Genomic DNA, 115343 nt, shown 5'->3' on the forward strand with positions numbered 1-115343 from the left:
CAGAGCGCCACACTGCTGATGATCTGAGTACGGTCATCGGGGTCTGTGACGCTGTTAAATCCCAGCGCATGCGTCAGTTCACGCAGTGGCAGGTTAGTCGCCGCATCGACCGTGTACATCCGTTTGAAGCCATTGGCTCGCGCCGCCGTCATCAGGTGCTGCATCAAAATGCGCCCCAGCCCCAGGCGTTGCCATAGTACGTGTTGGTCCCCGATGAGCTGGCCAACCTGTGCCCGATTCCCGACGGCCTGAGCGACGAACAAGTGCTGATGTGCCCGGACATCATGTCCACCGGTTTTTCCGGCGCCGAACGTGGTGCGGTGAATATTGGCGATACGGTGGCGGTATTTGCCCTGGGGCCTATCGGCTTGTGTGCAGTGGTGGGCGCACGGCTCAAGGGCGCGTCGATGATCATTGGCGTCGACGGCGTGACTGAGCGCATGGGCGTGGCCCGACGCCTGGGGGCCACTCATCTCGTCGACTTCAAGAAAGGCGATGTCGTTGAGCAGATCATGGACCTCACGGACAGTCGCGGAGTGGATGTGGCGATCGAAGCCCTGGGCACCCAAGGCACGTTCGAGTCAGCATTGCGGGTGCTGCGCCCGGGCGGGCGTGTGTCCAGCCTGGGGGTGTACTCCAGCGACTTGCGTATTCCCTATGATGCCTTTGGGGCAGGGCTGGGGGATTACAGCATCGTGTCGACCCTGTGCCCTGGCGGCAAGGAACGCATGCGCCGCTTGATGGCCGTGGTGGCCAGCAGCGGGGTGGACCTGTCGCCGCTGGTGACGCACCGTTTCAAACTCGACGACATCGAAGCCGCCTCAGGGGAGGCGTTCAGCCATCCATGAAATTCGCTAACTTCACATTTATTGAGCTGATGAAACGTTTAACCAAGCGATAAACGGCAGACGCAAGCGCTTGCGTAACGAAATGCAACTGGAATAGAGTCGGCAGCGTTCGACTACAAAAATAATAATTCCAGGAGCTCATGCATGAGCCTTGAACCCTTGCTTGAAATGCAGGGCATCAGCAAAACCTTTAATGGTTTGCGGGTGCTCAAGAACGTCGGCCTGAAGGTTTACCCCGGTGAAATCCACGCCTTGATGGGTGAGAACGGCGCCGGCAAATCAACCTTGATGAAAATCCTCTCCGGCGCCTATCAGGCTGACCCCGGCGGCGAAATCCGCATTGACGGCCAGCCCGTCGCCACGTTTGACCCCGCCACCGCCAAAACCCTCGGCATCGCTGTGATCTACCAGGAACTGAGCCTGTGCCCGAACCTGAGCGTGGCCGAGAACATTTACCTGGGCCGTGAACTGCGGCGTGGCTGGACCATCGACCGCAAAGGCATGCAGAACGGCTGCATCAAGGTGCTGCAACGGCTGGGCGCCGAGTTCAAACCCACGACGCCGGTCAGCAGCCTGTCGATTGCCGAGCGCCAGTTGGTGGAAATCGCCCGTGCGCTGCATGCCCACGCCCGGATCCTGGTGATGGACGAACCGACCACGCCGCTGTCATCGCGCGAGACCGATCGGCTGTTCGCGCTGATCAAACAACTGCGTAGCCAGGGCTTGGCGATCATCTATATCAGCCATCGCATGGCCGAGATCTACGAGTTGTCGGACCGGGTCTCGGTGCTGCGCGACGGCCAGTACATTGGCGAACTGACCCGCGACGCGTTGTCGGCCGAAGTACTGGTGAAAATGATGGTCGGCCGCGACCTCTCCGGTTTCTACAAGAAGGAACACGCCGCCTATAACCCCGGCAACGTAGTGATGCGCGTGCGCGACATGGCCGATGGCAAGCGCGTGCGCAATTGCAGCTTCGACCTGCATGCCGGCGAAGTGCTGGGCATCGCCGGGCTGGTCGGGGCAGGGCGCACCGAACTGGCACGGCTGATCTTCGCCGCCGACCCGCGCACCTCCGGCACCCTGGAAGTGGTGGGCAAGACCGTTACCCAACTGCGCAACCCGGCGGACGCAATCCGCGCCGGCGTGGTGTACCTCACCGAAGACCGCAAGGCCCAGGGCCTGTTCCTGGACATGAGCGTCGCCGACAACATCAACGTTTGTGCCTGTGTGCCGGATGCCCACGCGGGTGGTGTGCTGGACCGTGGCCATGCCGCGCAACGCGCGAATGATGCGATCAAGTCGCTGTCGATTCGCGTGGCCTCCGGCAAGGTCAATGTCGGTGCGCTGTCCGGCGGCAATCAGCAGAAGGTACTGCTGGCGCGGCTGCTGGAGGTCAAGCCGCATGTGCTGATCCTCGACGAACCCACGCGGGGCGTCGACATCGGCTCCAAGTCCGAGATCTACCGCATCATCAATCAACTGGCCCTGGCCGGGGTTGGCATCGTGGTGATCTCCAGCGAGCTGCCGGAAATCATCGGCACCTGCGACCGTGTGCTGATCATGCGCGAAGGCCAGTTGGTGGCCGAAGTTGGCGGGGCCTCCGGCCACGTTATTTCCCAGGAACGTATTATTGACCTCGCCACCGGTGGCGATCAGGTGGCTGCCAATGGTTGATTCAAACAACACGATGACAATTGCGGCGGTGGGTAAGGCCGAACGCGTCCGCGAGCTGATGCGCACGGTGGGCATGCTGCCGGTACTGGTGTTGCTGCTGGTGGGCTTTGCCCTGGCCAGCGAGAACTTCCTGACCGTGCAGAACCTGTCGATCATCACCCAGCAGGCTTCGGTCAACGTGGTGCTGGCGGCGGGCATGACCTTTGTGATCCTCACGGCGGGCATCGACCTGTCCGTCGGCGCGATCCTCGCGGCCTCCGCCGTGGTGGCGCTACAGGCGTCGATGTCGCCGCAGTTCGGCATGTTCGGGATCGCCGCCGGGATCGGTTTCGGTTTGTTGCTGGGCCTGGTCAACGGTGGGCTGATTGCATTCATGCGCTTGCCACCGTTCATCGTCACCCTCGGCGCACTGACTGCCATGCGTGGTCTTGCGCGTTTGCTGGCCGATGATAAAACCGTGTTCAACCCCGACCTGCCATTCGCGTTTATCGGCAATGACTCGATCCTCGGCGTGCCGTGGCTGGTGGTCATCGCCGTGGCGGTGGTGCTTTTGTCGTGGTTCATCCTGCGCCGCACCGTGATGGGCGTGCAGATCTACTCGGTGGGCGGCAACCCGGAGGCCGCGCGGCTGTCGGGGATCAAGGTGTGGAAGGTGTTGCTGTTCGTCTACGCCATGTCCGGTGCATTGGCCGGGCTGGGCGCGGTGATGAGCGCCTCGCGCCTGTTTGCCGCCAATGGCCTGCAACTGGGCCAGTCCTATGAGTTGGATGCGATCGCTGCGGTGATTCTCGGCGGCACCAGTTTTACCGGCGGCGTCGGCACCATCGGCGGCACGTTGATCGGCGCGCTGATTATCGCGGTGCTCACCAATGGCCTGGTGCTGTTGGGGGTGTCGGATATCTGGCAGTACATCATCAAGGGCATCGTGATCATTGGCGCGGTGGCGCTGGATCGCTATCGCCAATCCGGCGCACGTACCTGATTTCACTCCCACAACAATCACAAGAGAGACCCGCATGAACCTTAAACGCCTGTTTCCCGTGCTTGCCTTGGCTGCCCTTATGTCCAACGTCGTGGAAGCCCGGGAGCTCAAAGCCCTCGGCATCAGCATGGGCTCGCTCGGTAACCCGTATTTCGTGACCCTGGCCGACGGTGCCACGGCCCGGGCCAAGGAGCTGAACCCCAACGTCAAGGTCACCTCGGTGTCGGCCGACTATGACCTGAGCAAGCAGTTCTCGCAGATCGACAACTTCATTTCGTCCAAGGTCGACCTGATCCTGCTCAACGCCGTCGATCCGTCGGCGATGGCCTCGGCCATCAAGAAAGCCCGTGACGCCGGAATTGTGGTGGTGGCCGTGGATGTAGACGCCAAAGGCGTCAACGCCACCGTGCAAACCGACAACGTCGAAGCCGGCAAGCTGGCCTGCCAGTTCCTGGTGGACAAGCTCGCGGGCAAAGGCAATGTGATCATCCAGAATGGCCCGCAAGTGACCGCCGTGACCGACCGCGTCAAAGGCTGCAAGGCTGCATTGGCTGGCGCACCGGACATCAAGGTGCTCTCCGACGACCAGGACGGCAAAGGCTCGCGCGAAGGTGGCCTGAATGTGATGCAGGGTTACCTCACTCGATTCCCGAAAATCGACGGTCTGTTTGCGATCAACGACCCGCAGGCCATCGGCAGCGACCTGGCGGCCAAGCAGCTTAAACGCAGCGGTATCGTTATCACCTCGGTGGACGGTGCGCCGGACATCGAGAATGCATTGAAGACAGACACCCAGATCCAGGCCTCGGCCAGTCAGGACCCTTGGGCCATGGCCCAGACCGCGGTGAATGTCGGCAATGACCTTCTCAATGACAAGGCCCCGGCCGAAGCGGTGACCCTGCTCACGCCAAAATTGATTACCCGCGACAACATCGGCACCTACAGCGGCTGGTCGAGCAAACATTGATCCACTGAAGGGGAGCGCGTCGTGATCACCATGGATGACGTGGCGAGCAGAGCGGGTGTGTCGACGTCGACGGTGTCGCACGTGTTGAACGGCACCCGCAAGGTCAGCCCGGCCACGGTGCAGGCGGTGCAGCGCGCGATTCAGGAACTGGGTTACATCCCCAATACCCTGGCGCGCTCGCTGGCCCGATCCAGTACCAGCACGATTGGCGTGGCGATCTCGGCGCTGTCCAACCACTACTTCAGCGAGATGGTGCACGCGATTGAAGCCGAGTGCACAAAGCACGGCTTCATGATGCTGTTTGCCGACCCCCATGACGACCCGGAGCAAGAGCTGCGGGTGGTCACGGCGCTGCATCACCGGCGCGTCGACGGCATTCTGTTGGCACCGTCCACCGGGTCAACGGCTCTGGAGTATCTGCAGGCCAATGACATGCCGACGGTGTTGGTGGACCGCATGATGAGCGAGCAGTTTGATCAGATCGGGGTGGAGAATACCCAGTCCACACTGGCGCTGGTGGCCCACCTGATTGACCACGGGCACCGTCGTATCGGCTTTATCGCCGGGCGATCGGGGCTGGGTACCACCGATGAGCGCGTGGCAGGTTACCGCGCTGCCCTGGCGGCGGCGGGCCTGGTATTTGACCCGCAATTGCTGGTCAATGGCGGTTCCAGCAGCGCGCCGGCGCGGGCCGCTACCGCGCAGTTACTGGGCCTGGCCGCGCCACCGACAGCGATCATGGCGGGCAATAACCTGATGACGCTTGGCGCCATGCACGCCTTGCGTGATGCGCACATTGAAGTACCGGGGCAGATGGCCCTGGTGGGGTTTGATGATTTTGACTGGGCGGATTTTTTCGTGCCGCGCCTGACGTTGATTGCTCAACCGGTCAACGAATTGGGGGCTCGCGCCGTACAAATGTTGCTGCAGCGCATGGCGTCGCCGGCTGCGCCTACGCAAAGTGTGCGCCTGGCACCCCGCCTGCAATACCGTAATTCATGTGGCTGTATTTGATTGGAATGATCCCCGTATGAGCAGTCCTGTTTCCCTCGGCATAGACCTCGGCACTTCGGAACTCAAGGCGATCCTGATGGACGCTGACGGCGAGGTGCTGGCCCACACTGGCGTGCGTTTGAGCGTGTCGCGGCGCCAGAGCGGCTGGTCCGAACAAGCGCCACAAGACTGGTGGCAGGCCTGTTTGCAGGCGCTGGAGCAGTTGCGGGGGCATGAGGCGTATGTCCGTGTGGCGTGTATCGGCCTGTCGGGGCAGATGCACGGCGCGGTGTTGCTGGGGGAAGACGATCGGGTGTTGTACCCGGCGATCCTGTGGGACGACTCGCGCGCGATGGCCGAGGCCGAACAACTCGGTGCCGGGTTTGCCGAGGTCACCGGCAGCTTGCCGATGGCCGGGCTCACGGCGCCGAAACTGCTGTGGCTGCAGCGGCATGAACCCGAGGTGTTCAAGGCGATTGATTGCGTGCTGTCCCCCAAGGATTACCTGCGCCTACGCCTGACGGGCGAACGCATCAGCGAGATGTCGGATGCCGCCGGCACGCTGTGGCTGGATGTGGCGCAGCGTGAATGGTTTGCGCCCATGGTGCGCGCCACGGGCCTGACGCCTGCGCAGATGCCCAGGCTGGTGGAGGGCGGCGCGGCAAGTGCGTGTTTGACCGCGAGCGACTTGGGCCTTTCGCCTGAGGTCGTGATTGCCGGCGGTGGCGGCGACAACCCGGTGGCCGCCGTCGGCATCGGCGCGATCAATGCCGGTGATGGCTTCATTACGCTGGGCACCAGCGCGGCGATTGTCGCGATTACCGATCATGCCGCGGGGAATCCGGCCAGCGCCGTGCACAGCTTCTGCCACGCGCTGCCGAACCGCTGGTACACCATGGGCGCGATGCTGGCCGGTGCCAGTTGTTTGCGTTGGGTGACGCGGCTGACCGGTATGCCGGATGAGCAGACGTTGTTGGATCGGGTGCAGGCGCAATTGCCCATCACACAGCCAGTGCCATTGGACACGCCGCTGTTCCTGCCCTACCTGGCCGGTGAGCGCACGCCGCATAACGATCCTTTATTGCGCGGCGGTTTTATGAGCCTGGGCCACGATTGCACGCCGGCCATGCTCGGTTATGCGGTCATGGAAGGCGTGGGTTTTGGTTTGCTGGATGCCCTGCGCGCCGTGCAAGCGGCCGGCGCCAGCGTGGGGGCTTGCGCCCTGGTCGGTGGCGGGGCGCGCAGCGAATACTGGGCGCAGTTGCTGGCCAATATCCTGCAGCGCGAGATAGTGACCTTGCAGGGCAGTGAATTGAGCGCCTGCATTGGCGCCGCGAAACTTGGGTTTCTGGCGATCGGGCAGGGCGCAGCCTTGTTGCAGGCGGGCATGCCGGTCAAGGCGCGGTACTTGCCGGACACCGCGCAACAGCCGAGGCTGGAAGCGCGTTATCGCAAGTTCCAGGGTTTACACGCTGCGGCAAAGGCGCTGCACGACTGATCAACCTCCTGGTGACTTTTGTTGTGGCAAGCCCCAATGCCGTTCAGTTAAGCGCAGATCCCACATTGGATCCTCGCTGCTTTTAGCATTGCGTTTGCTTACCTGAACGGCATTATGGCAAGCCCGCCCGCCACAGCAGCGGGGGCCGCACTGGATCAAGCGGCTTGACTGGCCAGACTGCGCAGCACGCTGTCCAGCGAGGTGGTGCCCTTGAGCACGGGGTCGTGCTCGAAACAGATCCAGCCTTCGTTGAATCCATCGACCATGCGCATGCGCGGCGTTGGGTTTTGTGCGCCTTGGGCGCGAAGCAAGGTTTCCCAGGTCTCGCGTTCGACCACTTCGGCCTTCACGTCACGGCCCAGGAGTTGCCCCAGAGACTGGGCAATGTCGTTCGGGCTCACCCATTGGCCTTCCAACTCGACCACACGGCGGCCGGCCCAGTCTTGCTGCAACAGCTGCGCGGCGAGGGTGCCGATGTCGGCCGTGGCAACCATCGGCACGCGCTTGTCGAGCGGTTGCAGGAAACTATGGATCAGCCCGGTGTCACGCGCGGTAGTGACATCGTACGCCGCGTTCTCCATGAACCAGGCCGGGCGCAGGAAGGTCACGGGGATGTCCAGGGCAATCAGCGCTTGCTCCATCAGCGTGCGCTGAGTCAGCAGGTTGAGCTCTGTGGCTTGGGCGCCGATGGTCGACAGGCACAGCACCTTGTGTGGCGCGGCGGCCTTGAGGGCCTGGCTGACAGCAACGATCACCGCACGTGCTTCAGGAAACCCGGGCTGCGGGTCAAAATCCGACGGCGGCAGAATGAACACGCCCGTGGCACCTTTGAACGCCTCAGTCAGTGCCTGTGCATCTTCCATCCGAGCCAAGGCGATCTCGCAACCCAGGTCGGCCCAATAAGCCGCTTTGCCGGGATCGCGAATCACCGCGCGCACCGGTTGCTGCGCTGCGATGAGCGTACGCGCCAACGCGCCGCCGACCTTGCCTGTAATACCTGTAATGACGTACATGCGCTTTACACCTGTGGGTTCCAATGAGTGGAGCCCAGCATAAAGACCGGCCAGTGATGACAGAATAGCGATTCCGTCACTGCTTTAATGACCCTCAGTCATTAATCGGCCAGCGGCGGCAAACGCCGTTTTACCGGGGTTTTCTTGACGATGGCGGTGTTGGTTTCGGCATAGGCGTTGAGCCGGTCGAGCAGGCTGTCGAGGTGATCCATGGTGCGAACGTGCAGGCGCGCAATAAAGCAGTCATCGCCGGTGACTTTGTCGCACTCGGTGAACTCCGGGATCGCCTGGATCTGGCGCTCCACCTCCTGCAATTTGCCGGGCAACGGACGGATGCGCACGATGGCTTGCAACAAATAGCCGAAGTGTTTGGGGTCGATGTCGACGGTGTAGTGGGTCAGCACGCCGCGCTCTTCGAGGCGGCGCAGGCGTTCGCCAACACTGGGCGATGACAGCCCGGTGATACCCGCCAGTGCCTTGAGGGACAGGCGCGAGTCGTCCATCAAGGCGGCGATCAGTTGCTGGTCGATGGTGTCAATCATGCGGTGTGCCTAATAAGAAAAGGTGATTGCGGCGTTTTGCCTTGTTTAGTCGCTGGAGCGGCTGACACTCAGATTGCCATAATTGAGCCTCACTTGAGGAGCCTCCATCGTGGACACATCTATCCGTCGCGGGTCGTGGGAAATGGTTGCCGCCATGCTGATTTCGGGCACCATCGGCTGGTTTGTGCTGGTGTCGGGCGTATCGGTGATCGAAGTGGTGTTCTGGCGCTGCGTGATAGGCGCGCTGACGCTGTTGCTGGTCTGTGCGTTGCTGGGTTACCTGCGACTGGACCTGCTCACCTGGGCCAAGCTTGGCCTGGCGATGCTCAGCGGCGTGGCCATTGTCGGCAATTGGCTACTGTTGTTCGAATCCTATTCGCGCGCGTCCATCGCCATCAGTACCGCGGTGTATAACGTGCAGCCGTTCATGCTGGTGATGCTGGCGGCGGTATTTCTCGGCGAAAAAATCACCGTGCAGAAACTCGCGTGGTTGAGCGTGGCGTTCCTGGGCATGTTGGCGATTGTCACCGCCCATGGCGAGCAGCAAAGCGGTGGCGGGGATTACCTGGCGGGTATCGCTTTGGCCTTGGGCGCAGCGTTCTTATATGCGATTGCGGCGCTGATCATCAAGCGCTTGAAAGAAGTGCCTGCGCACTTGATGGCGTTGATTCAAGTGATCACTGGCGCATTGCTGTTGGCGCCGTTAGTGCCTTGGAACAGCTTGCCCGCCACCCAAAATGCCTGGGCTGCGCTGGCGACGCTGGGCGTTGTGCACACGGGCCTGATGTATGTGTTGCTGTACGGGGCGATCCAGAAACTGCCGACCGCGATGACCGGCGCGCTGTCGTTTATCTACCCAATTGCGGCGATTGTTGTCGACTGGATTGCCTTTGGGCATCGCCTGGGTTGGCTGCAATGGCTGGGGGTTGTTGCGATTCTGTTAGCGGCAGCAGGGTTGCAGCGGGGCTGGTGGTGGCCCCGCTCCCCAAGGGCTAGTGCGTGCCCTGAAAGATGATATTTTCCGGGTCGAAATGGCCCACGCCGCTGCCCGGCAGCGGTAACCCAAGGATATGCCCCTTGATCTTGCCCACCACGTGCATCTCGCATGGCTTGCAGTCGAACTTCAAGGTCAGCACTTCGTCGCCGTGGATCAACTGCATCGGCGCGACTTTGGTCTTCACGCCCGTCACACCCTTGGCCTGTTTAGGGCACAGGTTGAACGAGAACCGCAGGCAGTGCTTGGTGATCATCACCGGCACTTCGCCGGTTTCTTCGTGGGCTTCGAAGGCCGCATCAATCAGCTTCACGCCGTGACGATGGTAGAAGTCACGGGCTTTCTGGTTGTAGACGTTGGCCAGGAACGACAAATGCGCTTCCGGGTACACCGGCGGCGGCGAGGTCTCGGCTTTGCGCCCACCTCGCGGGTGAGCCGCGACGCGTGCGGCCGTCAGCGCTTCGATCACTTCGCGGCGCAATGCCTTGAGCTGCGAGTTGGGGATGAAGAACGCCTGGGGCGCATCCAGTTCGATGTGCGTGGCGTGGTACTCGGTGGTGCCGAGTTGGCCAAGCAAATCGCGCAGTGTATCCAGCGCCTGCTCCGGCTTGTTGGCCACGCCAAACGGGCCGGGCAGGGTAACGCTGGCGCGGATGCCTTCTTCGCTGGTAGCGGTGACTTCCAGCTGATCTTCACGCAGGCGTGCTACCCACGACAGACCGATACGGCGCTCGGCCGAGGTCTTGAGCAGCGCCTGTTGCCAGTTATGGTCCAGGTTGCGGTTCAGCGGGTGATTCGGGCGCAGTTGATGCAGCCCGGCCGGCATTTCATTCGGCTCGACGCGGTAACGGTAACGCTTCTTGCCGTCTTCCTCGAACTCGCCTTTGGCTTCTGCGATGTTGGCGCGGAAACCCACGACTTCACGTTTAACCAGCACATTGAGGCCGTCGCCGTTGGACAGCGGCTCATGGGTGACCACTTGCAGGTCGCGCTTGCCGGCTTTTTCCACCACACCCACCGGCAGGCCGGTAAAGGTCGGGGTGTCGAAAGCGCCGATGTCGATCTTGCGATCACTGACGAAGTAGTCAGTGCTGCCACGGTGGAAAGTTTTTTCCGGGTCGGGCAGGAAGAAATGCGCAGTACGGCCGCTGGACGCGCGGGCCAGGTCCGGGCGGTCTTCGAGGATTTCGTCGAGACGCTGGCGGTAATAGGCGGTGATGTTCTTCACATAGCCCATGTCCTTGTAGCGACCTTCGATCTTGAACGAACGCACACCGGCTTCGACCAGCGCGCGAATGTTGGCGCTCTGGTTGTTGTCTTTCATCGACAGCAGGTGCTTTTCAAAGGCCACGACGCGGCCCTGGTCATCTTTCAAGGTGTACGGCAGGCGGCAGGCCTGGGAGCAGTCGCCACGGTTGGCACTGCGGCCATTTTGCGCGTGGGAGATATTGCACTGCCCGGAGAACGCCACGCACAAGGCGCCGTGGATAAAGAACTCGATGGCGGCATCGGTTTCATCGGCGATCGCGCGAATTTCTTGCAGGTTCAGCTCACGGGCCAATACCAACTGCGAGAAACCGGCCTGGTCGAGAAACTTGGCGCGGCCCAGGGTGCGGATGTCGGTCTGGGTACTGGCGTGCAGCTCAATCGGCGGAATATCCAGCTCCATCACGCCCAGGTCTTGCACGATCAGCGCATCGACACCGGCGTCGTACAGCTGATGGATCAGCTTGCGCGCAGGTTCCAGCTCGTTGTCATGCAGGATGGTGTTGATGGTGGTGAACACGCGGGCGTGGTAACGGCGGGCGAATTCGACCAGTTGAGCGATATCGCTCACCTCGTTACACGCATTGTGGCGGGCGCCGAAGCTTGGGCCGCCGATGTAGATGGCGTCGGCGCCATGCAAGATAGCCTCGCGCGCGATGGCGACATCGCGGGCAGGGCTGAGCAATTCCAGGTGATGCTTGGGCAAGGACATAGTTTTTTTAGTCAGGCTTGTCACGGTTGAGGCGTGCATTGTAGCCGTGAAATGCCTGACCGGCATCTACCACAGGGCTGTCAGGCCTTGGCGGCCATCGCGGTGACTTCCACACGCATGCCTTCAACGGCCAGGGCCGCTACGCCGACGGCAGCGCGAACAGGCCAGGGCTTGGCAAAAAATCGCTTGTAGACTTCGTTGAATGCAGCCCGATCAGCCATGTCGGTGAGGTAGATGGTCAGGTGCATGACCCGGTCCATGGAACTGCCGGCTTTTTCCAGCGCCACCTTCAACGCTTGCAATGTGCATTCGCTCTGCAGGGTGATATCACCCAGTTCCAGACTACCGTCGGCGTGGGTCGGGATCTGCGTGGAGACCAGAATGCCGTTGAAGCCGATAACGTCGGAGGAAATGGAATCGGCATCCGGATCGGGGGTGTAGGTCAGGTCGTGGTTGGCCATGGTGTTTTCCTGGCAGGCAAAAAAGGGGCGTCAATTTAAACACAGGGTCACCGCGATTCGGCGCAAAACTCACCGGACAATTGACGTCAATTAATAATTATTTTTCGACTATCAAGTCGCGTATTTCCGTGTCGATAGTGCAATGGAGTAACCCAGATTCTGCGCACAAACGAGGGTATGTCATGTTCAATAAAACACTCAAAACAGAACTGACGGCCAGGACGGCCGAAGTCGTCGAGTATAAAGGACTGATTACTGCACTCGAGCGCTCTATGGCGGTGGTCGAATTCGACACAAATGGCAAAGTGCTACGCGCCAACGAAAACTTTATGAACACCCTGGGTTATAGCGCCGATCAATTGGTCGGCAAGGCCCATCGTGATTTCTGTTTACCTGCGCTGACCAGCAGCCCGGCCTATGCGGCGTTATGGAACGACCTCAAGGCGGGGAAGTTCGTATCAGGCACCTTCAAGCGCGTGACCCGTGACGGCCGCGTTGTTTGGCTGGAGGCCAGTTATAACCCGGTGCTGGATGAACGTGGCCAGGTCATAAAAGTGGTCAAGTACGCGCTGGACATTACCCGCAAAGTCGAACAGGAAGCGGCCATCCACAGCAAACTGGTTGCGCTGGACCGGGCGATGGCGGTGATCGAGTTTGACTTGAAAGGGCAAATCCTGGATGCCAATGAAAACTTCCTCAACGTGATGGGGTATTCACTCGCGGAACTCAAAGGCAAACACCACCGCATGTTTTGCGAGCCCGACTTGATCAATAGCCACGAGTACACCGACTTCTGGCGTCGCCTTAATAATGGCGAATTTTTTACCGGGCAATTCAAGCGTGTGGGCAAGCACGGTCGCGCCGTATGGCTGGAAGCCAGTTACAACCCGGTGTATGACGGCGATGGCACCTTGATCAAGATTGTCAAATTTGCCAGCGACATCACCGAGCGCGTGGAAAAGTTCGAGGAAGATTCACGAGGCGCTTCACGGGCTTACCATATTTCATCCGAAACAGAGCGATTCGCCGAACATGGCACACAGGTGATTCAAGAAACCGCCAGTGAAATGCGCCGGATTGCGGACAACATCGGCGTCTCCGCCCGGCTGGTGGGCCAACTGGGCGATCGCTCCGAACAGATTACCGCCATCGTCAATACCATCCGCGGCATCGCTGACCAGACCAATCTGCTGGCGCTCAACGCTGCCATCGAGGCGGCGCGGGCAGGTGATCAGGGCCGTGGCTTTGCGGTGGTGGCCGATGAGGTACGGCAACTGGCAGGGCGGACCAGCGGTTCAACAGCGGAGATTGCCGAGATGATCAGCATGATCTTGTCGGAGACCCGTGATGCCGTTGCCAGTATGAATGCCACTCAGGAAGGCGCGCAGCGTGGTGTAAGCCTGGCTGACCAGGCGGGTTCGGTGATCCTGCAGATTCGCACCAGCACCAGCGATGCCGTACAAGCCGTGAGCATGTTTGCCTCAAAGATGGATGAGTCTGAGGTCATTCCGAAAGCCGCGGTCGGCTGGGTTGGATAATGGCAGTGCGCCGGCCAGCGTAAGAGCCGGTCGGCGTACTGAACGCCTTACAAAAGGGTGAACGGGTAGTCGACGATCACCCGCAGCTCATTCAACTTGCCGTCGCGCTGATCGGCATTCGATGAAACCATGGCGTCACGCACGCGCAGCGACAGGTTTTTCGCCGGGCCGCTCTGGAGTACGTATTTGGCCTCCACATCGGTTTCGTGGTGGTCGCCATCCGCGCCGTAGTCGCCGGCATAGGCGCTGTTGGCGGGGGTGTGGGTGCCATTGATGTCCGAGCCGTTGATGTAGCGGGTCATGAAGCTCAGGCCCGGCACGCCATAACTGGCCATGTTCAGGTCATACCGCACGCCCCAGGATTGTTCCCCCGGGCCGTTGAAGTCGCCCCATTGCACCGAGTTGGCCAACAAGACCGAGTCGCCGCCTTCGCCTGCGCCGTTGTCGCCGGTGCCGATGTAGTCGAACGGCGTGTCGCCATGCACTTTCTGGAACGACAAGGTCAGGGTGTGGGCCGCCAGGAACGAATAGGCCGCCGCCACCGAGTAGGTGGTGTTGTTGATTGCCCCGGCTTTGGCGCTGCCGGTGTCGAGGGTGCGGTACAGGTTGCCGTCCAGTGCCAGCGACTGGTCATGCCCCAATGGCAATACGTAATTGAGGTTGGTGTAGTACTGGCGCCAGATATCTTCCAGCTCGCCGGCATACACGGTCGCGCTCAAGGACGGTGTGAAGGTGTATTTGCCGCCGATGAAACTGGCACTGTTGGCGGCCACGTTGGCATAGGTCGCATAGATATCGTGGTCATGGTTGCTGGTCATGCCGCTGTTGGTGCTGGTGAAGTGCCCGGCTTCCAGGTCCAGGCCGGCGATTTCACTGCTGGTCAGGTCAAAACCGGTGGCCGTCTGCGGCAAAATGCGTGTGCCGCCAGTGGCGAAGACCGGTGCGGTGGGCTGCATATCACCAAATTTCAGCTGGGTCTTGGAGACCTTGATTTTCACCGCTGCGCCCACTGAACCGTAGCCATTTGCAGGGTCGCCATTTCGGTCGGTCGGCAGCTCACCGGTGCCGGCATCTGCGTGGGTAGCGTCGAGCTTCATCGCGCCGTACGCATAGGCATCCACGCCAAACCCAATCGTGCCCTGGGTAAAGCCCGAGGCGTAATTGAGCATCGCGCCCTGGGTCCAGTCGCGGTTGTCGGCCTTGCCGCTTTGGCGATCGCGATCGAAGTAATAGTTACGCAACAGGCCGGTAATGCTGCTGCCCTCGATAAAGCCTTTGGAATCTGCCTGGTCGGTGACAGACTCGGCGAGGGCCATTTGGCTGACACTGGCGCACACCGCCAGCGTTAACAGGCTCCACTGTTTGATCATGTTGTTACTTCCCCGGAATAATTAACGCGTGCACAGAAACACCGCATTTTTTGGACGGAACTTAGGTGTTATGGGCAGATGTTTTCAAGTGAGCGACAGGCTGTTTTTATTGTGCTCGACGTGTTTGTCGAGGCTGATTTTTATCATATTTTTCGCCACCTGCAGCGTTGCCGGCGATTAAACTCGATTAATTAAACTTCACTTCTTTTAATCAGCCGCAGGTGTAGCGTTGATAGGGTCTTAGCCGCTCTGCTTCGACAAAAACCTTTGGTTTGCCGCCGCAGGCTCTGCGGCGGATTTTTTAGACGTGGTTAAATAAACTTAGATAAATATTTATAGTCGGAAGTCTCCATCACTGATGGCGATTTGATTCTGCTTGTCTCAATTATTTGTGTGTAACAAGACTGTTGCACATACCCCCCAATAATCCTCTCTCCCACGCCAGCTCCAGGAGACAGGTCATGCAGGTCAACCCGGTCGACAGCACACCCACAGCGCGCGATAACGGCAATTGGAATAAAGCGGTATCCAGGGCAGTAGGCACCCCACCGAGCGACAACCGCCTCGGCCCCGATACAAAGCGCCCTCAGGGTGACTTTCGCACCGCGCAGCAGATCATCGACGAGAACCCTCTGCTGAAAAACCTCGGCAACCAGAGCGGTGTGAAAGACAAGCTGCGTGAGCGCGTGGGGGATTTCGAGCACGATCCGGACGCCGCCTACCGCGCGAGTCGGGTGCTGGAGCACATTGAGAAACTCGATGAAAACGGCAAACCGACCGTTAAACGCTCAGAGTTCAACGAGGCCGGTAATGGCAAGATCGACGGGTTCACCAAGGGCGGTGATGCCCGTCACGGCACTGAAGCCGGGCGCTTGCAGGACTTCGGCAAGTACGGCTGGGACACCCTCAAGGGCGATCTGCCGGTCACACCACCCAAGACGCCGCCCAAAGGCGATGCTCCGTCCAACCATCTGCCCTTGCCGGGAGAAGGCAGGCCGATGGGCGATACCCGCAGCGCGCAGCAGATCATTGAAGACAACCCCTTGCTGAAAAACCTCGGCAACCAGAGCGGCGTGAAAGACAAGCTGCGCGAGCGTGTCGGCGACTTCGAGCACGACCCGGATGCCGCCTGGCGTGCGGCCCAGGTGCTCAATTACGTCGAGAACTACGACGAAACCGGCAAACACATTGAAGGCGCCAACGTCGGCAATGGCAGCATCGACGGCTTCACCAAAGATGGCGAAGCGCGTCACGGCACGGAAGCAGGGCGCCTGCAGGATTTTGGCAAATACGGCTACGACAACCTCAAGGGCCTGGACGGCAACAGCGCCGACGACCAGATAAAGGACTTGAATGCCAAGGCCACTGAAGAGGCGGTCAAGGCGGCCGGTGGCGACGCCTCCAAGGTCGGCGCCGACTATTTTGTCAGCGGCACCAGCAGCGCCAGCGGTGCCGATAAAACGGCGGCGATCATCCAGTTGTCGACCGGCCTGGCCAACTATAAGGCCGGTGCGGATGCGTTCGCGCACCAGGGGCCGGACGGGGCCAATGAGTGGTCCGGCGACGGCAAATCACCCGGCCAGCAGCGCGAAGATTTTATTCACGATGTGCAAGGCCGCATCGACAAACTCAGCAAAGACCCGGACGTGCAGCAGTTCCTCAACACCCAGGGCACCGAGCAATTGCAGAAAAGGGTCGCTGCCGACCCGGCCTTGAAGGCCGAGATGGAACGCCGCCTGGAAGCGTCATCGAGCACCGACGCGCTGCAAAGCGCGTTTGCCGCCAAGGGCGTCAGCACCTCGGATGCACTGTCGAGCTTTATCAAATACCCGGACTTCTACGCCCAGGCGTTGGGCAAGCAACCGGACTACAAAAAAGCCCTGGAAAACGCCCCGCTAGCCATCAAGGACAAGGTCAAGTCCGAATACGCGGACATCACCTCCGGCAAGCAAATGAACGACCTGATCGCCAGCGGCGTGCCGGCGGACAAAGCGGTGATTCAGTCCGGTGTGAACAAAGCGATCTTCGACGCGGTACTGGATGACAAAACCGTGCAGGCCGGCAGCGCCAGCTTTAACGATGCGGCCGCCAAGATGGGCCGTGAAGACGTGCTCAAAGGCCAGTCCATCGATGATTTCTACCGTGGCCTCGGGGTTACCGGCGCCAATGATCCACGTCTCGAGCAGGTCATCAACGACAACATTGCCGCGTTCACAGCGCCCGGCGAAGCACCGCCCAAGACTGCCGATATCATCAGCGGTATCCGTGCGGTGGAGGACGCCATGCGCGGCGGCGCCAAGTTCGACGACGCCATCAAGAAAGTCCAGAGCACTTGGGGCGGCAAGCTGCCGGCCGGGGTCAGCGCGGCTTACAAGGCCGGGGTCATGCACGGCGTGTCCGGCGTATTGTTGGCCGGCGCCATCGGCACGCGGATCGCCAGTGGCAAGGGCGGCAGCACTGCGCAGACAGTGGGCCAGTCGTTCCAGGCGGCGGGCCTGTTCATGGAAGGCGGCGCCAAATTTGTCCAGGACCAGTTCGACCGCACCCAGCAAGGCACCTACAAGTTTGATGCACCCAAGTTTGTCAAAGATGTAGAGAATATCGGCAAGAGCCTCGGCGGCGTGGCCGGTAACGTGTTGGGTCTGGTCACCGGGGCGCTATCCGCCAAAAACTCGGCCCAGAGTGGCGACAAGGTCGCCGCAGGCTTCCAGGGCACCTTCGCAGGCCTCAACGGTTTGTCCGCCGTCGCCGGTGCGGTGGAAGTCGCCACTTACGTGGTGCCGCGCATTACCACGGTTGCAGCCGGTGTTGCCGAGGCCGCGGGGGCGATTGGCGGGGCTGCAGGTGCGTTGGCGGGTGCCGTGGGCGGCATCGCGGCGGTGGGTGGTTTGATCTACGCGATCATTGCCGACATCAAGGCCGACAATGCGCGTAAGAAACAGCAAGAGGATTGGTACAAAGGGCTCACGGATCAGCTCAATGGTTTCGGCGTCACGCCGCCGCCATTGGACGTCATCATTGCGCCGAAAAATGGCTACATTGACGTGGGGAATCCCAACGCCAATTACTGACTGACGCAGGCCTTTGCAACCAACACCGTCGAAATGGCGGTGTTGTTGTTTTTGCGGCTTGCCGCGAAAAATACATGCCCTATCATGGCGCACGCTCTCCTCTCTACAAGGACCAGAGGCCTCATGAAAAAACCGTCATACATCCTGCTTGCCACAGTTTTATTGGGGCTCAGTGCCTCAACGCTGGCGGCCGAAGGTTTTATTGGCACCGGCATCAACACCGGTAACGGCTATGAGCCGGATGGCCACGGTGGCCTTAGAGGCACCGGGGGGAACCTGGGCGGTGACTATAAGCTGCTTGAAGATGGCTCTCTCATGGGCACCGGCAAAAATAGCGGCAAAGGGTATGTGCCGGCCGATGACGGTGGCCTCAAAGGCATCGGCTACAACAATGGTCGCGGGTTTGCCCCGGATGGCTCGGGCGGCTACAAGGGCACCGGCTATAACTCAGGCGAGGATTACCGGTCTGACGGCAAAGGCTATTTTCGCGGCAACGGCACAGCCTCGGGCGCCAGCTGGCGGTCCGATGGACAAGGCGGCTATGAGGGCACCGGCGAATACCGCAAGCGTGGGTATAAGTCTGATGGCCGTGGCGGCTATATCGGGACGGGCAAAAACGAGGGCCGGGGGCTTGAGTCCGATGGCCGAGGCGGATTTATCGGCACGGGTGACAACGCGGGTGGCGGCTGGGAACCTGATGGTGACGGCGGCTACAAAGGCACCGGCAATAACCGGGGAGAGCGCTGGAAACCTGATTGAGGCCGCGCTCACACGTGAGCCCGGTGCTGATTGTTTCAATCAGCACCGTTGCGCCCCTTACTCCTTAACGTCCATGAACTCTGCAGCCCATGCCACGTAGCTCTCCGGCAACGTGTAGGTATGCGTCAGTTCGGTCGCGCTGAGGTTCGAGGTGCTGCTGGTCATCTTGCGCTGGGCGCGCAGGCTGTCGTAAGTCGCCTTGATCGACGCAAAGTAGGCGCCGTGGCCGGCCACCACAATGCGTACGCCCAGGCTGGCCAGGCGCTCGCTGTCATTGAGCTTCGGATTGCCGTAGGTCACCAGCATCAGTGGCACGGTGAGGTTTTCTGCGATCTGCTCAAGGTGCTCGAAGTCTTTGACGCCAACCATGCAAATGCCGTCCGCACCGGCGTGTTCATAGGCCTTGGTGCGGGCGATGACATCTTCGGTCGGCAACACCCCTGCGTTGGTCCGGGCGATGATCGACAGCTGCGGATCGACACGCGCCTCCAGCGCCGCCTTGACTTTGCCGATGCCTTCCTCGACAGAAATCAGGTCGGTGGATTTACGGCCAAACTGGGCGGGCAACAGCGTGTCTTCAATCGTCAGTGCGGCCACGCCGGCACGCTCAAGCTCCTCGACGGTGCGCATCACGTTCAGGGCATTGCCGTAACCGTGGTCGGCGTCAGCGATGAAAGGCAGTTGGGCGACACGGCCAATCCGGGTGGCCTGCTCGACGAACTCACTCAGCGTGATCAATGCAAAATCCGGTGCGGCCAGTACCTGCAAAGACGCGACTGAGCCACCCAGGATACCGACCTCGAACCCCAGGTCTGCCGCGATACGGGCGGACATGGGGTCGAAAACGGAGGCGGTTTCAACGCACATTTTCTTTGCAAGCAATTCACGGAAGTTGCGGCGCAACGCTGAGTGAGAAATCTTCGGCATGTTCTTTCCTGGCTCTGTCATCGTCGAGTGACGATCAATGTCTATTCATGGTGATGCCAGATTACCATGCACACGAACCGGGGATTATGACGTTTGAGCATGGGGTAGGCGCCCAACACATGGATTGTTGCTTCACGCTTGGGGGCTGGACAAGGCGATAAGGCGCTTTCTGCGCCTCATCACCCATACGCCTGCTGGGCCGTGCCTGCCTCGTGACGATGCGTCGCGCCAATAAACAGGTACATCGCCGGCACCATGAACAACGTCAACAGCGTGCCGATCGACAGCCCGGCGAAGATCACCAGGCCCATATCATGCCGCCCGGCCGCCCCGGCACCGGAGGCCCAAACCAGTGGCACCACGCCCAGCACCATCGCGGCCGTGGTCATCAGGATCGGGCGCAGACGCACCGCGGCCGCTTCTTCAATCGCCTCACGCTTGCTGCGACCTGCGCGCTGCAACTCGTTGGCGAACTGCACGATCAGAATCCCGTGCTTGGTGATCAACCCCAAGAGAGTCACCAGGCCGACCTGGGTGTACACGTTAATAGAGGCGTAGCCCATGGTGATAAACGCCAGCGCGCCAAACAGGGCCGGCGGCACCGAGAACAGAATCACCACCGGGTCACGGAAACTCTCGAACTGGAAGGCCAGGGCCAGGTAGACGATCAGAATCGAGAACAACAGCAGGCCGACGAACCCGCCTGACTCCTGTATGAATTGGCGCGATTCACCCGAGAAGTCGGAGGTGTAACCCGAGGGCGCAACCTGGGTCAGAATCGTGTTTAGCTTGGCCAGCAGCTCGCCCTGGGCCACACCACTGACGCCCGAAAGCGTGGCGGAGTTGAGTTGCTGGAAGTGGTTGATCGATTCCGGCTGCGTCGAGGTCTCGATATGCGCCACCGTACGTGCCTGGATCATGGCGCCTGCGGGTGTGCGAATGTAGTAGTCGAGAATTTGATCGGGGTTGAGGCGATCCACCTGCAACACCTGGGGAATCACCTTGTAAGAGCGCCCGGCGGTGGAGAAGTAGTTCACGTAGTTGCCACCCAGTGCGGCAGACAAGGCGGCACCCACGTCGGCTTGGGTCATGCCCAGCGCGGCAATTTTTTCGCGGTCCACCACCAGCTTGGCTTGCGGCTTGTCCAACTTCAAATCCATGTCGGAAAACCAGAACAGCTGTTGTTTTTGCGCCTCGGCCATGACTGCCTGCGCGACTTCATTGAGGTTTTCCACCGAGTCGGTGGTGGTGATCACAAATTGCACCGGCAGCCCTTGGGCGCCCGGCAGTGACGGCAGCGGAAAGGCCGCGATCGTGGCGCCGGGCACCTGACTCCATTTTTGCTGCAGATCCAGGATCAACTGGGCTTGGGAGCGCGTGCGATCACCCCAGGTCTTGAGCAACACGCCGCCCAGGCCCTGGTTAAGGGCAGGCAGGCCGGTCAGCTGGAACATTTGCGCGTATTCCGGCTCTTTGTTGGCGATCTGGAAAGCCTGGTCGGCGATCCGTTCCATCTGTTGTGGCGAGGCCGTCGGCGGGCCTTTGATCTGCATGAAGACCAGCCCTTGGTCTTCGGTGGGGGACAGCTCGCTTTTGGCGGTCATGCCGCTGGCGGCGACCAGCAGGAACAGCACAAAACCAAACGTCACCAGCACCGGCCAGATGTCCAGGCCGCCTGACAGGACGCGGTGGTAACGCCCGCGTAGCCAGTCAAAGTAGTGGTCGAGCCGGCGTGCGAAACGACCTTCTTCCTGCCCGGTCTTGAACAGCTTGGAGGTCATCATCGGTGAGAGGGTCAACGCGACCACGGCCGACACGGTCACAGCGCCCGCCAAGGAGAAACAGAACTCCTTGAACAGTGCCCCGGTGAGCCCACTGCGCAGCCCGATAGGCACATACGCGGCAATCAACACCACCGTCATCGCGATAATCGGGCCACCCAGTTCCCGCGCCGCCAACAGCGCCGCCTCGAGCACGCCTTTGCCTTCCTCCTTGATATGGCGGTCGACGTTTTCCACCACAATAATCGCGTCGTCGACCACCAGGCCAATCGCCAATACCAACGCGAGCAGGGTCAGCAGGTTGATGGAATACCCCAGCAGGTACATGACAAAGAATGTGCCGACCAGCGACAGCGGTATCGCCACCAGCGGCACAACCACTGCGCGGAACGAGCCGAGGAACAGGTAAATGACCACCGACACAATAATCATGGCCTCAACCAGGGTCTTGACCACCTCGTAAATCGAGGTGTTGATGAACGCGGTGGAGTCATACACGATGTCGCCGCGCACGCCGGTAGGCAGTTGCGACTGCAGTTCGGGGAAGGCCTCGCGCACACTGTCGGCGACGGTCAGGATGTTCGCGGTAGGCGCCACCTTGATCCCGATGAACACTGAACGCTTGCCGGAAAACGCCACGCTGCTGTCATAGCTTTCGGCGCCAAGGGTCACGGTCGCGACATCTTCCAGGTACACCAGCGCGTCGCCTTTCTGCTTGATCACCAGCCGTTTGAACTCATCCACCGTGTGCAAATCCGTCCCGGCCGTGAGGTCCACCGTCACGGTTTGCCCTCGCGTCGATCCGACGGCAGACAGGTAGTTGTTGTTGGCCAGGGCGGTGGCGACGTCCTGCGCGGTCACGTTATGTGCCGCGAGTTTGTCCGGGTCCAGCCAGGCACGCAGGGCAAACTGGCGCCCGCCGAGGATCTCGGCGGTTTGCACGCCCTGGATCGAATCCAGCTTGGGTTTGACCACCCGCACCAGGTAGTCGGTGATGTTATTGGTGGGCAGCGTGTCGCTGTAGAAACCCAGGTACATGGCGTCTGTGGTCTGGCCGACGGCGATCGTGAGCACCGGCTCCTGGGCCTGCGCCGGCAGTTGGTTCTTGACCGAGTTGACCTGGGTATTGATCTCGGTGAGGGCCTTGCTCGCGTCATAGTTCAGCCGCAGCGTGGCGGTGATTGTCGAGACACCGGTGATGCTTGATGAAGACAGGTAGTCAATGCCCTGGGCCTGGGCAATGGCCGACTCCAGCGGCTGGGTAATAAAGCCTGCGACCGTGGACGCGTCCGCACCGTAGTAGGCCGTGGTGATGGTGACCACGGTATTTTCGGTCCGTGGCCATTGGTTCACGGGCAATTCGAAGATCGAGCGCAGCCCCAGGATCAAGATAAACAGCGACACGACCACGGCCCAGACCGGTCGCTGAATAAAGGTATCGGTAAGTTTCATGGGACACCTTTAATGTTCTTGGGGAGTCGGAGCCGGGTCGTTCAGCGGTGCGGTGCTGTTATCGACCTTCACCGCCGAGCCGTTTTTGAGTTTCATCTGGCCACTGGTGATCAACAGATCGCCTTCTTTCACGCCGGACAGGATGGCAACCTGATCACCACGGGTCGGCCCAGTCTTGATGAAGGTTTGTTGCGCGGTGAGCACCTCATCGCCCTTGTCATTCTTGCTCGACGTGGCGATGAACACCGTGGTGCCGTAAGGGTTATAGGTGACCGATGTTTGTGGCACGGTGAGGTAGCGCTGGGTCGTACCCGAGTTGACCACCGCCCGGGCAAACATGCCGGGCACCAGGTTTTGTTTGGGGTTTTCGACGGTGGCTTCGACCGTGACGTTGCGTGTGGTTGAATCGAACTGGGTGTCGATGGTGCTGATCCTGCCCGTGAAGGTCTGTTTGGACAGGCCATCGGCCGTCACCGAAACCGCTTGGCCGATGGCGATAGACTCCAGCTGGGTTTGCGGCACCGAGAAGTCAATGTAGATCGGGTCAAAGGTCTGCAACGTGGCGATTTTGTCGCCGGGGTTGAGGTACTGGCCGGGGTTGACGCTGGTAATCCCGATGCGCCCGGCAAACGGTGCGCGAATGGTTTTTTTCGCCACCAGCGCCCGTTGCTGTTCTGCGGCGGCGAGCTTGGCCTTCAAGTCGGCAGTGTCGGTATCAACCTGGGCCTGGGATACCGCGTTTACCGCCAGTTGCGCCTTGTCACGCTTGAGCACGATCACGGCCAGGTCGGCCGTGGCTTCAAGCGAGTGAAGTTGCGCGATGTCGGCGTCGGCATTCAACTGCACGAGCAGTGCCTGGGCCTCGACGCCTTGCCCGGGTTTGAAGCCGATGGTGCGCACGATGCCGCCGACTTCGGTGGTTACATCCACCCCGCGTACCGCCTTCATCGAGCCCACGGCGGAGACACTCGGTTGCCAATCGCTGAAGGGCACCTGCATGGCCGTTACAACAGCGGCGGGCAAGGGCACTTTTGACTGGGCAATCAGCGCTGAAATCTGCACGAATTTCACCCCGGCAATGATCGCGACTATCACCACGACCACCCCGATCATGATCAGCATCGGCCGCCACAGTCGCCGCTTGCGTGGGCTGCCTGGCGGGGGTGGTGGGGCAGAGGCAGGGTTGACTTCAGCCATGGGGTTTCTCGCTGTTTCAATGATTCAATTCAGTTGAGCCGCGCCGCATCGGCAGGCGCCGCCTTGCTCTTGGCCGGCATGATTTCTTGCCACGACGGCAGGCCGAAGCGATCCGGGCGACCCTTGGTGGCGGGGTCCACATCCGTGCGGTTCCACCAGCCGCCACCCAATGCCTGGAACAGCGCAGTGGTGTCGCTGTACCGGGCGGCCTGCGCCTTGACGCGCGCCAGTGCCGTGTTCTGGTAGGTTTGTTGGGCGGTCAGCAGGTTGATGTAAGCCACCGCCCCGAGGCGGAACTGGGCCTGCACCAAATCCAGGTTGGCCTGTGCGGAATGTTCAGCCGCGACTTGCTGGTTGAGCGCGTCGGCGTCAGCCTCCAGCGCCCGGAGCGCATTGGCCACATCCTGAAACGCCGTAATCACCGTGCCGCGATAGCGCGCCGCCGATTCGTCATAGGCCGCCACAGCGGCACGTTTGCGATGTTCGAGGGCGCCGGCATCAAATATCGGTTGGGTGATCGAGCCGGCAAGGCTCCAGACGCCGGAGCCTGCTGAAAACAGCTTGGTGCCGCTGGTCACCGTAGACCCCAAAGACCCGGTAATGCTGAACTGCGGCAACTGGTTGGCGACGGCCACGCCAATGTTGGCGCTGGCCTGATGCAGTTGAGCTTGTGCAGAACGCACATCCGGCCGCTGGCCGACAATGGCCGAGGGCAAGCTCAGCGGCAGTTCCTGCGGGAGTTGCAGAGACGCGAGGTTGAAGCGCTCGCCTCGATCCTGATTTGGAAATCGGCCCAGGTAAGCCATCAACTGGTTACGCGTTTGCGCCAATTGCTTTTGCAGGGGCGGCAAGGTGGCGCGGGTTTGCGCCAGTGCGGTCTGCTGCGTGAGCACGTCGGCATCACCGATGGCACCGAGTCGGCGCTGCGCTTGCAGCAGGTCCAGTTGGCCGCTCTGGAGTCGGATGATTTCTTCGGTGGCGGCGACTTGATCCCGCACAGACGCCAGGCTGATGGCGGTATTGACCACATTGGAGGTCAACGTGAGGTACGTCGCCTCCAGCTGGAAGCGTTGGTACTCGGCTTGCGCTGTGGTTGATTCAATTTGCCGGCGGGTGCCGCCGAAGACGTCCGGGGCGTAGGAAACGCTCAGCGACGCGGAGCTCACCGTGAGAATCGGCGACTCGGGGAGGCCAGACGTGGCCCCGGAGACTTTCTCACGGGCTTTCTGCACGTTGCCGCTCACCGAGGGAAACAGCGACGCCTGATCGGCGTAGACCAGCTCGTTGGCCTGGCGCAACGCTGCTTGTGCAGCGCTCACATCGGGGTTGGCACGTAAGGCTTCTTCGACCAGGGCGTTCAACGCCGGCGAACGGAACAGCGTCCACCATTGCCCGGGAATATCCATCCCGGCGATCAACCGCTGCGCCGCGCCGCCGACGTCGATGTCGGCCTGGGCGGTGGTGGTGAGTTTTTCCCGCGAGTAATCGGCGTTCGCGGCCACATCGGGCCGTGCGAAATCAGGCCCGACGGTGCAGCCGGCGAGGGCAAGGCACAGCAGGCTCAACGAGGCCAGAACGTGTGAGGGTCGAAAAAGCGCACAGGCTGGCGCCACAGGGTGCGGTCCCGATGCAGGCTGCCGAGGCTGCTCTTTCATATTCACTCTGATTAATCAGTTGGTTAACTGCTTGTTTGTTCAGCAATGAGTGCAGGTGCATCAGGCCGGCCCGCTTGGCGTGACGGGGTTCAAGTCACGCGGGGCGCGTGGGTTGAACGTTAATTCAAGAATGGCGCAACCGCCAATAGATGCAATCTTCAGCGGGGGGTGTTGGGTGAGGGTTGCGCCTATCTTGCCGGTACCGGGTGGCTGCCCCATTGCGCATAACTGCTGTGCGGCGTGAGGGCTTAATCGCCCGGCGCGCGATCACTATAGTGTGTTCACCGTCGCAACGGCCTGCGAGGCGCTGCGCAACCCAGCCGAAGAGTGAGGTGAACATCATGAACAGCGAATTCAAGCCCGACCACAACCACGCGCTGCCGAGCCATCAAGCGGACGCCGAATACTTTGAATACAGCAAAGCGGCCAACCCCATCAGCGCCAATCTGATTACCCGAATTCCGTACCACAACTTTCCGGCATCGCTCTATGACAGCGGCCCCTCGCGGGTGGTAGCGCTCGACCTCAGTGATGCACTGGGCTGCGAAGGCCCGGCCACCGGCCCGGGGCTGTGTGCCAATTTCATTCGTCTGAACGCCGGCGACGCACTGACGCTGCACCCTAACGCGACTTCACAAGTGTTCTACGTGATTGCCGGGGAGGGCCGTGTCGTACAGGGCGAGCACGCTATCGAATGGTCAACCGGCTGTTTTATCGCATTGCCGGGCATGCTGGAAGCCCGCTTCAGCGCATCACAGGATGCGCGACTGTACTACGCGCACGATGAGCCGCTGCTGCGCTACCTGGGGGTGACGCGCAGCACCGACCGTTTCGTGCCAACGCTGTACCCCGCAGCACTGGCCAACCAGAAATTGCGTGAAGCGGCAGATGATCCACATGCCCAGGATCGCAGCCGTATCAGTATTTTGCTGGGTAATCGCAACTTCCCCCAGACCCGGACCGTGACCCATGTGCTCTGGGCAATGTACGGCATTCTGCCGGCGGGCTCGATTCAAAAGCCGCACCGGCACCAGTCGATTGCACTCGACTTCATCATCGACTGCCCCAAGGGGTGCTATTCACTGGTTGGCACTGAGCTGGATGCCGATGGCCAGATCCGCAATCCGGTGCGCGTTGATTGGGCGCCTGGCCTGGCGTTTGTGACGCCACCGGGTTACTGGCACGCCCACTTCAACGAGTCCGACCAGGAAGCCTTCCTGATTCCTATCCAGGACGCCGGGCTGCAAACCTATTTGCGCGCGTTGGATATTCGGTTCAGCTGACAGGCCATAAAGGCGCCGCCCTGGTTTGTTTTCGGGCGGCGTTAGCGTTTCCAGTAAGGTGTATCACCCAACTGCTCGACGATAAAGTCGATAAAACACCTTACCTTGGACGACACGATTCGCTTCGGCGGATAGACAAACCACACGGCATACGCCTGCTCTGCGCCACGGATTTCCCACTGCTCCAGCCAGACCTGCAACTCACCCGCTGCAATACTCTTGGCCACCAGCCAGTCAGGCAGCAACGCATAGCCCAGCCCCTGGCGCGCGGCGATTAACTGAGCGTCCAGATCGTTGATCCGCACACCGTCGTTATGCACCAGTGGTAACAGTTCGTCGGCGCGGGCAAACGCAAAGTGCCCAGCGGCATTCGTACTCACGATGGCAGGCAGGCCCGCGAGGTCTGCGGGCGTTGCCGGAGCCGGGTGTTCCATGCAAAAAGCCGGGCTTGCCACCAGCCAATACTTGCCGTCGCAGATCTTGCGGGCTTTGAGCGTGGAGTCGGGAAGGGCGCCAATGCGTATGGCAAGGTCCACGCCTGAATGGATCAGGTTGACCTGGTCGTCATCCAGTACAAGCTCCAGCTTGATCTGCGGATAGCGGGCCAGAAACAGGTTCAAGACCGGAAGGATATGGTGGCGGGCAAATGCGGGCGGCAAGTTGAGTTTAAGTAACCCTCTGGGTTCCTGGTTCAGTGCCGAGGTTGCCGCTTTGGCTTGTTCAAGTTCATCCAGCACCCTGCGGGCGTGCATCAGAAATGTCTGGCCGCCTTCCGTCAGATGCAGCATGCGCGTGGACCGGTTGAACAAGGCGATGCCCAGGTCCTGCTCAAGATCCTTCACGTAGCGTGAAACCGTTGACGCCTTGATGCCGAGCCGCTCGGCGGCACGGGAGAAGTTATTGCCTTCAGCGGCTTCGACGAAGGCGGTTAGCGCAGTGAAATAGTCCAAGTGCCGCCTCGCTATTGAGGATGGGGAAGAGTCGCTCAGGTTACCGGCTCTTGTCGGGCGCGACCATTCACATCCTGCGTGCGCACCAACGCTTTAATCCCATTCAGCGAGGTACTGCAAAAAAGCGATCTGTAAGCGTTGTTCCCACTGCCATTGGTTGTTCCAAACACTGGTAGACGAAGGCTACAGGGCGATAGGCCCCGGCAGCCTTCGTTGCCGTCTTATACCTTCGGCGCCAACCACGAATCTTCGGCTTCAATACCGTCTGGCTCGTAGGTCCAGGTGATTTTTTCGTAGGTGAACGCCAGGTCTTCCATGTGCCCCATTTGCTTGTTGTTCGGGTCCAGGCAGTTCGGCGTCCATGACTTCATCGACACCAGCACCGCATTTTCAAGCTTCGCGGTGTAGTACTTCTCCTCGGTGCCTTTGGGCGAGATGCGATAGAACTCCAGGGAGACGGTTTTCATTTGCTCGCCGGACGTCAAGGCCTGGTAGAGCTTGGGCGAGGCCTTGTCGATTTCCTTGGTCAGGGTCATTGCGCCATGCACGCGCTTGCCTGTAGGAAGCCCGGTTTGCGGGTTTTTCGGGATTTCGATGGTGTGGTCTACGGCCTGCAGGAGGATCTTTCCTTCGTGGCCCTGGACTTTGGTCGAACCTTCGATTTTGCCTTGGTTCTGGCCTTCCAGCGTGAGATAGCAGGGCATGGGCATAACGAGCACTCCAGTTCATTAAGTAAGGTGAACGTACGCGATGGCCTTCAAGCCGCTTCGCGATGGAGTCAGATTACTGAGGGCCGGCAACCGCGACCCTCCGGTGAAGACCTGAATCATTCTTGAGCGCACACGCCCAGCTTGAACGCCCATTGGGTAAGGTCCGCGGCGTTGTGCGCATCGAGTTTTTTCATCAGGTTCAAGCGGTGGGTTTCGACCGTTTTCAAGCTGATGCATAACAGCTCGGCGACATCGCGGTTACGCGCGCCTTCAGCCACCAGCTTAAGGATCTGGCGCTCGCGATCGGTCAGCGTGATGCCTGGCTGTGCGCTCGCATTTGCCCTCAGCGCTGCGACCTGGTCGGGGTTCAAGTCGGCATCCAGAAACGGCCGGCCCGTGAGCAACGTGGCAATGGCCGCCCTGAGCACCTCACTGGTGCTGCTTTTGAGGACGTAACCATCCGCGCCGGCATCCAGCGCCAAGGCGGCGTTTTGTTCACTAAGACGAGCCGTGAGGGTCAGGACACGGATAGCTGGCCAGCGCTGGCGTATCAACGGCAAGGCAGAAAGGCCATCCATCACCGGCATGTTCAGGTCCAGCAGCAGCAAGTCCGGCTCCAGGGCGCGGCACACGTCCAGCGCCTGGCGCCCATTCTCGGCGTCCCCGACAACCCTGATTCCAGGCGCGTCAAGGAGCAGGGCACGCAAACCCTCACGCATCAGCGGGTGGTCATCTACCAGCACAATCCGATAGTCAGCCATAGGTCATCCTGTATGAGGGGTGTATCAAAAAAGCCGCGCGCACGCGGTCTCAAGACTGCGTAATGCGGCTTCACAGTCAGCGTGTTTTTGTTGTTCTGCACTGTGTTCAAGCTGACGGCCGAGGTGCTCCAGTTCCCGCTCACCGAATTGCCCGCAGGTGCCTATAAGGGTGTGTGCCAGTTGCGCCAACTCCGCGTAATCCGCCACGTCGCACGCCTCGCGCAGCGCACCCAGCAAGCGTTGCGTATCGACCCGAAACAGCTCGCGCAGGCGCGGTTCGGTGAGCGGCGAGACGGCTGGCGGCTCAGTGGCCTGCACCCGTACAGGGCCAATGGCACTGGCGGGCATCGGCGCAGGTTCCATGCCGCGCTTGAGTTGCCAGGCAATGGCGGTTTCCAGTGCCCTGAACAGCTGCCCGGGCAGCACCGGTTTCGCCAGGTAGGCATTGGCACCCTGGCGCAGGAAACCTTCGCGATCACCTTCCATGGCGTTCGCTGTCAGTGCAATGACCCAGATATCTTCATCGAGCACCCCATTCGCCCCCGAGCGCAGCTTGCCGATGGTTTCCAGCCCACCCATCACCGGCATTTGACTGTCCATCAAGACCACGTCGAAGATCACTTTGCTCATCAGTTGCAAGGCTTGTTCCCCATTGCTCGCGCACTGGAAACGATGGCCGAATCGTTCAAGGTACAGGCAGGCGATTTCACGGTTGGTGGCGACATCGTCTACTACCAGAACATTGAGTTGATACGCTTGGCCAAGCAGTGTGTCCATGTCCTCGCGTACCGGCGGTACGATCACTTCACCCGGAGCCAGGGGCGGGAAGGGCAGCACCAGGGTAAACGTCGACCCATTGCCGGGTGTGCTTTTGACTCCGAGCTCGCCGCCCATGAGTTGCGCCAGGCGGTGGCTGATTGAAAGGCCCAACCCGGTACCGCCGTACTCACGGGTGGTGGAGGCATCGGCTTGGCGAAAAGCATCGAAAATCTGTGCCTGTTTGTCCTCGGCAATACCAATGCCGGTGTCTTCGACGCTAAAACCCATGGTGATCCCCGGCCCCTTCCACACCAGTAACCGCACAGAACCACTCGGGGTGAACTTGATGGCATTGCCGAGCAAATTGAGCAATATCTGCCGCAAGCGCAACGGGTCACCCTTGACGCCCACCGGTACGTCGCTGGCCACTTGCACGGTCAGGCGCAGCTGCTTCTCTTGCGCACTCGGCACCAGCACGTTGATCGCCTCGGTAACCAACGCAACCACGTCGAACGCCGTGTGTTCCACGATGAGGTTCCCTGACTCTATTTTGGAAAGGTCAAGAATGTCGTTGATCAACGCCAGCAGCACGTCGCCGTTATCTCGGATAGACCCCACGAAGCGCAGCTGTGGCGTGTCCAATGACGTGTCAGCGAGCAAATGGCTCATGCCGATGATTGCGTTGAGTGGGGTACGGATTTCGTGGCTCATGTTCGCCAGGAACTCGCCCCTGAGCAGGTTGGCCCGGTCGGCGCTCTGCCACGCTTCGCGCAGCTCGCAGGTGCGCGCCTGCACCTGGCTTTCAAGCCCCAGACGCTCGGTGTGAACGGTGTCGAGCAGGTCGTTATAGGCTCGGGCAAAGCGTCCCAGCTCATCGTCGTGTACCACCGGCAGGCGCCGAGTCAGGTCATCGGAGTGTCGGGTTTCTTCGATGGCCTGGGCAAAGCCGGCCAGCGGGCGCGCCAGTTGTTGGCGCAGTACGGTGAGCAGGCCCAGGGTCAGCAGCACCAAACCGATCAACGCAAACGGCGCTTCGTTCATGATCAGTTGCAAGGTGTTGGCCTGCAGGCGCGCTCGCGGGTAAAGCGACACCAGGTACCAGTCCAGCACGTCCAGGCGCGCGACCACCGCGGTGCCATGGTTGAGCTTCAGTAGCTGGGGAAAGGTGCCTTTCATGTCTAGGCCGGGTAACGGCGTCGTCAGGTAACGGTACTCTTTGGGTGCCCCTCCGGGCAGCGTGGCGATGGGCAGCCCGGTGTGGTCGATAATAAAACCGTTGTAGCCGCGCAGTAACTGCGACATGCGCGCAAAACGGTCATTGAGCTGCAGGTCGTAGCCGGTGATGACTTCCACCTTGCCGTGCTTGTCGCGGCCGATGGCGGCCACAGTGATCAGTTGTTGCCCGGTATGGGGGTCATAGACAGGCCCGTCCCAGACAATGTCGGCGTTTGTATCCGGCAGGCGCTTACTCAAGTCCCGCAGATAGTCGGCACGGCTGGCGGTAAACCCCTTGACGGGGTAGGGGCCGGTGGAAAAGGCAGCGCCGATGCCCGGGAAGTAGAAAAACGTATCCACGATCATCGACAGGCCCGCCGCGCCATAGGCTTCGGCCGCCACTGCTGCACGGGGTAACTTGGTCGACGGTGCGGCGCCTGGGTCGGGTAGCCAGCACAGCGTGCTGCGCGGCGTCGGTATATCGATTTCTTCGGTCGCCGGGCTGCGCCACAGTCGCAGTAACCGGCGGGCGCCATCGGCGCTTTCCTGCAAATCATCGTTATCGACGCGCGTGATCAACTCCACGCGTTGGCTGAGCTCCTGCAGCGACTCGCGCTCCAGTTGATGGTAGACGCGCCACGCGCTCAGCCCGGTTGCAACACACCAACTGCCGGCCAGAACCACGACCAGCACGCAGGTAATGCGCAAAGCCAGTGACCGGCGCCATAGTTTTCTCATTCAGGTGGGGCCTTGGTATCCGCTGGCCATACGGGGGACGGGATACCCGACCAGCCATAGGCAATCTGTGCCGGTAGTGCCTGCGCGGCCAAACGCCGTTCGGCAACGCTGCCTTGTGCGGCTTCACCCACTGCGTTAGCGGCGTCCCGGGTATCCATGGCCGTCAGTTGGTCACTGATGGTTTTCAGTTGTTCATTGATCGCCTTGGACTGGCTGTCGGCAGCCTGGGTTTGTTGGTCGGTTTGTAACAACGTATCCGCCCCGGTATATCGATAGGTGAGTGTCAGCTGGGTAATGTTATCGCTGGCCATCAAGTCACGCTGGTCAGGAAAGTCGTCCGGGGTAAGGGTGCGTTGGCCACTGGCAAATGACTGCAGGAAATCGATGAACCCATGCTTGCCAGGCCAGCGTTTAGTCAGCGTGTAGTGTGCAAAACGCACCTGCAGGCTGACATCGCCGCACGCGCCTGGCGTCCAGGTGAAGGATTCGCTGGTGGGGAAATTGAAGTTATCCAGGACGGTTGAATGGCTGCTGCATTGCAACGTCAGTCGGGTTTGTTGCGGTAATTGCCGGGCGCCCAGGTTGATCGACACCGGTGTGGCCTGAATGCCGACCACGGAGGCACTGGTTGGCAGGCTGAGCTGGGGCTGCAACGCTGCCAACTGTGCCTGCAACTCTTTTTCAGCCGTTTGCAGATTTTGCCGTTGCGCCTGGCGCACAGCTTGTTGCGCCCCTGTTTGGCGCTTGGCGGCTGCGAGGTCCGACTGGGCATGTTGCATGCGGCCAATGTAGGCAAGGAAGGCACTGTTCATTGGCACTTTCTGGCCCAATGCAATAACCGGTTTAAACCCCTGCGAATCCTGCTGGATGAAGGTCTTGATTGGCCCATTGAGAAACCGCGGGAGTTGGCCGCGCTCGCCATAGAGCGCGTCATTCAATAACACCGGGTCTTGCACGCCCGCCACGGCGCCCAATACCTGGCTGTTCCATTGCTGCTGCAATTGGCTGGCGGAAATCTGGCCGGCGTAGGCCATCTCGAAATCCAGGCCGCCGGAAGCCAGTTTCCAGACGAGCGATTCGCGCGCGTCACCTTGCGTCAATTGGTTACGCAAAGCGTCGCGCAGGTCTTGAGCTTCCCACAGGGCAGCGGACTTGATTGTCGGGTCGTTGCCAAAGCCCCAATTGTCGAGGGCTACCTGGAACGCCTGTGCATCGCTCTTGCGCAGGTCAGTGGCTACCGCCTGCAATTTTTGATTGAACTGGCTAAGTACCTTTGCCTGCCTCATATCACTGTTCACGGCATCCACGCCCTTGGCGACAGAACCGCTGCTGGCGACATCCTTGATTGCGTTACCGCCCAGTTCATTGGCGATGCGCAGGTGTCCGAGCAGGCTGCTGTTATCCGCTGCGGGGGTTTCTTGCGCCAACTCAAACAGGCGGTTCATGTGCACGCTCAGTTGCGCCCACGGCCTGCGGTTGGCCGCCGGAATCAAGGCGAAACGCTCGGCAGTGCGTTGCAGCAGTTGACGGTAAGGCGCACGTGCCGTGCCGACGGAACTGAGGGCGTCGCGCCATTGTGCTTGGCTGGTCATCCGGGCTTGATCCATCGAAAGGTAACCTTCGATAAAGCGATACCAGGCATCCTGCGTGTCATCCTGGTACTGCACAAGAAAATGCTCACGTTGATTTTTCCATAATGCCTGATTACCCGTCGCGGCGATCAGCTCATCGATGAATCCCAGAATCGCGCTGCGGCCTTCAAAAGTAAATGCACGGGGTAGCGCAGCGTCGGCGTCTTTCGGCACCTGCGAGTATTCAGAATAGCGAAGCGTGGGCAATTGCGGCTGTTGGTCAGCCCAGGCTTCCAACCAGGACAATGACCGATTGGCAAGGCCCAGGCCGTTAAGCTGGCGCAGCGCGTTAGCGCGATCCTCCACCAAGGCTCGCTCGTCGGTTTGCCAGTTCAGGTAAGCCTTGAAGCTGCCACTCAACGATTGCACCAGCGTCGCACTGGGCACCTGATCCGGTAAAAACCGCCGTAGCAGCGGCAGCAGTTCCTCGCCAGGGCCTGGCAAGGCATTCAGGGCGCCACCGGCGAGGCGCGCGTTGATCAAGTTGATGCGCCGAACCAACAGCTCCGTGTAGCTGGCGATCAGGGTGTCGTCGTTGCTGGTCGCAATCGCCTGCAACTGATCAGGCAGCAGCGTCATGAACAAGGGGCGCTGCACGTTTTTATCGAACCCGGCCACGTATCCGGCACGGTCGAACTGAATCACTTGATTGACCCGGTTGTGGAACGGCAGCCAGCGTTTCCAGCTCGGCGTCACATCATGCTCAAGGTTCTCAATGAACTGGTGATACTGGTCAAACGTGTGCAGATCCCGTTCCAACCCCTTATCGAAAGTGCTGGTGGGCGGCCATTTTTGAGCGATCAGGTCCAGTTCGTGACTGACATGATTGCTGGAATACATCAGCAGGACGGCGCAGGCGCCGCATCCGACCAGCCACAGCACGACGGCGGCATGCCCTGTCAAACGGCGCCAGTGCCGCCAACCGTCGATGGCGCGGTACGCGAAGCGTTGCGAAGGCAGTACACGGTCGAACAGTTCATGGCTGAACCAGCCGACCGTGCTGCCATCTTCCTCAACCCCCTCGGCGGTTAAAAACAGACCGGACAACAAGGGCGGGGCGCAGTAAGGGTTGCTGGCGAAGGCGGGCAACAATAGTTGTTCCAATGCCGGGCGCAGCGCGGCGACACGCTCGGGAAAATGCAGTGCCTGGGCGTTGGGCAGCAGCCGTTGCCCAAGGTCGACCCGCAGTTCGAAGAGACGACGGCCGACTTCACCCAGTACCTTGTCCAGGAATGCGCGGGCGTCTGCATCGCCCCCATCGACCAGCAGACCGAGCGCCTGCTGGCGTTGATTCTGAGTGAGGCTGGCGGCCCATTCCGGCATGCCGTCAATGCGCTCAGCGCCGGTAAGAACCAGGTACACCGGCAGGCGTGCCCCGAATACCTTCACCAGATCGTCCAGTTGGCGGCGCAGGTTCTGCCCAAGCGCGGTCAGGTGAGCTTTGTTCTTGTCTTGCAGAGATTCAATCGCAACCTCCAGAATCACGCCGTTCAGCGGTTCGCGCCGCCGTGAACGCAACAGTCGCAACAACAGGCGTTTCCAGGCACTGGCACTGTCGAGCAAGCGGCAGGACGGGTCGAGTACCACGGCATTCTCAAAAAACCACCAGTCAAGTACGTCGCCGGGTGAGGTGCTTGCCTCATGCCGTGCTGAGCGCAATGGCGTATCCAGGCCGCTACGCGCCAACAGTGTGCTTTGGTCGCGTGTGGTATCCCCGAGCAGCATGAACCAGGGCAGGGCATAGAGTGCAGAGCCAAACTGGCCCGACTGGCCCAAACGTGACTGGCGCAGTAAACGCACACCGCTGTTCCAGCTCTGATCGACATCGGGCTCGAGCGGATCGGCGCGCCCAGGCAGGTCGCGCTGCAGGCGCTTGCGCAGCCGCCAACCTTGCCAGTAGCGCACCGTTCGCACCAGCATCCAGGTGCTGAGAATCACCGCGATGAGCATCAGTGGCATGCACCATAAAGGCCAGCCAGACAGCACCGTGACCACCCAGCAAGCACAGCCGAGAACAATCAGCGCGACCATCCAGAACACGGCGACAAGCGCTTTCATCAACATTTCAATGGGCCTCCATCAGCATTGCAGCGGCCGCTGCCAGCGGCCTGTCCAGACCGATGTACAGTGCCGCCAGCCCCAGCAGCGGAATCACGATCAGCAGGGTAAGTACCAGCGCGGGCAATCGCCGGCGCGTGCGGCGGCGCTGCGCCGAGATGCCGAATGACGGCTGGTTGAACAAGGTGCCGGACGTATCCAGCGTGCGCATCTGGCCGTCCCGGGCGATGCGTTGCAGGCATTGCCGACGAAAGTCGTCCAGCTCGCAGGCTGGGCGCGTTGCGTAGTGGCCGGCGAAACCGGCGAGCAACGCCAGGCCAAAGACCTCACGTACGGGACCCGCCTCCTCAGGTAGCGCCTGCCAGCGCTGGAAGAACTCCACCCCAGCCCGAGTGGTAAAAAAGTAGTGACGCTGCAAAGGCGAACGGCGCCAGTCAGCGGCGCCGGGCCACGCGGTGGTCATTGCGGTTTCATCCACCCAGGCCACTACCGCAAACAGCGATTCGCGAACCCATGCCTCGACGTAACCGCGCTCACGGGCGCGACCGGCCGCCACTTCCAGCTGGTTGATAAGGAGTGCTGTGGCGGTGGCGGCCGACGCCGCAGGATCGGCGAACACGGCCCGAGTGCGTTCAAAGATGCCGACCCAGCAGTCGGCCAAGCGACCTTCGTTCATGCGCGTACCACCACCAGCTCGACCAGCATGTCTGCCGGGGCGTTGGGCATAAACAATGCGGCTGCCTGGGTGCTGCAGACTTTTTCCCAGGCTTCGCTCAGTGGCTCCAGGCGGTAATAAAGCGCTCCGGGACGACGGGGCATGCCTTGCGGCGGCACTTGCAGGTAAATCAGCTCGACCCCCGGCAATGCGCGGTTGATCAGGTCCGGCATGTCCTGCGGCGCACCCAACTTGCCATCCAGTTCCAGCTGCTGCGCGAGTCGCGTCGGATCACCATCGCTGCGTACCACCAGGTAATAGCGGTGGCGCGGGCCGAGAAATGCGTCCGGCAAGCTGCTTTGGAATAACCCATCGCTGGGCAGCAACCGCACCAGGAGTTCTGAACCGACGCTGATCTCGTTAAGCAATTGGCCGATCAACCCGGCAGCCAGGGTAATGGCCTGGCCGGAGGTTTCATGCTGATAGGACGTCAGCAGCGATCGACCGTCGCGGGTTTGCCCCAGCATGTCGCAGCGCTCGCTGAACACACTGAGTTCGCCGATCAATTGACGTAGCGTCCCATACACCTGCCACGGCGAAACTTGTGGCGTCTCCAGCAAGTGAGTCAGCAATGGGCCATAACGGTTGAGGATCACCAATGCCAGCAAATTGTGCGTGTGTGCGGCATCGAAGTCGCCGTAACGCGCGTCGCCGGATTGCTTGAACACCTCCAGCTGGCGGGCTCGGCCGACCAATTCGTCACGGGTGTCTCGCAACGTTTGCATCAACGCCGGCGAGGCACCGATCATGACGCAAGGTGCGATGTAACGTTCGGCCAAATGAATGCGGTCACCGTCGTGCTCCAACCGCGCGATAGGCAGCAAGTCATAGGCGCCGAGGTTGTCCAGTTCATCTTCCCAGAACAAGCGCAAAACGTAGGACATTTGCCGCACCAGCGCTTCGGGGGCGTCGCCGTGTCGATCATTCAGTGTGTGCGGGTCGGCCCTTACGGCAAAACGCACGTTGGCTTTTTCGGCGTCTTGCAGGTCTTCGAACACCTGGGCATCCGGCTCGCCCGGCTGGCTGCGCTTGAGGCCGACATACAGCGTGCGGCTGTCGCTGACAAAGTCTGCAAGCGCCAGCGGGCGGCTTTCCAGTGAGGCGTTGCCGGGGTATTCGACCAGGCTGCCGTCGGTAAACCGCACCGACAGTTGTTCAATCCGACATTGACGCGACGCCAGTGCAGCATCATTCAAACACATCGATATCAGCCCCCAGGCATGGGGTTGTTGGCAGGCGAGGGTCCTCGTCACGAGGCTTTCCAGGCGAGCGTCATTCTGCTGAAAGTGCTGCGGCTGCAGGAACAGGCCTTGATGCCAGTAGAGCGGTTTGTCGATGTTCATAGGGCACCTCGACAGAGAGGGGAAACACACGGAACACCGATCATTGGCCGGCGCCAGTCAGGCTGACTTCGCCTTCGACGGGTTGCTCGGTCACCGGTTTTTCCAGCTGGCTTTGCTGGCTGCGCAACAGTGCGTCAGGCCCCAGCAACAGGTTGATGGCCAGCGTTTTCGGGCGGGCGGTCCAGGTTTTACTGAAAAAGCCTGTGGAGGCCACGTCCACGCCAATCCGGTAGAGCTTGACGCTGCGCTGCGGGTCCAAGTGGGCATAGCCGGCGCTGATGCCGACCATTTTTGCCCCCTCCAGGCGTGGCAAACGCACGGTGCGGGTCTGTCCCGGCTCGATAAACAGGCGTGTCAGGCCGATCAGGTCCGGTGGAGCGCTGCTCATCAGCAACAGCTTGCTCAATTGTTGGCTGCTGCCGGTGTAGGCACTGAAGGCGTTCGGTTGAGCGAACTGGGTCACGACCAGCAGGAGGGTGTGTGCCTGGCCGTCGTATTGGTTGAGGTCTTTGTCGGCGGTCAGCGTGAGTTCAATGCTGTCATTGGCGTAGTTCCACTTCAGCTCGTTCAACGCCTGTTGCTGCGGTGTCGGACCACTGCTACAGGCTGTAAGCAACACACCGAGCAACAGCACCGCAAGGGTTTTAAGCGCCACTGTGTTCATCTCAACACCAGCACTTTGGTCTGGCCAGGCGCGCTGACCATGCCCACGGTATTCTGAGGGGCGCCGTTATGCCCGGTCAGGCAGGTCACTCGCACGGCAGGTTTACCGCCGACCGTGACGCAGGTGCTGGCGTTGAGAAAGGTCATTTCGCCCATGATCCGGCCACTGAGCAGGCCGCCTGCGGCACCGGGTTGATCGCCATTGCTGATCGTCACTTTGCTCATCAGCGTCATCGCTGGCATGCCCATCACCAGCACGTTTGACATCAGGCCGCCGGGGTCGGCCATGCGGGTGTCGGCGATGTTGGGATAGGGCATGGGCAAAGGCCCGGTCGGGGTTGGTGTGTTGCACATGTCGGGGGCGGTGGCGGTGGCCACTGCACCATCATTCGTCAGCATGAACATGGGAAGACTCCTAACCGAGTTTGATGCGCTGGCCATCCAGCGCGACGGTGATATCGGCGAACAGGTCAAGGGTTTCGCCACGCAATTGCCAATCGTTTTTCACCTGCTGGCTGACCGAGCCCGCGTACAGCTCTTCGTGCCCTTCCACGCGGCGGCGGCTGTCGCCGAACTCGGCGGTATGGACCTGCACGGTCTGGTGAGCGTGCAACGCCGTGTCATGGCGTTGCAGCCAATGGCTGTCGGCGCGTTCACCGCTGACCTGCAGCGTTTGGGTCGTCAGGCACGCGTGGGTGCTGTGCAGCAGGACGTTAGCGCTGCGCACGGCAAGTGCCGCGCCGGCGTCCAGGCTGATACCGTCCCGCGCCTCTATATGCAGCGCACCTGCCGGCAAGTGCAGGTGCAGGTCGCCGTCCACACTCAAGCGGGCGGGCGTGCTGCTGTCGCGCTCCAGTACGGTGAGGATGTAGCCGCTCGTACCCTCCACGCAGATCAGCACCGCATCCCCGAGTGCCGGGCGCAACAGGCAACCGGCCGCGGGCTTGAGCCAGTAACGGCGCCCGTCGGTACTGACGACACCAAAACGCTCGCCATCCTCGGCATTGATCCGCCCATGGTGCAACGTGGCCGGGTATTGACTGTGCTGCGGGGCTTGCAGTGGCATGGCGTTCTCCTTACAGCGTCGGCTGCCAACGATCGGCAGCCAGGCGCAGCGGGTCGGTAGGGCGAATGTCGTCGAGCCGAGCGCCTTTCCACTGACAGTTGTCCAGTTCGGCGGCGTGCAGGTTGGCGCCAAACAGGTCGGCATCGGTGAAGTCGGCACCGCAGGCGCGCAGATAGATGCATTGGGCGTAGCGCAGGCGGGCCCGCAAGAACTGCGCGCCGGGCAGCACTGCGCCGTTCAGGTTGGCCTGGACCAAGCCACTGTCGGTGAAGTCCGCAGCGTTCAGACGCGCGTCGGTAAAGATGGCCTGGATCAGGTTCGTGGCGATGAACCGCACTCGAGCGCCCTGACATTGGAACAGCGACAGGGCACGGGTCTCGGCGTGGCTCAGGTCAACATCGGTCAGGCTGCTGCGATCAAAGGCACATTGCTCAAGGTGTGCGTCGATCAGGTAGAGGTTGCGCAGCAGGCTGTCGGTCACGCGCACCTGCTGCCATTGCGCCGAGCTGGCATCAGCATCACACAGGCTGACATGGTCCAGTTGGCATTGGCGCATGATGCTGCCGCGCAAATTGGGCACTGAGAATGCGCAGTCAATGAAACTCAGGTTGCTGACACTGGCTTCGTTGAGGTTCAACCCAACGGCCTCGCAGCGTAACCAACGGCCACCGTCGAGGGTTGCCGTGGCCAGGTTTGCCCCATCGAATTGGCAGTTTCTGAAGTCGACCTGACGCAACTGGCTGCGAGAAAAGTGGCTCCCCGCCAGTTGGCAGTCGACCCAGGTACAGGCCTCCAGGTCGGCGTCGTTGAAGCAGGCGTTGCGCGCGTCGACCTGCTCCAGGCGCGCATGGCGCAGCGCAACGCCCCGGAAGTCACCATCGGCCAGGCACAGGTCGCGCAGCACGCCACCCTCTGCGACGCGCGCGCGCAGCTGTTCGGCAGTCATTGATTCAGACATGTTCGAGTTCCTCGGGTAATCGGCAATAGCTCAATAAAGCGCCTTCCAGGCGGGCCCCGACACCTCGGGCGCCTTCGCTGACGACCGCATGCAGATTGCAGTCGCGCAGGTCGGCCTGATCCAGTCGGACTTTGCGTAGGCGGGCTTGCTGCAAGTTGGCGCCCACCCACTGTATTTGGCTGAGGTCACTGCCGGTGAAGTCGGCATTGCGCGCGTCCAGGCGATAACCCTGGCTGCTGCGCAAGTCGCAGCGAATGAGCAGTGCGTTGTGCAGGTGGCTGCCCCGCAGGCTTGCCCCCATCAGTGACGCGTCTTGCAGGCTGGCATTCGCAAGGTCTGCGTTATCCAGGCGAATGCCGGGCAACTGGCAACCCAGGTCCAGTTGCAGTTCGGTGGCGCGGGCATTGGTCAGGTCGATGTCCTGGCCTTCGACCCCTGACCAGGCCGCCGCGTGCAGGCCGGCGCCGGCCAGCCGCGCATGGTCCAACAGGCAGTCGCGCAGGCGTGTTTTGCCTAACTGCGCTTCGCGCAAGTCGATCTGCCGCAGGTCGCAATTTTTCAGGGTGCTGCCGGTCAGGTCGATACCTGGCCAATGCGCGGCAGCCAGCACACAGTGATCAAACGAACAGCGGTGCAGTACCGCACCGGCCAAATCACTGGCAGACAGGTCCAGGCCGACAAAACGTGCGCCTTCCAGGTGGTCACCCCGGGCGTGGGCAGCTTCGAGCAACGCACGAGTCCAGGGGCCGGCCTCAGGGGTTGCGGTGTCGCCGCCGGCAGGAGGGCGCGGCGATTGTTCTTTTACCGAACTGGCCGCCGGCAATTTCGCCCGCAGTGCCTGCATCTTCGCGTTGATCTGCTGCTCTGTCTCACGCATCTCTTGCAAACCGGCGCTCAGTTGCGCGCGCAATGAGGCTTTGCGTGACGCCGGCAGGGGCAGTTGCTCAAGACTGGACATGGGGTCTGTCTTGACGGGCGGCGCGTTTTGTTCAACCTGTCTGATCGCCTCGCGCAGTGCCTCAGGCTTCATGTTCAGGCGTACCGCTGTCTCGTCGAGGAACTTCTCGGTTGCCGCCTCCGCGTGTTCAATGCTGGTTTGGATGCTCGCTTTGAGGGCGGCCGGGTTAAACGGCCGGACCTCGGCCGGCGGGCGTTGCGCCAGTGCGGCGAGGTTAGGCGCAGTCGCCGGGTACTCCGCCGGGTTCAACGGTTTGCCGAAGCGTTTGCCCACGTCGCCAGCGCAGGCCAATACCTTGGCTTGTTCGGCGGCGAAGGCCGCGTAACGGGCATTTATCGTGGCCTGCATACGGTGAATGATGGCGTCTTTGTCGACCGTTGCAGGCGGTATTGGCATGGCCGCAGGAGGCGGCTTTACCGCGGGCCAGAGTTTTTCGCAGCAGGCTGCGGCGGTTTCGCTTGGCGCGTCGGGGTGTTCATACACGGCGCCCAACTGGGCAATATCGGCGCCGTCAAGATCGGCCACGTTGACCTCGGCCCGGTACAGCAGCAACACCCGCTCAACGTCGGGGAATAGCCACACCGTGTCCAGGTCCAGGGGTGGCTCTTCGATCTCTTGTGCCGGTGCCGCTCGCTTGAGAAACACCCGGGCACGGAATGCGGGCAACGTACCGCGAATTTGCGCATGCTGGGGGTGCATGCCGTCAACGCTCCATGCTTCGTTGCCTGCCCAATAGCCTGGGTTGCATTGGTCCTGAGCGACTTCATCAAACCAGCGAGCGTCACAATCCAGAGGCGGGCAGGGTGCCCGGCGTGCTGTCCAGTGTTCATCGCAAGTGCCCCACAAATCGCGGCGTTCACGGCATTGCGGCGGCAGCGGACGCAGGCTGGCAATTGGCAGCGTCTGGCCGGGCACCCGCAGGGGCAAATGTTCGTTTTCGATTTGCGGCAAGGGCATGCCCACGCTGCTGCCGGGGTCCGCCAGATAGCCGCTGCCTTCGGGATTATCCGCCCAGCCGGTGCCGCCGAACGCGTGCTGCAAATCCAACGGCAAACGCAGGAGCGGGCCCGTTGGACGCGCAGTGAGGCCGAGCACCCCGCGCTCCCAGCACCTTGGCGGGTGCAGGTGCAAGGTCTTACTGATGCTTGCGATGTGCACGCGTACGGCCATGCCCGTGTGTTGCTGCTCAGGCGTCAGAGGGTACGCGTCGCCATGCACGGCGAAACTGCCACGGGCCTTTTTCACACCACTGTCGAACGGCTGTTTGTCGAAGCGCTGGCTGAGCCAGGGCAATGCATGTTCAGCGGCCAGCACCTGATGGTCGGCACCGAACAGCAGGCCCACGGTAATTGCCAGGGTGGCAGGCCGTGGCCCCTGTTGACGGGCCAGGGTCAGCAGACTCATGTCGGAATAGGAAAGGTGCATGCTTGAACCCTCGTCAGGAAGAAACGCTTTAAGGCTCGAAGTTGTCGACTACCTGGAGTGCCGCATTGGCCCCGTCGTCCAACCCTCTGGCGACCGCCTCAGCCATTTCGTTGAGCACCTCAAAGGCTTTGAGCCGCGCGGTTTCTTCGGCTTCTATCAGCGCTTGCGTCGGCGTGGGAGGGATATAAACGGCGCCCAACGTTGCATTGGTCGCACTCAGTTCGTCGAGGCTGGTGTAGGTGGCTTTCAACTGGGAGGATACGGTCGCGTTTTTGCAGTTGATATCGCCAGCCACATCGACATTTCCCACGAACCGGGTTTTACCGGTAATGGCCACGTCGCCGTCGATCATGATCGGTTTAGGCGACTGGATCCGAATGCCATCTTGGTTTAATACGATGGAATGCTCAGCGCATTTCAGCGTGATCGAAGTCGTACCGGTCACCGTGTATAGATCGGCAGTCACCTTGTGCAGCTCTGCTTCAAGTTTTGAGACGGAGGCCACCGTTTTGTCGATGAGCTTCTTGTCTTCGGAAATTGCCGCGACCTTTTTCCCGATCTTCTCCCAGACGTAAGTGAACCCGTTACACGACAGTGAAATGCTGACGCCCGACATATTCATGGTGGTAACTTTTCCTTGCACAGTGAGGCTTCCCTTGGCTCCGCCCAGGCTTGCCTCCAACTGGGCTGCCGCCGTCTTGAGTGATGTCGAGAAGGTAGGCGCATTGCTGAATTCGGCCTTTGCGCCAAGGTTGAGCCAGTTCGGGCCGCCCCAATTGACACCTGTGTTGAGTTCCCCCGGTGTTGGTTTAGGTTCGGGTGGCGGAGTCGGCACGGTGATATCCGGGCCCGAGTCGCTGCCACTGGCTGTCGCCGGGTCTCCGGTGCCCATGGATAACGAGTACACGCCGGGCACCTCGTGCGTGAGCGAGGACGATGTCAATTGCATATGGGCGTTGGTGCGCAGTTGCGCGCCGGCGACTTCGCCATTGCCCAGTGTGAAGGTGCTGTTACCGCCAGGCGCGCCCAGTTTCAGATGGGCGGCCCCAGGGTGGTCTTCCATCGCCAGGAAGTGCCCTCCGGCCGTGGAGAAGCCGCTCTGGGTGGCGTTACGCTCAATGACCATGCTCGGGTTTTCCGAGTTTGGCACGCAGCCAACGATAATCGGCCGGTCCGGGTCGCCGCCGAGAAATGACACCAACACTTCACTGCCTTTGAGCAGCGGAAAGTGCATGCCATGGCTGGAACCGGCAGACAACGACACCCTGCGCAGCCATGCCGAACCCCGAGTGCTGGGTTTTTGATCGCGGGTAAACGGGAAACGGACTTTGTAGCAGCCGTGCGGGTTGAGCAGGGGCTTGCCGCTGTCGTCGCCATCCACCACGGCACTCAGTACGCCAAACGCATTGGGTTTTGGGGTTTCCAGCGGCGGACGGAACTGCACCTCGGCAGGGATCACCAGAAAGCGCGTTTGGGTATCGCGGGCCACGTTATCCTCGCCCGTAGCGGGCAGTGGTTGTTGCCCGCTGTGGTGCACTTCAAGCACTTGATAAGCCGCATTCATGCAGGGCCGCGCATGCCCGGCCAAGACCATTGAACCGCCTGATCGAAGGCCGGTGACATGGCCGCTGCCATGGAACAGCCGATGACGGCATCCCAGCGCCTGGGCACGGCGTTGCGCCAGCCAGATGCCCTGAGCGTGACTGCCAAAATGCTCACCATAGAGGCCATAGTCGCCGCTGAACGCTGGCGAGGCGCTCGGGGCTTGGGCATCTTCGGCGACGCTACCGGCCGCCACCGACGCTGTGCTGTGTAGCGCCAGTTGTGCATTGCTGGCAGAAAAGTCCTGTAGCACCACCTGCTCCGGTTGCACCACAGTGCGACGGATAAAGGTGTGCGCTACCGCCTGAAGACCGTTGTTCAGTGCGGTGTCCAAGGGGCGGTACAGCACCGGCAGCACTGCCTTGGGTTGGGCGCTGCGATCACTGCAAATGATCAGGGCTTCCTGCTGATCCTGCTGCTCGAAGAAGTAGTAGCAGCCGCTGTATTCCAACAGGCGCGACAGAAAGTCGAAGCTGGATTCTTCGTACTGGCAGGTAAAGTTGGCTTGCGTATGGGGGATGTCGTCGCCCCGCAGGCGTACGTCAAAATCGAAGGCGGCCGTGCTGATGCTGTCCGAGCCCTGGCCTTCACGTGTCAGGTCGGCATTTTTGAGGATGTCGCGGACCAACTCCGGCAGGTTTTTGTCCAGCCAGATTTCGCTGAAGCGCTGCTGGCGCAGCCGGGTGATGCGCGGCTCCAGCACCACACGGCAATAGTGGTAAAGATCATCGGCGTCCAACAGTTCCACCGACGTGACGATGCCGTGGTACGGGTGAGCGGCGCCCAGGGTGTCAAACAGGGTCAGGTGCGCGACTGCACCGAGCATGGCATCTTCGTTCAGTAACGGGTTCAGCGATGCCAGTACCACCTCGAAGCGATAGGGCCGTGACAGCACGTCTTCACCCTGCCAGCGGGCGACCAGCAGGGGTTCCAAGGCGAGCGCGTCACTGAGGAAGGTGCACAGAGGTTGCTCGGTCAATGTCATGGTCTGAACTCCTGGTTACCTGCGCAATCGAGTCACGGGGCCACTGTAGGGCGGGCCCGTTTTTTTTGCGCTCGGGTAAAGACCTGATTGTTCAGCTGTCCAGGGCGTCGATCCGCCAGCCACCGCTGGCGTCGAGATCGACGCGGATGGCACTGAGCACGCGCTGCTCGGCCATCGCCGTGAGCAGCACGTCTGACAGGCGCGGCGTCAGGCTTTTGCGCAACATAAAGTCAATGTTGCGCGCGCCGTTTTGGACGTTCGTGCAGCGCTCGTCGAGAGTGCGCGCGACCGACGCGCTGAAGCACAGGCGTACCTTGGCCGATGCCAGCAGGCGCGACGCCAGGCGCTGCAGCTTCAGCTCGACAATGCTCGCCAGGTGTTCTGCTTGCAGGGTGAAGTAAGGCACCACGGTCATGCGGGCGAGCAACGCCGGTTTGAAGTGCGACGACAGCATGGGCTGAATCCGCTCCACCAGCGTGTCGGCACTCGGGCGTTCGCCGGCACACACTGCGCTGATTTCATCGCTCGCCAAGTTGCTGGTGAGAAATATCACGGTGTTGCTGAAGTCGATTTGGCGGCCTTCACCGTCGGAAAGGACGCCCTTGTCGAACACCTGATAAAACAGGTTGACCACCTCCAGATGGGCCTTTTCCACCTCGTCGAGCAGCACCACCGAATAGGGCCGACGGCGCACGGCTTCTGTCAGCAAGCCACCTTCTCCATAACCCACATAACCGGGAGGCGAGCCGACCAGGCGACTCACCGTGTGCTTTTCCTGAAACTCACTCATGGCGAGCGTGGTCAGTGCGTGTTCGCCGCCAAACAAGTGATCGGCCACGGCGAGTGCTGTTTCGGTTTTACCGACACCGGAAGGGCCCACCAGCAGGAACACGCCCAAGGGTTGTTGCGGATCGCGCAGACCCGATTGTGCCGCCTTGAGTATGTCGGTGATGCATTGGACGGCGGCGTCCTGGCCATGAATCCGGGTGTTGATCGTGGCGGCCAACGACATGACGCCGCCGGCGCTATCGCGCAAGACCTTGCCCAGCGGGATGCCGGTCCAGTCAGACACGACTTTGGCGATGGCGTCCGGACCGACCTCGGTGAACAGCAATGGGTCGTCACCTTGCAGGTGCGCCAGGCTGTCACGGGCCTCAGCCAGCCTTGCCGGCCAGTCCTCAAGGGTTTGCGCCTGGGCGCGCACCTCAAGCACGCGATATGCAGCAGCACGCTCCAACTGCCAGCGGTGTTCCAGCGTCTGGTACTCGACACCCAGTTGAATGAGTGTTTGCTCGATGGCCTGTATACGGCCAGGGTCCACCGGGTGGCCATGGCGTTGATCGCGTTCCAGGGCCTCGCGCTCGCGGGACAAGGCGCCTTGATGCCGTTCGAGCTGTTCCAGGTTCGCGGGCCGTGTGTCCAGGCCAATACGCACGCGCGCACTGGCCGTGTCTAGCAGGTCGACAGCCTTGTCGGGCAACAACCGCCCTGTGACATAGCGGTCGGACAGTTCGGCGGCGGCGGTAATTGCATCATCGCGAACGCTGACACCGTGGACTTTTTCATAGTGGGGCTTGAGGCCTCGCAGAATCAGCACAGCGGTTGCTACGCTCGGCTCCTCAAGCTTGACGAGCTGGAAGCGGCGGGCGAGGGCAGGGTCTTTTTCGAAGTGCTTCTTGTACTCGCCCCAAGTGGTTGCGGCGATGGTGCGCAGCTCTCCCCGGGCCAGCGCAGGCTTGAGCAGGTTGGCGGCGTCAGTGCCACCGGTCGGCCCCCCGGCGCCAATCAGCATGTGGGCTTCGTCGATAAATAAAATGATCGGCACGGTGGACGCTTTAACCTCGTCGATCACCGCGCGCAGGCGACTCTCGAACTCACCTTTGACACTGGCACCGGCCTCCAACAGGCCCATATCGAGACTCAGCAGCCGTGTGTTGCGCAGAAAATCCGGGACATCGCCCTGGTGGATAGCCAGCGCCAGGCCCTCGACCACGGCGGACTTACCAACGCCCGGTTCGCCGACCACAATGGGGTTGTTCTTGCGGCGTCGGGCGAGGATATCCACCATCTGGCGAATTTCCTGGTCACGTCCGAACACTGGGTCAATACCACCCTTGGCGGCCTTGGCGGTGAGGTCTTCGCAGAACCGCGCGATGGTGTTTTCGCGATTGACCCCAGCGCTGGTATCAGGCGCGCTGCCGCCCGGCGCTGCGCTTTGCAGGTGCGCCAATGGGCCTTCGCTGGAACCAGCGACGATATCGGCGAACTGATTACCCAGGCGCTCGCGTGATACGCCCTTGAGCAGTTCGCCGTAACGGGTGCCCGCCGTGTAGTAACCCAGGCGCGTGACCAAGGCGAGCAGCAACGTCCCGGCGCGGATGCTGGGGCTGCCGACAATCAGCGAAGCCGCGATCCAGGCGTCCTGCACCCACTCGGTCAACAGCGGTGAAAAGACCGGGCGTCCCGGATTACCTCGCTTGAACTGGGCCAGGCTATCGTCAAGCCGGGCTGACAGGCGTAAGGGGTCTACCTCGAAATACGCAAGAATCAACGCAATATCACCCTGCGGGTCCTGCAGTAATTGGTGCAGAAAATGCTCGATCGTAATCTCGTAATGGGCGCGCGCCAGCGTCATGCCGGCGCTGTTTTCCAGGGCGTGATTGCTGAAGGTATTGAGCCTGGCAAATAACGGCTTGAGTTCTACCTGAATCATTGTCCGGTCCTCGATTGAGCGCCGGGACTTTGCGCCCCGGCCAGCGTGAATACCGCCTTGCCCTGTTCGACTGTGCGCCCCAACCAGGTGTTGGTGCCCAGGCGCTGCCAGCTGTCACCCAAACGCGTGCCACGCTGTTGTTCTGGTTTAAGGCTCAGCACCAGCCGGCATTTGAGCGGGGTGTGCAGGTACAACGCGGTTAATCGTTCGATACGTTTGTAGAGTGCGGCGCCCGGCATCAGCAGGTGAAAACGCAAGGCGTCCAGGGGGCCGATACGGATGTCCAGAGTGCTGGTGCGGTCGCTGACCTGTTGCCCGAGCAGGCTGTCCTGCCCCAGCACGTTGCCCTGCAGACCCAACCGGCAGCGGGACTGGTCATCAATCGGCACTTGGGTCAGCACGCAGGGCACGACTTCGACGGGATCGCCGTCCAGTGTGCTGCTGAGCAGTTGTTCCAGGCCGAGCGCCGAGCGCGGGAACTGGTTGAAGATGCCGGCGTAGCGCACTAATTGCGGTGCATGCTGGCGCCACTGCGGATCGGCATCGGCCAGGCCGATCAGCGAGCGCACCAGGTTGAGACGGCTCAGGTCACGACGCTCGCCGATAGCCATCCACAGACGGTGTTTTTCCCAGGCACGAAACAGCAGCGGGTACAGCGCGGCATGCACGATATCGAGAAAATCACGGCCGGCGCTGCGGCCTTGCAGCTGCTCGTCGATCAGGTCTTCGGTGTAGAACGTCGGCAGCGGTGAGGTCACGCCATACAAGCCAAAGAAGCTGGCTTGCAGGTGATAACGCCCGCTGTCGTCCTGGTCAATGGCTAAAATATCGCTCTCGGGGAATCCCAACCCCAGGCCAGGGCGCACGCGTACGCCATCGCTGAAGGCGTTATCGTCCGGGAAGCGAAGACGCAGCAAGCGCAACGCCTGGAAAAAAGCATAGTCGCGACCGTTGGCCAGCAAGGCGTCCTGAGTCATAGCAGGCGCTGCCGGCCGATTTTCGCCGGCCACGCCAGTGTTTCCTGATTAACGCTGTCGTACAGGTTGAGCGCTACGAAGCTGTTGAGCGCGACACTGCCGGCAAAGAACTCATCGAGTACCACGCCAAACAGGTAAAGTCCTCCGGCCCCCAGGAAATGGTCGCCGCGGCACTCCAGGTGCACCACCGTACCTTCGATGGGCAGGCCGTTGATGAAGCGTCGCTCCTGCGTGGCAAAGACTTTTTCAATGCCGTTGATCCGTCGATTGTTGGCGTCTTGCCCACCCTCATCGGCGCTCGGCAGGTAGAGTTTGAGCAGGCTCTTGAGGTAATCGGCGTCCAGCAGTTTGAAGTGGTTGGCGTTCAGCTGGGAAAGCATGCGCCACAGCAATCGGTCCTGGTATTTGGGCGGATGGCAGGGGGTGATGCCACGAATGTTGCGCAGGGTGACGCGCGCCGGGGTGTTGTCCATTGGCTGGTTGAGGTCCCCGGGGTGCAAGCTCTCGGGCAGCGGGCCGTCAGTGCACAGCAGCGAGATCGACAGGGTGAGGTCTTCCGGCGATTGACGGTCGACATACGGCAGGCTGATGAAGTGCTCGTAATCACGCGGGTCATTGCTGCCCTGGCGAATGCGCAGGTTGAACGCATCACGCTGGTAAATGGTGTGGAAGGGTTTTAAGGTTTTTTCGTTGCCGGTGCCCGAATAGGCGCTGACACTCAGCACCGAATGAATGCGCAGGCGTTGGCGCTGGGACTGGTTCGCAGGCTGGATGCGATATTCGGGTTGGCGGTGATCGACCCTGAGCGGGTGAGCGTCCTGGGTGAACAGGTTGACCGCGGGTGTCACCCCGAGCATGAAGCTGTTTTCGGTTATCGAGGGTGCCCACGACGGCACTTTGTCCAACACCAGCTTTACGCTCATGCGGGTGTGTTCGCCTCGATGGCGCCAGCGCTGCAAACCGCTCAAGCGCACAAACAGGAATTTTTCCGGCAACGCGAAATACTCCTGCAAGCCTCGGTAGGCCGGGTGTGCGGCGTCCGGGTAGGGCAACAACGCGTGCTCACGATCAAAGCCGCACGATTGGATGTGGTTTGCCGACAGCAGCGTTATCGGTTGGCCTTCACCCTGGATGCGTATTTCGCGCACATGCTGGTCCAGCAGACGGAGCAGGGCGCAGGCTTCGCTGAAGGTATCACCGAGGTAGAAAGTCAGGCTGTCGGCCTTGAAGTCATCGGGCGCGACGGTCAGCGCAAGGTCCAGCACCAGGCAACGGCTGTCTGAGGTTCCGCCCTCCCAGCGCGCACCGGTTAGCGTGACCGGCTCAAGGTCGACTGGCATCGTGCTGCGAAAGCTCACTCGATGGCCATCAATGGGCACGGAAGCCACTTCGCAGCCGGTATCGATAGCTTGTGTCTGTGACAGCGCTGTTCGCGGCGCGAACTGCAGCAGCGTCATGCACGGCAGCGGCTGCAAATACTGCGGATAAAGCAACTGCGCCAGCTCTTGGACAAATTCGGGAAACTCGTCATCCAACCGCTGGCGCACCATGCCCGTCAGGAAAGCCACGCCTTCGAGCAGGCGCTCCACATCCGGATCACTGGCGGAGCCACTGCCAAGCAAGGGCGCCAGCGCAGGGTTACGCTGGGCAAATTCATCGGCCAGATGCCGCAGGTTATTCAGTTCACTTTGGTAGTAGAAGTTCTGCACAGTCCACCTAGCGCATCGACAGCGAGACGCGCCCGTCGCAGGAGACGAGGGTCGATAAGTGGATGGGGATGTCGCGGTCATTGATCGCGACCAATCCGTCGAGCATGAAGCGCAACGACAACACCTCGCGACCGTGTTCGGCCAGGGTGATGCAGGGTGATTTCAGACGCGGTTCGTAACGCGCAACCATGCGTGTCATGTGGTCGATGATTTGCGCCGTTTCTCCGGTGGCGAAACTGCCGGCCAGGTTGGTGAAGTCGGGCACCCCGAAATCCGGGTCTATCGGCACGCTGCCTTGGCGAGTGTTAAGGATCCGGCTCAGATGCTCCATCAGTGAGTCCAGCAGCACTTGAGCCTGGGTCAGGTGAGAGCGTTCGCTGCCCAGTTGCAGGGCGCCAATGCGTTCCAGCAGGCGTTTTTCTTTCATCACCGATCCCTCAATCACTCATGATTCAACGGTTGCGGCCATCGGCAGGGCGGATGACCGCAGAGTGAACAGCGCGCAGCTTTCAGCTCTTGTCCAGCTTGCCGACCAGCGACAAGGTGAACGAAGCCCCCATGTACTTGAAATGCGGCCGGACCTTGAGGCTCACGCGGTACCAGCCTGGGTCACCTTCGACGTCGTTTACGGAAATGTCCGCCTGGCGCAATGGCCGACGGCTGCGCACGCCCACGGCAGGGTTGTCCATGTCGGCGACGTATTGACGGATCCAGCCATTGAGCTCCGACTCCAGGTCGCCGCGCTCTTTCCAGGTGCCAATGTTTTCGCGCTGGATGACCTTGATGTAGTGAGCCAGGCGACTGACCACGAAGATGTAGGGCAACTGGGTGCCGAGCTTGTAGTTCAACTCCGCTTCCTTGCCTTCTTTGTCATTGCCAAAGTACTTGGGTTTCTGACAAGAGTTGGCGGAGAAGAACGCGGCGTTGTCGGTGTTCTTGCGCATGGTCAGGGCAATAAAACCCTGCTCGGCCAGCTCGAACTCCCGCCGCTCGGAGATCAGCACGTCGGTCGGGATTTTGGTCTGCACCTCACCCATGGCTTCGTAGTTGTAAATCGGCAAGTCGCTGACGGTACCGCCGCCTTGCGGGCCGATGACGTTGGCACACCAACGGTACTGGGCGAAGCTGTCGGACAACCGGCTGGCAAAGGCGAAGGCGGCATTGCCCCACAGGAAATCGTGGTTGCTGGAGGTCACGCTTTCGTTGTAACGGAATTTTCTGACTGGCACCGTTTCTTCCCCGTAGGGCGTGCGCAGCAGGAAGTGCGGCAACGTCAGCCCCACAAAACGTGAGTCTTCACTCTCGCGAAACGCATTCCACTTGATGAACTGCGGGCCTTCGAATACGGCTTGCAGGTCTTTCAGGTTGGGCAACTGGGAAAAACTCTCGACGCCAAAGAACTGCGGGCCTGCCGCCGCGATGAAGGGTGTGTGCGACATCGTCGATACGGACGCGATGGACTGCAGCAGCTTGATGTCCTGTGAGCCAGGGTTGAACTCGTAATTGCCGATGATGGCGCCGAACGGCTGGCCGCCGAACTGTCCGAATTCTGCGCTGTAAACGGCCTTGTACAGACCCGAGCGCGTGATCTCCGGGGCGTCTTCAAAGTCGTCCAGCAGCTTTTGCTTGGACACACTGAGAATTTCCAGGCGGTTGTTTTCACGAAAATCGGTACGGTCGACCAAAAATTTCAACGAGCGCCATGACGCTTCGAGCGCCTGGAAACGCTCATGATGCAAAATAGCGTCGACTTGACGGCAGAGCTTGGCGTCCAACGCTGCAATCATGTCGTCGATCAGGTTGGCGCTGACTTTTTCGACCGCGCGGCTGGGTTCCAGCAACTGTGCGACAAAGGCCTCCAGACCTTGGCGCGTCACCGCGTAGGCCTCGTCGCCAGGCTTTATTCGCGCGGTATGGATCAATTGATCCAGCAGCGAACCCTCCTGTTGCGTCGCAGACGCTTGCGTGGCCGGGTTTTGCGTTGCTTCTTGGGTCATGGCTTTACTCCTTTTCCTCAACGCCCAACTCACCGAGCAAGCGGGCACGCGCACCGTCGTCTTCGATCAATGCCTGTAATTCCTTGCGAAAGTCGGGCACGTTACCCAGTGGGCCTTTCAACGCTTTGAGTGCATCACGCAGGGCGATCAACTGGCCGAGTTCCGGTACCTGCTCAACCAGGGCGTCCGGTTCAAAGTCACGAATCGATTCGAACTTCAGATTCACCGCCAGACGCTCGTCTGGCGTTGCGTCATCCGAGAGGCGGTTGGCGATGGATAGTTGCAGGCTCAGGTTCTGGCCTTTGAGCACGTCGGTGAAGTTGTCCTTGTCGACGCGAATCGGCTTGAGTTCTTCGACAGGTGTCTGGTCTTCACGCAGGGTGAAGTCACCGATCACCAATTGCTTGAGCGGCAGCTCGACCTGTTCCTGGGCATCGCCCGTCGCAGGTTTGTAGACAATATTGACGCGCTCTTTAGGCGCAACGGAACCGTCACTTGCCATGGTGTTTCTCCTCAGTGAGCGACTCGCAGAGGCGGTCGCGTCGTGTCAGGGGTTCAGTCGGTTGCGGTACAGGCGCTGCGCTTGCGCCAGAACCCGTTGAGGTCCAGGCGTGACAATCGCCGTGACCATTCAGACGAATTGCTGTGCTCAAGCATCATTTCAAGCAGCGGCTTGACCAACTCAGGCTCCCATTGCTCCAGATTGAGCTCGTCGGCCCGGGCCAGCAGGCCTTCCAGCGCGATACGCAGATCAGGGTGGGGGTCGAACCGATAAACCAGCACGCATTGCGAGGCACTCAGCCTGAAACGGTCGCGCGCGCTGGCGGTATGGGCGATGCAGCGCTGCAGTTCGGCTAACCCATCATTCAGCCGACCTTCATTGGCCATACGCCGAGCGTCTTCTACGCAGGTCTCGATAGCGTCCTTGGGGGCGACTACGGGCGTCATCGGCGCCAGGTTTTCCAGCCACGTTCGGGTGGCGCCATCGGCAAAAGGCATGCCGTCGGCGAAGGTCAGATCGATAACGCCAGGCAGGCGGCTTACCAACCCTTGCACCTCGTGCGCTATGGCCTGGGCAGCAGCGCTCGCACCCGCCTGTAAAAGGGCGGTGTGGCTTATGCGGTTAAGGTCGAGCCAAAAGGGGTAGCTGCTCAGCCGGCCTTCACAGAAACGCGCGATATCCAGCGGCTCGGCGACTTCCTGCAAACGCAGGAGACTCTCCCGCAGAGTAAGGGGCGGAGAGGGCAGGCGAGTGTTTCGACCCTGGCTGGGGGGAAGCGCTTCGAGCGTGATCCACAGTGCCTGGCGATTCAGCCGATAGGTCAAGGGCAGAGCAGGGCGCTGATCCAGGCAGTAGGCGTGTACCGGACGCAGCGACTCGAACACCTTTTCTACGTTGCTGACGATGGCCTCATCGCCGTCCAATAAGGTCACTGTCGGGCTGATGACCATGGGCAGGGCGCCGGTCGCGACGTCAGCGGGCGTGGATTGCGCGGCTGGCGACGTCGTGCCCTGTGACGGCTCTTGGGTTTTGCTACGGGTCAGTTGCTCCAGGCGCCGACGAACTCTGGCAAAGCTCGGGGCCTGTTCGTCCTGCGTGCGCCAGAACGCATCAATGGCCTCCCAGTCGCTGATCAAACGCTCAGCCGCCAGGGTGTCCAGCGGTTCAAAAGGCTCTTCCAGCGTCTTGTCCAGCCACTCGATCAGCCATTGCGCTTGATTGCGCCGAGCCCGCAAGCGCGAGACGGGGGGTGTCAGGGTGTGCCAATAGAGGTCCAACATCTCTCTGAGCAGATGAACCCCGGCGCTTAGCCCAGCCATTGCGCGCAGCCGAGTCCAGGCACACAGCAGCCAAATGGCGACACTGAGGTCTTTACCTTCGGATTTCAGAATGCCTTCGCAGAGTGTCGACAGGCGCTGCCAATCCACCGCCTCAAGCGCATGGATATTGTTGAGCTTGTCGATCTCTGCCTGAGCCGCAGCAAACGCATCACCCTCGCGGGGGTTGTGACCTGCCGGGTATTGTTCGTTGATGGGATAAGCCCCCAACTGATCCTGGTCACCATGCATAGTTCGTTTGCCTTCTACTGCCTGCTTAAAGGAGTCGTGCGAGGGCCCGAGGCAATACACGAAGGGCCAGGGGCTTGACGACTAAGCAGTACCGTAGGGGATGGGGGCGATTCATCCCATCAGGTCAACACCTGAAAGTGCGGGCGAACAGGTCGGGTTTTATGCAGGCGTTTGCAGAAGTTGCATACGAAGGAAGACATGCAGCATCGTTGGCTAGAGAGAAAATGAGAGCCCTTTGAGCGACATGGCGGGCTCTTATGGCCTTGAACGGTTGCGCGCTATCCTGAAGCCAAGAGTTTTTTAACTTCGGCAATGATCAAATCGATATTGAATGGCTTTGCCAATACAGCATCGAACAAATCTGATCTCTGCATACCGATATGTGCCTGAGCACCGCTCATCAAGATGATCGGCAAATCACTGGCGCAAGGAAGGGCTCGGACGGCGGTGGCGAATTCCAGGCCGTCCATGACCGGCATCATGAAGTCGGTAATGATCAGTGCAGGCCGTTCTCTGTCCAGCACCTCGAGTCCTTTTCGACCATTGCTCGCCGTCACCACCATGAACCCCTCATCCTCCAGTGCGAAGCTGAGAATGTCAGCGATCAGATACTCGTCGTCGACGACCAGGATGGTGGTCATGTTAATTCAACCCACTTAAAAGCTTAAGAAATCGAACCGGGAGATCACTCAGTGGGGACTGGTGGTTCATGCCTTGAAGCCTTTTTCAGGAAAACATCTTGATCTTGGATGACGACCTCAAATCGCGAGGGGTCATAAGCGCTATCTCGTACTTTAAGAATCGATAGCGTCCTGCTTAGTTCAGAGTGATTCTCAGAAAATCGCATCAGCATCAGATTGTCGACGATGCTAGACAGGTCAGAGCTTGGAGCGCTGACTTCGGAGCCAAATAGATCGCGCATTTCCCAGGATGCAAACACTGTAACGCCCCGGGATCGCAGCTCGTTCATCAGTGCACTGAAGAAGTCATTAATCCGCGCCGGATTTGTCGAGACTCTTGTCATACCGCCAAGGCTATCGATGAACAGGCGCTTGATACCCTTTGCTTCAACGATACTCAGCAGGCGTGCGCCCAGTCCATCCAGCAGGCCTTCCGTAGTAGGCTGCCAGGCAATGGTCAGCGCGCCGCTGTCTTCCATACCTTTGATATCGATACCCAGTGATTGGCCTTTGAGTCGCAACCGTTGCGGGCTCTCGTAGAAGCCAAAATGCAGCCCTGGAGTTTCCACCGTCGACTCGGCCAGGAATTTGAGACCCAGCGTCGTTTTACCTATCCCGGAGGGGCCCATGACCAGAGACACACTGGAACTGTAAAGGCCTCCGCCCAGTATGCTGTCCAGTGATCCAATACCACTGGCAATACGCGTCATGTCGGCGCTGTCGGGGGCGGACGGGTGGCTGTAAAGGCTTTCGAGACGCGGGTAAACCACCAATCCATTGTCCGTGATTTCACACTCATGCAGACCGGTCATTGCTCCGCTGCCACGGGTTTTACGCAGTTGAATACGACGTGCTGAGCGCGTTCCATATAGCTCTTCGCCCATCTCGATTACGCCATCAACCATGGTGTGCTCAGGGCTGCCGTCGTCGAGCCGGGAGCTGGTCAGAAACAGCACCGTGCAACCCGCAAAAGCGGCGTGCCCCTGCAACTCGGAGATGAACTTCTTTGTGTCGATCGGCGAGTCGGCTTTTGAGCGCGCATTGAGCAGACCGTCGACTACCATCACCGTGGCTTTTTGACGGCTTATTTCGCGCCGAAGCAGCTTTACTACTTCATCCAGACCTTCGTTTTCCAGAGTGTCAAACGCGCTGACAAATTGAATTTCGGCGCCGACTTTGGAAGCGTCGAAAAAGCTCAGGGTGGAAAGAAATTGAAAAAGACGGTCATGTGACTCGGCCAGTAGCGTGGCGACCAGAACCCGACCTCCATTGTTCGCATGATGGAACCCAAGCTGGTTGGCGAGGATCGTTTTGCCAGACCCTGGGCGCCCTTGGACTATGTATGAAGCGCCTGCGACCAGCCCTCCCTTGAGCAGAGCGTCAAGCCCTTCTATTCCACTTTGGAGGCGTATTAGCTTTTCCACGATGCGACCCTGATCTGAAAAACAGGCTGTTTAAGCCGAGTGGGCGGAATGCTAACGCTATTTTCGCTCTGGGGCCATTCACGCCTAAAGCATGGTTGGCTACGTGCGTTGTCCGTCGCATTCCAAGGCCGCCTTTTACTCGGCCTTTGTCCCTCTAACGTCAAACTTCCCAGCAAATGACCCTCTCGGTTTGCAGTGATTCAATTTCACTCCCATGAATTCTTGACCGTTATCGAGATTCCTGAAAACCACTCGCCCCAGATACGTTGAGCGATGACGTTGATCCTTTGGGCGTCTTGGTGATTTGCCTTTATCCGGTATCGCCAGGTGTTGTTATCCGCAGTCGCCCGGTAGCTGTGATGTACATGACGGACGTGGTGGGTGCGGATGCCAAATAAAACGTCAGCGCTCACCCGATTTTGTTGTACATGGATAAATGTCGCGTATAAGTTTTGTGTTGCCTTTTAAGGCGCGTTCAGGCGCAAAACGCTCCGGTGATTGATGTGCAGGTACCTGGCTAAATCGGATCGATGACTGAAACGGATCATAGGATCGCAACGGCCGACGGTTTTATCCGAACAGCACATTGAGTCCCGTCATGGGAAGAATCGCTGCAACTATCCTCTTGGAACGTGGCTCCGAGGTGGGCCTTAAAGGAAAATTAGCTATGACCCTACAATCGCGCCTCAGCCCACTTTCTGAAGAACAGATGGATGAATCACAGAGAGCTGTCCTCAGGGAGATTATCAGTGGCCCACGAGGCAACCTTGACGGCCCGTTTTTAGCCTGGATTCACAGTCCCGAGCTTGCCAACCATGCGCAAAAGCTGGGTGCGTTTTGCCGATACGGTACGCGCCTGGAGCTTCGATTGACCGAGCTGGCAATTCTTGTCACTGCCGCCTGGTGGCAGTCCCAGGCCGAGTGGCAAATTCACGAGCCCATTGCCCGCAGCGCGGGTGTGTCAGACAGCATCATCGAGTCGCTCAAGCAGCAGGTTTTGCCCGAGTTTCAGCAGGATGACGAACGTATTGTTTATCGTCTGGGGAGGGCGCTCTATGAGCATCGTCGGGTTGATGATGCTCTGTACACCGACGCCGTCAGTACGCTTGGCGAGCCTGCTGTGGTTGAGTTGATAGGTGTCTACGGGTACTACGCGTTTGTGGCGATGACACTCAATGTTTTTGCCGTGCGACGCGATGGAGATGCACCACTGCCATTCCCTGAACCCTAGGGCTTGCTGAGGCGAATTAAGTATCTATTCAAGCCGCCCATGGCTATTGAGCCAGTTGAGCTTTCAAGCTGGCGACTTGCGCTTCAAGTTCACGCACGCGTTCGCGGGCCTCAAATTCGACGCTGACGTCCTTCTGGATGCCGATGTAATAGGTGAGTTGATCCGCCTCGTTAAAAACCGGAGTAATCGACAGCTCATTCCAGAAGGCGCTACCGTCCTTGCGATAGTTTCGAATGATTTGCCGGCAAGGCTGAAGGTTCTTAATGGCCTCGCGAATAGCGGCGAGGCCCGCCTGGTCACGGTCATCCCCCTGCAGGAAGCGGCAGTCCTGGTACAGCGTTTCGTCGGCGCTATAGCCTGTAAGGCGCATGAAGGCGGGGTTGGCGTAGATCAGTATGTTCTCATCGCCTTCCTGCTCCGCAACGACGATGCCATCGTTTGATGCCTCAACAACCAGTTTCAGCAGTTCTGCGTTGATCATTTTCAGAGTCCCGGTAAATTTCACATCATTTTAGGACAATTTGGGGGGCAAGAAGGTTTTCGAGATCATTTGAAAGTATCCCTGTGACTTACCGAGACATTGCCGACGATTCGATGTGCCCTTCACCTGAGCCGCAAATCTCATCATGGGCGCACTGCAACAACCTGAGTCGATCATTGATGGTCGGTCAGCCCCTGTAGATTCAAGGTCCACTCCCTGCTTACCAGGGAAGACGTTCGCCGTTATAAGCGAAGAAATTGCCGCTGTCGGCAGGCGCCAAGCGGTCAATCAGAGATAACAACTCGTGGGCAGCAATGCTCGCCGGCCTGGCTGCCGAGGCACCACGAAACGGGTGTGACAGGCCCGAAATTACCGTGCCGGGATGCAGGCTCAACAAGCGGGTCTGAGGGCGGGTTCGTGCCAGTTCGATGGCAGCCGTTTTAATCAGCATGTTCAGTGCTGCCTTGGAGGCACGATAGGCGTACCAGCCGCCCAGGCGGTTATCGCCGATGCTGCCTACTTTGGCAGAGAGCATCGCCATTGCGCCATGAGCGTCCAGCAACGGCAGGAAATGACGCAAAACCAGCGCAGGCCCGAACGTGTTGACTTGAAAGACCGACTGCAACGCGTCTGCTGCAATCGCGGAGTAGCTTTTTTCAGGCTTTATTTCGTCGCGATGAAGCAGGCCTGCGGCATGCACGATCAACTGGTACGGTGCTTCTTCAGTCAATTCGGCTGCCGCTCTGGCGATACTGTCGGGATCCTCCAGATCGAGGCATGGAACACTGTTGCGCCCCAACTCACGAACATACGCACACCGTGGATCCTGATTGAGCAACTCACAAAAAGCCGAGCCGAGCGCGCCACTGGCGCCTATCACGAGGGCACGATAGCCCTCACCAAGGGAGTTCATCGTCAAGGGACTGTTCATCCAGGCTCTCCTGCGGTCTGATGCGATTTGTTGGTGTTAACCCAGTCGCCCTATCAATTGCAGGAACTCGTGACGCGTCGCGGAGGACTCGCGAAAGGCGCCCAGCATCACGGAGGAGGTCATCACCGAATTTTGTTTTTCCACGCCCCGCATCATCATGCACATGTGCTTCGCTTCAATGACCACCGCCACGCCGGCGGCATCGGTGATGTGCTGAATGGCGTCGGCAATTTGTTTGGTCAGGTTTTCCTGGATCTGCAGGCGACGGGCGAACATATCCACCACTCGGGCCACTTTCGACAGGCCCAGTACCCTGCCGGTGGGGATGTACGCTACATGAGCCTTGCCGATGAAGGGCAGCATGTGATGCTCACACAATGAATACAGTTCGATGTCGCGCACGATGACCATTTCATCGTTTTGCGATTCGAACAGTGCGCCATTGATCACTTCCTCCAGACTCATTGTGTAGCCATTGCACAAGTATTGCATCGCTTTGGCGGCACGCTTGGGGGTGTCCAGCAGACCTTCACGCTCAGGGTTCTCGCCTACGCCGACGAGAATTTCACGGTAATGTTCGGCTAATGATGGGTTCATCTTGATTCCTCGCAGCCATGCTGCGCTGTATGTGTCGGCAATCCTTGGCGGTAGGAGAGTATCTGCTGCGCACGATCTGACGCAGATGACACAGGGTTCGCCAGATCAGCCATGAGCCAGGTTCTGCGTCGGGGCCATGACCAGGCGAAACTTTCTAGGTCTGCTTGGTTTTCAACGTTGACGGCTCGTCTGATGCGGGTTTGGACGCCGGCACCGTGCAACGGTTATCGACACAGCGGCGACCACTGTCTGGGTGGGGTAACCACGCCAAATGGGGCCGTAAGCGGCAGAAAAGGCGATAACCCAGTTCAAGCAACGGGCGCAATGCACGCCACGTCAGTGGCGCTGCCCAAAAACCCAAACCGGCGGCTCGCCAGCTCCACAGGGTGGCGTCCAGGCCGGTTACCCAGCGTCCGTCAGCGAAACGGGCGTGCAACGACGACTGCATGTGCTCGAACGTAAACCCGAGTGCCTTGGCATCGAATGCACCGCTGCTGATGTCCACAAAAACCAGTCGATCCTTCACCGCATGCCCGCGCAGGTACTTGATTTCGCGCGCACACAGAGGGCATTCACCGTCAAAGTACAGCGTCAGCGGCCAATTCATTTTGTTGTACATCGACAAGGCCTTTGTATAAGTTTTATACAAGATATGCCGAAAGAAACAGACTGACAATGGGCAGTGTTTTTTTACTGCGCTAAGGACGGTGATGCCTGGTTTTGTGAAGGGACTGCCTGTGCCTTCGATATGAAGGTGGCGCGAGCTAGGCGAAGGCGTTCATGTTCGGGAGGAGGGCCCAACCGGTTATTTCCAGCAAAGCGGGGCGTGCACAGAAATGCCGCCCATGCGATGAGGGGCGGCCTTGTCTCTTTGTCCGGTAGAAGCTCAATTCCCTCTGTAGGTAGAGAAACCGTAGGGGCTGAGCAGTAATGGGATGTGGTAGTGCGCAAGGGTTCCGTCCACCTCAAAAATGACCGGTACCTCCGGAAAGAAACTTGAGATTTTGTGAGCTTTGAACCACTCACCGGTTTTGAAGGTGACACGGTAGGTGCCTTTTTCCAGGGCCTGACCTTCGGGGTAAAGCCCGGGAATACGACCTTGCTCGTTTGTCGCTGCGCTGTTGAGCATGTTCCAGCGCTCGCCGTCCTGTTTTTCCAGCGTGACATTGACACCCGGGGACGGCAAACCATCTTGTAAGTTGAGTACATGCACACTGAGCGGGTTTCCGGCCGCTGATGCCAGTGACGATACGACACTCAATACCACGCCAGCGAAGAGTGCTTTTAATACAGTCATGATGATGTCCTTAGTTTTTAACAGCAGGTAAAATTTTGTTGATAGCGACTAATGCGCAACCTTCGTCGAATGCGGCCCCACCGGCACCGGCCACTCCGATAGCGCCAATGACTTGCCCTTCAAACAACAGCGGCACTCCACCGCCCAGCAACAATAGTTCACCCAGGGTGTTGAGGTTTTCAGCATCGGGTGTACTGCGAGCTCGCTCTGCCAATAGTCGTGTTGGCGTCTTGGTCGACAGGGCGGTATAGGCCTTGCGTTGGGCCGCTAATGTGTTGTGTGGGCCAACGTTATCGTCGCGCTGCAGGGCGACTAAATTGCCTCCGCGGTCGACAATTGCAGCAACACCTGTGCGGCCATCGGCATGACACGCCGCCAGCGCGGCATTTAGCAAATCATTGGCCATTGCCAGTGACACGTCGTTGCGCTGCACAACTTGAGCCGGGGCTGCAACGGCGAGCGCAGAGCTCATTGCGAGTGACATCAATAATGAAGTCGGTAGGCTTATACGCATGCGTTTTCCTTTGTTTTGTCTGGCTGGGTCATAGCCAGGCATGATGACCCGTGCACTCCGTCAGAATGATTGCCTCATGATTACCAAGATGTAATGTGCCAAACCGGTCGGGCGCGCTAGCCTATGCTCCTGGTTTGGAGGAAGAGATGCGTATCCTGGTCGTTGAAGATGAAGCGAAAACAGCGGATTACCTGCACAAAGCCCTGACTGAATCGGGCTACGTGGTTGAGGTCGCCCTGGATGGCCTGGAGGGCCAGTACCTGGCGCAGGAAAGTGAGTTCGACTTGATCATCCTGGACGTCATGCTGCCGGGCCTGGACGGATGGCAATTGCTTCAGATTATTCGGCGCAAGTGGCAAACACCGGTGCTTTTTCTTACCGCAAGGGACTCTGTGGAGGATCGGGTCAAGGGGCTTGAGTCTGGCGCCGATGATTACCTGGTCAAACCTTTTTCCTATGCCGAGTTGTTGGCACGCGTACGTACTCTGCTGCGCAGGGGGCCGCCCCGTGAGGTCGAGCAGTTCCTGGTTGCAGACCTGAGCCTGGATCTGTTGCGGCGTAAGGTTACGCGCAGGGGAGAGCGCCTGACCTTAACCAACAAGGAGTTTGCCCTGTTGCACCTGCTGGTCAGTCGTGAAGGGGAGGTGCTATCGCGCTCGTTGATTGCCTCACAGGTCTGGCAGATGAACTTTGACAGTGATACCAATGTGGTCGACGTTGCCATCCGGCGTCTGCGCGCCAAGGTTGACGATCCTTACCCGCTCAAATTGATACACACAGTGCGTGGCATCGGCTACATGCTCGAGGTGCAATCCTGAAACTGTTCCCGCGTGCCTTGAGCTTGCGCCTGGCAGTCATGTTCGCGTTAGTCAGTGCGCTGCTGCTGGGCTCGATTGGTTTTTATCTTTATCAGTCGTTACAGCGAGAAATCGCGTGGCGCGATGACCAGGCCCTGCTTGGGCGCCTGGAGCGCATGCAGGCGTTGATCAATGACAGTGTCAGCGTCGAGCAACTCAGAAATCGGCCCACGCTCTACGAAAATATGCTGGGCAATCGCGACAACCTGCTGTGGATTGTCGATGACACGGGCCAGGTGCTGATCGAAATCAACCCCGTAAGCATGAGCTTGCCCACGTTACCAGCGGCTGCCCAGGCCCGGCTCGGTGACGGCCATGCCTCGCAGGCAGTGCGACTTGCCTGGAAGGATGTCATGCAGGGCGGGCGCGGCTTGACCCTTATTGCGGGCAAGTTGTTAAGTGAGCGTGAGCAGATGCTGGGGGCTTATCGACTCAAACTCTGGCTGGCCATGTCAGTCGGCGCGCTGTTGGCTTTTGTGCTCGGCGGGTGGGTCAGTCGACGAGGCTTGCAACCTGTGCGCAGGCTGGCGCAGCGCGCAACCGGCATTGACGTACAGCATCTGCATCTGCGGCTGGATGAGTTCAATGAACTGAGTGAACTGCAAGCGCTCAGCCATGCACTTAATCAAATGCTTGCACGCCTTGAAGAAGGGTTCGCCCAGCTCTCACGATTCTCGGAAGACCTCGCCCATGAGATGCGTACCCCGCTCAGTAATCTGATGGGGCATACCCAACAAAGCTTGAGGCACAGCCGTTCAATCGAGGACTACCAGAACCTGCTGGTATCCAATCAAGAGGAATATGAGCGGCTGGCGCGAATGATCGACAGCATGCTGTTTCTTGCGCGTAACGAGCAGTCGCAAGCATCCGTGCATGACGAGCGCATCAACCTGCATGATCTGGTCGAACAGTTGTGCGAGTATTTCGAGGGCGTTGCGCAAGAGCGCAATGTAACGCTGATCAATCATGCCCATGCTGAGTTGCAGGCTGATCCGGCTTTGATCCGTCGAGCATTGGCTAACGTGGTGGCCAATGCACTGCGCTACGGAGCTCCCGCTGCGGACGTGATTATCAACAGTGTGGTGCGGGAGGACTGGATTGAAGTCTCTGTGCACAACCAAGGCCCGCCGATTTCAGCGGAGCATCTACCGCGACTGTTTGAACGCTTCTACAGGTGCGACCCATCACGCAATCAGCCAGATGACTCCGGTGGCCTGGGGTTAGCAATCGTTCACTCAATTATGCAGTTACATGGCGGTCGGGTGAGCGTAGACAGCAGTCCAGCAGTAACGAGCTTTTGCTTGGCGTTTCCTGCTCGAAACGGTTGATAAGTCGGTTTCTGCGAACGGCTCCTGAGGCTCATCCATTATGAACTAATCATAATGCCCATCACCCTAACGCTGTGCAAATAGCCCCCAGGTTAGTTCGACCCTGAGCTAACCCCTTACACGCGAAGGTTTGGTGAATCATGAAGAGTGAACAAGTCGAAGGTGTTGCAGAAAAACTTGCCGGCAAGGCGCAGAGCGCGGTCGGGAAACTGTTGGGTGATTCGAAAATTGAAGCTGAAGGTGCCGGTCGCCAGGCTGCTGGTCAGTTGACCCAGACCTACGGTGACGCACTGGACAGCGTATCTACGTTCGTTAAAGAGAAGCCAGTTGCCGCACTTGCAATCGGCGCAGTGGCCGTGCTGGTGCTGGACCGTTTCCTGCGCCGTTGAACGGCGAGGAGACGTTTTCAGTGGTTTTCACCTCGTACTCCCCAGGGTTGTCTATCTGGAGAGTGCGAGACCCTGGATTTTGGGAACCTTTAGCCAGAAAGCGGGGTAGAGTGTTCATCACTGTCTGTTCATAAAAACCCTCCACTCGATTCGCGTAGTCGCGCCAAGCGGTTTCAACGAACGAACTGGGCAAAAAAACGTATATCACTCGTTGTTTGAAGAATGAATCGTCCGCTGTTTGTTTCTCTAGATGGGCCCAAAGGAACTGGCAAAACCACTCTGTTGGAGGCCGTTACGAAAGTACTGAGGGCAGACAACAAAACGGTGATCCGGCTTTGCGAGAAAAAAAGCGATCCCTATAGGGCTGAAACAATGGCCCTCGTTAACAAGCTCGTCAGAAATCCCTCCCGGGATTTGGAGCTGGGGGTTTGTGAGCGCTTTGCTGATAGCCGTCACTGGATTTCCCAGCACGTGCTGGCTAAACAGCCGCCCGGCAGCATCATTTTGATCGATCGCTGGTACCCGTCTGATGCCGCGTTTCGCCGGACAATCGCGTTTGCAGAGATTCTACAGTTGAACATTGATCGAAACGTACGTGTCCCAGACCTGCATGTCGGGGTTGTCACCGCCCCTGATATTTCATGGGCGAGGGCAGCGGCGCGCCGGCGCGGGCTGAGCAGTACCGTAATCCATAAGCTGGAAGAACATGTCGCTTGTACCAGGTCGTTCGAGCAAGCGGTTGCAGATCACGGCTGGGTTTTATGCCGCAATGAAGGATCGATCGAAGACGCGACGATGCAGGTAGTTTCGGAGATTTATAGAGTCCTTCGATGCCCCCAGACGAAGTTTGCTGCGCCGGCCTTGATGCGGTGAGATAGCCGTTGCGAGGAGATGAATTGCTTCCTCGTTGAAAGCCGACTGGACTCGCCCGTGATGGCGCGCGATTCGCTACACGCAACGCTCCAGTTCGGCGATGTATTCGAGCAAGCCTGCAAAGCTTCTGATGGTTGGATGTGCAGCGCAACGATAGTTAAGTTCGGGGCGCTGGAGCTACACGAGTGGAGTAGTTCCATCATGACACATGATTTAACATAATATACATTATGCGAAAGAATAGCATGTTCGTGTGTGTTGCGTTACACAGGAAATTACCTAGGCTCAACTGCAACGCTTCCTACCATAAGGAGCAGCTTCAGCTTTTGTCACCATCACAGGTGAGCTCACCGCTGAAGCGCGCCAAACACTTCAGCAGTATCGCGGGCCGGCCGCATTACACCGCACGATATGAGGCATACGTGTGCGACTGTCAGGCTTCATCAATTTGTAGAAAATGGCGACGTCCTCGAGATGGCAATCCAGAGACTGCGAGCTTTTTTGGCTGGGCCCGCACCTCGGATATGCCACGACGGTACGCACGAGCTTTTTTTGAGGATCGCTTAGCCACCGTTTGAAACCATGCATTTGACGTCCATGTCAGCCATCTGCGCTCCTAAAAGGGACAGATGAAGGAGCAACGCACGTAGCCCTTTAAAGCACATCAGGGGCAGCCTCTCACCATGTAGGAAACGTCCTATTCGCCTGTAGGAACGACCCTCTTGGATCATCTTATTAGAATAATTATTATAACAACCGCTGCGACACTAAACTTTCAAGGTGAAATCTTTAATGCCGCACATGCCTAAATTCTTAATATTTTAAGGATGACAAAATGAAATTCTACAAAGCTCCCCTGGCACTTTTTGCTGCACTGGTAGTTGGGAGCGCGGCTGCTCATGTAACCCTCGAGTTCGGGCGCACCATCACAACCGCTGTGTTTGAAGCAGAGAAAAAATGAAATACATTCCTACTCTACTGTTATTACTCATTACAATTCCCGCGCACGCAGATTTGTATGTGGACTTCTACCTTAACAAATATTCAATTAGAGGAAACGTCTCCGCAGGCAAATATTTAGTCTATATGGAGAGTCGAAATAGCATCAAGTATGGATCTCGTATTAATTGGCCCACCAAAGATGGTGTATGGGCCTTCCCAACTTACAAGCGGATTCATGACGCCTACAGTATAGATCCAATTTATCTGGCTCCGCCGCTGATAGTTACACCATCGTATGTACAAAACGCAGACGTCTATTTAAACATATTATCTATCGATCAGTTATTTAGAGGGATCGACCTACCAAACATTGATACCACAGCGCTTGAAGAAGTGGGCCTTCACATTTGCGACTATAAGGTCAATACATCACCCTGGAAGTGCAAAGGTGCCAAAGCGGGTTCAGGGCTCATCGAAACGCCAACCCCACCACAGCCGCCACTAAGTTGCAGTATTAGCGGTTCTATTGAGCTACGCCACGGCAATATCACATTAAGTAATGTTGCTAATAATCGTGCGGTCACCACCGCCTATGTGACCTGCAATCGCGCAGCTAACGTGAGTGTTGCGATCGCTCAAAACATGGCAGGCCGCGTCAAACTCAATGGCGTTGAAGGGCTTTACTCAGTGCTGTCAGTCGAAGGCGTGGGCTCTGGCCGCTCCTACAGGTTTTCTGCAGGAACCGGCTACAGATCACTCACCTTCGCATCCGTACTGGAGACTAACGGCAACACGAGCGCAGGCGACTTCAGCGGCAGCGCCAGTGTGGTACTGACTTTCCCTTGATCATGCCCCCCCATCAAACCAGACGTGGCGCTCGCGGGGCCTTGAATAAAGCCGCTTCTCCCAAGCGCGCTCGCACCAGGGCCTGGCCCTGCCGGGTCATCTGGTCAAGCCATCGCTGCCATGGTATCGGGTATTCATCAGCACTTGCGGACCGCGGGCGCCCAGCACCTGAAAGCCCTGGGCCTCGAAACAACCGACCTTGGCCACGTTGCAAACGAGTTCCGCATGGGGATAACGCGCCAGCATGGCTTGCAGCATCTGCCGGGCAATACCCTGTCGTTTGACCCTTGGGCCATCGGACGTTTACCGCTAGTCAGCACACCGTTCACCAACATTGTGGTGAAATCGATAACGCTGCCCGTCGTAACGCAGTACTGGGAAACAAATGCCCGGGCCGCCGACCTCGACATCAGGCCAACCATTATTGCCTTTGCTAGCTAGAAACTCAGCGACACCGCTTTCTTCGAGTATGAGTTTCCAGTGGCCGTCAGACTGCTGACTGACTAGATAAAATCCAGTGCCCGCTTGCCCATAACAGTCAGTGCTGCCTTCAGTAATCAACGCGTCCGGCCGGCCGTCACCGTTCAGGTCCTCAACCAGCTCCATGGTTACCGGCGTGTAGGTACCTGTTGTCTCAATTTCGCACTCCGACGTCTCTTGGTTAAATCCAGCAGCGCGGAATGCTTTTAGCTGCTCGCTACGCGGTAGTTCATCCGCCAGCGCCGTAGCGCTGGTCATGAAACATACCACCCATAGACCTGACGTAAGCCTTCCCCGCTTATAGATCGTCCGTTGATGATGCCAAATGTGATGTACCCACACTAGCGTAAAGGATCAACTAGCTCTGCCCTCACAATATAACCAATTAATATAACTCGACTAAATGACTATTTAGTTTAGTTATTCTTTAAAAGCACTAATAGGCTGCGTACCTGCCTTATGTCCCATCGATGAGGTGTCTGTATGCCTGCCCTCCTTGATAACGTGACGTGCCAGTTCTGCAGATACCCTTCCCTGGCTCATTTGTTAGGCCTGTACATAATCAAATCATCGTGCCGTGGAAGTCGAGCCGTTAGCGAGTCAGTACCATTGCCAGGAAGGCCTCCATCGTCTTTACAGATAGTCTTGTTTAACAGCTTTTCACAACCGCTCGGGACACACTTGGAGGACTATCCAAGCCGTCTTTAACGTTACTGAAGGAGCGAGCCATGTCAGTTGAAAGCGTGGGGAAAAACACGGTGCCCAAGCAAGGCGATAGCGGCTCGATCTTCGATGCTGCACTCAACGGTGCCTGGAAAAACGAGTGGACACGGCGCGAGGCGGCGCGCGACCAGGCCAAGGCATCGGGCAATGAAGCGTTGGCGCAACACTTCCAAAACGAACTGGATGTCCTGAAACTGATGATGCCGGAGGGTGTACCAAGCGACGCTACGCCACCCTTGGCAGGTGCCAGCGAATCAGAACCTTCGAAAAGCTCGGTGCTGGACACAGCACCACCTCTGCCAACTTCGAAATCATTGCCGACCCCATCGAACGCCGTTGCTGAGCGCCCCAAGGATGTGCCGACGGGTAACACGCTGAACTTCACCAACGAGCGTGACACGCCGATGACTATCGTGTTCACCGCCAATGCCGGCCAGCCCCTTGTTCCCTCCGTCACACTCAAACCCGGCGAAACACTGGCGCAGTCTTTCCCCGAAGGTTGGTCGGGTAACTTCCGCTCCTCGACCGGCGATGGCGTCAACGCCACACTTGGCGAAGTGGCTTTCAATGGTGGAGCGGACGGTAAGCAGACTTTCTACGACGTCAGCTATATCGAGGGCAACAACGCCCGTATGACCATCGAACCGAGCTCGGGTGGCCCGGTGTCCGGCACACTGAAGGACATCGTGAGCGGCGCACCCGACAGCATCAAGGCGCGGGATGAGCACGGCAATGTCTACGGGCTGAAGAAAACCACCAACGCGCAAGTCATCAACGATTCGGTGGTCAGCTACTACCGTGCCGCAGTCGGTGACGGCGAGGGGTACGTCGTGCCGAAGGATGACGCGAGCACGCTCGGCTCCAACTCCAACAGCCTTAACGTGCGAATTGCTTGATTAGGTTGCGCCCATACACGTCTAAAATCGCCCTATGTAAAAAAGCTGGCCCTTGAGGCCAGCTTTTTCTCGGATGGCAAAAGCTGAAGCTGACCGCCGCCGTAAGGACTGCAAGTACATACTAGACCGGAGACCCTTCAGTAACCGCTCGCCGCCGTCATCGCCCCACCCACGATCGCAATCCCTGAACTGCTGCCCAAGCGCGTCGCCCCGGCTTCAATCATTTTCACCGCCGTCGGGTAATCACGCACCCCACCGGATGCCTTGACCCCAACCCCGGCGCCTACGGTTTTGCGCATCAGTGCCACGTCTTCGACCGTGGCGCCGCTTCGGCTGAACCCGGTAGACGTCTTGACGAAAGCCACACCCAAGTCCCGGCAGATTTCGCACGCCTGGACCTTCTGTGCGTCGTCGAGCAGGCAGGTTTCCAGGATGACCTTCAACGGTACGGTGCCGCAGGCCTTGTGGACCACGGCAATATCATCGCGCACCGCGTCCAGCAGCCCTTCCTTCAACCAACCGATATTGAGCACCATGTCGATCTCCCCTGCCCCGGCGGCAATCGCCCGTTCGGCTTCAAATGCCTTGCTGTCACTCAGGCCCGCGCCCAGCGGGAAGCCCACCACCGCACAAATCACCACGGTATCGTCGGTCAGGCACGACGCGGCGTAAGGTACCTGTCCCGAATTCAGGCACACCGAATAAAAGCCGTGTTCCTGGGCTTCCTCGCACAAGGTGCGAATCTGCTCACGGGAGGCGTCGGGAGCCAGCAAAGTGTGATCGATGTACTTTGCCAATGCTGCGGGTTGAAGAGTGTTCATTTAACGGGCCCTTGCCTGTATGTTGCCAATGATCGTGTGCCGCTTGTCACAGCGCTCACAATAATACGTTATAATAGTCACACTTAATGTTGCTTATTTAACAACAACAATCAAGCCCTGGAATACTCGTGGACAGTAAAAAAGCCGAGCGACTCAAGCTTATCCAACAAGCCTTGCAGGACCAGAACGCCATTCACCTGAGGGAAATGGCAGCGTTGCTGGACGTTTCCGAGATGACGCTGCGCCGTGATCTCAATCACTTCAGCGATCACCTGCGACTGTTGGGCGGCTACATAACCCGGGGCGGCAGTGAGGTCAGCGAATACCGGGTCGCCGACCAAGGCACGCGCCACGTCGAAGAGAAACGCCGCATCGGCAAGCTCGCTGCCGGTTTGATACAGCCCGGTGACACGGTCTTCTTCGACTGCGGCACCACCTCGCCCTTCGTCATTGACTTCATCCCCAATGAGCTGGAGTTCACGGCCGTGTGCAGTTCGTTGAACGTGCTGCTCAAGTTGCATAACAAGCCCAACTGCCACATCGTCTTGTGCGGCGGCACCTTTCACCGCAAGAACCAAGTATTCGAAAGCAGCGCCGAAAGCAGCATTCTCGACAGCGTGCGCCTGACGTGGGCCTTCGTGACTGCGGCAGGTGTCAGTCAGGAATTCGGTGTGACGTGCTTCAACTTCAATGAAGTCGAGGTCAAGCAAAAGGTCCTGCGCCAGGCCCAGCAACGCGTGTTGCTCGCCGACTTCAGCAAGTTCGACACGGTGCGCACCGCTCATTTCGCCAGCCTGGAAGATTTCCAGTACGTGGTGAGCGACAAGAAAATTCCCCGCGCCTATAAAGAAGTCATCCAGGCCCGCGGTGCGCAATTGCTGGTTTAACCCAACAACCTCTGCCGTTCCTTCTTATTCAAATAGCCGGTGGTCACGCTGAACGAGGCGCTCGCCCCGGCCGCCAGCTGCCTCACGTGGCCTTTGGCTTTCTCAGCGTTGTAGCCCTCGGGCTCGCAGGTCGACGGCAGCACGAACGCGGCCACTTGCTGATCCGGTGCGTGCAGGACCCAGCGTGCGGCGTGCTCGAATTGCTCGGGGCGATAACGGGTGTAGAACGCGGCGCCATCGGGATGCTCGAGCAGAAAGTGCGCGTGGCCGCTGGCGTCGGTGCCGACGCCGTCGAGGAAAAACACAATTTCAGGGTCATACAGCGCAGGCGCTTCGAGACAGGCCAACTGGGTGGGATGCTCGGCCAGTTGCGCCATGTAGGCACTCCACTCGGGTGTCGGCTTGACGTGGTCCGGCACACTGGTCCGCAGGCGCAGACGCTGCATGCCCAGCGGCTCGACGAACCGGGCACCGTCCACATAGGCGTAGTTCATGTGGGCCATGTACATCAGGTCCATGGGCTTGCCGGCCAGGTTCGTCACATCCATCTCGATATCGAACAAGGCCGAATCGGCGCGCAGTGTCACGCTGGGGCAGGCCCGGTAGCGATCGCCGAACCCCTTGGCATATTCATATGACCCGCCCAGGCGCACAAAGCCCTCGCCCAACTCCAGCCAGGCGGTGTCCATAGGCGCGCAGGGCATTTCGCCGTGCAAGGCATGCGTGTCATCCGGCGCCGGGCAGCCGTTGCGCAGCAAGCCACTGTGAAACATGAAACAGCCATAGGTATCAATGACCGTCGGGCTCGGCCGGGGCTGCTCGAACAGGTTGCGCATGGTCAGGTCACACCCCTCGAACACGGCCGACCAGATCATCTGCCCTTGATAAGGCAGCACCACCAGGCGTCCACGGCTGTTCTCCAGGCTCAGGGCCAACACACCGGACGGGTAGGTCCAGGCACTGACCTTGAAATCCTCAGACTGCAAAAGGATCTTTTCCTGCTCGCCAAACACCGCACGATACAGCGCGATACGTGTGTTCATGAGGCCACCGCCGCTGCCGCGCCCGCTGGCAAGGTGTCTGACTGGCGCAGGCATTTGACCGCGTACATCACGATCACGATAAAGCACAGCAACGGCACGCTGTAGGCCAGTTGCATGTTGCCGCCGCTGGCATCGGACAACAGGCCCTGGAAGATGGGGATGACCCCGCCACCGACGATGCTCATCACCAGCAATGAACCACCGACGCCGGTGTCTTCACCCAGGCCATCGATGGTCAGGCCGTAAATGGTCGGCCAGCATGGGCCGAGAAAAATACTCACGCCAACCGCTGCATACACCGCCGAAATGTTCGGCACCAGAATCGTGTAGGCCAGCAGCACAATGCACAGCACGCCGTAAATCGCCAACACCCTGGCCGGGTGCAGCCTGCGCATCAGCAGGTTGGCAATCATCTTGCCGACAAAGTACGCCGCAAAGGTGGTCAGCAGAAACCATGAGGCGCTGCGTTCATTCATACCGCCCATTTGCATGGCCAGACGAATGGTGAAACTCCACACCCCTACCTGCGCGCCTACATAGAGAAACTGCGCCAGTACACCAAAGGTAAAACGCGGGTTACGCAACAGCCGCCCCAGGCTTTGACGCAGGCTGCCAGGCTTGCTGCCGGCAGGCTTATTGCCCTTGCACGCGGGGAACCGGGTAATGGCGATCAGGATAAACATCAGCACCAGTACAGCGATCATCCATTTGTACGGCAGCAACGTGGACTGGATCATCTGCAACTGCTGCACCGCCGCCTCGGAGGCGCTCATTTGCTTCAGTTGTTCAGTGGTGGCGTCGGAGTCCTTGAACATCACAAAGCTGCCCACGTACACCCCGGCCATCGCGCCGAATGGGTGAAAGGTCTGCGAGATATTCAAACGTCGCGTCCCGGTTTCCCGTGGGCCCATCAGCGTCGAGTAGGTGTTGCACGCGGTTTCCAGGAACGACAGGCCGGCGGCAATCACAAACAGTGCCAGCAGGAACATGCCGTACTTGGCGGTAGAGGCCGCCGGAAAAAACAGCAGGCAGCCAAACATGTACAACAACAGCCCGATCAGAATCGTGCTCTTGTAGCTCAAGCGACGCACCACCATCGCGGCCGGAATCGCTACAAAAAAATAGCCCAGGTAAAACGCCGACTGCACGAAGGCGGTCTGGAAATCACTGAGCAAAAACGCTTTCTTGAAGTGTGCGATCAGCACGTCGTTCATGCTCGCGGCGGCTGCCCACAGCGCAAAGATGCTGCACAGCAGGATAAAGGCGAACCAGGGCGTGCGGTTCAGGTAGAAACCGTCGGGGGTTTGTTGCAGCGCAGGTTTGTTCATTATTGTTCTCCGGGCTGATGGGGGTGTTACCGCTGTTGCTGAAAGCGGGCGAATGCTTCGCTGTCGGGATAGGAGGTCTGCGTACCCAGCGCCATCACCGAGCAGGCGGAATACGCCACTGCCTGTTCCATGGCGTGACGAATCCCGCCGTCGCGGTTCCAGTGTTGAATGAAGCAACCAATAAAGGCGTCACCGGCACCGGTGGTATCACGGGCGGCAACCCGTTGGCCCGGCACTTGGAATTCACCCTCTTCACCCACGTACAGCGCGCCTTGCTCGCCAAGGGTGACAATCACGTGGCGAATACCGCTGGCTACCAGGGTTTTTGCGGCGGTGCGGGCTGAGTCCGGCGAGTCCACGGTCTGGCCGGTGATCAGCGCCAGTTCCGATTCGTTGGGGATCAGGAAATCCAATTTTGCCAAATGCTCGGCGCTCAACCCGGCCATGGCCGGTGCCGGGTTGAGCAATACCGCAATGCCATGCCGGTGAGCGAATTCGATGGCGTAGTAGACCGTCTCCAGGTTGATCTCCAGTTGCAGCACGATCAACGTGCACGCGCGCAGGTCGGCTGCTGCCGCATCGATATCCGCAGGCGACAAATGCGCGTTGGCGCCTTTGACGATCAAAATGCTGTTGTGGGAGTCGGCCCGGACAAAAATCGGCGCCACGCCGCTGGAAACGCCGGGCACCCGCTGTACATAGCGGGTGTCGATACCAAAGTGCTGGAAGTTGGCCAGGGTGTTGTCGGCAAACATGTCGTCCCCGACCTTGCTCAACATCAACACATCCGCCCCAAGCTTGGCTGCCGCCACCGCCTGGTTGGCCCCTTTACCGCCGCAACCCAGGGCAAAGCCCGGTGCTTCCAGGGTTTCGCCCTGGCCCGGCATGCGGTCGATGTACGTAATCAAATCCACCATATTGCTGCCGATGATTGCGATCTTGCTCATTGCTATTCCACCTTGTTGCGGCACGACCAGGCAGGTTGTGGCGCTCTTGTTTTGTTATTTAAATAACATAAGGTGTGAATATTCAATCTTTTTTTGCGATGAGAGATCAACGGAGTGTGCACATGGCCGGCAGCGGCCTTAAGCAGTTGCTGATCGACTGCGTCGGGTCTGCTCCATAGCCCGACTCAAAAAGGGCAAGGTCGCAATTATGTAGCGTGTGTGTAAGCGTCACCTTGTGTCCCCGGGGAGCGCTCACTAAGCTGGCCGATCTTTTTTGATGCAACCCGGAATCCCCATGCCTCGAAGTATTGCCCACCTCGCCTTGCTGCTGGGGTTGATCACCGCCATAGGCCCTTTCGCCATCGACAGCTATTTGCCCGCGCTGCCCACCCTCGGGGCCAGCCTGCAGGCGTCGCCGGCGGCCGTGCAGATGAGCTTGACGGTGTTCTTCATGATCATTGGCGTGTGCCAGCTGTTCTACGGGCCCATCAGCGATGTGTTCGGTCGCAAGCCGCCGATTTATGCAGGATTGGTGATTTTTGCCGTGGGCAGCGTCGGTTGTGCGCTGGCCCCCACTATTGAAGTGCTGATCGGCTTTCGTGCCCTGCAAGCGTTTGGTGCGTGCGCCGGCATGGTCATTCCCCGGGCCATCGTTCGTGACCTGTATACCGGCCATGAAGCGGCGCGCTTGATGGCCTTGCTGATGTTGGTGATGAGTGTTTCACCGATCCTGGCGCCCTTGGCCGGCAGCGTCGTCATTTCCCTTTGGAGTTGGCGTGAAGTGTTCGTGGCGCTGGCTGTCGTGGCGGTGCTGTGCCTGGTGATGACCATCGTGCAACTGCCGGAAACCCATCCGGCCGAACGCCGTTTGGGCAAGACCCTGGGCAATGCGTTCGGCAGCTACGGCGCTCTCCTTCGTGACCCGGTATTCACTGGCCTGTCGGTGGTGTGTGGCTTTGGCCTGGCGACGTTCTTTGTGTTTATCGGCAGCGCACCGTTCGTATACATCGAGTATTTCGGACTGACGCCGACGCAATTCAGCCTGTGCTTTGCAGTAAACGCTGCCTCATTCTTCGCCATGAGCCAACTGACGGCGCGCCTGAGTGCGCGCTTTGGCCTGGCCCCGCTGATTCGCTGGTCGGTTGTAGGCGTTGCCGTGGTCATGACATTGCTGGCCACCACCACGCTCTGGAGCGACAACCTGGCGTTGATGATGGCGCTGCTGTTTATCGGTTTCGGCTTTCTCGGCCTGTTACTGCCGGCCGCGGGGGTGTTGTCCATGGAAGATCATGGTGCCGTGGCGGGTTCCGCGTCGGCACTGCTCGGTGCTATCCAAATGATCACGGCGGCCGTCTCGATGACCCTGGTTGGTGTGTTCGCCGACCACACACCTGCCCCCATGCTGATTGGCATCGCGCTGTGTGCCGTCGCCGCAATGCTGGTCACCCTGTGGACCCTGCGTCGTTTACCGACTCATCTGGCCCGCACAAGGTCCTGACATTGTTTTGACTGATAGCCGTTATTGGCCGGAATCCGTTCTGGGGCGGGGCCAGGCTTTATAGAATGGCGACCACAGTCAAACCGCCACCGATCGGTGCTGGAGGTCGTCATGCGTTACCTGTTTATTGCACTGCTGAGCGTGGTCAGCACTTTCGCCGCCGCCCAGGGCGCCCCCAATCCGGGCGCTGACAAACCGGTCAATCAGGCCGACGATTACGCCGAAGACTTGGATATCGCCAAGGCCGTGCGCAATACCAATGCCGCGTCCGCCACCTGCGGCCCGGTCAAGGGCCATGTTGTGTACGTTGACAGCCAGGGCGTGCGTCACGAACTGGACTATATGCGGGTCGGTGACACCTGCCCGCACAGTTAATCGCGCTTACAAATCAAACCGGTCCACCGCCCGCCGCCGCTCGTTGTCATCGCGCACGTCATAACTGGCGGTCGTCTGGATATTGGAGTGATGCGCCAGTTTCTGCGCGATCGACAGGTCATGCTCTTCGATCACCCGGGTGATGAAAGACCGTCGGAAATCATGGGGCATGATCTTCACGCCCACCTGTTCGCCGCGCTGACGGGCGATGTAGTAGATCGCGTGCTTGGTAATGCGTTCGCGCGTGATATGGCTGCCTCGGCGGATACGATTGAACAGAAATGGATCGTCCTGTTCGCCTTCCTTGAGGTGTTCGCGGCGAAACTCCAGCCATGCTTGCAGCTTGGCAAACGCCCAGGCGGGTGCGTACTTGATCAGTTCCTTGTTGCCCTTGCCGGTCACGCGCAAGCTGCGTTCGTCGAAGTTGATCTGCGCCAGGTCGAGGTTGACCGACTCCGACTTGCGCATGCCCGAGCCATACAAAATACCGATCACTGCCGCATCCCGCAGGCCCTGGGGGCGTGGGTCGGCGGCGCAGACGTCCATCATTTCGCGGATCAGTGTGCGCCGCAGGTTACGGCCCTGCCCCAGGCGGGTACCGGGCGCAGCCTTGACCGAACGCATCTTCAACAGGTGGTCCTGGCTGATCAAGCTCATGCGCCACGCCTCGTTCATTACCCCGCGCACCGCATTTACATACAACGAAGAGGTGTTCGGCGCATAGCCGTCCTCGCGCAACGCGGCAACCAGGGCAATCACGTGCTCGGGTTGCAGCAGGTGCCAGTCGATCTCTTCGAGATTGATGTCTTCAAAACCGAGTCGGTCGGCGGCGTCCTGCAGCACGTAACGCATGGTCAGTTGACTGGAGGGCGCCAGGCGGGTGAGGTAGAGGGTCAGCGGGTTGCGGATAGACTCAGTCAAGGTAGATCAGCCTTTGGATTAAATACCTCGACCAACTCATTGTTTAATCGAGGTATTTAGTGAATTGGCGAGCGCCGAGTTTAACGCACGACCGGCCCTTGCACAAAATCACTGGGCCGATTCGTCATCCTCTGTGGCGTCTTCGGGCTGAGGCTGGGTTTGGGTCTGGCTCCATTCAGTGTCCTGTTTCTGCATCAGCCCAAACCAATGCTGGCGCATGAACGCCAGGTAGCCGTCCGGCGCCTTGGCGAAATCACTCTCATCGCCATAGCAGCCGGGAAGCGGCAACTCCGTGCCCTGCTCCTTGTACTGGCTGACCAGCGCCTGTTGCGCTGCAATAGAGCAGTCCGTCGGCAGCGGCATGCCACGCAGGGCGCCAGCTTCCTCGTCCCACCAGCTCGCGCCGACGCGATCGACACCGCGCAGGCGGTACTTCTGGGATTTGCCGACATGCATGATCAGTTTGAATTCACGGGGGCTGACGTCGCTGGTGCACGTTCGCGAATAGCCCACGGTCGCCTGGGTCATGCCATCCCCGGCCAGGTCGGTGACCTTGGTCGCCGCCATGTCAAAGCGCAGCGCTGCATCGAATTGGCAATGCTGCACGTCGTCATAAAGCATCCAGACGCGTTTGGGATGGTCGCCCGCCAGTAGGTATTGGGCCGCATAGACGAAGGCCGACTGGGTGCCGTCATCGTCACGCTCGCCAACTTGCTCGGCGAGTACCAGCAGGTTTTTGCCTTGGCGGTCGTCCCAGGTATAGGCGGCGACCTGCTTGCCACGCACTTCCACGCCCTCCGGTACCTGCTCGATGCGCGAGAGCACTACCCCGTCGTCGGCCCGTACGGTCGTGACACAGGCCACGGCCATCAACAATCCCATCAACGCAGGCCGTAATTGGCCGCGAAAAAGCTGCACGCTATTCATCCGAGTACCCTGGCAAGAGATGGCTTACTTTACCGGCACTTGAGGGGCAATGCAGAGAAGATTGTTGAATTACAATCGGTCGGCGGCACAACGCTGAAATAACCCAGCAGTTTTACCCGGTAAACCTATTGCTTGGCGCTTCAGTCACTTAGCTGAACCCTAGCTGTCTACCTGTCAAATAAACGAGTTTTTCATCCGCCTTTCATATTCGTTCAACATTTTTCCGCTTAACCTTGGCCGCAGAACTTGAGAACAAACCGCGTTTTTACCGACTAACCTGTTGATTACGCTTTACCTTTCATATATTTCGTCTTTAATCTGATACCCATGGAAGAATCCGTTGCCCGTCTTCAGGAAAGTCGAATGAATGCCGCAAACCCACGCTACGTTTAATCAGTCAGCGTTTTACCGACTGATTACTGCTGTTTTCACGCTTCAATTGCTCTAGCCCCGAGGTCATGAATCTTTGAAACCCTACCCTATTCATTGCGTGTCGATCGTTATCCCGGTCTACAACGAACAAGAGAGCCTGCCTGAATTGCTGCGTCGCACGACGGCAGCCTGCAAGCAACTGGCTTACGAATACGAAATCATCCTGGTGGATGACGGTAGCCGCGACAACTCGGCTCAATTGCTTGAAGACGCCGCCGCTGAAGACGGCAGCAACGTGGTGGCGGTGATCCTCAACCGTAACTACGGCCAGCATGCGGCGATCATGGCCGGCTTCGAGCAGTGCCGGGGCGAGGTGGTCATCACCCTCGACGCCGACCTGCAGAACCCGCCCGAAGAGATCCCGCGCCTGGTGGAACAAGCTGCCCTGGGTTACGACGTGGTGGCAACCGTGCGTAACAACCGCCAGGACTCGGCCTTCCGCCGCTGGCCTTCGCGCCTGATCAACCTGGCGGTGCAACGCTCCACCGGCGTGGCCATGACCGACTACGGCTGCATGCTGCGCGCCTACCGCCGCACCATCGTCGACGCCATGCTCGCCTGCCGTGAGCGCAGCACCTTTATTCCGATCCTGGCCAACGGCTTTGCCCGGCACACCACCGAGATTCTTGTGCATCACGCCGAGCGCGAGCACGGCGAGTCCAAATACAGCGCGATGCGCCTGATCAGCCTGATGTTCGACCTGCTGACCTGCATGACCACCACCCCGCTGCGCCTGCTGAGCATCGTCGGTTTCAGCCTGGCGGCGCTGGGCATGCTGTTTGCTTTTGCACTGGTATTCCTGCGATTGGTCTTCGGTGCCGAATGGGCCGGCTCGGGCACGTTTGTACTGTTTGCGGTATTGTTCGTGTTCACCGGCGGTCAATTCATCGGCATGGGCCTCTTGGGTGAATACCTGGGCCGCATGTACAGTGACGTGCGCGCCCGCCCACGCTTCTTTATTGAAAAAGTGCTGCGTAACCAACCCGCAGCACCTGCTCCGGTCGTCGTGGTCGACGGCCTGACAAGTTCTCACACTTCCACTTCTCCTTCCGATCAGGTTTCGTCATGAATTCAAAAGCTGTTGTCTTCGCTTATCACGATATTGGCTGTGCAGGCATTGAAGCCCTGCTGACCGCCGGCTACGACATTGCTGCCGTGTTCACCCATGCCGACGACCCCAAGGAAAATAATTTCTACGGCTCCGTCGCCCAACTCTGTGCCCGCAACGGCATCCCGGTACACGCACCGGAAGACGCCAACCACCCACTGTGGATCGAGCGCATTGCCAAGCTGAACCCGGATTTCATCTTCTCGTTCTACTACCGCAACCTGCTGAGCGAAGCCCTGCTGGCCACCGCCAAGAAAGGTGCGTTCAACCTGCACGGCTCGCTGCTGCCTAAGTACCGTGGCCGCGCCCCGGCCAACTGGGTGCTGGTAAACGGCGAAACCGAAACCGGCGTGACCCTGCACCGCATGGTCAAACGTGCCGACGCCGGCGCGATCCTGGCCCAGCAAAAAGTCGTTATCGAGCGCACTGACACTGGCCTGACCCTGCACGCCAAACTGCGTGAAGCGGCCACCAACCTGCTGCGTGATGCCCTGCCACAACTGGCCCAAGGCAAGCTGGCGGAAACTGCCCAGAACGAAAGCCAGGCCACCTACTTCGGCCGCCGCACCGCTGCCGATGGCAAACTGGACTGGAAAAAGCCGGCTGAAGAGCTGTTCAACCTGGTTCGCGCCGTCACCCAACCTTACCCGGGCGCCTTCTGCGCCGTAGGCGAGCACAAACTGATCGTTTGGCAAGCCGATGTGGTCAAGGGCAACGAAGGCATTGCCCCGGGCCGTGTGATCAGCGTCAACCCGCTGCGCATCGCTTGCGGTGAAGATTCCCTGGTGGTCAAGTTTGGCCAGCGCAACGAAAACGGCCTGTACCTGGCCGGTCCTTCCCTGGCCGACGAGTTGGGCCTGGTGGACGGTTCCGTACTGCGCGGCGCCGAGTCCGGCCGCAAGCCACGTCGTACTCGCGTACTGATCCTGGGTGTGAACGGTTTCATCGGTAACCACCTGTCCGAGCGCCTGCTGCGTGACGACCGTTACGAAATCTACGGCCTGGATATCGGTTCCGACGCTATCGAGCGCCTGCGCAGCCACCCGAACTTCCACTACGTGGAAGGCGACATCAGCATTCACTCCGAGTGGATCGAGTACCACATCAAGAAGTGCGACGTGGTCCTGCCGCTGGTGGCCATCGCTACCCCTATCGAATACACCCGTAACCCACTGCGCGTGTTCGAACTGGACTTTGAAGAGAACCTGAAACTGGTTCGCTACTGCGTCAAGTACAACAAGCGTGTGATCTTCCCGTCGACCTCCGAAGTCTATGGCATGTGCCAGGACCAGTACTTCGACGAAGACACCTCCAACCTGGTGGTTGGCCCGGTCAACAAGCAACGCTGGATCTACTCGGTCTCCAAGCAACTGCTGGACCGTGTGATCTGGGCTTACGGCGACAAAGGCCTGAACTTCACCCTGTTCCGTCCGTTCAACTGGATGGGCCCGCGCCTGGACCGTCTGGACTCGGCACGTATCGGCAGCTCCCGTGCAATCACCCAGTTGATCCTGAACCTGGTAGAAGGCACGCCGATCCGCCTGTTCGACGGTGGCGAGCAGAAGCGTTGCTTCACCGACATCGCTGACGGCATCGAAGCCCTGGCACGCATCATTGATAACGACAACGATGTCTGCAATGGCCAGATCATCAACATCGGCAACCCGGAAAACGAAGCCAGCATTCGTCAGCTGGGCGAAGAGCTGCTGCGTCAGTTCGAAGCTCACCCGCTGCGTAGCAACTTCCCTCCGTTCGCCGGTTTCCGCGACGTAGAGAGCAAGGCGTTCTACGGCACCGGTTACCAGGACGTGGCGCACCGCAAGCCAAGCATCGAAAACGCCAAGCGCCTGCTGAACTGGGAGCCAACCGTTGAGATGAGCGAAACCATCGGTAACACCCTGGACTTCTTCCTTAAAGAAGCCATGCTCGAAATCGCGGACAAGCGCTGATGCAGGCAGGTCTTCGCATCGACGTCGACACCTACCGTGGCACCCGTGAAGGTGTGCCGCGGTTGCTCGAATCCCTGGATGAGGCCGGGGTGAAAGCGACGTTCTTCTTCAGCGTTGGGCCGGACAACATGGGGCGCCACTTGTGGCGCCTCATCCGTCCGCAATTCCTGTGGAAGATGCTGCGTTCCAATGCCGCCGGGCTGTATGGCTGGGATATCTTGCTGGCCGGCACCGCCTGGCCGGGCAAGCCGATTGGTCGTGACCTGGGGCATTTGATGCGCCAGGCCAAGGCCGCCGGCCATGAAGTCGGCCTGCACGCGTGGGACCACCACGGCTGGCAGGCCAACACCGGGCGCTGGAGCGACGCACAGCTGGTAGAGCAGATTCGTCGCGGCGTCGACACCTTGAGCGACATTCTCGGTGAACGCATCGACTGTTCCGCCGCCGCCGGCTGGCGTGCCGATGAACGCGTGGTGCAAGCCAAACAAGGTTTCAACTTTCGCTACAACAGTGATTGCCGGGGCAGCAGCCTGTTTCGACCCACCTTGGCCGATGGCAGTGCGGGCACCCCACAAATTCCGGTAGACCTGCCGACCTTCGACGAAGTCGTCGGTCCGGTGGTGGCTGCCAAAGATTTCAACAGCTTTATTCTTGACCGGTTTACCGCGTCAAAGCTGAACGTCTACACGATCCACGCAGAAGTAGAAGGGATTCTGATGGCTGAAGATTTTCGCCAGTTGCTCGCCCAGGCCGGGCAGCGCGGCATCGACTTCAAACCCTTGGGCGATCTGCTGCCCGCGGATGTGACCACCCTGCCCCAGCAACACCTGGTGCGCGGCGCGCTGAGCGGCCGCGAGGGATGGCTCGGAGTACAGCAGGCATGATCCGGCGCTGGGCATTGCCCCTGCTCCTGTTGGCGTTTGGTGTGTTTTATCTGTTACCGCTGGCCAGTCATGGCCTGTGGATTCCGGATGAAACCCGTTATGCACAAATCAGCCAGGAAATGCTGCTGACCGGCAAGTGGGCTTCGCCACATTTCATGGGCATCCGCTACTTCGAGAAACCCGCCGCCGGCTATTGGATGATTGCGCTGGGCCAGGCGATGTTCGGGCAAAACCTGTTCGGCGTGCGCTTTGCGTCCGCGCTGAGCACCGGGTTGAGCATCCTGCTGGTCTATCTTGTGTCTCGCCGACTGTGGAACGACCCGCAAAAAAGCCTGGTCAGCACGGTGCTGTACATGAGTTTTGTCAGCGTGGCCTTGCTTGGCGGTTATGCCAACCTGGACCCGCAATTCACCTTCTGGGTCAACCTGACCGGTGTGGCGCTGTGGTTCTGCTTCGACAGCACCACGCGCCGCGGCCGTTTGTGGTCCTGGGCCATGCTCGGTTTTGCCTGTGGCATGGGTTTCATGACCAAAGGGTTCCTGGCCTGGCTGCTGCCGGTGTTGATCGCCCTGCCCTACGCAATCTGGCAGAAACGCTTTCGTGAATTGCTGGCTTACGGCGTGGTCGCCGTGGTCGTTGCGATTGTGGTCAGCCTGCCGTGGGCCCTGGCTGTGCACCTGCAAGAGCCGGACTACTGGAACTTCTTCTTCTGGCACGAGCATATCCAACGCTTCGCCGGGGATGACGCCCAGCATGCCGAGCCATTCTGGTTCTATCTGCCGCTAATGGTCGCGTTCTCGTTGCCATGGATTGCCCTGCTGCCATCCACGGTGAAACGCGCCTGGCTGGAAAAACGCCTGCCTAAAACCGCGTTCCTGCTGCTCTGGCTATTAATGCCGCTGGCATTCTTCAGCCTGGCCAAAGGCAAGCTGCCGTCGTACATCATGCCTTGCCTGCTGCCGTTGGCCCTGCTGATGGGGTCGACCCTGAGCGACAAACTTGCCCGGGGCCATGGTCGCGCACTGCGCATCAACGGCTGGCTGAACCTCGGTATCGGTATCGCGGCCTTGTTGGCAATCAGCTGGTTTCAATTGAAGAACCCGGTGTACGAACAGGGACAAGAAACCCTCAGCCTGGTGCTGGTGTTTACCTTCCTGTTCGGCTGGATTGTGGTCAACCTGCTGCAGGCCGCGCGCCCTTTGAAACTGTGGGCAGCGCCGGCGATCGGCAGTTGGTTGCTGGTCGCTCTGGTGCCGGCCGCCCTGCCCCATTCGGTGGTGTACAACAAGACGCCGGATCAGTTCATCATCGACCACCTGCCAGAACTGCAACCGACCACCGCTCTGCTCAGCAATGACCTGGGCGCCGCGTCGGCCCTGTCATGGCGTTTGGGCCGCCCGGACGTCAGCCTCTACAACACCGTCGGCGAAGTGAAATACGGCATCGCCTACCCGGACACCGCCCATCGCAAGATCGATACCAGCGAAGTCCAGCAATGGATGAGCGAAGCGCGCAAAAAGGGTTCTGTCGGCGTGGTGATGCGGGTTAAGGGCGACGATGAGGTTGCTGAAGTGAACCTGCTGCCCCAGGACGGCAAGCGTTATGAGCAAGGCAATATCGTGATCCTGATTTTCCCACAGGCTGCGCAATGATCACGTTGCTTCTGCTATTAAGCGCCTGCCTGCTCACCTGCATGGGCCAGGTTTCGCAAAAATTTGCCGTGGAAAGCTGGCGTGACCAGCCGGACGGTTGGGCGCCGAAACTGCGCTCTCCGTGGCTGTGGTCGGCGCTGGTGTGCCTGGGCCTGGGCCTGTTGGTGTGGCTGCTGGTGTTACAGCGTCTGGAGGTGGGCATCGCCTACCCGATGCTCAGCTTGAATTTCGTGCTGGTGACGCTGATGGCGCGCTTTGTGTTTCATGAGCACATCGATGGCCGTCATTGGCTCGGTGTGGCGCTGGTCATCGGCGGCGTTGTACTGCTGGGGCGTCACGTATGAGCCGGGCGCAAGGGTTTGCCCTGGCCCTGGGCAGCGTCGGTCTGGTGAGCGCCGCTCAACTGGGCATGCGCTGGAGCATGACGCGCCTGCCACTGCCTGACGAGTGGCTGAGCGCATTCAACAGCAACGCCATTGATCTGGGCGCCCTGGGCGTGGTCAGCCTGGCAATCATCGCCTATGCGCTGTCGATGGTGTGCTGGCTCGGCGCCCTCAAGCATTTACCCCTGGGTCGCGCCTATTCGCTGCTCAGCATCAGCTACGCGCTGGTGTACCTGCTGGCGGCCAGCCTGCCGGTGTTCAACGAACATTTTTCGCTTTCAAAAACCCTGGGGGTGGCGCTGGTCATCCTCGGTGTTCTGGTTATTAACTCTCGTCGTGCTAGCGTTGCAAGCCCCAGGAATGCCCCATGAAAATCAGTGTATTTGGTAGCGGTTACGTCGGTCTGGTACAGGCCACCGTATTGGCCGAAGTCGGTCACGATGTGATCTGCATGGACGTTGACAAGAGCAAGGTCGAGTCGCTTCAGAAAGGCCATGTGACTATCTTCGAACCGGGCCTGGCTGCCATGGTCAAGGAAAACCTGGAAAGTGGCCGCCTGCACTTTACCTTTGATGAAAAACTCGCCGTTGAACACGGTGAAGTGCTGTTTATCGCCGTGGGCACGCCCTCGGATGAAGACGGCTCGGCCGACCTCAAGTATGTGCTGTCGGTAGGTGATGCCGTGTCCCGCCATCGTGTGGAACCGGTGATTCTGGTGGAAAAGTCCACCGTGCCCGTCGGCACCGGCGACACCTTGCGCGCCCATATCGAAAAAAACCTGCACATCGCAGGCCGTCACCTGGAATTCGATATCGTCTCCAACCCGGAATTCCTCAAGGAAGGCACGGCCGTCGCCGACTGCCGCCGCCCGGACCGTATTATCATCGGTTGCGAACGTGAAGAAGTGCGTGAAGTGATGCGCGACCTGTATGCGCCCTTCAACCGCAACCACGACCGCATCATCTTCATGGACTTGCGCAGCGCCGAACTGACCAAGTACGCCGCCAACTGCATGCTGGCCACCAAGATCAGCTTTATCAACCAGATCGCCGAGCTGGCCGAACACCTGGGTGCGGACATCGAAGCCGTACGCCTGGGCATCGGCGCCGACTCACGAATTGGCTACCACTTCATCTACCCGGGTTGCGGCTACGGCGGTTCGTGCTTCCCCAAAGACATGCGCGCCCTGATCCACAGCGCCAAGGAAGCCAACTGCTCCAGCGACCTGCTGGAAGCGGTCGAAGCCATCAACCAGCGCCAGAAGAGCAAGCTGTTCGAACGTATCAATGCTTACTTCAAGGGCGAGCTGAAAGGCAAGACGTTTGCGTTGTGGGGCCTGGCCTTCAAGCCCAACACCGATGACATGCGTGACGCACCGAGCCGTGTGCTGATGGAAGCCCTTTGGGCGGCGGGCGCCAATGTACGTGCATTTGACCCTGAAGCGATGCAGGAAACCCAGCGAATCTACGGTGACGAGTCGCGCCTGACGCTGCTGGGCACACCGGAGTCCGCCTTGAGCGGCGCCGATGCGCTGATCGTCTGCACCGAATGGCAACAGTTCAAGGCCCCGGATTTCGAGCTGATCCTCGACCGCCTGAAAAACCCGGTGATTTTCGACGGTCGCAACCTTTACGACGGCGAGCGCCTGGCGCGCAAAGGCTTCAAATACTTCCCAATGGGTCGTGGTGATTCCTGCGAGTTGCCGATTCCTCAGCAAAACTGGGTAGCGCCGGTCAAGGAAGACTGACACGTGAACAAAGCTCAACCGCCCTTGCTTACTGCAACGATCCGCAACCAGTCGCTGGGGCTTGGGCTCCTGGCACTGGTGCTGTTTATCGTCGGCAATTGGCACCAGGCCATCATCGGGTTCGACTCGCGCTTCGTGGTGTTTGCTCAGGAGATGCTGCGCCATGGGCCGAGCTTCTTTCCCACCACCTATGGCCAGCCCTACGCTGACTACCTGGCGACCTCAACACTGCTGACGTGGCTGTTGTCCTTGCCGTTCGGCCAGGTCACCAGCCTGACGGCATGGCTGCCTACGTCTATCGCATCGGCGCTGATCGTAACCCTGGTGTATCGCCTCACGGCGCCCTACTCCACACGTTGGGGCCTGTTGAGCATCGCGATGTTGCTGCTCAGCAGCACGTTCATCAGTGAAACCCGTGCGGTGTCCCTGGACCAGATGCTCGCCGCCATCGCCCTGGCGGTGTTCTACCTGGGTTACGCCCACGATCACTTCGGTGCCGCCAAACGTCTGCATTGGTTGTTCCTGCTGGTGATTCTTGGCTTTGCAGTGCGTGGGCCAATCGGCCTGGTGATCCCGACCGGCGTACTCTGCAGCTATTACCTGATCAATCGCCAATGGCGCCAACTGTTCACCTTTGGTGTGCTGGCACTGGCCCTGTTGGTGGCATGCGTCGGCCTCTTGCTGCTGCTGGCAAAGCTCAGCGGTGGCGAAGACTTCATGCAGGACGTGATCCGCATGCAGTTCCTGGGGCGTATGGACGGCACCGAAGGCTCCAGCGGCGTGCTGTATTACTTCACCAGCTCCATGGGCAACTATGCGTTGGCCTATCCGCTGGCGTTGTTGGTGCTGTTGGCGGTCGTCGTCGGCGGGCGCCGAGCGCCAGACCCGGCGTTGCAACTGGTGTTGTATTGCGCGGCGGCCGGTCTGCTGGTGATGCTGGGCTTGTCGGTACCCCAGGCCAAAAAGGCCCGTTACATACTGCCGATGCTGCCCATGGCGGCGATCATTGCGGCCTACCCGTTCCAGGTCACCCAGGGGCGACTGTTCGCGGCGCTACGCGCTTTGATGCTGGGTATCTGGACGCTGCTGCCGGCGCTCCTGGTGATCGGGTTGGTGGTGGCGCGCAAGCGTTACCCGGCGCAGCTGGACAACCTTGGGCTGATCTTCACGTTGCTGGGTGTGCTTCAGGGGCTGGCGTTGCTGTCACTCCTCAAAGCACGCCTGCGGCCGCTGGGGCCCGCCTTCGCGGCAGTGCTGGCGCTCTGGTCGACCTACATCGTGGTGGTCGAACCGCTGGAACGCACGCTCTACGACACCCGCACCTTCAGCCTCGCGGTCAAAGCGCAAATCCTGCAGCAACCGGCACCGGTGGTACTGCATGGCTTGGGTAAAGATGCGAAAGCCATCAAGTTCATGGTCAACTTCAACTGCGATAAGGTGCCACTGTTTACCCAATCGTCCGCAGATCTGGCCCCGCTGCAAGGGCCGGCCTGGCTGGTGATGAGTGCTCAGGACTTCGAAAAACTGCAAGATCCACGCTTGCGCTCGATCACACCGACGCTCAGTGGAGAGTTCGACAAAGATCCTTATGTGTTGCTGCATCTGGAGAAAGTCTCAGCGCCTTGATCGCGTTCACTGATCGCGGTCACAGCAGTCTGACGGAAACAACGCCCACTCCTCAAAGAGTGGGCGTTTTTCGTTATTAGCGCCCGGAAAGCACCTACGTTGCTATGCGTAAAGGCTGGTGCGCTTTGCCTTCCGATGCCTGGAACCCAAATGTAGACTCGTTCGCCAAGTGCGTTAACTATCTACTACAGGACACTGCCATCCCTTCAACGCACAGTGGCCGCCATCATTAAAAGGGCAATACCGTGCCAGAAGATTTGTTGCTTATGCCTGCGCCGAGGCTGGATCGGTTGATGGAGCTGCGCGACGCGTTGGTGGCGTTGAAGGGACCCTTGGCCGATAACACTGCGCTGCAGGCGAACCTGCAAAGGCAGTTGTTCAATGAAGAGGCCGATACCCGTGTTCTCGGACGGATCAACAGGCCGTTCGCGCAGCAGAAACGCCTGATCCCTTTTGATTAAGCCCTATAACTTCACTTTTTTTGCATTCAACCCTCATTAATATGCAGTGGCGCCAGGGTGCCCAGGTCGGCACACTGTTCAGTGTTCCTCCCCCAACTATTGGAACTTTCAAAGGGCTTTTGCGGGAAACCCGCCAAGCCCTTTTTTTCGCCTGCTATTGATGGACTGCTTCGATGCTCGCTCGCTGGTTACCCGCTGCAATCAATACCCGCCCTGCCGAATGGAGCCGCGCCGCAGTCGGCATGGCCGTAGGCACGCTGTTCAGTGTCTGGGTGTGTGCCCGGCTATTTGGAATGGAAGTCGCACTGCACCTGCTCGGTCCCCTTGGCGCTTCGGCCGTGCTGCTCTTTGCAGTGTCGTCCGGTGCGCTGGCCCAACCCTGGTCGATTATTGGCAGCTATTTGTGCGCCGCCGTGGTGGGGTTGCTGGTCGCTCGGGTATTGGGCCGTACGCTGGGCAGCGCTTGCCTGGCGGCCGGCATGACCGTCATCCTGATGTGCTGGCTGCGTTGCTTGCACCCACCCGCCGGTGGCCTGGCCATGACCTTGGTGCTTGCCGACCCCGCCTCTATTGCGCTGGGTTGGCAGGAGTTGGCCCCGGTCATGCTCGGCGCGTGTGCCCTGCTGGTGTGCGCGCTGGCCTATAACAACGCCACGCGCACGCGTTATCCCAAGGGTACGGGCGAATCACCTGCGGTCATCATCGACACCGCGCCATCGGGGGCAGACGCCGCCATCACCGCAGCCGACCTGAAGCTGGCCATGGCCGAGATGGAGCAGTTTTACGATGTGCAACCGACCGAGCTGGAACAACTGATCCACGCGGCCGAAGGCCATGCACGGCGTCGCAGCATTGGCCAGGTACTGGCCAGTCGCGTCGCTTGACCTCATCTGCATAAATGCAAAAACGACCTGCATGATTCCGGGTTGTACGGGGCAAATTTGCACTGGTACGATCGCGAGAGGGTTCGTTCGCGAACATCTTGATAAAGAACAATAAAAGCAGGGAGTTACAGATGACTGCTCAGGTTTCATCCGAAGCAAGCCGCGCCGAGGCTCTTCAACAGGAGGCCCTTAAGCACGAGGTGCTGGCCGACGTGCGTAACCATATCGGCCACCTCACCCTCAATCGCCCCGCCGGCTTGAATGCCATTACCCTGGAGATGGTCCGCAGCTTGACCGCGCAGTTACAGGCCTGGGCGGATGATCCGCAGGTTTACGCCGTGGTACTGCGCGGCGCCGGTGAAAAAGCCTTCTGCGCCGGTGGCGACATCCGTTCGCTGTACGACAGCTTCAAGAATGGCGACACCCTGCACGAAGATTTTTTCGTTGAAGAATACGCCCTCGACCTGGCCATTCATCATTACCGCAAACCCGTATTGGCCCTGATGGACGGGTTTGTGCTGGGCGGCGGGATGGGCCTGGTGCAAGGTGCCGACCTGCGCGTAGTCACTGAGCGCAGCCGCCTGGCCATGCCGGAAGTGGCCATCGGCTATTTCCCGGATGTGGGCGGTAGCTACTTCCTGCCCCGCATTCCGGGCGAACTGGGGATTTACCTCGGCCTGACCGGCGTACAGATTCGCGCGGCCGATGCGTTGTATTGCGGGTTGGCGGACTGGTCTATCGACAGCGCCAAACTCAGCGAGCTGGACCGCAAGCTCGATCAATTGCAGTGGCAGGACTCGCCGCTCAAGGACCTGCAAGGCGTATTGGCCAAACTGGCCGTACAGCAATTGCCCGATGCACCACTGGCCGCGCTGCGACCTGCTATCGACCACTTCTTCGCCTTGCCGGACGTGCAGAGCATCGTTGAGCAACTGCAGGAAGTCACCGTCGCCGACAGCCACGAATGGGCCCTGACTACCGTTAACCTGATGCAAACCCGCTCGCCGCTGGCCATGGCCGTGACCCTGCAAATGCTGCGCCGTGGCCGCCGCCTGCCGCTGGAGCAGTGCTTTGCCCTGGAACTGCACCTGGATCGCCAGTGGTTCGAACGCGGCGACCTGATCGAAGGGGTTCGTGCCCTGATCATCGATAAAGACAAAACGCCCCGTTGGAACCCGCCGACTGTCCACGGGCTGGACGCCCGCCATGTCGACAGCTTCTTCCGCGACTTCGTGCAGACTGGGAAATAGGCCATGCAAGATATTGAATACACTGAAGAACAGGTAATGATCCGTGACATGGCGCGCGACTTTGCCCGTGGCGAAATCGCCCCGCATGCGCAAGCGTGGGAAAAGGCCGGCTGGATCGATGACGCTTTGGTCGCAAAAATGGGTGAATTGGGCCTGTTGGGCATGGTGGTCCCTGAGGAATGGGGCGGCACCTATGTCGACTACGTGGCTTATGCGCTGGCGGTAGAAGAGATTTCTGCCGGTGATGGTGCAACCGGTGCGCTGATGAGTATCCATAACTCAGTGGGTTGCGGGCCAATCCTCAACTACGGCACACACGAACAGAAACAAACCTGGCTGCCCGACCTTGCCAGCGGCCAGGCCATTGGCTGCTTCTGCCTGACCGAACCCCAGGCCGGCTCCGAAGCCCACAACCTGCGGACCCGCGCTGAACTGCGTGATGGCCAGTGGGTTATTAATGGCGCCAAGCAGTTTGTCAGCAACGGCAAGCGCGCCAAGTTAGCCATTGTGTTTGCGGTGACTGACCCGGCGTTGGGCAAGAAAGGCATTTCCGCGTTTCTGGTGCCCACCCAGACGCCGGGGTTTGTGGTTGATCGCACGGAACACAAGATGGGCATTCGCGCCTCGGATACCTGCGCCGTCACACTCAGCGAGTGCACAGTGCCCGAAGCCAACCTGCTGGGTGAACGCGGCAAAGGCCTGGCCATCGCCCTGTCCAACCTCGAAGGCGGGCGAATCGGTATTGCCGCCCAAGCGTTAGGCATCGCACGGGCAGCGTTTGAGGCGGCGCTGGCGTACGCCCGTGATCGCGTGCAATTCAATCAGGCAATCATTGAGCACCAGAGCATCGCCAACCTGCTGGCAGACATGCAAACCCGGCTCAATGCCGCACGCCTGCTGATCCTGCACGCCGCGCGCCTGCGCAGTGCCGGCAAACCATGCTTGTCGGAAGCCTCCCAGGCCAAGCTGTTCGCCTCGGAAATGGCCGAAAAGGTCTGCTCTTCAGCGATGCAGATTCATGGCGGCTATGGGTATCTTGAGGATTACCCGGTGGAGCGTTACTACCGGGATGCCAGGATTACGCAGATTTACGAAGGGACCAGTGAGATTCAGCGGATGGTCATTGCCCGAGAGCTCAAGCACTACCAGCTCTGACAGATACGCCGCTCCCACCTGTGGGAGCGGGCTTGCCCGCGAAGGCGATTAACCAGTCACTGCAGCGTTGACTGACCCGGCGCTTTCGCGAGCAAGCCCGCTCCCACAATGGGATCTACCGTGTTTTGGGGGCAGCTTACTGGTCCTTGAACTCAGGCGCGCGCTTGGCCACAAATGCCGCCATGCCTTCCTTCTGGTCTTGCGTCGCAAACGCCGCATGGAACACCCGGCGTTCAAAGCGCACGCCTTCGGACAGGCTCACTTCAAACGCGCGGTTCACACTTTCCTTGACCATCATGCTGATCGGCACTGACTTGCCGGCAATCAGTGTGGCGACTTTCAGCGCCTCTTCCAGCAGTTCGTCGGCCGGCACAATGCGCGCGACAATCCCGCAGCGCTCAGCTTCCACCGCATCGATAAAACGCCCGGTCAGGCACATTTCCATGGCCTTGGCCTTGCCCACTGCGCGGGTCAGGCGCTGAGTGCCGCCCATGCCCGGCAACACACCGAGGTTGATTTCCGGCTGACCGAACTTCGCCGTATCACCGGCCAGGATGAAGTCGCACATCAACGCCAGTTCGCAGCCGCCGCCCAAGGCGAATCCATTAACGGCCGCTATGATCGGCTTGCGGCGGTTGGCCACGCGGTCACTGTCGCTGAACAGGTCGTCGAGGTAGATCTGCGGGTAAGTCAGCTCGGCCATTTCCTTGATGTCGGCACCGGCAGCGAAGGCTTTTTTGGAGCCGGTCAACACGATGCAACCGATTTGCGGGTTGGCTTCCAGGCTGTCGAGGGCCTGGTTCAACTCGCTGACCAATTGCGCATTCAAGGCATTCAGCGCGTGCGGGCGATTAAGGGTAATCAACCCGACGCGGCCCTGCACTTCGAGCAAAATGGTTTCGTAACTCATGTATTGGCTCCTTAAAGATTGCGTGAGATGACCATGCGTTGAATGTCGCTGGTGCCTTCGTAAATCTGGCAGACCCGCACATCGCGGTAGATCCGCTCCAGGGGGAAGTCGCTCAGGTAACCGTAACCGCCCAAGGTTTGCAAGGCGGCGGAGCAGACTTTCTCGGCCATTTCCGAGGCAAACAGCTTGGCCATCGACGCTTCGACCAACGCCGGCTTGCCGCTGTCACGTAGGGCGGCGGCGTAATGCACCATTTGCCGGGCGACCGCGATTTGTGTGGCCATGTCCGCCAGGCGGAACGCCACCGCCTGGTGCTCAATCAACGCTTTACCAAAGCTTTCGCGCTCACGTGCATAGTCGCGTGCTGCTTCAAACGCGGCGCGGGCCATGCCCACCGATTGCGAGGCAATACCCACACGCCCGCCTTCGAGGTTGGCCAGGGCGATCTTGTAGCCTTCGCCCTCCTCGCCCAAGCGATTGGCGACGGGCACCTTCACATCCTCAAACAGAATCTGGCACGTGTCGGACGCGTGCTGGCCCAGCTTGTCTTCCACCCGCGCGACCGTGTAACCCGGTGAGTCGGTAGGCACGATAAACGCGCTGATCCCACGTTTGCCGGATGCCGGGTCAGTGACCGCAAACACAATCACAATGCCGGCGTTCTGTCCGGAGGTGATGAACTGTTTGCAACCATTGAGCACGTAATGGTCGCCTTCAAGGCGCGCACGGGTTTTCAGGCTACTGGCATCAGAGCCTGCCTGTGGCTCGGTCAATGCGAAGGCACCGAGCATGGCGCCACTGGCCAAGGGTTTGAGGAACAGTTCTTTCTGCTGATCGTTGCCGAACTTGAGAATCGGCACGCAACCCACCGAGTTGTGCACGCTCATGATGGTTGAGCACGCGCCGTCACCGGCGGCGATTTCTTCCAGCGCCATGGCATAGGCCAGGTAGCCGGTGTCGCAACCGCCCCACTGGTCCGGCACCAGCATGCCGAAAAAGCCCAGTTCGGCCATTTCGCCGATGGCTTCCTTGGGGAAACGGTGCTCGCGGTCCCATTCGGCGGCGAACGGTTTCAGGCGTTCCTGGGCAAATTGCCGGGCCGCCTCGCTGATTTGCAGTTGTTCGTCATTGGGCAGCATGTTGAGTCCTTAATACAGGCATTCGACGGCCATGGCCGTGGCTTCACCACCGCCGATGCAGATGGCGGCAACGCCACGCTTGAGGCCTTTTTGGCGCAGGGCCGAGAGCAAGGTCACCAGAATGCGCGCGCCGGAGGCGCCGATCGGATGCCCCAAGGCACAGGCGCCGCCGTGGATGTTGACCTTGCTGTGGGGGATATCCAGCTTGCTCATCGTCACCAGGCTGACGACCGCGAAGGCTTCGTTGATCTCGAACAAATCTACGTCGCCCAGGTGCCAGCCGGTCTTGCTCATCAGCTTGCGAATTGCGCCCACCGGCGCCACCGGGAACAGCCCCGGCTCATCGGCAAATGCAGCATGCCCGTGGATCACCGCCAGCGGCTTGAGACCGCGCTTTTGCGCCTCGGACTGGCGCATCAGCAGCAACGCCGCCGCGCCATCGGAAATCGAGCTGGAGTTGGCCGCCGTCACGGTGCCGCCTTCACGAAACGCCGGTTTCAGACTGCTGATCTTGTCCAGCCTGGCTTTGGGTGGCTGTTCGTCATGCACGATGGTTTTTTGCTCTTTACCGACGGTGACCTGCACCGGGACGATCTCCGCAGCGAAGCTGCCGTCGGTAATCGCCGCTTGCGCACGGGTCAGCGAGGCGATGGCGAACGCGTCCTGGGCTTCACGGGTAAACCCGTTGTGCTCGGCGCAGTCTTCGGCAAAGGTGCCCATCAGGCGGCCCTTGTCATACGCATCTTCCAGGCCGTCGAGAAACATATGGTCGAGCACCTTGCCATGGCCCATGCGGTAGCCGCTGCGCGCACGGTCGAGCAGGTACGGCGCGTTGGACATGCTCTCCATGCCACCGGCGATCACTACCTCGACACTGCCGGCCAACAACGCGTCGTGGGCCAGCATGGTCGCTTCCATGCCTGAACCACACATTTTGTTCAGCGTGGTGCAGCGGGTGGCCTTGTCCAGCCCGGCACCCAGGGCCGCCTGACGCGCAGGCGCCTGGCCCAGGCCTGCGGGCAGCACACAGCCGAACAACACTTCATCCACGGCATCGGACGCAATGCCGGCGCGCTCGACAGCCGCGCGAATCGCGGCGGCGCCCAGTTGCGGTGCGGTCAGCCCTTTGAGGTCGCCCTGGAAACCGCCCATGGGCGTGCGCACGGCGCTGACAATGACAATCGGATCGTTCATGAATAATCCTCCTTACTTGGCCGCCATGCGCAAGGCACCGTCGAGACGGATCACCTCGCCATTGAGCATGCTGTTTTCAATGATGTGCCGCACCAGCGCAGCGTATTCGGACGGTTTGCCCAGGCGCGGCGGAAATGGCACGCCGGCAGCCAGGGAATCGCGCACTTCCGGCGTCATACCCGCCATCATTGGCGTCTCGAAGATGCCGGGGGCAATGGTCATTACCCGAATGCCATAGCGTGCCAATTCGCGCGCGGCGGGCAAGGTCAGGCTGGCAATGGCGCCTTTGGAGGCGGCATACGCCGCCTGGCCGATCTGCCCGTCAAAGGCGGCCACCGATGCGGTGTTGATGATTACACCGCGCTCACCGTCGGCATTCGCCTCGGTGTCGGCCATTGCCGCAGCAGCCAGGCGCAACAGGTTGAAGCTACCGATCAGGTTGACGTTGATCACCTGAGCAAAGCTGGCCAGGCCGTGGGGGCCGTTCTTGCCGAGGATCTTCTCGCCGCGTACGACACCGGCGCAATTCACCAGGCCATGCAAACCACCAAAGGCTGCAACGGTGGCGTGAACGGCAGCTTCAGCAGCGGCTTCCTGGCTGATATCTGCCACCGCACTGCGGGCGTTCTCGCCGAGCTGTAGGGCTTTGGCCGCCACGGCCTCGGCGTTCAGGTCCACCAGCATCACTTTGGCACCGGCCGCGATGAGCATGTCAGCGGTGGCCGCGCCGAGGCCCGAGGCACCGCCGCTGACCAGGAATACCTTGTTTTCAATCTGCATCATTGTTTCCTTAAAAGTGGATCAAGCCAGTGCCGCTTGGGCCTTGGCGATTTCCTGATTACGCAAAATAAAGCGCTGCAGCTTGCCGCTCGGGGTCTTGGGCAAGTCACTGACGAATTCGATTTCTCGTGGGTAGGCATGGGCGGCCAGGCGTTGGCGCACATACAAGCGCAGCTCTTCGGCCAATTCCGGGGTGGCGCGGTATTGCTCGTTGATCACCACAAACGCTTTCACCAGTTCGGTGCGCTCCGGGCAGGGTTTACCGACCACCGCAGCCTCGATGACAGCCGGGTGCTCGACCAGCGCGCTTTCCACGTCGAACGGCCCCACGCGGTAACCGGAAGTGGTGATCACATCATCACTGCGCCCGACAAAACTGATGCTGGCGTCAGGGTTCAGCTCGACGGTGTCGCCACTGAGGTAGTACTTGCCCACGAAGGCTTTGGTCTTGACCCCGTCATACCCCGCAAACCAGCACATCGGCGATTGTTCACGGTCGATGGCCAGGATTCCCGGTTGCCCGGCGGGTAACTCCTGGTAATCGTCATCCAGCACCACGATGCGATGCCCCGGCGAGGCGAAACCGGCCGAGCCGACGTGCACCGGGTGCGCCAGGCCATGGTGGTTGCAGAGCACCATGCCCAGTTCGGTCTGGCCGTAGTGGTCGTGAATAGTGACGCCCAGGTTATCGGCGAACCAACGGATGACCTCCGGGTTCAGCGGCTCGCCGGCGCTGCTGACGATGCGCAGCTTGCCCTTGATCGAGCGGGCGAACTGCTCACCACCGGCAATCAGCAGGCGATACGCCGTGGGAGAGCCGGTCAGGTTGGTAATCCCGTATTTATTAATCACCCGGCAGGTGCTTTCGAGGGTGAAGGGGCCATCGTAGAAGGTGATCGGGTGGCCCATGGACAACGGCCCGGTCACGCCGAAATAGATACCGTAGGCCCAGCCTGGGTCGGCTACATTCCAAAACGCATCTTCAGGGCGCAGGTCCACCGCGTCACGGGTGTAGCGCTGAAACGCAACGATCGCCTTGAGCGGCACCGACAGCGCTTTCGAGGGGCCGGTGGTACCCGAGGTGAACATCAGCAGGAAAGGGTCATCGCCGCCCAGCAACACCGGCTCGCACACCGGGGAATAGTTGGGCAATTCGGCCCAGAAACTGTAATCGCCCCGCACGATGCCTTCACCCTTGGCCCCCGCGACCGTGACAATGATTGGGCAACCCTGCACCTCAGCCAGTTTGGGGCGGTTCACCGCATCGGTGACCACCAGCGCCGCGGCAGAGCTGCTCAGGCGATGCTCAATAGCCTTGGGGCCAAACGCGGTAAATAACGGCTGATAGACCGCGCCGATGCGCCAGGTCGCCAACACCACCACCAGCAATTCAGCCGTGCGGGGCAGCAGGCCCGCCACCTTGTCACCGCGTTTGACGCCCTGAGCCTGCAGGAAATTGGCGAAGCGGGCCGCCTGGTCCTGCAATTGGGTAAAGGTAGACGTGGCGCTCTGCCCGTCCTTGCCCTCCCAGAACAACGCGATGCGCCCCGGTAGCGCGTGCCGGTCGCAGCATTCCACGCAGGCATTGAGCGCCTGTAGATTGCCGGCCAGTGCGGTATCGACGGTGTGCTGATAATCGAATTCGGTGATGGCAGCCAGGTACTCACGCATTGCTTCAAATCCTTCTGTATTTTTATTTTGATGACGGTTTTGAGGACAAGAATCGCTGAAATAGTCGCTCCGGAGCGGCGCAGCAGCAATGGTCAAAGCCTTCAACTTGGCTGACTGGTTTGGCCAATCATTGATTGCGCTGATCAGTCGGTCAGCCCAAGTGATTGGACGCCCCCAGCGCTTGCTTCTAACCTGATGGCCTGCGCCACCACAGAAGCCTTCCATGATCGTTCGCCCCAAACCCAACCTGCTGGGCATCCTGTTTTCCCTCAAGGGCTCGATTGCCAAGCGCATCGCCTTGCGCAGCCTGCTGGTCACGTTACTGGCCTCAGTGATCGTGCTGGTGGAAACCCTGCACCCGGCCTATTTCTCCAAGGTCAACGCCACGCCCTTCACGTTGCTCGGGCTGTCGTTGTCGATCTTCATGAGTTTTCGCAACAACGCCTGCTACGACCGCTGGTGGGAAGGCCGCAAGCAACTTGGTCAAATGATCATTGAGGTGCGCTCGCTGATTCGCGAAACCCAGGTGCTGGCTGATCCGGCTGAGCGCGCAGGCCTGTTGCGCGGTCTGTGCGGCTTTGCCCATGGTTTGATCGCGCGTTTGCGTCATGAAGATGAGGCCCGGGCCATCAAGCCCTGGATCAGCGTCGAGCAGGCGCACCCCAACCTGCCCGATAGCGTATTGCAACAACTGGGCGCGCGATTTTCGCTGCTGGCAGAACGGGGCGTGATCAGCGAATGGCGCTACACCCAGCTCGAAACCCGGCTGGTCAGCCTGAGCCAGGTGCAAGCGTCGTGTGAGCGCATCAAAAGCACGCCGCTGCCCTTCCCCTATACGCTGCTGCTGCACCGCACCATCTACCTGTTCTGCATTCTTCTGCCGTTCGCCATGGCCGAGCCATTGGGTTGGCTGACGCCGCTGTTCACCGCCATCGTGAGCTACACCTTCTTTGGCCTGGATGAAATCGGCGACGACCTGGAGGACCCGTTCGGTTTCGACGAAAACGACTTGCCGTGCAATGCGATCGTACGCACCCTGGAGCGCGAGTTGCTCGCCGCCCTCGGCGAATCCGACCTGCCACCTGCGCTGGAGCCGGTTGAATACGTGCTGAACTGACGCGGGTTTGACACTCGCCGTGGTCTGACCGAAGCTGATGGCTTTGCGATAGCTGCCCCAGCTTTTGGACGCCTGCATGTCAAAGTCACGCCGTTACTCCATCATCGGCCTGTGCGCCCTGTTGTTGCTTGTGTTGGTCACTTGGTTTTTCTCCCGCTCCAGTCCAGTGGCCGTGCCGCCGGCGATTGCCCACGGCTACTCCAAAGCCTTGAAGCAGGCGCATAACGGTGAGCCAGGGGCCGCACGCGTGCTGTATCAACAGCTCGGCCGGCCGGACCTGACTCCCCAGCGTCGCGCTGCGTTGCACGCCGAACTGCCCAATTACCCCAGCCCACAAGCGCTGAAACTGGCCGATAAAGACCTGGCCGACGAGTCTCCATTGGTCCGCGAGGCGGCCATTCACAGCATTGTCGGCCTGGTACCCAGCGGCCAACGCACGTTGTTGCTCGGCCCTGTGCTGGATGACCCTGAACAAGACGTGCGCTTTGCCGCCGCGAATGCCTTGCTCGGCCTGTCGCCGGACACCCTGGGTTTGTATTTCGGGCCCTTGCAGCAGGTGCTGGATGAGTTCGTGAAAAAGCTCAAGGGCGAGCCCGAAACGGCTGAAGGCTGGATTCAACTGGCGCGCCTGTACATCCACAGTGCCTTGCTGCCGGAGGCGCAAAACGCACTGGAGCAGGCCATGCGCTTGCAGCCGGACAATCTGCAGGCCGTGGTCGCACAAATCGAGCTACTGGACAAACAAGGCAAAACCGATGAGTCGCGTCAGTTGCTGGCACGCCAATTGGCGGCCCATCCCGAGTCGGCTTACTTGCAGCATGCTCTGGGCATGTGGCTCTTGCACCACGGCGAACGGCCGTATGCCCTGCTTGGTTTGTCCAAAGCGGTAGAGCTTGAACCGGACAATCAAGATTACCGCTACGACCTCGCCACCACCCTGCACGCCCAGGAGGAATTGGAAGCGGCCCAGCGTCAGCTGGAAGAAATCATTCAGCGCCACCCGGCCAATCGCAAGGCACGGGTGTTGCTGGTCAATTACTGGAAAGAGAGTGGCCAGTTGCAGAACGTCCAGGTGTTACTCGCCCAACTTGAGCAACAAAATCCGGATGATCCCGCCCTGCAGCAAGGCCTGTAGCCCGCGCTAAAAAGGTGTAAACCTTAGCCAGGCTTGTACAAATTGAGCAAAACGTTGAACCGCCACGGGCCACTACGGTCAAGTAAATATGGCGCGCCCAAGGCGGTGCGCTCCTCTACTTGTACGTGACCCGAGGGCACTTCTTGTCTACATCCAAAGAGCTGTTCAGTGAAAAGGCGGCCACCGGCATCGAAGGTCTTGACGACATTCTTTCCGGCGGGCTTTCGCGCAGCCACCTGTTCCTGCTGGAAGGCGAACCCGGCACCGGTAAAACCACCGTAGCGCTGCACTTTCTGCAAGACGGCGCAAAGAACGGTGAACGATCCTTGTACATCACCCTGTCCGAAACCGAACGGGAGTTGCGCCAAGGCGCCGAATCCCATGGCTGGGACCTGGATGACAATATCCATATCTTCGAACTGACCCCGCCGGAAAGCCTGCTCGACGCCGATCACCAACAAAGCTTGCTGTATTCCTCCGACCTGGAACTGGGCGAAGCCACTCGACAGATTTTTGAAGAGGTGGAACGGGTCAAGCCGTCGCGTGTGGTCATCGACAGCCTCTCGGAAATCCGCCTGCTCGCGCAAAGCTCGCTGCGCTATCGCCGGCAGATCCTGGCGATCAAGCACTACTTTGTGCGCTACAACGCCACTGTGCTGTTGCTGGACGACCTGACCACCGAATCCCTGGACAAGACCGTACACAGTGTGGCCCACGGGGTGATTCGCCTGGAAGAATTGACCCCCACCTACGGCGCCGAGCGCCGTCGCGTGCGGATTGTGAAATACCGTGGACAGAAATACCGCGGCGGGTTCCATGACTTCACCATCATGGCCGACGGCATCCACGTATTCCCCCGCCTGGTGGCGGCCGAGCACCGTGGTGGTTACGTGCGTGAGACCCTGAGCAGTGGCATCCGCGAAATGGATGCCTTGATGGGCGGCGGGGTCGAGACCGGCTCCAGCACCTTGATCCTCGGCCCTGCCGGTACCGGCAAATCCCTGATCTCGATGATCTTTGCCGCAGCCGCCGTGGCCCGTGGCGAGAAAGCCGCGTTGTTTATTTTCGACGAAGAGCTGGGCTTGTTGTTCGAGCGCATGAACAACATGGGCATCGACCTCGCCGCCCTGCAAGCCACGGGCAACCTGCTGATCGAACAGGTGGACGCAGCCGAGCTTTCTCCTGGCGAGTTTTCACACCGCGTGCGGCGCTGCGTCGACGAGCGCGGGATCAAAACCGTGGTGATCGACAGTATCAACGGCTACCAGGCCGCAATGCCGGAAGAAAACTCACTGATTTTGCATATGCACGAACTGCTGCTGTACCTCAACCGCCGGGGCGCCGCGACCTTCATGACGGTGGCCCAGCACGGGCTGGTCGGCGATATGCAGGCGCCCGTAGACATTACCTATCTGGCCGACACCGTGATTCTGCTGCGTTACTTCGAAGCACTCGGCAAAGTTCGCCGGGCCATTTCGATTATTAAGAAACGCACCGGCGCCCATGAGTCGACCATTCGCGAGTATCGAATCAGCGCGCGTGGCTTGACTATTGGCGAACCCCTCGACAATTTCCAGGGCGTACTGCGCGGCATCCCGACCTATATGGGCGCCGGTTCCCCGCTGCTCAAGGAAGACGGCGTGTGACCGGTCTTTCCCCCCTCTCCGAACGCGCAATCATCCTCGCGCCATTGGGCCGTGACAGCTCTCTGGCGCTGAAGATGCTCAACGAAGCCGGCTACAGCGGCATGATTGCCGGCAACCTGACGGCACTCTGCGAGGCCCTTGCGCAAGGCGCCGGTATGCTGTTGATTGCCGCTGAAGCCTTGCGCGGTGTCGATTTGGAACCGCTGCTGGAATACCTGCATGAACAACCGGCCTGGTCAGACCTGCCCATCGTACTGATGACCCACCATGGTGGCAGCGAACAGAATGGCTCATCCCATCTGAGCGGGCTGCTGGGCAACGTGACCTTCCTGGAGCGGCCCTTCCATCCCGTGACCCTGATCAGCCTGGTGAGCGCGGCCCTGCGCGGTCGGCGTCGACAATATGACGCGCGTGACCGCCTGATCGACTTGAGCGAGAGCGAACTGCGCCTGCAACGTACCCTCGAGACCCTTGAGCAGCAGGTCGAAGAACGCACCGCGCAGTTGCGCAGCAACGAAGAAGCGCTGCGTCAGTCGCAAAAAATGGAGGCCGTGGGACAGCTGACCGGCGGCATCGCCCACGACTTCAACAACATGCTCACCGGGATCATCGGCAGCCTGGAACTGCTGCGCAGACGCGTTTCGCGCGGAAAGCTGGATGATCTGGACAGCCTGATCGACCTGGGTGTCACCTCCGCCAACCGCGCCGCCGGCCTGACCCATCGGCTGCTGGCGTTCTCCCGTCGCCAATCCCTCGATCCCAAGCCCGTGGAGATCAACCAGTTGGTCACCTCAATGGGCGAACTGCTGCAGCGCAGCATCAACGAAAGCATTAGCCTGGATATGCGCCTGACCGACGCGCTGTGGACCGCCGAAGCCGACCCCAACCAACTGGAAAGTGCCCTGCTCAACCTGGTGATCAACGCGCGCGATGCCATGCCCAACGGCGGCAGCCTTATCGTGGAGACCACCAACCGCCACCTCGACAGTGTGTTCACCGCCGCCTACGGCACGTTGATGCCAGGCGATTATGTCGAACTGAGCGTGAGTGACACCGGTTGCGGTATCCCTGAGAGCCTGATCGGTCGCGTCTTCGACCCCTTCTTCACCACCAAGCCGATTGGCCAGGGGACGGGCCTCGGCCTGTCAATGATCTATGGCTTTGCGCGGCAATCCCACGGCCATGTGATCATCCACAGTGAAGTTGGCAAGGGCACAACCGTCAGTCTGTTCCTTCCACGCTTTATCGGTGAGCCGGTGACGGCCGCCGCCGTTAACCCGGCGCTGTTGCCGTTTGCCAATCCAGGCGAGACGGTATTGATCGTCGAAGACGACCCCGCCGTGCGTGTGCTGGTCAGCGCCGTACTCACGGAATTGGGGTATGCCTTTGTGGAAGCAGGTGACGCCAACACCGCCGTACCGATCATTGAGTCTGACCAGCGCATTGACCTGTTGATCAGCGATGTCGGACTGCCCGGCATGAACGGGCGGCAACTGGCGGAAATCGGGCGGCAACTGCGCCCGGAGCTGAAAGTGCTGTTTATCACCGGCTATGCCGAGCATGCAGCCGTGCGAGGTGGCTTCCTGGACCCGGGCATGCAGCTGATCACCAAACCGTTCACGTTTGACCTACTGACGGAAAAGGTGCGGGAGATGATCAAGCAATAGGGCTGCATGGCAGCCCTGGCGTGTTTCAGGCCAGCAAACGCTGGATATGCTCTTGCAGCGTGTCCAGGTCAAAAGGCTTGGCCAGGATCGGCGCGTTGCGCGTGATCGGGCTGTTGCAGTCGAGAATTTCCTGCGGGTAGCCACTGATAAAAATGACTTTCAGTTCCGGTCGCAACTTGATCGCCGGCTCGGCGATCTGCACACCGGAAATGCCACCAGGCAAACGGTAGTCCGTCACCATCAGGTCCAGGTGCGGCTTGGTCGCAAGGATTTCAAAGGCCTGCTCCCCATCGATCGCCTTCAATACCCGGTAGCCCAGGCCGGCCAGGTATTCACCCAGCACGAACATAATGGATTCGTCGTCTTCGACGATCAGTACGACATCTTGTGCATCTTCACTCATGGGAAGCCTTTGTCCGGTCAATTGCTGCAAGTACGACCATGGGGTCACGCAGAGGTTGCGTCGAGGTGACGATTGATTTCATACCGACGCCTCAAGAGGCAGGCACACCCGAAACAAGGCGCCCTCGCCTATGCGGCTTTCGACCTCGATGGCGCCGCCATGGGCGGTCACGATCTGCTCGGAGATAAACAACCCCAAGCCCAGGCCTGCTGCTACATGGCTGGCCGAAACACGCTCGAATTGCTGGAAAATACGCTTCTGGTTGTCTTCGCTGATACCGATGCCACGGTCACGCACCTCGACGCGCGCCTCACCGTGTGAGGTATACACCCGCACATCCACAGGGCTCTTGGCCCCGTAGCGCAACGCGTTGGTGAGCAGGTTGGTCACCACCTGTTCGATGCGAAACTCATCCCAATTACCCACGACGCCCTCTTCGGCCTCCAGGTCCATGGTCGAGCCCGCCGCGGCCACCTGCGGCGCGAAGTTCTGCACCAGGTTACGCACCAGTTGGGTCAGGTCGAAACGCGCCGGGCGAATCGACAGCTTGCCGGTGCGGATGCGCGACACGTCGAGCATGTCTTCGATCAGGCGAATCAGGCTCTGGATCTGGCGCTCATCGCGGTCGACCATTGCGTGCATCTTGTCCAGCGTAAACGCGGCGGCGTTATCGCGCGCCAGGTGCATCTTGCGCAGCTGGGTTTCCAGGATCAGCCCGTTAAGCGGCGTACGCACTTCGTGGGCGACGATTGACATGAAGTCGTCACGCATGCGCACGGCCTGCTCCAGCTCGGACTGGGTGGCCTGCAGGCGCGTCAGCAACAGTTCCTGCTCACGGCGGCTGCGCTCCAGGGCTTCCACCTGCAGTTTCATGGCCTTGCTCTGGCGATACAGGTCTACGAACACATTGACCTTGCTCTTGACCGCATGGATATCCAGCGGTTTGTGCAAGAAGTCCACGGCACCGCTTTCATAGCCTTTGAAGGCATAGTTGAGTTCACGGCCGGCGGCGCTGACGAACACAATCGGGATATTCTTGGTTTTTTCAGTGCCGCGCATCAGTTCGGCCAGCTCGAAACCGTTCATGCCGGGCATCTGCACATCGAGAATCGCCATGGCGAACTCGTGCTCCAGCAACAGTGACAAGGCCTCGTCGGCGCTCAATGCCTTGAAGACCTGGCGATCCTCGCGCTTGATCAGCGCCTCGAGGGCCAGCAGGTTTTCTGGCAGATCATCGACGATCAGCAGTTTGGCCTGGACAGTACTTAACATGGGGAAGGTTCCAGGGAAGCCAGCAGTGAGCCGATCTGGCTCAACGTTAGAATATGATCAGGTGTATGCAAGGCCAGGGCCGCCAGGGGCATCACGGCGATGCGTGCTTCTGTGGGTTCTTGTACGACGGTGGTGCCACCCGATTGTTTGACGTGGGCAAGGCCGCGCGCGCCATCATGGTTGGCGCCCGTCAGCAGAACCGCCATCAAACCGGTGCCATAGGCATCGGCAGCGGACGCAAACAAATAATCGATCGCGGGTCGGGAATGGTGTACGCGGTCTTCCTGGCTCAAGGACAGGCTGCGATCGTTTTCCACCGACAGGTGATAGCCGGGCCCGGCAAAATACAAGGTGCCCGCCACTATCACTTCCTTGTCTCGTGCTTCTTGCACCGGGATGCGCAAGCGCCGTGCAAAGACTTCGGCCAACTGGCTACGGCGCTCATCCGGCAGGTGCAATACGGCAATGATCGGCACACTGAAGGTACCGGGCAACGTGCCAAAAATACTCAGCAACGCCTCGACACCGCCGGCGGAAGCGCCGACGACGATGGCTTCAATCCCGCTGATCGGGCTGGTTGCGGTGTCGCTCATGATTTTCGGTAGATCCGTTCCTGCTTGACCAAGGGTTCGAACTGCTTGCTGTAAGCGGAAAAATCCAGGGTTTCCTTGCTGCCCAGCACCAGAAAACCGCGATGGCACAGCGACTCATGAAACAACCCGAACGCTCGATCCTGTAATTTTTTATTGAAATAAATCAGCACGTTGCGACATGAAATTAATTGAGTTTCTGAGAATACACTGTCAGTTGCCAAGCTGTGATCGGCAAAGGTGACGTTCTCGCGCAGTGTCTTGTCGAAGATCGCATAATCGTAGGCTGCCGTGTAGTAATCGGCAAATGAACGCTGCCCCCCGGCCTGCTGATAGTTGGCGGTGTAGGCCCGCACATTCTCCAGGGAGAAAATGCCTTGCTTGGCTTTTTCCAGCGATGCCGGATTGATATCCGTGGCATAGATGATCGTGCGCTCCAGCAAGCCTTCTTCGCGCAGCAGGATGGCCATGGAGTACACCTCCTCCCCCGTGCTGCAACCGGCGATCCAGATCTTGATCGACGGGTAGGTCTTGAGCAACGGCACCACCTCCTGGCGGATCGCCAGGAAGTGCGACGGGTCGCGAAACATCTCGCTCACCGGGATCGTCAGAAATTGCAGCAACTGCATGAACGCGGCGGGGTCGTGCAGCACGCGCTCCTGCAGCGCGGAAATAGTGGCGCAGCCAAACTGGTGTAAGGCGTGGGCCACACGTCTCTTGACTGACGCACCCGAGTAGTCGCGAAAGTCATAGCTGTACTTGAGGTAAATCGCCTCGATCAGCAGGCGCAGCTCAATATCGCTGCTTTTATCCAAAAAACTTCGCTCCACTTAAATGCGTTCCATCTTCGGTAGCCATACGCGAATCAGCGAGAACAAACGGTCCAGGTCGATCGGCTTGGCCAGGTAGTCGTTCGAGCCCGCCGCGAGACAACGTTCCTGATCGTCTTTCATGGCCTTGGCCGTCACTGCAATGATTGGCAGCTTTTTCCAGCGCGGGTCCTGGCGGATCAAGGTGGTAGCCTCGTAACCGTCCATTTCCGGCATCATCACGTCCATCAACACCAGGTCCACGTCGTCAACTTCATTGAGTTTGTCGATCGCCTCACGGCCGTTACGCCCGATCACCACCACGGCGCCCTTGTGCTCCAGGGCACTGGTCAGGGCGAAGATGTTACGCACATCGTCGTCCACCAACAGGATCTTGCGACCTTCAAAGACCTTGTCGCGGCTGCGGGCGGTCTTGAGCATCTTCTGGCGGTCATGGGACAGCTGGGATTCGACTTTGTGCAGAAAGAGTGTCACTTCGTCCAGCAAGCGTTCAGGTGAGCGCGCGCCTTTGATGATGATCGAGCGCGAATACTTGCGCAGCTCCGCCTCTTCGTCACGGGTCAGGTTGCGCCCGGTGTAGACGATTACCGGCGGGAACGAGCAGATGTCTTCGGTCGCCATGCGCTTGAGCAGCTCATTGCCGAGCATGTCCGGCAGTTTGAGGTCGATGATCATGCAGTCGTAGATATTGGTGCGCAGCAGGTCCAGAGCGGCCTGGGCGTAGCCTACATCGGTGATTTCAATGTCATCGTCGCCGATCAAGCGGGCAATGCTGTCGCGTTGCAGGTCATCGTCTTCCACCAGCAATACGCGTTTGACCTTCTGGGTCAATTTGGCTTCCAGACGCGCAAACACATCCTTGAGCTCTTCGCGGGTGGTCGGTTTGACCGCATACCCGATGGCGCCCATGTGCATCGCGGCCTCGACGCGATCTTCCACAGAGATCACATGCACCGGAATGTGGCGGGTATTGGCGTGTTCCTTGAGGCGTTGCAGCACGGTCAGCCCGGAATGGTCGGGCAGGCGCATGTCCAACAGGATGGCGTCGGGAATGAACTCCTCGGCCAGGCTGTAGCCTTCATCCGCGCCATGGGCGACCAGGCAGTTGTAGCCCAGCTCGTGGGCGAGGTCGAACAGGATGCGCGCAAAATTGGGCTCGTCTTCCACCACCAGAATACAACGGGTGGTGAACGGTGCCTTGTCGCGATCATCGGCAAAACGCGGGATCTGTTGTGCGTCGGCAATCGGCAACGCAGAGACCACAACAGGCTTCGGTGCAGGCGCTGCGACGACTTGGCGTGGCGGCTCGATCGGCGCGTCGTTCTGCGCGCGTTCCACGTACTGCTCCGGCAACACCAGGGTAAACACGCTACCCTTGCCCGGCTCGCTGGTCACGCTGATATAGCCGCCGAGCAACGTCGCCAGGTCGCGCGAGATCGACAAGCCCAGGCCGGTCCCACCGTAACGGCGGTTGGTCGTGCCATCCGCCTGACGGAACGCCTCGAAGATGCTTTCCTGCTGGTCCGGCGCAATGCCGATCCCTGAGTCCCGCACGGTAAAGGCAATGCCGCCCTCCCCGGCACGAGACACCGAGAGGCTGACCTCACCTTGCTCAGTGAACTTGACCGCGTTGGACAGCAGGTTCTTGAGGATCTGCTCCAGACGCTGGCGGTCGGTAAACAGCATGGTCGGTGAGTCTGCCTGTACCTCAACCTGGAAGCCCAACTTGCGGTCGGCGGTCAGCGGCTCGAACATGACACGCAAGCCATCCACCAGCCGCGCGACGCTGGAGTTTTCCGGCCGCACCTCCAGTTTGCCGGCTTCTACCTTGGAAATGTCGAGGATGTCGTTGATCAGGTTGAGCAAGTCATTACCGGCCGAATAGATGGATTCGGCAAACTTGACTTGTTCCGCGCTGAGGTTCTCCTGAGGGTTCTCCGCCAGCAGCTTGGCCAGAATCAGCGAGCTGTTCAGCGGTGTGCGCAACTCATGGGACATGTTGGCGAGGAACTCGGACTTGTACTTGCTGGAGCGCTGCAATTCGTCTGCGCGGTCTTCCAGTTCGATCTGGGCGCGGTTCAGCTCGACGTTTTTGCGGTCCATGGCATCGCGCTGCTCGGCCAGGGTTTGCGTCTGCGCGGCCAACTGCTCGTTGGTCTGCTCAAGCTCGGCCTGCTGGGTTTCCAGGTGAGCCTGGGATTCCTTGAGAATGCGCGACTGCTCTTCCAGCTCTTCGTTGGCGGTCTTGAGCTCTTCCTGCTGCACTTGCAGCTCTTCGTTGAGTTGCTGGGTCTCGGCCAGCACTTCTTGCAGGCGCTGGCGATAACGGGCAGCTTCGATGGACGTGCCAATATTGCCGGCAATCAATTCCAGCAATTCGACATCACGCTCTTCCAGCGGGCGCAGGAAGCCCAGCTCGATGACGCCATTGACACGGTCGTCGTCGCTGGTCGGCATCACCAGCACACTGCGGGTTGAACCTTCGCCCAGGCCCGAACTGACCTTGAAGTAATCCACCGGCACATCGTCCAGGCGAATCAGGCGATCGAGCTGGGCGGCCTGCCCAACGATGCCCTCGTCGCTGTAGATCGACTGTTCCTGCTGCTCCTGTTCACGGGAGAAGCCATACGTGGCCACACGTTTGAGGCCGCCGTGCTCTTCACGCACATACAGCGCAGCCACCACCGAGCCCATGTACTGGGCGAAGAAATGCAGGATGTTGCGCCCCAGCAAATTCAGGCTGAGTTGCCCCAGGACTTGTTCGGCCAGCTCGGTTTGACCGTTGCGTAACCAAGCCTGCTGTTCCAGGCGCCGGGCGATCTTCTGTTGTGACGCGAGGTTTGCACTGTAACTATCTGATAGAGATACTAAATTCCTCCTGCCGCTGTACGCCAAAAAGCCGCTCAGGCCGAGCACAAAGACCAGGTACAGGGTGACGCTGACCACTGTTGTGCGGGTGACATCTGCGTTGCGGGTGACACGGAACTGCTGCTCCATATCCACCGCATCTGCATATTCCTGGCGAATGGCGTCGGTCAGGCTCTTGCCCCGGCCGGACTTGACCGCCCCGCGGTAATCCCCGCTTTGGCGCTGCAGGTCGATCATCGACTGGGCGTACTTGTTCCACTCGGCCTGCAACGACTCCAGGCGTTTAAGGCGATCCACTTGTTGCGGGTTATCCGCCACCAGTTCCTGCAGATTATGTAAATCGCCGATGATGCGAGGCTTTGCCACTTCATACGGGTCGAGGAAATGCTCATCACCGGTAATCAGGAAACCACGCAAGCCGGTTTCCAGGTCAACCGTCAATTTGGACGACTCATTGAGGTTATTGATGACCCGATCGGTGTGCTCCACCCACTGGATCACCGACAATAGATAGGTGATCAAAACGACAAAAAAAGCCGCGCTGAGCACGCCCACGCCCAGAGGCAAGGCCACGTTTCGGCTCAGGAGTTTACGGAAGCTCTTTTCATCGACAGACGAAGCGGGAGTCATGGGCATGCCTTGGCCAAGTGCGGAAAAAGGGGGAGTTTGCCCGAATACCAGGGCCAAGGGCTACGTTTCTGCGTTGATTTGAAGCAATAGCCTACTCACTGCACGTGAATTTCAAGGTGATTTCGGCCGGTTTCTTCAACTCATTTACACACCTTAAAACAGATGACTGGGACTGGAGCGGAACGGACCTATAAGGTTTTCGCACTCAATATTGCGCCTCAGGAACACGGAAGATCTTTTGGAAGGCGTCTTTTCTGACCCGCCAAGGTAATTCACATGAGCATCACCCACGCTGCACTGCAGCCAGTCGTCACCTCTCACAACCACACTGTCACAGAGCCTGACGTTAAAACGCAAAACGCCTCAAGCACTTCAACAACAACCACTGCCACCGTTCAGACGCCCACTACCAGTTCCTTGCAGCGACTTCTGGCTGACCAGGAAAACCTGAAAAACCTGGCCATCAGGCTGCGCGGGATTGTTCCCTGGGTTAAAGACGGCTTCTCAGCCTCAGACTGGTTGAACAAAAACACACTGCGGCTGCATGAGCATTCGTCCAACGCCTCAGCCCATACCACGCCTCAAACGTTTACCAGCGTCATTACTGACCTCGGTTATGACCTGCCGCGTACGGCGGGTGACTTCACTGCGTTGGCGCAAAAACTGGAGCAAAAAGCCTCATTGCATCCACTGGGAAATTTCGGTGGCGCGCTGTCCTGGCCAATGCCGATATCGCAACACGACCAGAACAGCATCATGAACTTCCTCCACTCACACAACACAGGTCTGCCTGGCTTGCCGTTGCCTAGAGATGGCGACGGCACGCTGGGTTACCTGTTGAGGGGCAGTTCGCTGACGTCTAGCGACCTGCAGGACCCCGGCCTGGCGCTACAAAAACTAATCGACTCACCCAAGGGCCAGGCACTGGGGAAAGCTCTGCAAACGCATCTGAATGGCGCGTCATCGGACATCAGTATTTACGACTATGTATTGGCCGCCATTCATCTTGGACTCGATCAAGAGTCCAGTAGGCATCCCGAACGTAACAAGGTAGCCGGTGTTGTTTTGCATGACTCCTCGTACTGGGGCGCGTCCCCCTCGCTGGCGGTTAAATCCGTGAGCGATCAACTTATTGCCGACAGCAAAGTGACAGCGAGCACCGTTAAACTCGCGACACACCTTCTATTCGCCCGCAATTACCCACAATTTCTCATCAAAGACATCCCGCCCACTGTGACATACGGCAGCACCGTCTGGACGCAACTGACCCTCGCAGTAGCCAAGATCGAAGCGCAGACGCCTGGTCGGGTGCCAAACATGACCTATGCCGAGGTTATTGCCTCCGCAGAATCCATGCCGGCCGACGGCTATGCAGTTCAATCTGCCCAGCGCGAAGCCCTGAGAAATTGGGGCGTGGTCAGTGGCATGCTGGATCTCTTCGGCACCCAACCTTCGGAGCCCGAAATCGAGAAGGTCAGGAATGCCTATAACAATCAGTTGAAAGCATTGACCAACGCTTCTTCGTTGATGCAGACACCTTGGCCCAGTCGAAAGGAGATCGCGCTCAATTGCCTTAAAGCGGAATTTCCGGGGGTTGATCCAGCGGTTTTTGAAGCCAAAGTCTTGAAAGTCCTCCACAAGAACAGCAGTCAGGCGCCCTTCGTTTTCCCCGAGCGGCGTTCCATGCTCGACATCGCGATGGAGGGTGAAAAACTCAAAAAAAATCATAGCTGGGTCACCGACGACACCAGCGTTCCGATCAGTCGTTTCAACGCCTATGTCCAGTCCGATAACTTTCATGCCGCCCGTCTATTCAAAGATGAGTATAAACACACCTTAAGAGCCCAAGCCGATGGGCACCACGACATGGTGAAGTACCTGACCTCGACATTGTCACTGGAAGATCGCAGGAACCTCGATTCCGGCAAACTCGAGTTCTTCCACACCAATGACTACAAGGTGGACATGGATTTCACGTCGCCGCTCGCGCTGGCAAAACGGGGGAATACACTGCATATAAAAACCACTCGCGCGGGTGAGGTGAATATTTATTACCTTGACACCAGTAAGGGCACCTTTGAGAAAGCCAACCACCTGAAAAATAAGTTCACCGAACCTTACAGTGGTGAAAAACTGGATGAACGAAATGCAAATATCGTATCCCGAACGAAACTTTTTGCCTCCCCTTACGCTTGCACGCACGCCGACGAGATAAAGAACCCTCCTGCGATCCCCGACAGCTATAACTCAGACCGCACTTCGTTTATCGCCGATGTCTTCGTCAAATCGCTCGCACTGGATAACGAGGATCTCCTGAACCACGCCAAGGGCGTGACGTCGTTTGACAAAGACCGGTCGTTGAACGCGGCGATTGGTGAGTTCTTTCTCAACCTGATTCCGCTTCGGTCTGCCATCGTCAATTTCCAAAATCACAAGATCGGTGAGGGGTTATTTGACCTGTTCTTTGACGTCGTTGGACTGGTCACACTTGGCGCGGGTAAGGCCGCACAAACCACAAAAATCTTGGGTACAGGCCTACACGCAGCCACCAAGGCCGTGAAAACGGTCAAGTTCATTGGCGTGGCCGCCATTGAGGCACTCAATCCACTCAGCGGTCTGGGCGATTTGGTAGCGGGCGCCGGCAAACTGATTCAAAAAGGTGTTAGCACCCTCAAGGGGGCGGACGGCAGTTACGATCTGCTCAAGGCGGCCAGTAAAAGCAATGGTGTCGTTGCAACGGGCACCTACAAAGTTGCAGAAAATACCTTCGAAGGCGGTGCAGTACTGAGCGATGGCAAATGGTATGCCTACAACCCCGTCAATGGCCGCCCCTATGGCCCGCCGCTTCCCGTGTTTACGGCCCAAAGCATAGCCATGGGTGGCGCGATGCAAGAGTTCAAGATACTGGGTACCGGCCTGGGCATGTCCGTAGACCAGACAAAACGGGGCCTTCGCCTGACGCTGGATGCCCATGGCATTGTACCTGCAGGGCATAACTCCGCAGTCATGGCGGTGAATGGCACGCACATAACCCCTAATGAGTTACTTGATCTACTCAAAGCACAGAACGTTAACCTGAGCAAATACAGCGAAATTCGGTTAACCATGTGCTTTTCCGGCACCGGCGGCGGCCAATCATTTGCCGCGCAGTTTGCCAAACTCACCAAGAAACCCGTTGAAGGATTCGAGGGAATTATGCAGGTCAATAATTCTGCAGTGGACGATCTGGCTGCGCGGGTATTCACGAATAAAGCCCGCCAGCGGGATTATATTGATGACACCCTCATTGGACAAAAGCACGAGGTCGTTAAGTACACCATGACCGGCATCAATGCGGACGGTCGAGGTATCTACACGCACAGTTCAAACTACAACCCGGTTCGTTTTGACGCTCAGGGAATTGCGACCACTTCCAAGCCGCCTCGAGCCCCTTACACGGGCGACAGGATCGAGCGTCCTGCCATTGAGCTTCCTCGAAAAAACAGCCAACCCTCGAATTTTGATTTCGACGATTACGACGATCTCACTTGATCGACAGGCTTGAAATGAACGCCCGGCCTGCTGCACTTACCGGGCGTTCACTTGGCTTTGGGCGGGGGCGCTGACTCGCAGGGCGGGACATTGCAGCCCATTAGCGGCACAATGTTTTGATGTCGGGGGAACTTACCTCGATCGACAGGACTCAGGAATGAGAATGGTCGTTAAATGACTAAAGGCCTGCACTTCCAACTCATCAGGAATTTTCCCTATGTCCGCTGCCCCCTCCACCCTCCTTGTAGTCGAAGACGACGCCATCGTGCGCATGCTGATCGTCGATGTACTCGAAGAATTGGAGTTCACGGTAGTAGAAGCGGCGGACGGGGAAGCAGCCCTGGTGATCGTGGAAAACACCGATCAGGTGATCGACCTGATGATGACCGATGTCGGCCTGCCTGATATGAATGGAAAAGACTTGGCGAAGAAGGTGCGTGAGCTGCGCCCTGCTCTGCCAATCCTGTTTGCCAGCGGCTATGCCGACAGTATCGATGTGCCGCCCGGCATGCAGGTGATCGGCAAGCCATTCTCTATCGATCAACTGCGCGACAAGGTCAAATCGATGCTGGCTGATCGTCTGAACTGACGTTGACGCTGCCCATTCGCGGCAGCACGCTCCTCATTTTTGTAGCCCTGGCGAACATCATCGGCCCATCGCGGCTATTGCGAGGGCCGCTCTGCGCCTCAACACCTGCCCTGACCCGCATGACGGCTATAGTCTCAGTTCACCTTGTTTGCAGGGATTAACGTGACGTTCGGCCAATAAAGCTAGACACTCAGCACTTTGATCCCACGCCCTTTATAAAGCACTCTGGAAGGACGCAACAACATGATTGGAAAACCGACGCGCCTGCTGTTGGCGAGCCTCTCGATTCTCATGAGTACCGGCGCCTGGGCCGATTTTACGGCAACCCCTGCCGAAGCCCGGGCCATTGCCAAGGAAGCCTACTTATATGGCTACCCGGTAGTGGCGATGTACAAGAGGCTTTACACCCAGGCCGTTGATAAAGGCGGTGCCAAATTCAAGGCGCCGTTCAACCATATCGCTAATACCGCCCAGGTCTTCACGCCCAAGGACACGGCGTTCGCCACCCCGAACGCAGACACGCCCTACTCGTTCGTGTGGATGGACCTGCGCAAAGAACCTCTGGTACTGACCCTGCCGAAGATCGAAGACAACCGTTACTACTCGGTGCAGTTGATCGACCTTTATACGCAGAACATGGCGTACCTGGGCACCCGCAGCACCGGCAACAATGGCGGCCACTACATGATTGCCGGCCCGGACTGGAAGGGTCAGCAGCCGGTTGACATCGACCGAGTGGTCTACAGCGAAAGCAACATCGCCTACGCCTTGTATCGCACGCAATTGTTGGACGACAAGGACCTGAACAAGGTCAAGCAGATTCAGAACGGCTACAAAGTGCAGTCGCTGAGCAGCTATGTAAAACAGCCTGCACCGGCTCCGGTGCCGAAGATCGAATGGCCCAAGCCTACGGCGACCATGACCGAAGGCCCGCAACTGTTTCGCTACCTGAACTTCATGCTGGCGTTTGCCGCGCCCCAGGACAGCGAAAAAGACCTGTTGGCACGCTTTGCCAAGATCGGTATCGCCCCTGGCGCGCCGTTCAAGGTCAAGGCATTGACCGTCGAACAGCGCAAGGCGCTGGAAGATGGCATCGCCGATGGCCGGGCTGAGTTTGCGGCATTCAAGAAGGACAAGATCGACACTCATCAAGTGTCCAGCAGTGACCTGTACGGCAGCCGCGATCGCCTGAAAAACAATTACCTGTACCGCTACGCCGGGGCCGATCTGGGGATTTTCGGCAACTCCCCTGACGAAGCCATTTACCTGAACTACGCCGTTGACAGCGAAGGCAAGCCGGCCAACGGCGCACGCCACAGCTACACCGTGCACTTTGACAAGGATCAATTGCCGCCGGCCGATGCGTTCTGGTCGCTGACCATGTACGACGCAAAGACCAAGCTGCTGGCGCCCAACCTCAAGAAACGCTACCAGATCAATTCGCGGATGCTGCCCGACCTCAAGCTGGACGCCGACGGCGGCCTGACCCTGGCATTACAGCACCACGAGCCGCCCAAAGCCGAACAGAACAACTGGTTGCCGGCCCCGCCCGGTCCGTTTTATGCCGTACTGCGGATTTACCTGCCCAAGCCCGAAGCGACTCAATGGCAGTTAC

The 115343-nt window shown here is 59.5% G+C and carries 94 protein-coding genes and 5 pseudogenes (2 of these 99 cut by a window edge); 43 read left to right on the forward strand and 56 right to left on the reverse strand.

Annotated elements, in window-relative coordinates; translation table 11 throughout:
• A protein-coding gene (locus ACLBW8_RS05210) for an N-acetyltransferase family protein (protein ID WP_447804782.1) crosses the window boundary here: on the reverse strand, nucleotides 1–263 show its 5' portion. The gene continues 1 nt to the left of window position 1, outside the view; only the first 263 of its 264 coding nucleotides appear in the window; the start codon lies at nucleotides 261–263; the stop codon is cut by the window's left edge — 2 of its three bases fall inside, at nucleotides 1–2.
• Here ACLBW8_RS05210 and ACLBW8_RS05215 point away from each other — a divergent pair.
• The 6 genes and pseudogenes from ACLBW8_RS05215 to xylB form a co-directional block, all read left to right on the forward strand.
• A pseudogene (locus ACLBW8_RS05215) lies at nucleotides 198–848 on the forward strand (zinc-binding dehydrogenase); the annotation flags it as partial. The gene ACLBW8_RS05210 and the pseudogene ACLBW8_RS05215 overlap by 66 nt on opposite strands.
• A gap of 144 nt (nucleotides 849–992) precedes the next feature.
• Nucleotides 993–2525: a sugar ABC transporter ATP-binding protein gene (locus tag ACLBW8_RS05220; protein ID WP_447804783.1), complete on the forward strand. Its 1533-nt coding sequence runs from the start codon at nucleotides 993–995 to the stop codon at nucleotides 2523–2525.
• A 13-nt stretch (nucleotides 2526–2538) separates the two neighbouring features.
• Complete coding sequence (locus ACLBW8_RS05225) at nucleotides 2539–3507, forward strand: ABC transporter permease subunit (protein ID WP_064454933.1); 969 nt, start codon at nucleotides 2539–2541, stop codon at nucleotides 3505–3507.
• Between the two features lie 34 nt (nucleotides 3508–3541).
• Nucleotides 3542–4474, forward strand: coding sequence for an ABC transporter substrate-binding protein (locus ACLBW8_RS05230; RefSeq protein WP_221294690.1), 933 nt, complete (start codon nucleotides 3542–3544; stop codon nucleotides 4472–4474).
• 21 nt (nucleotides 4475–4495) lie between these two features.
• Complete coding sequence (locus ACLBW8_RS05235) at nucleotides 4496–5488, forward strand: LacI family DNA-binding transcriptional regulator (RefSeq protein ID WP_447804784.1); 993 nt, start codon at nucleotides 4496–4498, stop codon at nucleotides 5486–5488.
• A gap of 16 nt (nucleotides 5489–5504) precedes the next feature.
• Nucleotides 5505–6965 (forward strand): xylulokinase, encoded by a 1461-nt coding sequence (gene xylB, locus ACLBW8_RS05240; RefSeq protein WP_447804785.1) that lies wholly within the window; start codon nucleotides 5505–5507, stop codon nucleotides 6963–6965.
• A 155-nt stretch (nucleotides 6966–7120) separates the two neighbouring features.
• Here xylB and ACLBW8_RS05245 read toward each other — a convergent pair whose 3' ends face one another.
• Together ACLBW8_RS05245 and ACLBW8_RS05250 are read right to left on the reverse strand one after the other, a co-directional pair.
• Entirely contained in the window at nucleotides 7121–7978 is an 858-nt protein-coding gene (locus ACLBW8_RS05245; RefSeq protein ID WP_447804786.1) for an NmrA family NAD(P)-binding protein, read from the reverse strand.
• 101 nt (nucleotides 7979–8079) lie between these two features.
• A complete protein-coding gene (locus ACLBW8_RS05250) occupies nucleotides 8080–8520 on the reverse strand; it encodes an Lrp/AsnC family transcriptional regulator (RefSeq protein WP_064452370.1) in 441 nt (146 codons plus the stop codon).
• Between the two features lie 109 nt (nucleotides 8521–8629).
• Here ACLBW8_RS05250 and ACLBW8_RS05255 point away from each other — a divergent pair, with 109 nt between their 5' ends.
• A complete protein-coding gene (locus ACLBW8_RS05255; RefSeq protein WP_447804787.1) occupies nucleotides 8630–9535 on the forward strand; it encodes a DMT family transporter in 906 nt (301 codons plus the stop codon).
• Here the strand turns inward: ACLBW8_RS05255 and ACLBW8_RS05260 are convergent.
• Together ACLBW8_RS05260 and ACLBW8_RS05265 are read right to left on the reverse strand one after the other, a co-directional pair.
• Entirely contained in the window at nucleotides 9513–11492 is a 1980-nt protein-coding gene (locus ACLBW8_RS05260) for a peptidase U32 family protein (RefSeq protein ID WP_262667941.1), read from the reverse strand. The genes ACLBW8_RS05255 and ACLBW8_RS05260 overlap by 23 nt on opposite strands.
• 80 nt (nucleotides 11493–11572) lie before the next feature.
• Nucleotides 11573–11953 (reverse strand): RidA family protein, encoded by a 381-nt coding sequence (locus ACLBW8_RS05265; RefSeq protein ID WP_053256117.1) that lies wholly within the window; start codon nucleotides 11951–11953, stop codon nucleotides 11573–11575.
• A 182-nt stretch (nucleotides 11954–12135) separates the two neighbouring features.
• Here ACLBW8_RS05265 and ACLBW8_RS05270 point away from each other — a divergent pair.
• Both ACLBW8_RS05270 and ACLBW8_RS05275 read left to right on the forward strand, forming a co-directional pair.
• Nucleotides 12136–12903 (forward strand): annotated as a pseudogene (locus ACLBW8_RS05270) (PAS domain-containing protein); the annotation flags it as partial.
• Between the two features lie 111 nt (nucleotides 12904–13014).
• Nucleotides 13015–13491, forward strand: a pseudogene (locus tag ACLBW8_RS05275) (methyl-accepting chemotaxis protein); the annotation flags it as partial.
• Between the two features lie 47 nt (nucleotides 13492–13538).
• Here ACLBW8_RS05275 and ACLBW8_RS05280 read toward each other — a convergent pair.
• Nucleotides 13539–14861, reverse strand: a complete 1323-nt coding sequence (locus ACLBW8_RS05280) for an OprD family porin (protein WP_128590007.1) — start codon at nucleotides 14859–14861, stop codon at nucleotides 13539–13541.
• 461 nt (nucleotides 14862–15322) lie between these two features.
• On the opposite strand from ACLBW8_RS05280, the gene ACLBW8_RS05285 reads away from it, so the two are divergent.
• Together ACLBW8_RS05285 and ACLBW8_RS05290 are read left to right on the forward strand one after the other, a co-directional pair.
• A complete protein-coding gene (locus ACLBW8_RS05285; protein WP_447804788.1) occupies nucleotides 15323–17932 on the forward strand; it encodes a hypothetical protein in 2610 nt (869 codons plus the stop codon).
• 123 nt (nucleotides 17933–18055) lie between these two features.
• A complete protein-coding gene (locus ACLBW8_RS05290) occupies nucleotides 18056–18691 on the forward strand; it encodes a hypothetical protein (RefSeq protein ID WP_128590000.1) in 636 nt (211 codons plus the stop codon).
• 57 nt (nucleotides 18692–18748) lie between these two features.
• Here the strand turns inward: ACLBW8_RS05290 and ACLBW8_RS05295 are convergent, their stop codons facing one another.
• From ACLBW8_RS05295 to ACLBW8_RS05310, 4 genes are all read right to left on the reverse strand, one after another.
• Entirely contained in the window at nucleotides 18749–19618 is an 870-nt protein-coding gene (locus tag ACLBW8_RS05295; RefSeq protein ID WP_064452377.1) for an isocitrate lyase/PEP mutase family protein, read from the reverse strand.
• Between the two features lie 179 nt (nucleotides 19619–19797).
• Nucleotides 19798–22851, reverse strand: coding sequence for an efflux RND transporter permease subunit (locus ACLBW8_RS05300; protein ID WP_447804789.1), 3054 nt, complete (start codon nucleotides 22849–22851; stop codon nucleotides 19798–19800).
• A gap of 9 nt (nucleotides 22852–22860) precedes the next feature.
• Nucleotides 22861–23973, reverse strand: coding sequence for an efflux RND transporter periplasmic adaptor subunit (locus tag ACLBW8_RS05305; protein ID WP_221296088.1), 1113 nt, complete (start codon nucleotides 23971–23973; stop codon nucleotides 22861–22863).
• Between the two features lie 104 nt (nucleotides 23974–24077).
• Entirely contained in the window at nucleotides 24078–25613 is a 1536-nt protein-coding gene (locus ACLBW8_RS05310) for an efflux transporter outer membrane subunit (protein ID WP_447804790.1), read from the reverse strand.
• 431 nt (nucleotides 25614–26044) lie between these two features.
• Here ACLBW8_RS05310 and ACLBW8_RS05315 point away from each other — a divergent pair, with 431 nt between their 5' ends.
• Nucleotides 26045–26986: a cupin gene (locus ACLBW8_RS05315; RefSeq protein WP_447804791.1), complete on the forward strand. Its 942-nt coding sequence runs from the start codon at nucleotides 26045–26047 to the stop codon at nucleotides 26984–26986.
• 41 nt (nucleotides 26987–27027) lie between these two features.
• Here the strand turns inward: ACLBW8_RS05315 and ACLBW8_RS05320 are convergent, their stop codons facing one another.
• From ACLBW8_RS05320 to ACLBW8_RS05425, 22 genes are all read right to left on the reverse strand, one after another.
• Nucleotides 27028–27936, reverse strand: a complete 909-nt coding sequence (locus tag ACLBW8_RS05320) for a LysR substrate-binding domain-containing protein (protein ID WP_447804792.1) — start codon at nucleotides 27934–27936, stop codon at nucleotides 27028–27030.
• Nucleotides 27937–28157: 221 nt separating this feature from the next.
• Nucleotides 28158–28646 (reverse strand): Hcp family type VI secretion system effector, encoded by a 489-nt coding sequence (locus tag ACLBW8_RS05325; RefSeq protein ID WP_053256108.1) that lies wholly within the window; start codon nucleotides 28644–28646, stop codon nucleotides 28158–28160.
• Between the two features lie 116 nt (nucleotides 28647–28762).
• Nucleotides 28763–29407: a two component system response regulator gene (locus ACLBW8_RS05330; RefSeq protein ID WP_447804793.1), complete on the reverse strand. Its 645-nt coding sequence runs from the start codon at nucleotides 29405–29407 to the stop codon at nucleotides 28763–28765.
• 24 nt (nucleotides 29408–29431) lie between these two features.
• Nucleotides 29432–32119 (reverse strand): ATP-binding protein, encoded by a 2688-nt coding sequence (locus ACLBW8_RS05335; protein WP_447804794.1) that lies wholly within the window; start codon nucleotides 32117–32119, stop codon nucleotides 29432–29434.
• Nucleotides 32116–35808 (reverse strand): type VI secretion protein IcmF/TssM N-terminal domain-containing protein, encoded by a 3693-nt coding sequence (locus ACLBW8_RS05340; RefSeq protein ID WP_447804795.1) that lies wholly within the window; start codon nucleotides 35806–35808, stop codon nucleotides 32116–32118. Before ACLBW8_RS05340 ends, ACLBW8_RS05335 begins: the two co-directional genes overlap by 4 nt.
• A 7-nt stretch (nucleotides 35809–35815) precedes the next feature.
• Nucleotides 35816–36484 (reverse strand): DotU family type IV/VI secretion system protein, encoded by a 669-nt coding sequence (locus ACLBW8_RS05345; protein ID WP_447804796.1) that lies wholly within the window; start codon nucleotides 36482–36484, stop codon nucleotides 35816–35818.
• Nucleotides 36481–37866 (reverse strand): type VI secretion system baseplate subunit TssK, encoded by a 1386-nt coding sequence (gene tssK / locus ACLBW8_RS05350; protein WP_447804797.1) that lies wholly within the window; start codon nucleotides 37864–37866, stop codon nucleotides 36481–36483. Before tssK ends, ACLBW8_RS05345 begins: the two co-directional genes overlap by 4 nt.
• A gap of 40 nt (nucleotides 37867–37906) precedes the next feature.
• Complete coding sequence (gene tssJ / locus ACLBW8_RS05355) at nucleotides 37907–38530, reverse strand: type VI secretion system lipoprotein TssJ (protein ID WP_447804798.1); 624 nt, start codon at nucleotides 38528–38530, stop codon at nucleotides 37907–37909.
• Nucleotides 38527–38934 carry a DUF4150 domain-containing protein gene (locus ACLBW8_RS05360; protein WP_447804799.1) on the reverse strand — a complete coding sequence of 136 codons (408 nt, stop codon included), beginning with the start codon at nucleotides 38932–38934 and terminating at the stop codon, nucleotides 38527–38529. Before ACLBW8_RS05360 ends, tssJ begins: the two co-directional genes overlap by 4 nt.
• Before the next feature lie 10 nt (nucleotides 38935–38944).
• Nucleotides 38945–39595, reverse strand: a complete 651-nt coding sequence (locus ACLBW8_RS05365) for a DUF3540 domain-containing protein (protein WP_447804800.1) — start codon at nucleotides 39593–39595, stop codon at nucleotides 38945–38947.
• 10 nt (nucleotides 39596–39605) lie between these two features.
• Nucleotides 39606–40553, reverse strand: coding sequence for a pentapeptide repeat-containing protein (locus ACLBW8_RS05370; RefSeq protein WP_064452390.1), 948 nt, complete (start codon nucleotides 40551–40553; stop codon nucleotides 39606–39608).
• Nucleotides 40546–42936 (reverse strand): DUF2169 family type VI secretion system accessory protein, encoded by a 2391-nt coding sequence (locus ACLBW8_RS05375; RefSeq protein ID WP_447804801.1) that lies wholly within the window; start codon nucleotides 42934–42936, stop codon nucleotides 40546–40548. The genes ACLBW8_RS05370 and ACLBW8_RS05375 overlap by 8 nt, the downstream gene beginning before the upstream one ends.
• Nucleotides 42937–42964: 28 nt before the next feature.
• Nucleotides 42965–45523, reverse strand: coding sequence for a type VI secretion system Vgr family protein (locus tag ACLBW8_RS05380; protein WP_447804802.1), 2559 nt, complete (start codon nucleotides 45521–45523; stop codon nucleotides 42965–42967).
• Nucleotides 45524–45614: 91 nt separating this feature from the next.
• A complete protein-coding gene (gene tssH, locus ACLBW8_RS05385) occupies nucleotides 45615–48236 on the reverse strand; it encodes a type VI secretion system ATPase TssH (protein WP_447804803.1) in 2622 nt (873 codons plus the stop codon).
• Complete coding sequence (gene tssG, locus ACLBW8_RS05390; RefSeq protein WP_447804804.1) at nucleotides 48233–49213, reverse strand: type VI secretion system baseplate subunit TssG; 981 nt, start codon at nucleotides 49211–49213, stop codon at nucleotides 48233–48235. The genes tssH and tssG overlap by 4 nt, the downstream gene beginning before the upstream one ends.
• Complete coding sequence (gene tssF / locus ACLBW8_RS05395; protein ID WP_447804805.1) at nucleotides 49210–50922, reverse strand: type VI secretion system baseplate subunit TssF; 1713 nt, start codon at nucleotides 50920–50922, stop codon at nucleotides 49210–49212. Before tssF ends, tssG begins: the two co-directional genes overlap by 4 nt.
• 7 nt (nucleotides 50923–50929) lie before the next feature.
• Nucleotides 50930–51349: a type VI secretion system baseplate subunit TssE gene (tssE, locus tag ACLBW8_RS05400; protein ID WP_221294707.1), complete on the reverse strand. Its 420-nt coding sequence runs from the start codon at nucleotides 51347–51349 to the stop codon at nucleotides 50930–50932.
• Nucleotides 51350–51431: 82 nt separating this feature from the next.
• Nucleotides 51432–52919 (reverse strand): type VI secretion system contractile sheath large subunit, encoded by a 1488-nt coding sequence (gene tssC, locus ACLBW8_RS05405; protein ID WP_407016931.1) that lies wholly within the window; start codon nucleotides 52917–52919, stop codon nucleotides 51432–51434.
• Between the two features lie 4 nt (nucleotides 52920–52923).
• Nucleotides 52924–53421: a type VI secretion system contractile sheath small subunit gene (gene tssB / locus ACLBW8_RS05410; RefSeq protein WP_064452398.1), complete on the reverse strand. Its 498-nt coding sequence runs from the start codon at nucleotides 53419–53421 to the stop codon at nucleotides 52924–52926.
• Nucleotides 53422–53474: 53 nt separating this feature from the next.
• Complete coding sequence (gene tssA / locus ACLBW8_RS05415; RefSeq protein WP_447804806.1) at nucleotides 53475–54989, reverse strand: type VI secretion system protein TssA; 1515 nt, start codon at nucleotides 54987–54989, stop codon at nucleotides 53475–53477.
• A 278-nt stretch (nucleotides 54990–55267) separates the two neighbouring features.
• Nucleotides 55268–55630: a response regulator gene (locus ACLBW8_RS05420; protein ID WP_447804807.1), complete on the reverse strand. Its 363-nt coding sequence runs from the start codon at nucleotides 55628–55630 to the stop codon at nucleotides 55268–55270.
• 44 nt (nucleotides 55631–55674) lie between these two features.
• Nucleotides 55675–57096: an ATPase domain-containing protein gene (locus tag ACLBW8_RS05425; protein ID WP_447805021.1), complete on the reverse strand. Its 1422-nt coding sequence runs from the start codon at nucleotides 57094–57096 to the stop codon at nucleotides 55675–55677.
• Between the two features lie 254 nt (nucleotides 57097–57350).
• Here ACLBW8_RS05425 and ACLBW8_RS05430 point away from each other — a divergent pair.
• Nucleotides 57351–57488, forward strand: a pseudogene (locus tag ACLBW8_RS05430) (inorganic diphosphatase); the annotation flags it as partial.
• Between the two features lie 272 nt (nucleotides 57489–57760).
• Entirely contained in the window at nucleotides 57761–58324 is a 564-nt protein-coding gene (locus ACLBW8_RS05435) for a carboxymuconolactone decarboxylase family protein (RefSeq protein ID WP_447804808.1), read from the forward strand.
• A 43-nt stretch (nucleotides 58325–58367) separates the two neighbouring features.
• Here ACLBW8_RS05435 and ACLBW8_RS05440 read toward each other — a convergent pair whose 3' ends face one another.
• The 6 genes from ACLBW8_RS05440 to ACLBW8_RS05465 all read right to left on the reverse strand — a co-directional run bounded on the left by ACLBW8_RS05440 (nucleotide 58368) and on the right by ACLBW8_RS05465 (nucleotide 62144).
• Nucleotides 58368–58805 (reverse strand): PAS domain-containing protein, encoded by a 438-nt coding sequence (locus ACLBW8_RS05440; RefSeq protein WP_447804809.1) that lies wholly within the window; start codon nucleotides 58803–58805, stop codon nucleotides 58368–58370.
• A gap of 220 nt (nucleotides 58806–59025) precedes the next feature.
• Nucleotides 59026–59736 carry an SDR family NAD(P)-dependent oxidoreductase gene (locus tag ACLBW8_RS05445; RefSeq protein WP_447804810.1) on the reverse strand — a complete coding sequence of 237 codons (711 nt, stop codon included), beginning with the start codon at nucleotides 59734–59736 and terminating at the stop codon, nucleotides 59026–59028.
• Between the two features lie 36 nt (nucleotides 59737–59772).
• On the reverse strand, nucleotides 59773–60333 hold the full coding sequence (folE, locus tag ACLBW8_RS05450; RefSeq protein ID WP_064452409.1) for a GTP cyclohydrolase I FolE: 561 nt from the start codon (nucleotides 60331–60333) through the stop codon (nucleotides 59773–59775).
• Between the two features lie 154 nt (nucleotides 60334–60487).
• On the reverse strand, nucleotides 60488–60952 hold the full coding sequence (locus ACLBW8_RS05455) for a thiol-disulfide oxidoreductase DCC family protein (RefSeq protein WP_447804811.1): 465 nt from the start codon (nucleotides 60950–60952) through the stop codon (nucleotides 60488–60490).
• Nucleotides 60953–61219: 267 nt separating this feature from the next.
• Nucleotides 61220–61630, reverse strand: a complete 411-nt coding sequence (gene uraH, locus ACLBW8_RS05460; protein WP_447804812.1) for a hydroxyisourate hydrolase — start codon at nucleotides 61628–61630, stop codon at nucleotides 61220–61222.
• Nucleotides 61631–61640: 10 nt separating this feature from the next.
• On the reverse strand, nucleotides 61641–62144 hold the full coding sequence (locus ACLBW8_RS05465) for a GlcG/HbpS family heme-binding protein (protein ID WP_447804813.1): 504 nt from the start codon (nucleotides 62142–62144) through the stop codon (nucleotides 61641–61643).
• Between the two features lie 146 nt (nucleotides 62145–62290).
• Between ACLBW8_RS05465 and ACLBW8_RS05470 the strand changes: the two genes are divergently transcribed.
• The 6 genes from ACLBW8_RS05470 to ACLBW8_RS05495 all read left to right on the forward strand — a co-directional run bounded on the left by ACLBW8_RS05470 (nucleotide 62291) and on the right by ACLBW8_RS05495 (nucleotide 67379).
• Entirely contained in the window at nucleotides 62291–62962 is a 672-nt protein-coding gene (locus ACLBW8_RS05470) for a heavy metal response regulator transcription factor (protein ID WP_064452413.1), read from the forward strand.
• Nucleotides 62959–64329, forward strand: a complete 1371-nt coding sequence (locus ACLBW8_RS05475) for a heavy metal sensor histidine kinase (protein WP_447805022.1) — start codon at nucleotides 62959–62961, stop codon at nucleotides 64327–64329. Before ACLBW8_RS05470 ends, ACLBW8_RS05475 begins: the two co-directional genes overlap by 4 nt.
• Nucleotides 64330–64469: 140 nt before the next feature.
• The gene (locus ACLBW8_RS05480; RefSeq protein WP_447804814.1) at nucleotides 64470–64718 is read left to right on the forward strand and encodes a CsbD family protein; all 249 of its coding nucleotides are present in this window, start codon (nucleotides 64470–64472) and stop codon (nucleotides 64716–64718) included.
• Nucleotides 64719–64940: 222 nt separating this feature from the next.
• Nucleotides 64941–65591, forward strand: coding sequence for a dTMP kinase (locus ACLBW8_RS05485; protein WP_447804815.1), 651 nt, complete (start codon nucleotides 64941–64943; stop codon nucleotides 65589–65591).
• Nucleotides 65592–66426: 835 nt separating this feature from the next.
• The gene (locus tag ACLBW8_RS05490; protein ID WP_259746010.1) at nucleotides 66427–66552 is read left to right on the forward strand and encodes a hypothetical protein; all 126 of its coding nucleotides are present in this window, start codon (nucleotides 66427–66429) and stop codon (nucleotides 66550–66552) included.
• Nucleotides 66549–67379 (forward strand): MrpH family fimbial adhesin, encoded by an 831-nt coding sequence (locus ACLBW8_RS05495; RefSeq protein ID WP_221294794.1) that lies wholly within the window; start codon nucleotides 66549–66551, stop codon nucleotides 67377–67379. The genes ACLBW8_RS05490 and ACLBW8_RS05495 overlap by 4 nt, the downstream gene beginning before the upstream one ends.
• A 105-nt stretch (nucleotides 67380–67484) precedes the next feature.
• Here ACLBW8_RS05495 and ACLBW8_RS05500 read toward each other — a convergent pair.
• Together ACLBW8_RS05500 and ACLBW8_RS05505 are read right to left on the reverse strand one after the other, a co-directional pair.
• Nucleotides 67485–67661, reverse strand: a pseudogene (locus tag ACLBW8_RS05500) (GNAT family N-acetyltransferase); the annotation flags it as partial.
• Nucleotides 67662–67688: 27 nt separating this feature from the next.
• Nucleotides 67689–68117, reverse strand: a complete 429-nt coding sequence (locus ACLBW8_RS05505; RefSeq protein ID WP_221294795.1) for a hypothetical protein — start codon at nucleotides 68115–68117, stop codon at nucleotides 67689–67691.
• Between the two features lie 470 nt (nucleotides 68118–68587).
• Between ACLBW8_RS05505 and ACLBW8_RS05510 the strand changes: the two genes are divergently transcribed.
• Nucleotides 68588–69478: a hypothetical protein gene (locus ACLBW8_RS05510; protein WP_447804816.1), complete on the forward strand. Its 891-nt coding sequence runs from the start codon at nucleotides 68588–68590 to the stop codon at nucleotides 69476–69478.
• Between the two features lie 137 nt (nucleotides 69479–69615).
• On the opposite strand, the gene deoC is transcribed toward ACLBW8_RS05510, so the two are convergent.
• Complete coding sequence (deoC, locus tag ACLBW8_RS05515) at nucleotides 69616–70299, reverse strand: deoxyribose-phosphate aldolase (RefSeq protein WP_259762466.1); 684 nt, start codon at nucleotides 70297–70299, stop codon at nucleotides 69616–69618.
• 128 nt (nucleotides 70300–70427) lie between these two features.
• Here deoC and deoR point away from each other — a divergent pair, with 128 nt between their 5' ends.
• Nucleotides 70428–71186, forward strand: coding sequence for a DNA-binding transcriptional repressor DeoR (deoR, locus tag ACLBW8_RS05520; RefSeq protein ID WP_447804817.1), 759 nt, complete (start codon nucleotides 70428–70430; stop codon nucleotides 71184–71186).
• Here deoR and ACLBW8_RS05525 read toward each other — a convergent pair.
• The 3 genes from ACLBW8_RS05525 to rbsK are packed head-to-tail and all read right to left on the reverse strand — an operon-like array spanning nucleotide 71183 to nucleotide 74504.
• Nucleotides 71183–72229 (reverse strand): aldose 1-epimerase family protein, encoded by a 1047-nt coding sequence (locus ACLBW8_RS05525; RefSeq protein ID WP_447804818.1) that lies wholly within the window; start codon nucleotides 72227–72229, stop codon nucleotides 71183–71185. The genes deoR and ACLBW8_RS05525 overlap by 4 nt on opposite strands.
• On the reverse strand, nucleotides 72226–73557 hold the full coding sequence (gene fucP, locus ACLBW8_RS05530; RefSeq protein WP_064452465.1) for an L-fucose:H+ symporter permease: 1332 nt from the start codon (nucleotides 73555–73557) through the stop codon (nucleotides 72226–72228). The genes ACLBW8_RS05525 and fucP overlap by 4 nt, the downstream gene beginning before the upstream one ends.
• Nucleotides 73558–73583: 26 nt before the next feature.
• Nucleotides 73584–74504, reverse strand: a complete 921-nt coding sequence (rbsK, locus tag ACLBW8_RS05535) for a ribokinase (protein ID WP_447804819.1) — start codon at nucleotides 74502–74504, stop codon at nucleotides 73584–73586.
• Between the two features lie 295 nt (nucleotides 74505–74799).
• Here rbsK and ACLBW8_RS05540 point away from each other — a divergent pair, with 295 nt between their 5' ends.
• Together ACLBW8_RS05540 and ACLBW8_RS05545 are read left to right on the forward strand one after the other, a co-directional pair.
• Complete coding sequence (locus ACLBW8_RS05540) at nucleotides 74800–76002, forward strand: multidrug effflux MFS transporter (RefSeq protein ID WP_447804820.1); 1203 nt, start codon at nucleotides 74800–74802, stop codon at nucleotides 76000–76002.
• Nucleotides 76003–76113: 111 nt separating this feature from the next.
• Nucleotides 76114–76377, forward strand: a complete 264-nt coding sequence (locus ACLBW8_RS05545; protein WP_447804821.1) for a DUF2790 domain-containing protein — start codon at nucleotides 76114–76116, stop codon at nucleotides 76375–76377.
• A gap of 6 nt (nucleotides 76378–76383) precedes the next feature.
• On the opposite strand, the gene ACLBW8_RS05550 is transcribed toward ACLBW8_RS05545, so the two are convergent.
• Nucleotides 76384–77298, reverse strand: a complete 915-nt coding sequence (locus ACLBW8_RS05550; RefSeq protein WP_221294800.1) for a site-specific integrase — start codon at nucleotides 77296–77298, stop codon at nucleotides 76384–76386.
• 108 nt (nucleotides 77299–77406) lie between these two features.
• Nucleotides 77407–78225, reverse strand: coding sequence for a M949_RS01915 family surface polysaccharide biosynthesis protein (locus ACLBW8_RS05555; RefSeq protein ID WP_064452470.1), 819 nt, complete (start codon nucleotides 78223–78225; stop codon nucleotides 77407–77409).
• A gap of 466 nt (nucleotides 78226–78691) precedes the next feature.
• Between ACLBW8_RS05555 and arnC the strand changes: the two genes are divergently transcribed.
• From arnC to ACLBW8_RS05615, 12 genes are all read left to right on the forward strand, one after another.
• Nucleotides 78692–79726, forward strand: coding sequence for an undecaprenyl-phosphate 4-deoxy-4-formamido-L-arabinose transferase (gene arnC / locus ACLBW8_RS05560; protein WP_064452471.1), 1035 nt, complete (start codon nucleotides 78692–78694; stop codon nucleotides 79724–79726).
• Entirely contained in the window at nucleotides 79723–81714 is a 1992-nt protein-coding gene (arnA, locus tag ACLBW8_RS05565; protein ID WP_432751765.1) for a bifunctional UDP-4-amino-4-deoxy-L-arabinose formyltransferase/UDP-glucuronic acid oxidase ArnA, read from the forward strand. The genes arnC and arnA overlap by 4 nt, the downstream gene beginning before the upstream one ends.
• The gene (gene arnD / locus ACLBW8_RS05570; protein WP_064452473.1) at nucleotides 81714–82598 is read left to right on the forward strand and encodes a 4-deoxy-4-formamido-L-arabinose-phosphoundecaprenol deformylase; all 885 of its coding nucleotides are present in this window, start codon (nucleotides 81714–81716) and stop codon (nucleotides 82596–82598) included. The genes arnA and arnD overlap by 1 nt, the downstream gene beginning before the upstream one ends.
• Nucleotides 82595–84250 (forward strand): lipid IV(A) 4-amino-4-deoxy-L-arabinosyltransferase, encoded by a 1656-nt coding sequence (gene arnT / locus ACLBW8_RS05575; RefSeq protein WP_447804822.1) that lies wholly within the window; start codon nucleotides 82595–82597, stop codon nucleotides 84248–84250. Before arnD ends, arnT begins: the two co-directional genes overlap by 4 nt.
• The gene (gene arnE / locus ACLBW8_RS05580; protein ID WP_064452475.1) at nucleotides 84247–84594 is read left to right on the forward strand and encodes a 4-amino-4-deoxy-L-arabinose-phosphoundecaprenol flippase subunit ArnE; all 348 of its coding nucleotides are present in this window, start codon (nucleotides 84247–84249) and stop codon (nucleotides 84592–84594) included. The genes arnT and arnE overlap by 4 nt, the downstream gene beginning before the upstream one ends.
• Nucleotides 84591–85004 carry a 4-amino-4-deoxy-L-arabinose-phosphoundecaprenol flippase subunit ArnF gene (gene arnF, locus ACLBW8_RS05585; protein WP_064452476.1) on the forward strand — a complete coding sequence of 138 codons (414 nt, stop codon included), beginning with the start codon at nucleotides 84591–84593 and terminating at the stop codon, nucleotides 85002–85004. Before arnE ends, arnF begins: the two co-directional genes overlap by 4 nt.
• Entirely contained in the window at nucleotides 85001–86380 is a 1380-nt protein-coding gene (locus tag ACLBW8_RS05590; protein WP_064452477.1) for a UDP-glucose dehydrogenase family protein, read from the forward strand. Before arnF ends, ACLBW8_RS05590 begins: the two co-directional genes overlap by 4 nt.
• 3 nt (nucleotides 86381–86383) lie before the next feature.
• On the forward strand, nucleotides 86384–88006 hold the full coding sequence (locus tag ACLBW8_RS05595) for an ArnT family glycosyltransferase (RefSeq protein ID WP_221294803.1): 1623 nt from the start codon (nucleotides 86384–86386) through the stop codon (nucleotides 88004–88006).
• Between the two features lie 266 nt (nucleotides 88007–88272).
• Entirely contained in the window at nucleotides 88273–88467 is a 195-nt protein-coding gene (locus ACLBW8_RS05600; protein ID WP_082895893.1) for a type VI secretion system contractile sheath small subunit, read from the forward strand.
• A gap of 173 nt (nucleotides 88468–88640) precedes the next feature.
• Nucleotides 88641–89351 carry an HPP family protein gene (locus ACLBW8_RS05605; protein WP_447804823.1) on the forward strand — a complete coding sequence of 237 codons (711 nt, stop codon included), beginning with the start codon at nucleotides 88641–88643 and terminating at the stop codon, nucleotides 89349–89351.
• Nucleotides 89352–89482: 131 nt separating this feature from the next.
• Nucleotides 89483–90601, forward strand: coding sequence for an enoyl-CoA hydratase/isomerase family protein (locus tag ACLBW8_RS05610; RefSeq protein ID WP_447804824.1), 1119 nt, complete (start codon nucleotides 89483–89485; stop codon nucleotides 90599–90601).
• Between the two features lie 3 nt (nucleotides 90602–90604).
• Nucleotides 90605–91756, forward strand: coding sequence for an acyl-CoA dehydrogenase family protein (locus ACLBW8_RS05615; protein WP_064452481.1), 1152 nt, complete (start codon nucleotides 90605–90607; stop codon nucleotides 91754–91756).
• 136 nt (nucleotides 91757–91892) lie between these two features.
• Here the strand turns inward: ACLBW8_RS05615 and ACLBW8_RS05620 are convergent, their stop codons facing one another.
• Genes ACLBW8_RS05620 through ACLBW8_RS05640 form a run of 5 tightly spaced genes read right to left on the reverse strand, consistent with a single transcriptional unit; the run spans nucleotide 91893 to nucleotide 97450 of the window.
• Entirely contained in the window at nucleotides 91893–92666 is a 774-nt protein-coding gene (locus ACLBW8_RS05620) for an enoyl-CoA hydratase (RefSeq protein ID WP_064452482.1), read from the reverse strand.
• Nucleotides 92667–92677: 11 nt separating this feature from the next.
• Nucleotides 92678–93805, reverse strand: a complete 1128-nt coding sequence (locus ACLBW8_RS05625) for an acyl-CoA dehydrogenase (RefSeq protein WP_447804825.1) — start codon at nucleotides 93803–93805, stop codon at nucleotides 92678–92680.
• 9 nt (nucleotides 93806–93814) lie between these two features.
• Nucleotides 93815–94999: an acetyl-CoA C-acyltransferase gene (locus tag ACLBW8_RS05630; protein ID WP_447804826.1), complete on the reverse strand. Its 1185-nt coding sequence runs from the start codon at nucleotides 94997–94999 to the stop codon at nucleotides 93815–93817.
• A 12-nt stretch (nucleotides 95000–95011) separates the two neighbouring features.
• Entirely contained in the window at nucleotides 95012–95779 is a 768-nt protein-coding gene (locus ACLBW8_RS05635) for an SDR family NAD(P)-dependent oxidoreductase (RefSeq protein ID WP_064452485.1), read from the reverse strand.
• 21 nt (nucleotides 95780–95800) lie between these two features.
• The gene (locus ACLBW8_RS05640; protein WP_447804827.1) at nucleotides 95801–97450 is read right to left on the reverse strand and encodes an AMP-binding protein; all 1650 of its coding nucleotides are present in this window, start codon (nucleotides 97448–97450) and stop codon (nucleotides 95801–95803) included.
• Nucleotides 97451–97673: 223 nt separating this feature from the next.
• Here ACLBW8_RS05640 and ACLBW8_RS05645 point away from each other — a divergent pair, with 223 nt between their 5' ends.
• The 4 genes from ACLBW8_RS05645 (at nucleotide 97674) to ACLBW8_RS05660 (ending at nucleotide 103015) form a co-directional block, all read left to right on the forward strand.
• On the forward strand, nucleotides 97674–98567 hold the full coding sequence (locus ACLBW8_RS05645) for a bestrophin family protein (protein ID WP_447804828.1): 894 nt from the start codon (nucleotides 97674–97676) through the stop codon (nucleotides 98565–98567).
• A gap of 76 nt (nucleotides 98568–98643) precedes the next feature.
• Nucleotides 98644–99702: a HEAT repeat domain-containing protein gene (locus ACLBW8_RS05650; protein WP_064452488.1), complete on the forward strand. Its 1059-nt coding sequence runs from the start codon at nucleotides 98644–98646 to the stop codon at nucleotides 99700–99702.
• Between the two features lie 143 nt (nucleotides 99703–99845).
• Nucleotides 99846–101348 carry an ATPase domain-containing protein gene (locus ACLBW8_RS05655; protein WP_221294809.1) on the forward strand — a complete coding sequence of 501 codons (1503 nt, stop codon included), beginning with the start codon at nucleotides 99846–99848 and terminating at the stop codon, nucleotides 101346–101348.
• On the forward strand, nucleotides 101345–103015 hold the full coding sequence (locus ACLBW8_RS05660; RefSeq protein WP_447804829.1) for an ATP-binding protein: 1671 nt from the start codon (nucleotides 101345–101347) through the stop codon (nucleotides 103013–103015). The genes ACLBW8_RS05655 and ACLBW8_RS05660 overlap by 4 nt, the downstream gene beginning before the upstream one ends.
• 25 nt (nucleotides 103016–103040) lie before the next feature.
• Here the strand turns inward: ACLBW8_RS05660 and ACLBW8_RS05665 are convergent, their stop codons facing one another.
• From ACLBW8_RS05665 to ACLBW8_RS05685, 5 genes are all read right to left on the reverse strand, one after another.
• A complete protein-coding gene (locus tag ACLBW8_RS05665) occupies nucleotides 103041–103418 on the reverse strand; it encodes a response regulator (RefSeq protein ID WP_003217591.1) in 378 nt (125 codons plus the stop codon).
• A gap of 78 nt (nucleotides 103419–103496) precedes the next feature.
• Nucleotides 103497–104690, reverse strand: coding sequence for a hybrid sensor histidine kinase/response regulator (locus tag ACLBW8_RS05670; RefSeq protein WP_447804830.1), 1194 nt, complete (start codon nucleotides 104688–104690; stop codon nucleotides 103497–103499).
• Nucleotides 104684–105283, reverse strand: coding sequence for a chemotaxis protein CheB (locus ACLBW8_RS05675; RefSeq protein ID WP_447804831.1), 600 nt, complete (start codon nucleotides 105281–105283; stop codon nucleotides 104684–104686). Before ACLBW8_RS05675 ends, ACLBW8_RS05670 begins: the two co-directional genes overlap by 7 nt.
• Entirely contained in the window at nucleotides 105280–106110 is an 831-nt protein-coding gene (locus ACLBW8_RS05680) for a CheR family methyltransferase (protein WP_208604435.1), read from the reverse strand. Before ACLBW8_RS05680 ends, ACLBW8_RS05675 begins: the two co-directional genes overlap by 4 nt.
• Nucleotides 106111–109608, reverse strand: a complete 3498-nt coding sequence (locus tag ACLBW8_RS05685) for a response regulator (protein WP_447804832.1) — start codon at nucleotides 109606–109608, stop codon at nucleotides 106111–106113.
• 276 nt (nucleotides 109609–109884) lie between these two features.
• Between ACLBW8_RS05685 and ACLBW8_RS05690 the strand changes: the two genes are divergently transcribed.
• The 3 genes from ACLBW8_RS05690 to ACLBW8_RS05700 all read left to right on the forward strand — a co-directional run.
• Nucleotides 109885–113139, forward strand: coding sequence for a hypothetical protein (locus ACLBW8_RS05690; protein WP_447804833.1), 3255 nt, complete (start codon nucleotides 109885–109887; stop codon nucleotides 113137–113139).
• A 217-nt stretch (nucleotides 113140–113356) separates the two neighbouring features.
• Nucleotides 113357–113728, forward strand: coding sequence for a response regulator (locus tag ACLBW8_RS05695; protein ID WP_262664759.1), 372 nt, complete (start codon nucleotides 113357–113359; stop codon nucleotides 113726–113728).
• Nucleotides 113729–113971: 243 nt separating this feature from the next.
• Nucleotides 113972–115343, forward strand: partial view of a DUF1254 domain-containing protein gene (locus ACLBW8_RS05700; RefSeq protein ID WP_447804834.1) — the 5' portion only. It continues 23 nt past the right edge of the window; 1372 of the gene's 1395 nt are visible here — the first part of the coding sequence; the start codon lies at nucleotides 113972–113974; its stop codon lies beyond the right edge, outside the window.

It is taken from the genome of Pseudomonas sp. M5A4_2d, assembly GCF_053345295.1.

Excerpts from the sequence above, each read along its gene's own strand:
- tssC (WP_407016931.1), bottom strand. The coding sequence starts at position 52,919 with ATGACCCAAGAAGCAACGCAAAACCCGGCCACGCAAGCGTCTGCGACG.
- ACLBW8_RS05435 (WP_447804808.1), top strand. The coding sequence starts at position 57,761 with ATGACCCTACAATCGCGCCTCAGCCCACTTTCTGAAGAACAGATGGAT.
- ACLBW8_RS05545 (WP_447804821.1), top strand. The coding sequence starts at position 76,114 with ATGCGTTACCTGTTTATTGCACTGCTGAGCGTGGTCAGCACTTTCGCC.
- ACLBW8_RS05315 (WP_447804791.1), top strand. The coding sequence starts at position 26,045 with ATGAACAGCGAATTCAAGCCCGACCACAACCACGCGCTGCCGAGCCAT.
- ACLBW8_RS05640 (WP_447804827.1), bottom strand. The coding sequence starts at position 97,450 with ATGCGTGAGTACCTGGCTGCCATCACCGAATTCGATTATCAGCACACC.
- ACLBW8_RS05445 (WP_447804810.1), bottom strand. The coding sequence starts at position 59,736 with ATGAACAGTCCCTTGACGATGAACTCCCTTGGTGAGGGCTATCGTGCC.
- tssH (WP_447804803.1), bottom strand. The coding sequence starts at position 48,236 with ATGATTCAGGTAGAACTCAAGCCGTTATTTGCCAGGCTCAATACCTTC.
- ACLBW8_RS05420 (WP_447804807.1), bottom strand. The coding sequence starts at position 55,630 with ATGACCACCATCCTGGTCGTCGACGACGAGTATCTGATCGCTGACATT.
- ACLBW8_RS05465 (WP_447804813.1), bottom strand. The coding sequence starts at position 62,144 with ATGCGTATAAGCCTACCGACTTCATTATTGATGTCACTCGCAATGAGC.
- ACLBW8_RS05615 (WP_064452481.1), top strand. The coding sequence starts at position 90,605 with ATGCAAGATATTGAATACACTGAAGAACAGGTAATGATCCGTGACATG.
- ACLBW8_RS05285 (WP_447804788.1), top strand. The coding sequence starts at position 15,323 with ATGCAGGTCAACCCGGTCGACAGCACACCCACAGCGCGCGATAACGGC.
- ACLBW8_RS05635 (WP_064452485.1), bottom strand. The coding sequence starts at position 95,779 with ATGCAGATTGAAAACAAGGTATTCCTGGTCAGCGGCGGTGCCTCGGGC.
- ACLBW8_RS05685 (WP_447804832.1), bottom strand. The coding sequence starts at position 109,608 with ATGACTCCCGCTTCGTCTGTCGATGAAAAGAGCTTCCGTAAACTCCTG.
- tssE (WP_221294707.1), bottom strand. The coding sequence starts at position 51,349 with ATGAAAGAAAAACGCCTGCTGGAACGCATTGGCGCCCTGCAACTGGGC.
- tssK (WP_447804797.1), bottom strand. The coding sequence starts at position 37,866 with ATGAACATCGACAAACCGCTCTACTGGCATCAAGGCCTGTTCCTGCAG.
- ACLBW8_RS05505 (WP_221294795.1), bottom strand. The coding sequence starts at position 68,117 with ATGACCAGCGCTACGGCGCTGGCGGATGAACTACCGCGTAGCGAGCAG.
- ACLBW8_RS05540 (WP_447804820.1), top strand. The coding sequence starts at position 74,800 with ATGCCTCGAAGTATTGCCCACCTCGCCTTGCTGCTGGGGTTGATCACC.
- ACLBW8_RS05325 (WP_053256108.1), bottom strand. The coding sequence starts at position 28,646 with ATGCCCATGCCCTGCTATCTCACGCTGGAAGGCCAGAACCAAGGCAAA.
- tssG (WP_447804804.1), bottom strand. The coding sequence starts at position 49,213 with ATGACTCAGGACGCCTTGCTGGCCAACGGTCGCGACTATGCTTTTTTC.
- ACLBW8_RS05335 (WP_447804794.1), bottom strand. The coding sequence starts at position 32,119 with ATGAGAAAACTATGGCGCCGGTCACTGGCTTTGCGCATTACCTGCGTG.
- ACLBW8_RS05590 (WP_064452477.1), top strand. The coding sequence starts at position 85,001 with ATGAAAATCAGTGTATTTGGTAGCGGTTACGTCGGTCTGGTACAGGCC.
- ACLBW8_RS05690 (WP_447804833.1), top strand. The coding sequence starts at position 109,885 with ATGAGCATCACCCACGCTGCACTGCAGCCAGTCGTCACCTCTCACAAC.
- arnE (WP_064452475.1), top strand. The coding sequence starts at position 84,247 with ATGATCACGTTGCTTCTGCTATTAAGCGCCTGCCTGCTCACCTGCATG.
- ACLBW8_RS05600 (WP_082895893.1), top strand. The coding sequence starts at position 88,273 with ATGCCTGCGCCGAGGCTGGATCGGTTGATGGAGCTGCGCGACGCGTTG.
- ACLBW8_RS05455 (WP_447804811.1), bottom strand. The coding sequence starts at position 60,952 with ATGTACAACAAAATGAATTGGCCGCTGACGCTGTACTTTGACGGTGAA.
- ACLBW8_RS05695 (WP_262664759.1), top strand. The coding sequence starts at position 113,357 with ATGTCCGCTGCCCCCTCCACCCTCCTTGTAGTCGAAGACGACGCCATC.
- rbsK (WP_447804819.1), bottom strand. The coding sequence starts at position 74,504 with ATGAGCAAGATCGCAATCATCGGCAGCAATATGGTGGATTTGATTACG.
- ACLBW8_RS05630 (WP_447804826.1), bottom strand. The coding sequence starts at position 94,999 with ATGAACGATCCGATTGTCATTGTCAGCGCCGTGCGCACGCCCATGGGC.
- ACLBW8_RS05625 (WP_447804825.1), bottom strand. The coding sequence starts at position 93,805 with ATGCTGCCCAATGACGAACAACTGCAAATCAGCGAGGCGGCCCGGCAA.
- ACLBW8_RS05555 (WP_064452470.1), bottom strand. The coding sequence starts at position 78,225 with ATGAATAGCGTGCAGCTTTTTCGCGGCCAATTACGGCCTGCGTTGATG.
- ACLBW8_RS05265 (WP_053256117.1), bottom strand. The coding sequence starts at position 11,953 with ATGGCCAACCACGACCTGACCTACACCCCCGATCCGGATGCCGATTCC.
- ACLBW8_RS05340 (WP_447804795.1), bottom strand. The coding sequence starts at position 35,808 with ATGAAAGCGCTTGTCGCCGTGTTCTGGATGGTCGCGCTGATTGTTCTC.
- ACLBW8_RS05480 (WP_447804814.1), top strand. The coding sequence starts at position 64,470 with ATGAAGAGTGAACAAGTCGAAGGTGTTGCAGAAAAACTTGCCGGCAAG.
- ACLBW8_RS05290 (WP_128590000.1), top strand. The coding sequence starts at position 18,056 with ATGAAAAAACCGTCATACATCCTGCTTGCCACAGTTTTATTGGGGCTC.
- ACLBW8_RS05295 (WP_064452377.1), bottom strand. The coding sequence starts at position 19,618 with ATGCCGAAGATTTCTCACTCAGCGTTGCGCCGCAACTTCCGTGAATTG.
- ACLBW8_RS05670 (WP_447804830.1), bottom strand. The coding sequence starts at position 104,690 with ATGTTAAGTACTGTCCAGGCCAAACTGCTGATCGTCGATGATCTGCCA.
- tssJ (WP_447804798.1), bottom strand. The coding sequence starts at position 38,530 with ATGAACACAGTGGCGCTTAAAACCCTTGCGGTGCTGTTGCTCGGTGTG.
- xylB (WP_447804785.1), top strand. The coding sequence starts at position 5,505 with ATGAGCAGTCCTGTTTCCCTCGGCATAGACCTCGGCACTTCGGAACTC.
- ACLBW8_RS05650 (WP_064452488.1), top strand. The coding sequence starts at position 98,644 with ATGTCAAAGTCACGCCGTTACTCCATCATCGGCCTGTGCGCCCTGTTG.
- ACLBW8_RS05300 (WP_447804789.1), bottom strand. The coding sequence starts at position 22,851 with ATGAAACTTACCGATACCTTTATTCAGCGACCGGTCTGGGCCGTGGTC.
- ACLBW8_RS05370 (WP_064452390.1), bottom strand. The coding sequence starts at position 40,553 with ATGTCTGAATCAATGACTGCCGAACAGCTGCGCGCGCGCGTCGCAGAG.
- ACLBW8_RS05305 (WP_221296088.1), bottom strand. The coding sequence starts at position 23,973 with ATGCTGATCATGATCGGGGTGGTCGTGGTGATAGTCGCGATCATTGCC.
- ACLBW8_RS05225 (WP_064454933.1), top strand. The coding sequence starts at position 2,539 with ATGACAATTGCGGCGGTGGGTAAGGCCGAACGCGTCCGCGAGCTGATG.
- ACLBW8_RS05230 (WP_221294690.1), top strand. The coding sequence starts at position 3,542 with ATGAACCTTAAACGCCTGTTTCCCGTGCTTGCCTTGGCTGCCCTTATG.
- ACLBW8_RS05495 (WP_221294794.1), top strand. The coding sequence starts at position 66,549 with ATGAAATACATTCCTACTCTACTGTTATTACTCATTACAATTCCCGCG.
- ACLBW8_RS05280 (WP_128590007.1), bottom strand. The coding sequence starts at position 14,861 with ATGATCAAACAGTGGAGCCTGTTAACGCTGGCGGTGTGCGCCAGTGTC.
- ACLBW8_RS05490 (WP_259746010.1), top strand. The coding sequence starts at position 66,427 with ATGAAATTCTACAAAGCTCCCCTGGCACTTTTTGCTGCACTGGTAGTT.
- arnT (WP_447804822.1), top strand. The coding sequence starts at position 82,595 with ATGATCCGGCGCTGGGCATTGCCCCTGCTCCTGTTGGCGTTTGGTGTG.
- ACLBW8_RS05610 (WP_447804824.1), top strand. The coding sequence starts at position 89,483 with ATGACTGCTCAGGTTTCATCCGAAGCAAGCCGCGCCGAGGCTCTTCAA.
- tssB (WP_064452398.1), bottom strand. The coding sequence starts at position 53,421 with ATGGCAAGTGACGGTTCCGTTGCGCCTAAAGAGCGCGTCAATATTGTC.
- ACLBW8_RS05245 (WP_447804786.1), bottom strand. The coding sequence starts at position 7,978 with ATGTACGTCATTACAGGTATTACAGGCAAGGTCGGCGGCGCGTTGGCG.
- ACLBW8_RS05665 (WP_003217591.1), bottom strand. The coding sequence starts at position 103,418 with ATGAGTGAAGATGCACAAGATGTCGTACTGATCGTCGAAGACGACGAA.
- arnD (WP_064452473.1), top strand. The coding sequence starts at position 81,714 with ATGCAGGCAGGTCTTCGCATCGACGTCGACACCTACCGTGGCACCCGT.
- ACLBW8_RS05345 (WP_447804796.1), bottom strand. The coding sequence starts at position 36,484 with ATGAACGAAGGTCGCTTGGCCGACTGCTGGGTCGGCATCTTTGAACGC.
- ACLBW8_RS05440 (WP_447804809.1), bottom strand. The coding sequence starts at position 58,805 with ATGATCAACGCAGAACTGCTGAAACTGGTTGTTGAGGCATCAAACGAT.
- fucP (WP_064452465.1), bottom strand. The coding sequence starts at position 73,557 with ATGAACAAACCTGCGCTGCAACAAACCCCCGACGGTTTCTACCTGAAC.
- arnF (WP_064452476.1), top strand. The coding sequence starts at position 84,591 with ATGAGCCGGGCGCAAGGGTTTGCCCTGGCCCTGGGCAGCGTCGGTCTG.
- ACLBW8_RS05485 (WP_447804815.1), top strand. The coding sequence starts at position 64,941 with ATGAATCGTCCGCTGTTTGTTTCTCTAGATGGGCCCAAAGGAACTGGC.
- ACLBW8_RS05645 (WP_447804828.1), top strand. The coding sequence starts at position 97,674 with ATGATCGTTCGCCCCAAACCCAACCTGCTGGGCATCCTGTTTTCCCTC.
- ACLBW8_RS05620 (WP_064452482.1), bottom strand. The coding sequence starts at position 92,666 with ATGAGTTACGAAACCATTTTGCTCGAAGTGCAGGGCCGCGTCGGGTTG.
- ACLBW8_RS05525 (WP_447804818.1), bottom strand. The coding sequence starts at position 72,229 with ATGAACACACGTATCGCGCTGTATCGTGCGGTGTTTGGCGAGCAGGAA.
- ACLBW8_RS05365 (WP_447804800.1), bottom strand. The coding sequence starts at position 39,595 with ATGCCACTGCAAGCCCCGCAGCACAGTCAATACCCGGCCACGTTGCAC.
- folE (WP_064452409.1), bottom strand. The coding sequence starts at position 60,333 with ATGAACCCATCATTAGCCGAACATTACCGTGAAATTCTCGTCGGCGTA.
- ACLBW8_RS05470 (WP_064452413.1), top strand. The coding sequence starts at position 62,291 with ATGCGTATCCTGGTCGTTGAAGATGAAGCGAAAACAGCGGATTACCTG.
- ACLBW8_RS05675 (WP_447804831.1), bottom strand. The coding sequence starts at position 105,283 with ATGAGCGACACCGCAACCAGCCCGATCAGCGGGATTGAAGCCATCGTC.
- ACLBW8_RS05220 (WP_447804783.1), top strand. The coding sequence starts at position 993 with ATGAGCCTTGAACCCTTGCTTGAAATGCAGGGCATCAGCAAAACCTTT.
- ACLBW8_RS05260 (WP_262667941.1), bottom strand. The coding sequence starts at position 11,492 with ATGTCCTTGCCCAAGCATCACCTGGAATTGCTCAGCCCTGCCCGCGAT.
- ACLBW8_RS05605 (WP_447804823.1), top strand. The coding sequence starts at position 88,641 with ATGCTCGCTCGCTGGTTACCCGCTGCAATCAATACCCGCCCTGCCGAA.
- ACLBW8_RS05380 (WP_447804802.1), bottom strand. The coding sequence starts at position 45,523 with ATGACATTGACCGAGCAACCTCTGTGCACCTTCCTCAGTGACGCGCTC.
- ACLBW8_RS05510 (WP_447804816.1), top strand. The coding sequence starts at position 68,588 with ATGTCAGTTGAAAGCGTGGGGAAAAACACGGTGCCCAAGCAAGGCGAT.
- ACLBW8_RS05250 (WP_064452370.1), bottom strand. The coding sequence starts at position 8,520 with ATGATTGACACCATCGACCAGCAACTGATCGCCGCCTTGATGGACGAC.
- uraH (WP_447804812.1), bottom strand. The coding sequence starts at position 61,630 with ATGACTGTATTAAAAGCACTCTTCGCTGGCGTGGTATTGAGTGTCGTA.
- ACLBW8_RS05360 (WP_447804799.1), bottom strand. The coding sequence starts at position 38,934 with ATGTTCATGCTGACGAATGATGGTGCAGTGGCCACCGCCACCGCCCCC.
- deoC (WP_259762466.1), bottom strand. The coding sequence starts at position 70,299 with ATGAACACTCTTCAACCCGCAGCATTGGCAAAGTACATCGATCACACT.
- ACLBW8_RS05330 (WP_447804793.1), bottom strand. The coding sequence starts at position 29,407 with ATGGCTGACTATCGGATTGTGCTGGTAGATGACCACCCGCTGATGCGT.
- ACLBW8_RS05375 (WP_447804801.1), bottom strand. The coding sequence starts at position 42,936 with ATGCACCTTTCCTATTCCGACATGAGTCTGCTGACCCTGGCCCGTCAA.
- tssA (WP_447804806.1), bottom strand. The coding sequence starts at position 54,989 with ATGCATGGTGACCAGGATCAGTTGGGGGCTTATCCCATCAACGAACAA.
- arnA (WP_432751765.1), top strand. The coding sequence starts at position 79,723 with ATGAATTCAAAAGCTGTTGTCTTCGCTTATCACGATATTGGCTGTGCA.